The sequence below is a fragment of the Mojavia sp. genome (assembly GCF_059505145.1).
The window spans coordinates 1-100462 of sequence record NZ_JCACKA010000010.1; the positions used below are offsets into that span (position 1 = coordinate 1).

At 41.9% G+C, this 100462-nt stretch carries 83 protein-coding genes, 1 tRNA gene and 2 pseudogenes; 35 read left to right on the top strand and 51 right to left on the bottom strand.

Annotated elements, in window-relative coordinates:
* The first annotated feature begins 491 nt into the window (after nucleotides 1-491).
* Nucleotides 492-863 (top strand): hypothetical protein, encoded by a 372-nt coding sequence (locus AC5JL8_RS00365; protein ID WP_495877793.1) that lies wholly within the window; start codon nucleotides 492-494, stop codon nucleotides 861-863.
* A 168-nt stretch (nucleotides 864-1031) separates the two neighbouring features.
* Here the strand turns inward: AC5JL8_RS00365 and nblS are convergent, their stop codons facing one another.
* The 7 genes from nblS to AC5JL8_RS00400 all read right to left on the bottom strand — a co-directional run bounded on the left by nblS (nucleotide 1032) and on the right by AC5JL8_RS00400 (nucleotide 16233).
* Nucleotides 1032-2963 carry a two-component system sensor histidine kinase NblS gene (nblS, locus tag AC5JL8_RS00370; RefSeq protein WP_495877794.1) on the bottom strand — a complete coding sequence of 644 codons (1932 nt, stop codon included), beginning with the start codon at nucleotides 2961-2963 and terminating at the stop codon, nucleotides 1032-1034.
* Between the two features lie 225 nt (nucleotides 2964-3188).
* Complete coding sequence (gene purD / locus AC5JL8_RS00375; protein ID WP_495877795.1) at nucleotides 3189-4475, bottom strand: phosphoribosylamine--glycine ligase; 1287 nt, start codon at nucleotides 4473-4475, stop codon at nucleotides 3189-3191.
* Between the two features lie 848 nt (nucleotides 4476-5323).
* Nucleotides 5324-5773: an orange carotenoid protein N-terminal domain-containing protein gene (locus AC5JL8_RS00380; protein ID WP_495877796.1), complete on the bottom strand. Its 450-nt coding sequence runs from the start codon at nucleotides 5771-5773 to the stop codon at nucleotides 5324-5326.
* 499 nt (nucleotides 5774-6272) lie between these two features.
* Nucleotides 6273-6470 carry a hypothetical protein gene (locus tag AC5JL8_RS00385; RefSeq protein ID WP_495877797.1) on the bottom strand — a complete coding sequence of 66 codons (198 nt, stop codon included), beginning with the start codon at nucleotides 6468-6470 and terminating at the stop codon, nucleotides 6273-6275.
* Nucleotides 6448-11922, bottom strand: a complete 5475-nt coding sequence (locus AC5JL8_RS00390; RefSeq protein WP_495877798.1) for a trifunctional serine/threonine-protein kinase/ATP-binding protein/sensor histidine kinase — start codon at nucleotides 11920-11922, stop codon at nucleotides 6448-6450. The genes AC5JL8_RS00385 and AC5JL8_RS00390 overlap by 23 nt, the downstream gene beginning before the upstream one ends.
* Before the next feature lie 150 nt (nucleotides 11923-12072).
* A complete protein-coding gene (bchH, locus tag AC5JL8_RS00395) occupies nucleotides 12073-15882 on the bottom strand; it encodes a magnesium chelatase subunit H (protein ID WP_495877799.1) in 3810 nt (1269 codons plus the stop codon).
* Between the two features lie 216 nt (nucleotides 15883-16098).
* Entirely contained in the window at nucleotides 16099-16233 is a 135-nt protein-coding gene (locus AC5JL8_RS00400) for a hypothetical protein (RefSeq protein WP_495877800.1), read from the bottom strand.
* 550 nt (nucleotides 16234-16783) lie between these two features.
* On the opposite strand from AC5JL8_RS00400, the gene AC5JL8_RS00405 reads away from it, so the two are divergent.
* The 5 genes from AC5JL8_RS00405 to AC5JL8_RS00425 all read left to right on the top strand — a co-directional run bounded on the left by AC5JL8_RS00405 (nucleotide 16784) and on the right by AC5JL8_RS00425 (nucleotide 21575).
* Nucleotides 16784-17725, top strand: a complete 942-nt coding sequence (locus AC5JL8_RS00405; RefSeq protein ID WP_495877801.1) for an N-acetylmuramoyl-L-alanine amidase — start codon at nucleotides 16784-16786, stop codon at nucleotides 17723-17725.
* Nucleotides 17726-17951: 226 nt separating this feature from the next.
* On the top strand, nucleotides 17952-19031 hold the full coding sequence (locus AC5JL8_RS00410) for a peptidoglycan-binding domain-containing protein (protein ID WP_495877802.1): 1080 nt from the start codon (nucleotides 17952-17954) through the stop codon (nucleotides 19029-19031).
* Between the two features lie 201 nt (nucleotides 19032-19232).
* Nucleotides 19233-19889 (top strand): hypothetical protein, encoded by a 657-nt coding sequence (locus tag AC5JL8_RS00415; protein ID WP_495877803.1) that lies wholly within the window; start codon nucleotides 19233-19235, stop codon nucleotides 19887-19889.
* Between the two features lie 270 nt (nucleotides 19890-20159).
* On the top strand, nucleotides 20160-20648 hold the full coding sequence (locus AC5JL8_RS00420; RefSeq protein ID WP_495877804.1) for a hypothetical protein: 489 nt from the start codon (nucleotides 20160-20162) through the stop codon (nucleotides 20646-20648).
* Nucleotides 20649-20921: 273 nt separating this feature from the next.
* Nucleotides 20922-21575, top strand: a complete 654-nt coding sequence (locus AC5JL8_RS00425) for a hypothetical protein (protein WP_495877805.1) — start codon at nucleotides 20922-20924, stop codon at nucleotides 21573-21575.
* Here AC5JL8_RS00425 and AC5JL8_RS00430 read toward each other — a convergent pair.
* Complete coding sequence (locus tag AC5JL8_RS00430) at nucleotides 21553-22569, bottom strand: CHAD domain-containing protein (protein ID WP_495877806.1); 1017 nt, start codon at nucleotides 22567-22569, stop codon at nucleotides 21553-21555. The two genes, AC5JL8_RS00425 and AC5JL8_RS00430, sit on opposite strands and share 23 nt — an antisense overlap.
* Before the next feature lie 301 nt (nucleotides 22570-22870).
* Here AC5JL8_RS00430 and AC5JL8_RS00435 point away from each other — a divergent pair, with 301 nt between their 5' ends.
* From AC5JL8_RS00435 to AC5JL8_RS00450, 4 genes are all read left to right on the top strand, one after another.
* Nucleotides 22871-23938: a DUF3616 domain-containing protein gene (locus AC5JL8_RS00435; RefSeq protein ID WP_495877807.1), complete on the top strand. Its 1068-nt coding sequence runs from the start codon at nucleotides 22871-22873 to the stop codon at nucleotides 23936-23938.
* 93 nt (nucleotides 23939-24031) lie between these two features.
* Nucleotides 24032-24175, top strand: coding sequence for a hypothetical protein (locus tag AC5JL8_RS00440; RefSeq protein WP_495877808.1), 144 nt, complete (start codon nucleotides 24032-24034; stop codon nucleotides 24173-24175).
* 173 nt (nucleotides 24176-24348) lie between these two features.
* Nucleotides 24349-28200 carry a two-partner secretion domain-containing protein gene (locus AC5JL8_RS00445; protein ID WP_495877809.1) on the top strand — a complete coding sequence of 1284 codons (3852 nt, stop codon included), beginning with the start codon at nucleotides 24349-24351 and terminating at the stop codon, nucleotides 28198-28200.
* Nucleotides 28190-30826, top strand: coding sequence for a CHAT domain-containing protein (locus AC5JL8_RS00450; RefSeq protein WP_495877810.1), 2637 nt, complete (start codon nucleotides 28190-28192; stop codon nucleotides 30824-30826). Before AC5JL8_RS00445 ends, AC5JL8_RS00450 begins: the two co-directional genes overlap by 11 nt.
* A gap of 336 nt (nucleotides 30827-31162) precedes the next feature.
* Here AC5JL8_RS00450 and AC5JL8_RS00455 read toward each other — a convergent pair whose 3' ends face one another.
* A complete protein-coding gene (locus tag AC5JL8_RS00455) occupies nucleotides 31163-31450 on the bottom strand; it encodes a hypothetical protein (RefSeq protein ID WP_495877811.1) in 288 nt (95 codons plus the stop codon).
* Between the two features lie 30 nt (nucleotides 31451-31480).
* Here AC5JL8_RS00455 and AC5JL8_RS00460 point away from each other — a divergent pair, with 30 nt between their 5' ends.
* The 3 genes from AC5JL8_RS00460 to AC5JL8_RS00470 all read left to right on the top strand — a co-directional run bounded on the left by AC5JL8_RS00460 (nucleotide 31481) and on the right by AC5JL8_RS00470 (nucleotide 32380).
* Entirely contained in the window at nucleotides 31481-31858 is a 378-nt protein-coding gene (locus AC5JL8_RS00460; protein ID WP_495877812.1) for a GIY-YIG nuclease family protein, read from the top strand.
* A gap of 4 nt (nucleotides 31859-31862) precedes the next feature.
* The gene (locus AC5JL8_RS00465) at nucleotides 31863-32069 is read left to right on the top strand and encodes a hypothetical protein (protein WP_495877813.1); all 207 of its coding nucleotides are present in this window, start codon (nucleotides 31863-31865) and stop codon (nucleotides 32067-32069) included.
* Nucleotides 32070-32191: 122 nt separating this feature from the next.
* Complete coding sequence (locus AC5JL8_RS00470; RefSeq protein ID WP_495877814.1) at nucleotides 32192-32380, top strand: hypothetical protein; 189 nt, start codon at nucleotides 32192-32194, stop codon at nucleotides 32378-32380.
* Here AC5JL8_RS00470 and AC5JL8_RS00475 read toward each other — a convergent pair.
* Complete coding sequence (locus AC5JL8_RS00475; RefSeq protein WP_495877815.1) at nucleotides 32377-32592, bottom strand: hypothetical protein; 216 nt, start codon at nucleotides 32590-32592, stop codon at nucleotides 32377-32379. The two genes, AC5JL8_RS00470 and AC5JL8_RS00475, sit on opposite strands and share 4 nt — an antisense overlap.
* A gap of 146 nt (nucleotides 32593-32738) precedes the next feature.
* Here AC5JL8_RS00475 and AC5JL8_RS00480 point away from each other — a divergent pair, with 146 nt between their 5' ends.
* Nucleotides 32739-33251 (top strand): hypothetical protein, encoded by a 513-nt coding sequence (locus AC5JL8_RS00480; protein ID WP_495877816.1) that lies wholly within the window; start codon nucleotides 32739-32741, stop codon nucleotides 33249-33251.
* Nucleotides 33252-33303: 52 nt separating this feature from the next.
* Here the strand turns inward: AC5JL8_RS00480 and AC5JL8_RS00485 are convergent, their stop codons facing one another.
* Complete coding sequence (locus AC5JL8_RS00485; RefSeq protein WP_495877817.1) at nucleotides 33304-33459, bottom strand: hypothetical protein; 156 nt, start codon at nucleotides 33457-33459, stop codon at nucleotides 33304-33306.
* A gap of 11 nt (nucleotides 33460-33470) precedes the next feature.
* Here AC5JL8_RS00485 and AC5JL8_RS00490 point away from each other — a divergent pair, with 11 nt between their 5' ends.
* A complete protein-coding gene (locus AC5JL8_RS00490; protein ID WP_495877818.1) occupies nucleotides 33471-33959 on the top strand; it encodes a helix-turn-helix transcriptional regulator in 489 nt (162 codons plus the stop codon).
* A gap of 427 nt (nucleotides 33960-34386) precedes the next feature.
* Here AC5JL8_RS00490 and AC5JL8_RS00495 read toward each other — a convergent pair.
* Together AC5JL8_RS00495 and AC5JL8_RS00500 are read right to left on the bottom strand one after the other, a co-directional pair.
* Nucleotides 34387-34460: transfer RNA gene (locus AC5JL8_RS00495), tRNA-Val, on the bottom strand.
* Between the two features lie 127 nt (nucleotides 34461-34587).
* A complete protein-coding gene (locus AC5JL8_RS00500; protein WP_495877819.1) occupies nucleotides 34588-36081 on the bottom strand; it encodes a hypothetical protein in 1494 nt (497 codons plus the stop codon).
* A 170-nt stretch (nucleotides 36082-36251) separates the two neighbouring features.
* Between AC5JL8_RS00500 and AC5JL8_RS00505 the strand changes: the two genes are divergently transcribed.
* The gene (locus AC5JL8_RS00505) at nucleotides 36252-37040 is read left to right on the top strand and encodes an SDR family NAD(P)-dependent oxidoreductase (RefSeq protein ID WP_495877820.1); all 789 of its coding nucleotides are present in this window, start codon (nucleotides 36252-36254) and stop codon (nucleotides 37038-37040) included.
* Nucleotides 37041-37110: 70 nt separating this feature from the next.
* Here AC5JL8_RS00505 and AC5JL8_RS00510 read toward each other — a convergent pair whose 3' ends face one another.
* The 7 genes from AC5JL8_RS00510 to AC5JL8_RS00540 form a co-directional block, all read right to left on the bottom strand.
* Nucleotides 37111-37890: a photosystem II electron transport protein, Sll1252 family gene (locus tag AC5JL8_RS00510; protein ID WP_495877821.1), complete on the bottom strand. Its 780-nt coding sequence runs from the start codon at nucleotides 37888-37890 to the stop codon at nucleotides 37111-37113.
* A 308-nt stretch (nucleotides 37891-38198) separates the two neighbouring features.
* A complete protein-coding gene (locus AC5JL8_RS00515) occupies nucleotides 38199-38708 on the bottom strand; it encodes a hypothetical protein (RefSeq protein ID WP_495877822.1) in 510 nt (169 codons plus the stop codon).
* 155 nt (nucleotides 38709-38863) lie between these two features.
* Nucleotides 38864-39241 carry a hypothetical protein gene (locus AC5JL8_RS00520; protein WP_495877823.1) on the bottom strand — a complete coding sequence of 126 codons (378 nt, stop codon included), beginning with the start codon at nucleotides 39239-39241 and terminating at the stop codon, nucleotides 38864-38866.
* Nucleotides 39242-39660: 419 nt separating this feature from the next.
* Nucleotides 39661-41910: a TolC family protein gene (locus AC5JL8_RS00525; protein ID WP_495877824.1), complete on the bottom strand. Its 2250-nt coding sequence runs from the start codon at nucleotides 41908-41910 to the stop codon at nucleotides 39661-39663.
* A gap of 102 nt (nucleotides 41911-42012) precedes the next feature.
* Nucleotides 42013-43575 carry a circadian clock protein KaiC gene (kaiC, locus tag AC5JL8_RS00530; RefSeq protein WP_495877825.1) on the bottom strand — a complete coding sequence of 521 codons (1563 nt, stop codon included), beginning with the start codon at nucleotides 43573-43575 and terminating at the stop codon, nucleotides 42013-42015.
* A 92-nt stretch (nucleotides 43576-43667) separates the two neighbouring features.
* Complete coding sequence (kaiB, locus tag AC5JL8_RS00535) at nucleotides 43668-43982, bottom strand: circadian clock protein KaiB (protein ID WP_495877826.1); 315 nt, start codon at nucleotides 43980-43982, stop codon at nucleotides 43668-43670.
* Between the two features lie 113 nt (nucleotides 43983-44095).
* Nucleotides 44096-44680 carry a KaiA family protein gene (locus AC5JL8_RS00540; RefSeq protein ID WP_495877978.1) on the bottom strand — a complete coding sequence of 195 codons (585 nt, stop codon included), beginning with the start codon at nucleotides 44678-44680 and terminating at the stop codon, nucleotides 44096-44098.
* 667 nt (nucleotides 44681-45347) lie between these two features.
* On the opposite strand from AC5JL8_RS00540, the gene AC5JL8_RS00545 reads away from it, so the two are divergent.
* Nucleotides 45348-48773: an ATP-binding protein gene (locus AC5JL8_RS00545; protein WP_495877827.1), complete on the top strand. Its 3426-nt coding sequence runs from the start codon at nucleotides 45348-45350 to the stop codon at nucleotides 48771-48773.
* Nucleotides 48774-49050: 277 nt separating this feature from the next.
* Here the strand turns inward: AC5JL8_RS00545 and AC5JL8_RS00550 are convergent, their stop codons facing one another.
* Entirely contained in the window at nucleotides 49051-50916 is a 1866-nt protein-coding gene (locus AC5JL8_RS00550) for an ArnT family glycosyltransferase (RefSeq protein WP_495877828.1), read from the bottom strand.
* 170 nt (nucleotides 50917-51086) lie between these two features.
* Entirely contained in the window at nucleotides 51087-51719 is a 633-nt protein-coding gene (locus AC5JL8_RS00555) for a hypothetical protein (protein ID WP_495877829.1), read from the bottom strand.
* 609 nt (nucleotides 51720-52328) lie between these two features.
* Here AC5JL8_RS00555 and AC5JL8_RS00560 point away from each other — a divergent pair.
* The 3 genes from AC5JL8_RS00560 (at nucleotide 52329) to AC5JL8_RS00570 (ending at nucleotide 54796) form a co-directional block, all read left to right on the top strand.
* Nucleotides 52329-52661 (top strand): DUF565 domain-containing protein, encoded by a 333-nt coding sequence (locus tag AC5JL8_RS00560; RefSeq protein WP_495877830.1) that lies wholly within the window; start codon nucleotides 52329-52331, stop codon nucleotides 52659-52661.
* 21 nt (nucleotides 52662-52682) lie between these two features.
* Nucleotides 52683-53726 (top strand): glycerate kinase, encoded by a 1044-nt coding sequence (locus AC5JL8_RS00565; RefSeq protein WP_495877831.1) that lies wholly within the window; start codon nucleotides 52683-52685, stop codon nucleotides 53724-53726.
* 173 nt (nucleotides 53727-53899) lie between these two features.
* Nucleotides 53900-54796 carry a peptidoglycan-binding domain-containing protein gene (locus tag AC5JL8_RS00570; RefSeq protein WP_495877832.1) on the top strand — a complete coding sequence of 299 codons (897 nt, stop codon included), beginning with the start codon at nucleotides 53900-53902 and terminating at the stop codon, nucleotides 54794-54796.
* Nucleotides 54797-54945: 149 nt separating this feature from the next.
* Here the strand turns inward: AC5JL8_RS00570 and AC5JL8_RS00575 are convergent, their stop codons facing one another.
* On the bottom strand, nucleotides 54946-56400 hold the full coding sequence (locus tag AC5JL8_RS00575; protein ID WP_495877833.1) for a protein adenylyltransferase SelO: 1455 nt from the start codon (nucleotides 56398-56400) through the stop codon (nucleotides 54946-54948).
* A gap of 101 nt (nucleotides 56401-56501) precedes the next feature.
* Nucleotides 56502-57077 (bottom strand): ribosomal protein S5-alanine N-acetyltransferase, encoded by a 576-nt coding sequence (rimJ, locus tag AC5JL8_RS00580; RefSeq protein ID WP_495877834.1) that lies wholly within the window; start codon nucleotides 57075-57077, stop codon nucleotides 56502-56504.
* 129 nt (nucleotides 57078-57206) lie between these two features.
* Here rimJ and AC5JL8_RS00585 point away from each other — a divergent pair, with 129 nt between their 5' ends.
* Both AC5JL8_RS00585 and bioB read left to right on the top strand, forming a co-directional pair.
* Nucleotides 57207-57383, top strand: coding sequence for a hypothetical protein (locus AC5JL8_RS00585; RefSeq protein WP_495877835.1), 177 nt, complete (start codon nucleotides 57207-57209; stop codon nucleotides 57381-57383).
* Between the two features lie 244 nt (nucleotides 57384-57627).
* Nucleotides 57628-58635 (top strand): biotin synthase BioB, encoded by a 1008-nt coding sequence (gene bioB, locus AC5JL8_RS00590; protein ID WP_495877836.1) that lies wholly within the window; start codon nucleotides 57628-57630, stop codon nucleotides 58633-58635.
* A 170-nt stretch (nucleotides 58636-58805) separates the two neighbouring features.
* Here the strand turns inward: bioB and AC5JL8_RS00595 are convergent, their stop codons facing one another.
* Together AC5JL8_RS00595 and petL are read right to left on the bottom strand one after the other, a co-directional pair.
* Nucleotides 58806-59168 carry a hypothetical protein gene (locus tag AC5JL8_RS00595; protein ID WP_495877837.1) on the bottom strand — a complete coding sequence of 121 codons (363 nt, stop codon included), beginning with the start codon at nucleotides 59166-59168 and terminating at the stop codon, nucleotides 58806-58808.
* Nucleotides 59169-59355: 187 nt separating this feature from the next.
* Entirely contained in the window at nucleotides 59356-59451 is a 96-nt protein-coding gene (petL, locus tag AC5JL8_RS00600; RefSeq protein WP_495877838.1) for a cytochrome b6-f complex subunit PetL, read from the bottom strand.
* Between the two features lie 403 nt (nucleotides 59452-59854).
* Here petL and aroB point away from each other — a divergent pair, with 403 nt between their 5' ends.
* The gene (gene aroB / locus AC5JL8_RS00605; RefSeq protein WP_495877839.1) at nucleotides 59855-60946 is read left to right on the top strand and encodes a 3-dehydroquinate synthase; all 1092 of its coding nucleotides are present in this window, start codon (nucleotides 59855-59857) and stop codon (nucleotides 60944-60946) included.
* A gap of 47 nt (nucleotides 60947-60993) precedes the next feature.
* Nucleotides 60994-61569 carry a Uma2 family endonuclease gene (locus AC5JL8_RS00610; protein ID WP_495877840.1) on the top strand — a complete coding sequence of 192 codons (576 nt, stop codon included), beginning with the start codon at nucleotides 60994-60996 and terminating at the stop codon, nucleotides 61567-61569.
* A 329-nt stretch (nucleotides 61570-61898) separates the two neighbouring features.
* Here the strand turns inward: AC5JL8_RS00610 and AC5JL8_RS00615 are convergent, their stop codons facing one another.
* The 7 genes from AC5JL8_RS00615 to AC5JL8_RS00645 all read right to left on the bottom strand — a co-directional run bounded on the left by AC5JL8_RS00615 (nucleotide 61899) and on the right by AC5JL8_RS00645 (nucleotide 70093).
* Entirely contained in the window at nucleotides 61899-62504 is a 606-nt protein-coding gene (locus AC5JL8_RS00615) for an exopolysaccharide biosynthesis protein (RefSeq protein WP_495877979.1), read from the bottom strand.
* Between the two features lie 175 nt (nucleotides 62505-62679).
* A complete protein-coding gene (locus AC5JL8_RS00620; protein WP_495877841.1) occupies nucleotides 62680-63564 on the bottom strand; it encodes a lipid kinase in 885 nt (294 codons plus the stop codon).
* A 762-nt stretch (nucleotides 63565-64326) separates the two neighbouring features.
* The gene (locus tag AC5JL8_RS00625) at nucleotides 64327-65835 is read right to left on the bottom strand and encodes a UbiD family decarboxylase (protein WP_495877842.1); all 1509 of its coding nucleotides are present in this window, start codon (nucleotides 65833-65835) and stop codon (nucleotides 64327-64329) included.
* Between the two features lie 513 nt (nucleotides 65836-66348).
* Complete coding sequence (gene pstB / locus AC5JL8_RS00630) at nucleotides 66349-67143, bottom strand: phosphate ABC transporter ATP-binding protein PstB (RefSeq protein WP_495877843.1); 795 nt, start codon at nucleotides 67141-67143, stop codon at nucleotides 66349-66351.
* Nucleotides 67137-68060 (bottom strand): phosphate ABC transporter permease PstA, encoded by a 924-nt coding sequence (gene pstA / locus AC5JL8_RS00635; protein ID WP_495877844.1) that lies wholly within the window; start codon nucleotides 68058-68060, stop codon nucleotides 67137-67139. The genes pstB and pstA overlap by 7 nt, the downstream gene beginning before the upstream one ends.
* Before the next feature lies 1 nt (nucleotide 68061).
* Entirely contained in the window at nucleotides 68062-68976 is a 915-nt protein-coding gene (gene pstC, locus AC5JL8_RS00640) for a phosphate ABC transporter permease subunit PstC (protein ID WP_495877980.1), read from the bottom strand.
* 112 nt (nucleotides 68977-69088) lie between these two features.
* Nucleotides 69089-70093 (bottom strand): PstS family phosphate ABC transporter substrate-binding protein, encoded by a 1005-nt coding sequence (locus AC5JL8_RS00645; RefSeq protein ID WP_495877845.1) that lies wholly within the window; start codon nucleotides 70091-70093, stop codon nucleotides 69089-69091.
* 410 nt (nucleotides 70094-70503) lie between these two features.
* On the opposite strand from AC5JL8_RS00645, the gene AC5JL8_RS00650 reads away from it, so the two are divergent.
* A complete protein-coding gene (locus AC5JL8_RS00650; protein ID WP_495877846.1) occupies nucleotides 70504-71283 on the top strand; it encodes a phosphate ABC transporter ATP-binding protein in 780 nt (259 codons plus the stop codon).
* Between the two features lie 87 nt (nucleotides 71284-71370).
* On the opposite strand, the gene AC5JL8_RS00655 is transcribed toward AC5JL8_RS00650, so the two are convergent.
* Complete coding sequence (locus tag AC5JL8_RS00655; RefSeq protein ID WP_495877981.1) at nucleotides 71371-72735, bottom strand: (Fe-S)-binding protein; 1365 nt, start codon at nucleotides 72733-72735, stop codon at nucleotides 71371-71373.
* A 150-nt stretch (nucleotides 72736-72885) separates the two neighbouring features.
* A complete protein-coding gene (locus AC5JL8_RS00660; RefSeq protein WP_495877847.1) occupies nucleotides 72886-74172 on the bottom strand; it encodes an FAD-binding oxidoreductase in 1287 nt (428 codons plus the stop codon).
* A gap of 400 nt (nucleotides 74173-74572) precedes the next feature.
* Here AC5JL8_RS00660 and AC5JL8_RS00665 point away from each other — a divergent pair, with 400 nt between their 5' ends.
* Together AC5JL8_RS00665 and AC5JL8_RS00670 are read left to right on the top strand one after the other, a co-directional pair.
* A complete protein-coding gene (locus AC5JL8_RS00665) occupies nucleotides 74573-75163 on the top strand; it encodes a response regulator (RefSeq protein WP_495877848.1) in 591 nt (196 codons plus the stop codon).
* A 59-nt stretch (nucleotides 75164-75222) separates the two neighbouring features.
* Nucleotides 75223-75702 (top strand): sensor histidine kinase, encoded by a 480-nt coding sequence (locus AC5JL8_RS00670; RefSeq protein ID WP_495877849.1) that lies wholly within the window; start codon nucleotides 75223-75225, stop codon nucleotides 75700-75702.
* Between the two features lie 98 nt (nucleotides 75703-75800).
* On the opposite strand, the gene AC5JL8_RS00675 is transcribed toward AC5JL8_RS00670, so the two are convergent.
* The 4 genes from AC5JL8_RS00675 to AC5JL8_RS00690 all read right to left on the bottom strand — a co-directional run bounded on the left by AC5JL8_RS00675 (nucleotide 75801) and on the right by AC5JL8_RS00690 (nucleotide 78918).
* On the bottom strand, nucleotides 75801-77159 hold the full coding sequence (locus AC5JL8_RS00675; protein WP_495877850.1) for an NAD(P)/FAD-dependent oxidoreductase: 1359 nt from the start codon (nucleotides 77157-77159) through the stop codon (nucleotides 75801-75803).
* 222 nt (nucleotides 77160-77381) lie between these two features.
* The gene (locus tag AC5JL8_RS00680; RefSeq protein WP_495877851.1) at nucleotides 77382-77807 is read right to left on the bottom strand and encodes a type II toxin-antitoxin system VapC family toxin; all 426 of its coding nucleotides are present in this window, start codon (nucleotides 77805-77807) and stop codon (nucleotides 77382-77384) included.
* A gap of 16 nt (nucleotides 77808-77823) precedes the next feature.
* Nucleotides 77824-78036 (bottom strand): hypothetical protein, encoded by a 213-nt coding sequence (locus AC5JL8_RS00685; RefSeq protein WP_495877852.1) that lies wholly within the window; start codon nucleotides 78034-78036, stop codon nucleotides 77824-77826.
* A 234-nt stretch (nucleotides 78037-78270) separates the two neighbouring features.
* Complete coding sequence (locus AC5JL8_RS00690) at nucleotides 78271-78918, bottom strand: transaldolase family protein (RefSeq protein WP_495877853.1); 648 nt, start codon at nucleotides 78916-78918, stop codon at nucleotides 78271-78273.
* Between the two features lie 203 nt (nucleotides 78919-79121).
* Between AC5JL8_RS00690 and AC5JL8_RS00695 the strand changes: the two genes are divergently transcribed.
* The 4 genes from AC5JL8_RS00695 (at nucleotide 79122) to AC5JL8_RS00710 (ending at nucleotide 80225) form a co-directional block, all read left to right on the top strand.
* Nucleotides 79122-79265 carry a hypothetical protein gene (locus AC5JL8_RS00695; protein ID WP_495877854.1) on the top strand — a complete coding sequence of 48 codons (144 nt, stop codon included), beginning with the start codon at nucleotides 79122-79124 and terminating at the stop codon, nucleotides 79263-79265.
* Nucleotides 79255-79482: a hypothetical protein gene (locus tag AC5JL8_RS00700; protein ID WP_495877855.1), complete on the top strand. Its 228-nt coding sequence runs from the start codon at nucleotides 79255-79257 to the stop codon at nucleotides 79480-79482. The genes AC5JL8_RS00695 and AC5JL8_RS00700 overlap by 11 nt, the downstream gene beginning before the upstream one ends.
* 3 nt (nucleotides 79483-79485) lie before the next feature.
* Nucleotides 79486-79899, top strand: a complete 414-nt coding sequence (locus tag AC5JL8_RS00705; RefSeq protein ID WP_495877856.1) for an amidohydrolase family protein — start codon at nucleotides 79486-79488, stop codon at nucleotides 79897-79899.
* A gap of 101 nt (nucleotides 79900-80000) precedes the next feature.
* Nucleotides 80001-80225 (top strand): hypothetical protein, encoded by a 225-nt coding sequence (locus tag AC5JL8_RS00710; protein WP_495877857.1) that lies wholly within the window; start codon nucleotides 80001-80003, stop codon nucleotides 80223-80225.
* 118 nt (nucleotides 80226-80343) lie between these two features.
* Here the strand turns inward: AC5JL8_RS00710 and AC5JL8_RS00715 are convergent, their stop codons facing one another.
* The 5 genes from AC5JL8_RS00715 to acpP form a co-directional block, all read right to left on the bottom strand.
* The gene (locus AC5JL8_RS00715; RefSeq protein WP_495877858.1) at nucleotides 80344-80754 is read right to left on the bottom strand and encodes a type II toxin-antitoxin system VapC family toxin; all 411 of its coding nucleotides are present in this window, start codon (nucleotides 80752-80754) and stop codon (nucleotides 80344-80346) included.
* A 3-nt stretch (nucleotides 80755-80757) separates the two neighbouring features.
* Nucleotides 80758-81051 (bottom strand): hypothetical protein, encoded by a 294-nt coding sequence (locus AC5JL8_RS00720; protein WP_495877859.1) that lies wholly within the window; start codon nucleotides 81049-81051, stop codon nucleotides 80758-80760.
* Nucleotides 81052-81177: 126 nt separating this feature from the next.
* Nucleotides 81178-83190 carry a transketolase gene (gene tkt, locus AC5JL8_RS00725; RefSeq protein ID WP_495877860.1) on the bottom strand — a complete coding sequence of 671 codons (2013 nt, stop codon included), beginning with the start codon at nucleotides 83188-83190 and terminating at the stop codon, nucleotides 81178-81180.
* A gap of 290 nt (nucleotides 83191-83480) precedes the next feature.
* Nucleotides 83481-84728 carry a beta-ketoacyl-ACP synthase II gene (gene fabF / locus AC5JL8_RS00730; protein ID WP_495877861.1) on the bottom strand — a complete coding sequence of 416 codons (1248 nt, stop codon included), beginning with the start codon at nucleotides 84726-84728 and terminating at the stop codon, nucleotides 83481-83483.
* Nucleotides 84729-84872: 144 nt separating this feature from the next.
* Complete coding sequence (acpP, locus tag AC5JL8_RS00735) at nucleotides 84873-85124, bottom strand: acyl carrier protein (protein ID WP_495877862.1); 252 nt, start codon at nucleotides 85122-85124, stop codon at nucleotides 84873-84875.
* Between the two features lie 344 nt (nucleotides 85125-85468).
* On the opposite strand from acpP, the gene AC5JL8_RS00740 reads away from it, so the two are divergent.
* Nucleotides 85469-86374, top strand: a complete 906-nt coding sequence (locus AC5JL8_RS00740; RefSeq protein WP_495877863.1) for a CoB--CoM heterodisulfide reductase iron-sulfur subunit B family protein — start codon at nucleotides 85469-85471, stop codon at nucleotides 86372-86374.
* A 5-nt stretch (nucleotides 86375-86379) separates the two neighbouring features.
* On the opposite strand, the gene AC5JL8_RS00745 is transcribed toward AC5JL8_RS00740, so the two are convergent.
* Complete coding sequence (locus AC5JL8_RS00745) at nucleotides 86380-86550, bottom strand: hypothetical protein (protein ID WP_495877864.1); 171 nt, start codon at nucleotides 86548-86550, stop codon at nucleotides 86380-86382.
* Nucleotides 86547-87593, bottom strand: a complete 1047-nt coding sequence (gene lpxD / locus AC5JL8_RS00750) for a UDP-3-O-(3-hydroxymyristoyl)glucosamine N-acyltransferase (protein ID WP_495877865.1) — start codon at nucleotides 87591-87593, stop codon at nucleotides 86547-86549. Before lpxD ends, AC5JL8_RS00745 begins: the two co-directional genes overlap by 4 nt.
* 293 nt (nucleotides 87594-87886) lie before the next feature.
* On the opposite strand from lpxD, the gene AC5JL8_RS00755 reads away from it, so the two are divergent.
* A complete protein-coding gene (locus tag AC5JL8_RS00755) occupies nucleotides 87887-88642 on the top strand; it encodes a hypothetical protein (RefSeq protein ID WP_495877866.1) in 756 nt (251 codons plus the stop codon).
* Nucleotides 88643-89109: 467 nt separating this feature from the next.
* Here AC5JL8_RS00755 and AC5JL8_RS00760 read toward each other — a convergent pair whose 3' ends face one another.
* Both AC5JL8_RS00760 and smc read right to left on the bottom strand, forming a co-directional pair.
* Nucleotides 89110-90093: a PRC-barrel domain-containing protein gene (locus AC5JL8_RS00760; protein WP_495877867.1), complete on the bottom strand. Its 984-nt coding sequence runs from the start codon at nucleotides 90091-90093 to the stop codon at nucleotides 89110-89112.
* Nucleotides 90094-90151: 58 nt separating this feature from the next.
* Nucleotides 90152-93790: a chromosome segregation protein SMC gene (gene smc / locus AC5JL8_RS00765; RefSeq protein ID WP_495877868.1), complete on the bottom strand. Its 3639-nt coding sequence runs from the start codon at nucleotides 93788-93790 to the stop codon at nucleotides 90152-90154.
* A 495-nt stretch (nucleotides 93791-94285) separates the two neighbouring features.
* On the opposite strand from smc, the gene AC5JL8_RS00770 reads away from it, so the two are divergent.
* Nucleotides 94286-94924, top strand: coding sequence for a restriction endonuclease subunit R (locus AC5JL8_RS00770; RefSeq protein ID WP_495877869.1), 639 nt, complete (start codon nucleotides 94286-94288; stop codon nucleotides 94922-94924).
* A 10-nt stretch (nucleotides 94925-94934) separates the two neighbouring features.
* On the opposite strand, the gene AC5JL8_RS00775 is transcribed toward AC5JL8_RS00770, so the two are convergent.
* Together AC5JL8_RS00775 and AC5JL8_RS00780 are read right to left on the bottom strand one after the other, a co-directional pair.
* Nucleotides 94935-96983 carry a tetratricopeptide repeat protein gene (locus AC5JL8_RS00775; RefSeq protein ID WP_495877870.1) on the bottom strand — a complete coding sequence of 683 codons (2049 nt, stop codon included), beginning with the start codon at nucleotides 96981-96983 and terminating at the stop codon, nucleotides 94935-94937.
* A gap of 350 nt (nucleotides 96984-97333) precedes the next feature.
* On the bottom strand, nucleotides 97334-99226 hold the full coding sequence (locus AC5JL8_RS00780; protein ID WP_495877871.1) for an aspartate kinase: 1893 nt from the start codon (nucleotides 99224-99226) through the stop codon (nucleotides 97334-97336).
* A 491-nt stretch (nucleotides 99227-99717) separates the two neighbouring features.
* Here AC5JL8_RS00780 and AC5JL8_RS00785 point away from each other — a divergent pair.
* A pseudogene (locus tag AC5JL8_RS00785) lies at nucleotides 99718-100140 on the top strand (NUDIX hydrolase); the annotation flags it as partial.
* Between the two features lie 95 nt (nucleotides 100141-100235).
* Here the strand turns inward: AC5JL8_RS00785 and AC5JL8_RS00790 are convergent.
* Nucleotides 100236-100462: pseudogene (locus tag AC5JL8_RS00790) on the bottom strand (hypothetical protein); the annotation flags it as partial.

The following is a 100462-nucleotide window of genomic DNA, read 5'->3' on the forward strand; positions in this document are numbered from 1 at the left end:
CCTCAAAGACTGATTAACGAGTATCAAAGACTCGTTCATCTCCCTCAAAGCTTCATTAACGAGTATCAAAGACTCGTTCATCCACCTCAAAGACTCATTTAGGACTTACGCACTGAAGTCTCAAACCCTGATCCCCCCTAACCCCCCTTAAAAAAGGGGGAACGTCTAAAGCCACGCCACTGAGGGAGTCGCTTAACCCGCAAGGGCGCAGGGCTGCCCCTTTTTAAAGGGGTTGGGGGATCTGAGTGCGTAAGTTCTGTCATTAATCTTGCATTAGTCCCAACAACCGCCTCAGAATTCATTCAGAGGCTAATAGCTAAAGTCTTCTTTAGAAGATCGATACCATTTCACGAAAATTTTGATACAGTCATTCACTCCCTCTGCATCCCCAATGCCCCATGCCCAATCCCTAATACCCAATGCCCAATGCCCAGCCCCTTCCTCCTCAGAAATGGCTAAAATCAAAATGTTTACCTATTTACCATTAGGCTGTGGCTACTGTATCTTGTCCCCGCTGCCATCAACTAGTTGATAATAAGGCTATTACTTGTCCTTATTGCCGCACAACTCTTAAAGCTTACGGTCATCCTGGTATTCCCTTGCACCGTGCCACCGGGGATGGATATCTGTGTGATAGTTGCACTTATCATGCTGACGACACTTGCAACTTTCCCCAACGTCCTCATGCCAAAGACTGTACGCTTTATCAAAATCTGGAAGAGAGCAAATTAGAGTTGCAACAGCAGGCTTATACTAAAAGCTTTGGTGTAACTGTAAAAACCTGGATAAAGCGCAATCAAGGGTTACTTTTGTTACTGGGTTTATTATTAATCTGTTTGCTGATTGCACTGTCAACATCATAGGAGGGCATTGGGGATTGGGGATTGGGCATTGGGCATTGGGCATTGGGGATTGGGGATTGGGGATTGGGGATTGGGGATTGGGCATTGAGGGACAAGGGGAGAAATTATTACTCAGAACTCACCACTCACCACTCAGCACTCAATACTCAGCACTCTTTCAAGTGGGGTTTAAACTGCATTCGCTGCCTGAATAACTAAGGGTGCTGGTTCTTCCTCAAACACGGTTAAGTCGAACCAAAAAGTAGTGCCCACCCCAACTTCGCTCACTAAGTGGACTTTAGCGCGATGCCTTTCCATGATATTTCTCACAATTGATAGGCCTAAACCTGTGCCTTCTAGGGTGTGAACGCGATTTTCTACGCGGAAGAATCGGTCAAAAATTGCTTGTTGGTCTTCTGAGGCAATACCAATGCCAGTATCAGAAATTTCTACGCGCACCGGAGGCGACTGATAATGAGAGTTATGCTTGCGGTCGAGTTGATAGGCGCGGATTGCTACTTTACCACCAGCTTTAGTAAATTTGAGAGCATTACCAACCAAATTAGCTAATACTTGTAGCAATAAATCATAGTTACCCAATACTAGCGGTAATTGGGGGGCAACTTCTTGAATTAGTTCAATGCCTTTATCCTTGGCATTAAGTTGGTAAGTACGTAGGGTTTGCTCGATCGCTTGCGCTAAATCTAGCCCATCAAAGTTGTAGTTGCGGCCAGATTCTAGTTTGGATAAATCCAAAACATCATTAACTAAGCGTGTCAGGCGATCGGTTTCATGATTAACAGTTTGTAAAAAATCCTGGCGTTGTTCTACACTCAAGTCTTCGCCGTAATCGTGCAAAGTTTCAATAAAAGATTTGATGTTAAATAAGGGCGTTCGCAGTTCGTGAGAAACGTTGCTGATAAATTGGCTTTTGGCTTCGTTAAGTTCGACCTCGCGGGTAATATCTTGCACAGTGATGGCAATACCTTTGATGCTTTCTCGTTGTTGATTGAGAACTGTAGTTAAGAGAATGCGGATAGTGCGTTTAGTAGGTTGGTTCAAAGCAATCCGAAATTCGGCACTTTCGCATTCACCTGCGGCCATTTCGTATAAAGTACGGGTGACTTCCATTTGCACGGCTGGCGGCAAGTGATACAAAACATTGCTACCGACAACATTCTCATTTTCCCAAGCAAAAATTCGCTGTGCTGTGGGGTTGACTAAAATTACCTGCATATTGTTGTCAATCAGCACAGCACCATCGGCGATCGTCGAAACCAATGTTTCTAGTTTGGCTTTTTCTGCTGTTAGTTCCTCAATATTTTGCTCTTCATAGGTTTCCAGGCGCTCTGCCATGTCATTAAAGCTTAAAATTAACTCTCCTAGTTCGCCTCCTAGTGGCAAGTCAATTCGCTGTTTGAAATTCCCGGCAGCAATTTGTTTCACCCCCACCAGTAGTTCTTTAATCGGCTTGGTGATGGTTAAAGCGTTAATGACTCCCGCCAAAATTACCATTACCCAAATTGTGATAAAAACTGCAATGGTGACATCGCGGGTGAAATTGGTGGATATAACAGCAGTTTGGTTAGGGTTAATGCCAATTGCCAAGACACCCAAATATTTTTTATTGACGATTAGGGGCACAAACACATCTGTGACAGCTCCATCTGGAGTCATGTGTTGCCGCACCATTGGCTTGTCGCCATCACCAGGGTAATCTTCCGGCAGTTGTATCCGCCGTTCAATTGTTAGGGAGTTTTTAACCTCTGTTTCCCAGAAAGGAATTCCAAAAAAGATTTTGCCAGTTTCGTCAGCATAGAGCATATAACGCACACTAGAGGTGCTGCTGTAGAAGCGTTGGGAAAATTGGGCAACTTCAGTGAGATTGTGGTCGGCAATTAGCGGGGTAACATTGGCAGCCAACAGCAGCCCAAGGTCACGACCAAAGCGGGTGTCATTCATCCGGGCATCCTGCTGAATCGTATTCACGGCCCAGAAGGTTAAACCGCTCATCACTAAAGAAACTACCAACGTGGCAACAGCCAACAGCTTGGTCTGGAGGGTGAAATCTGACCACCAATTTGCGATCGTTTCTCGAATTGTTTTCAAAAGAGCCAGCATCTTAAATAAAAGTTGTTAGTAGTTTTATTAATAAACCCCAACAACTAAAAAATTAACAGTTAATTTGACAATCATGTTGGAGAGGGGCAGCGGGGAAGGGGACAGGGGGCAGGGGGACAAGGGGACGAGGGGACACGGGGACACGGGGACAAGGGGACAAGGAGAATAATTAATGACTGTTGCCTATTCCTTATTCCCTATTCCCTATTGCCTGTTACTCAGCACTCACGACTCAGCCCTCAGCACTCTATGACCTATATCTCTACGGTAATACATCTGCTCGAAGTGGATAGATTTGATGCCAGCGTAGGCTTGGGCGATCGCTTGCTCAAAATTTTCTCCTATTCCTGTGACATTTAACACTCGACCACCATCAGTTACTACTTTTTGCTGCTCATTTAACTTTGTGCCTGCATGAAATACAGTTACTCCCGCAGTTGTTGCTTGCTCAGTTCCGCTAATTACTTTGCCTTTCTCATATACTCCAGGATAACCCCCAGCAGCGGCGACGACGGTGGCGGCTGCTCCCTGTTTCCAAACAATCGGCGGCATTTCCCCTAAGCGTTGCTCTACACAGGCTAGGATCAACTCTTCTAGAGGTGTTTCTAATAATGGCAGAATCACCTGTGTTTCGGGATCGCCAAACCGACAGTTAAATTCCAAAACTTTAAAATTGCCGTCTGGTGTAATCATCAATCCGGCGTAAAGTACACCTCGATAATCGATGCCCTTGGATCTTAAGGTGGCGATCGCTCTTTCTAAGACTTCTTGTTGAATTCTTACCATCAACTCTGGTGTGGCAATGGGTGCTGGGGCATAAGCTCCCATCCCGCCAGTATTCTCCCCTGTATCACCTTCACCAATCCGCTTATGATCCTGAGCTGGTAGCAAAGGACGAATTGTTAAGCCATCAGTTAAGGCTAAAACCGAAACTTCTTGCCCAATCAAACATTCTTCAATCACCACAAATTCGCCAGCACTGCCAAACTGCCCTTGGAACATCACATCAATGGCACTGTGTGCCTGTTCTACTGTTTCAGCAACAGTGACACCTTTACCAGCCGCCAAGCCATCTGCTTTGACAACAATTGGTGCGCCTTGGGCTTTTACATAAGATTTGGCTGCTGCTGCTTCGGTAAAAACTGCTGACTTAGCTGTGGGAATCCCCGCTTCTTGCATCAGGGCTTTAGCCCAAGCCTTACTCGCCTCAATTTGCGCCCCAGATCGCACAGGGCCAAATACCATCAGTCCTTGTGACTGGAGATAATCTGTAATACCCTTTGCCAGGGGTACTTCTGGCCCAACTACCACCAGAGAGATGCCGTTTTCCAAGGCAAATTGGCTGATTCCTTTAAAGTCATCTACTGCTAAAGGCAAGTTTTGGCAACGTTCCATAATTGCCGTACCGCCATTTCCAGGTACGCAAATCACTTGTTCAATTTGCTTGGATTGCAGTAATTTCCACGCCAGAGCGTGTTCGCGCCCCCCATTCCCTACAACTAAAACTTTCACTATTTCCTCTTACGTTCCTTGCGAAACGAGAACGCCCTGTGGTTACTCGCGGATCAATTTTTTCACCAATTCTTGTGCTTATGCAAGTCTTTTTATTAAATATGCGATCGCTATTCCCAAGTATTCACCTACTATGCTTTAGGAATGCTTGCACAAACAAGGCACTCCTAATGAAAAAGTTTCACCGCCAAGTATGAAAATGGGCATAGGGCATGGGGCATTGAAATATCTACATTGATGGTCGAAGTTTTATTTTCAAGCTACAGAGCAGAAGGAAAGAGGATTAGCGAGTTTAGAAAATCAAGAAAAACAGAGGAAGACCCATCAAAATCTCTGCCCTAAATTTCAGCAAGAGCGTTGCTTTATCTCTGCGTGAGCCTAAACGATAAGCCTTCTTCTAAACGGCAGGGGCGGCAGATATAATCATCAACACTAACAGCGCCAAAATCAGCATGGAAATTTTGACGATAACGTAAGTACTAGGATCAGGAGCTACAATATTGGGCAACATTTTCTACCTCCACTTGTAGGAATCTGAGAAACATCTGAGGCTTTCAATAAGCGATAAAACCAGAGGTTGCTTTATTCTGCCTTTTTTTGCTTGTATATTTATTGTCTCTCAATCATAGATACATGAGGTAATAAGTAAAGTTTAAGTAATATTTTTTATCTTGCTGAAACTATCAAAGTTACCTCAGCAGCAATCACTTGCTTTTAGAATGACTCAACCTAGTTGATGTCTATTAAGTTTTCAAAAAATAAGTTTCAAAAAATTAACCATCTGTGGGTGAGCCTATAATTCACCCACGGTTATTTATCCAAAATTGATAACTTCGGTCTTCAAATTTTTACAACACTTGCTTCAAGAAATTTACTAATGCTTCAAGGTTTGGTGTGTCAAGTAAATCTAATACTTCTGCTGCTTGTTCAGAAGGTATATAGTCATCGGGCACGCCGATGATTGAAGTTCCTAAATTTTGGGCTAGCTGATACCAAAAAGCCAATTTTGAATCAGCATCCATTGCGGCATACTCTTGGGTAGAAATAGTCTTTTCACCTACTTCATCTTGACTTAGCAACTGTCGCAACGCTAATAGCTGTTCTGCTTGGGGTAATTTCTGAATTTCTCCAACCAAATTGGCATTACCTTCATTTGGGGTATCATTGAGAGTAATTGCAGGAACTTCGTCAGAAACTTCAGTATAAAGTAATGCCAACACTGTCAGGCGATCGTCTACATTTAAATTTTGGAATTTTGATACAGCTTGTTCTAAAAAATTGGTATTTGTAGTAGTCATAAAAACCCTCGATAAATTAGTTAAATTCTTGTGGTAATAGCTGTAGTTTGGTATTTGTTATGGAAAAAAGTAAATTAATCTCCAAAGTAAAAAAATTGAGTTGTTCTGCTTGTGTCTCTATTCAGGTTATATAGTTAAGTCTGAGATAGGGCACTACAAAAAGATAGAATATTTACGCAAAATCGATAGATAGAAACCAGTCAAAAGGCAGAGAAATCATCGGCACGACAAAGCATGGCAATACTTATTGCCCTATCCGCAGTCCTTAGTTCCTATTTACTAACTAAACGTGAGTTCGATGAACCTCTCCCACACCGCGCTGCCTCACCACGCGGCTGTCTCCCTGTTGTAGTAACTGGCGTGACACGGAGAAATGGAGTTTGAGAGGTTTTTTGTGTAAGTCTTATCTCGAACAAGTCTGCGTAGATTAGGATTTACGCACAAAGATTCCTTGGGAAAATTGGGTGTAAAGTTTACTAATAACGCTGCCACTCATACATTAATCGTCCATGACGATCGCGCACAAGTGCCCATTCTCCATGACGATATGGTTAACGATAGCGTCTCGTCTATAATAATGTCGTCGAGTCCGCTGGCGTTGATAATAATATTGTCGAGTCCGTTGCCGTTTTGGTATTACCTCCGGTAAAGTGCGGGGCAGAAGCCTGTTATAGCTAAAGTGGAATGTTAATCGCAAACTCTGCTCCTTCTCCCACTGTTGAACTCACATTAATAGTTCCACCGTGTTTTTCCACAACAATTTGACGAGCGATCGCTAACCCCAACCCTGTACCTTTGCCAACAGTTTTAGTAGTAAACAGATGGTCAAAAATACGTTGCTTAACTTCTTCAGTCATACCCATTCCGTTATCTTTGATACTTATTACTACTTGCTTTGTGTCCTCACTCATTGAGGTTTTGACTGTAATGCGATTGGGTCTGGCTTGAATTTCTTCTATGCTGCGTCCTATGTTTGACTCTTCCAAGGCATCAATAGCATTGGCAAGCAGGTTCATAAATACCTGATTGAGTTGCCCAGGAAAACACTGAACTTGTGGTATGTTTCCGTAGTCTTTAACTACTTCAATTGCCGAACAATTTTCATTGGCTTTGAGGCGGTGTTTGAGGATAAGGATGGTGCTGTCAATGCCATCATGGATGTTAAAGGCTACTTTATCTTCCGTATCTGCCCTAGAGAAGGTACGCAAACTGTTTGATATACTGCGAATGCGTTGCACTCCTTGTTTCATGGAAGAAAGCAATTTAGGTAAATCTGAACGTATATAATCTAGGTCGATAGTTTCGATTTCATCTTCAATTTCTGTGCCTGGGTTGGGGAATTTTTCTTGATATAAATCAACCACACCAAACACATCTTTTACATAGTTTAAAGCTGGTTCGATATTACCAGCAATAAATCCAATGGGGTTGTTAATTTCGTGTGCCACACCTGCAATTAAGTTCCCCAAGGCTGACATTTTTTCGCTTTGTACTAGTTGCAGTTGTGCTTGTTTGAGGTCTTCTAATGATTTTTCTAGTTGTTGAGTATAATTTTGTGCTTTTTGGTAGAGACGAGCATTTTCTAAAGATATTGCTGCTTGGGAAACTAACAGATTAAGTAGTTCCACCCTATCAGTTGTAAACGCTCCTACTGTTAGGTGATTTTCTAAATACAGGATGCCAATCAGTTTACCTTGGTTGAGGATGGGGCTGCACAGAATACTTTTTGGCTGTTTTTGGAGAATATAAGGGTCAGTAGCAAATTTGATATCAACGCTGGCATCAGTAATTACAGCAGGTGACAGAGTTCGCTTAACTGTATTAATTAAGGTTTGGGGAATTTCTTGGCTGGCATTTACCGGAACGGATGGAAGGATAGAAACTAGGTTGCCTGGGGGTTCAAGTTGGGTGTTCGCCCCAGGCGTGCTAAAAGCAATTGCCTCAACCACTAAACTATCATCTTTGACCAGTAAGAATACACACTTAGAAGCCCCAGCATTTTCAATCACAATTTGCAGCAAGGTAGAAAGCAACTTCTCTAGTTCAATTTCACGAGAAAGTGTCTGGGAGGCTGTGAGAATGGTGGCTAAATCCAGCACAGTTGAAATACTACTGCTGTGTGAGGTTGCGGATGTACTATTGAAGGAAAGGATCGTTTCACCGGTTTTGAATTGGGTTTGTTGCTGTTGCAGGATGGGGGCAAGCAGTCGGGGATAGCATTGTTCTAAGTCGTTTACTTTGGCTTTGGCTCCCCAACGGCTATAGGCGTAGTAGGCGTTGAGCAGATAGTCTTGAGCAATCTTTTCTTTACCCCATGCTAGGTAGAATTTGGCGGCAAGTTCGTTGGCAAGGGCTTCTTCGTTGAGGTATTCATTTTCTTGGGCAAGGGCGATCGCGCGATCGTAATGCTCGATTGCTTCTGCTTTGTTGCCCAATACCCGATGTCGTTCTGCCTCGACTAAATACCACTTATCCAGGTAATTCATTGGAGCATTGTGCGCCCAGTGGTGCAATTTCGCCTGATTCTCAGCAACACGCTGAAGTAGAGTTTCTTGCTCAACACAACTGTCACAATAGCTAGCAAGAGCAGCCAGCGAGTCATAGAAATAAAGTACAGGTTCGCCAACAGTGCCAGCGCCTGCCATGAAATATTGTTTTGTCTGGGCTGCGTTTTCCAAAGCTTGAGCAACATCTCCCAGTAAGAAGCACAGGGTAAATTTATGCAGGTAAAAGAAATACAGCCCAAATTGGTCATTAGAGCCTAACAGCCGGGACAGTAATTCCTCCTCTTGCATGGCTTCGCCTGAGAGAACACAGGGATGGGCTGTGTTGCCAACTAAATTTAATATGGTTTGCCAGTAAATGTGGCAATAGTTCAACGAAGTGATTTCCTTGAGGCTGAACAGCGCACAAGCGTAAGCCCGGACTTTTGGCTCTAAGGTGATTAGTGGTTGACTGCTCCAATAGGAATTGAGGCAAAATCCGTGAGCATTATATCCTGCAAACCCCAGGTTTCCCACTTCTAGAGCAGCATGATAGCCTTCTTTGAAAACAGACAGCGTTTCTCGAATATGGGATTTACCATGAATAATGAACAATCCGAGTGCTGAAAACGTATTCGGTTTATCGTCTCTGACGTCAAATTTTGAGACAATGTTTAGGGCTAGCTGCCCAAACTGATAAGCCCTATGGATATCTTGTAAAATCATCACCAAGACAATCCCGTAACAAGCATAGCTAAAGGCTGAAAGGGGAGTATTTCCCGACACAATTGACAATTTGACTTGTAAGCCAACAATCAACGGGAATAATGGAGAGCCTGATACAAAAGACGCTACGATGACACTGGATGAGATTTGCATAATTGCCAGTTGCTCTGCATCTGTCATCACAGGCAGGTGAATTAAATCTTCGATATTTCTAGCAGCAATTAATTGGGAAATTTCTTGAATAGTGTATTGAATATCATCTGGAGTTGGATTTTCTGGAAAGATTACGCCAAATAGTTTGAGAATGTGTCGCGCTGTTGAGATTGCCTCTGGCAAGTTGTTATGCGATACCTGCGCTTCAATTTTAGTTTTATAAACTTTGACTCGATCGAGGCGTGTTTTAGCGCAGTGAATGACAGTCTCAATCGCCTGTTCCATCTGCTCAAACTCACCGCTCAGATATGCAACTTCTGCGGCTGTCTCATGCAGTGCCAATGCCAAGTCATACTGAGTCTGCCAACAGTCTGCCTTGAGCAAGCCAATACCCACGTTGGTAAACTCAAGCGCTGCGGCGTAAGCAGTCGATGTCCTCGCTTTCCGTCCCGCGTTGAGATTGAACTCGGCTAAATCAGCTCGCTCCTGAGGTTGGGTGAGCAACTGTCTGCCTAAATTCAAATGCCCGATAATATCGAATAATTTCTCTTCCTGTTCTGTGTCAGAAGTTGCGTGCAGCAGTAGTTGTCCGATTTTGAGGTGAGTGGCTTGCTTGTGGTCATCACAAATCAGGGAATAGGCGGCTTGTTGGACGCGATCGTGCAAAAACCGATACTTAGCTCGCTGATTCTCTACCGTTGGTAGTTGAGTTTCTTGATGAGTATCTCCCTGGTAAAACTTATAAACTTCGCTTACAGGCAGAATTAATCCTTCCTGTAAGGCTCTCCACAAATCGGCGGCGGTTTCTGTTTGGGATTTCTCGCGGACAATTGCCAGCGTTGCTAAATCAAAAGAGTTGCCAATACAGGCAGCTAGCTTCAGTACTTCCTGAGTGTTTTGAGGCAGTTTTTGCAACTGCAACCCCATGAACTCCACTACATCATCAGTCAGTGCCAGTGCTTTTACCTTAGCAAGATCGCACTGCCAATGACGCACCTCAAAATCAAACGCAATCAGTCCATCTTCGTGTAGCGATTTGAGAAATTGTGTGGCAAAGAAGGGATTACCTTTCGTTTTTTGATACGCTAACTCGGTTAACGGACGCGCAAAAGAAGTCGAGCAACTGAGTGTATCCGCAACTAAGTGGTTGAGATTCGCTTGCTGTAGGGGAGCCAGGGTAATTGTATTGACGATCGCGCCTGTTTTTTCGATCTCAGCCAGCGTTAGCATCAAGGGATGTGCCGGGTTCACCTCATTGTCTCGATACGCTCCAATTACCAGTAGATGTCCTGCATCCGTCATTAGCAGTTGCAGCAACTTGAGTGATGCTGAGTCCGCCCATTGCAGATCGTCCAAAAACAGCACTAGCGGATGCTCCACTCTGGTAAACACCTGGGCAAACTTCTGGAACACCAAATTGAAGCGATTCTGAGCCGCACTACCAGAAAGTTCCGGTACAGTCGGCACATGTCCGATGATGCGCTCTAGTTCTGGAATCACCTCAATCAGAACTTGAGCGTTTTCCCCGACGGCATCGAGAATCTTCGTCCTCCACTGCTCCAGTTGAATATCACTTTCACTGAGCAGTTGTCCGATTAAATCCCGGAATGCCTGTACAAAAGCGGCTAATGGAATGTTGCGCCCAAACTGGTCATACTTGCCTTTGATAAAGTAGCCATGCTGACGCACAATCGGCTTATGTACCTCTTTGACGACAGCCGTTTTGCCAATGCCCGAAAATCCGGCAACCAGCAGCATTTCCGTCTTACCATTGCTGACGCGCTCGAATGCTTGCAGCAAGGTTTTGACTTCAGCTTCCCGTCCATAGAGCTTTTCGGGGATGAGAAAGCGATCGCAAATGTCCCGTTGTCCCAGAGCAAACGACTCAATCTGACCCGTTTCCTGCCACTGCAACAAGCAAATTTCCAAGTCATGCCTTAATCCCAATGCACTCTGATAGCGGTCTTCGGCATTCTTCGCCATCAGCTTTGCCACTATCTCTGATAGCACTTGAGGCACCGCAGGATTCACTTGATATACAGGCACTGCCTGCTTTGCTAGATGACAGTGGATGAGTTCCATCGCATCGCTGGACTGGAACGGTAACTGCCCAGTCAGCAGTTCGTAGAAGGTGACACCAAGAGAGTAGAAATCGCTGCGATAGTCGATGCCTCGATTCATCCGTCCGGTTTGTTCGGGCGACAGGTAAGCGAGCGTTCCTTCCAGCACATTCGGGTTCTGAATCGCTTGCGTCTCTTTTGGCAGCAACGACGCAATGCTAAAATCAATCAACTTCACTTGCTGGCTGGTGGGATCGATCAAAATATTGGCAGGTTTGAGATCCTTATGAATGACGCTTCCGCGATGGAGTTCGTCGAGGATTGTCGCTATTTGTATCGCGATCGCTAGAAAGTCGGTAAGTGGAATTTGAGATTTTAGAGTTTGAAGTTTAGCTTGGGATTCCCCCTCATCTGGTATATCTTCCGTGCTTTGCTGCTCCCTGGCGTAAGCAGTCAAAGAAATACCACCAAAGTCTTCCATGACTAGGGCATAGCCATTGTGGTACCTTTTCAGGCTATAGGGTCGGACAATGCCAGGGATGTCCAGGTTTTTGGCGATCGTGTACTGATTGCGGAACTGAACAATTTCACTAAAGCTAGGGTATTCGTTCTGCATGACCTTTATAACTACAGGTATTTGGTCGCTTGCACGAATGCCTTTGTATACCAAGGTTCTTGTACTTGCGTAAATTTGCTCGCTAATGATATAATCGGAAACTTTCAGCATGGCATTAACCTTCTTTAGCCTACCCATGTTTTATAACTTGCGTTCATGAGTTAGCATTCCCACGACTTGTGGTGGTTGTACCGTAGGGGTTATTAGTTTTTATTTTTCTTATTATTCATTTTCTATTTGGTTCTTCCTTCAAGTAATTGCTTATACTGTCACACCCTCTAACTCTTCATCCGTTAATTCATACAATTGGCGTAATTTATCTAACTTCTCTTGATCGGTTTGCCAGAAACCCCGCCCGTGCGCTTCCAACATTCTGCCTACAATATTGCGAAAAGCTTCTGGATTCGCCTTGCGTAATTTCTCCGCCATTTCTGTATCTAAGGCATAAGTATCTGCTGCTTGGTCGTATACCCAATCATCAGTAAAATCAGCAGTACCACCCCAACCAATTAACGCTGTCATCCGTTGGGATATTTCAAACGCACCACCAGAACCTTGATTAGCCATTGCTTGGGCCCATTTGGGATTTACCAACTTTGTGCGGTATTCCATCCGCAGTAAATCATCTAAGTTGCGGGGTGTGGTGTCTTTCGAGAAACTTTCTACAAAACTGGTTGTTACCTTTTTACCGCGTTGCTTTTCTGCGGCCTTCTTCAAACCACCAGTATTAGCGTAATATTCCTGAATATCGGTTAAACCATATTCTACCGAATCGATTTCTTGAACAATGCGATCGCTTGTTTTCAACAAAGTATTTAACACTTCTGGTCTAGCTTGGCCTTTATCTTGTCTCCCATAACTAAACACATTGCGGCTTTGCCAGGTATTACCTAACTCCTCGCCAGATTCCCAGTTACCATCAACAACTTGGTCATTCACCAAAGAACCAAAATCTCCCGCAGGATTAGAAAACAATCTCGCTGATACATTCTCCACACCTTGCGCCTTTAAAGCTAAAGCGTGTTTTCTAATAAAATTTTGGTCTTCCGGTTCCTTAGCATCAGCAGCCCGTTGAAACAAATCATCCAACAATTCGATGATATTCACAAAACTATCTCGGAAAATTCCCGATAGATTTCCTAACACATCAATTCGGGGATGTCCCAGCGAGGCCAAAGGTTTTAATTCATAACGCACAATTCTTCCTGTTCCTTCCTTCACAGGTTCAGCACCGACTAACTCCAACAAAATACCCAACGATTCACCCTTAGTTTTAATCGCATCCAATCCCCATAACATCACCGCCACAGTTTCCGGGTATTTCCCATGTTCTTGTAAATGCTGGGCAATAATTTTTTGAGCGATTTCTCGTCCTCGTTCATAAGCCGCAGGAGAAGGCATTCTGTAGGGATCTAAAGCATGAATATTCCTACCAGTAGGTAACACACCAGGCCCATCCCGTAACAAATCACCACCAGGCGCAGGCGGAATATATTCCCCATTCAAACCCCTTAATAGATTTGTTAACTCATCCGTAGATTGCATCAACAAATCTCTTATTTCTTCTCCTTCACGTCCTTCACGCCTCTGCGGTTCGTTTCCAAAATAAGCCTCCAAATACCCCGCCAACCTCTCTTCATCTGGTTCTTCCCCCAAAGTATGCAACCCAGAAGAAAACAACCGACTTTCTAAAACCTGCAAATACTCATACAACTTCACCAAATAATCATCAAAAGCATGGGCACTAAACATCCGCACATTTTCATAACTAAAAGGAATCCCCAACTTCTTAGCATCCGCCAACGGACAATCTGCATCCAAACCAGTATCTACAATCTTTTTACAAATAGCTTCCTTCAGTGCATAATTCTTTTTCGGGTCTTCCCGATACTCAGCAATTAAATCTCGCAACGCTACCAATTCCTTATACAAACCAGCACGACCATAAGGCGGTACATTATGTGAAATTAACACCCCATAACCGCGACGCTTCGCCAAAATCGACTCCGAAGGATTATTCGCCGCATATATATATAGATTAGGCAAATCTCCCAACAAAATATCCGACCAAGAATAACCCGTATTACCCAAAGGCGAACCAGGTAACCATTCCACTGTACCGTGCATTCCAAAATGAACCACAGCATCAGCTTCAAATTCATTTTGCAACCATTTATAAAAAGCAGCGTATTGAGGATGAGGAGTTAAATCTCGTTCAAACATTAACCGCATCGGGTCGCCTTGTAAACCCAAAGGTGGCTGCACACCTATCCAGACATTTCCTAACTGCACACCACCAATTTGAAATTCATCACCATAGGTTTTAATCCCAGTCCCCGTGAGAGATTTCCATTGTTTTTCAACGCGAGATGTTTGCAGATATCCCAACCATTTTTCTAAATCCCGGACATTGACAGTATTAACCGCTGATGAATCCCGATTAATGCCTTGCTTCATCTGTGTTAATCTGTGTTCATCTGTGGTTCCGATCTCCTCATCCGCCTCCTTCACCCAGCGAATCAACTCTTCCCCATCATCAGGCAAATCCCCAACGGTGTAACCTTGGTCTTTGAGTGCGTGAAGCAACTTCAAGAGACTACGCGGCACATTTAATAATGCAGCTGTACCCACAGCACCGTAACCAGGGGGGAAGCCATACATAATAATTGCTATTTTGCGTTCAGATGCAGGTTTTTGCCGCAAAGCTACCCAGCTTTTCACCCTGCCAATCAAGCGCTGCACTCGTTCGGGAACCAAATAAATATCTTCTCCCACCAAACCACCAAGGGGAACAGTATCAATTGCCCCATCCAGTTCTGGTAAAGCGTACAACACCACACTTTGCAAGCCGCCGATACCCTGGCGTGTCCAAGAGTGAATATCTTGTATTAGCAGTGGTGCAGCAACGAAGTAAGGTACATTTTTGGCAGTGAGGATGCGTTTTGCTACTTCTACCTGACGTCCTGCTTCCATTGAACCAGCAGGGCCACCCACTAAAGGAAAACCAATTGTGGAAACAACAGCATCCACCTTCACGGCTTCTTGGGAAAGTGAGGGAGTTTCGATATTACCAACTTGTCTTTGCTGAAGTTCGTAGTCGGTTGTCATCCAATCTCTGACAGCTACGTGTCCTTCCACACCGTTGATGAAAATCGGTAAAGGAATTAACCCAGCTGCTTCAAAACGGCGAATTAGTTGGGGAATATATTGTTGTTTGGTAATAACGTGTTTGCGATACAGCAGAATTCCCACAACTGGATGAGTGACTGACGCGGAGATTGAGAGACGGGGTGACGCGGAGAAATTTCCATTTACATTCCCCTTGTCCCCGTGTCCCCTTGTCCCCGTGTCCTCTTGATTCCCCTTGTCCCCGTGTCCCCTTGTCCCCGCGTCCTTCCTCTGCTGATACCATTCCAAATACTCGCGGGGTGATTCAAAAAATCCTTGATAGTCTGGATGCAATAGCCCCATGTTGGGAGTCTCAACAGGTGCGGGGATATCGCCAACTTTTAGCCCCAAATATTTTTCCGCCAGTGTCCAGAATAATGAGGCGACGTTTTCTGGCCCGCCAGCATTCCAGTAACCATAGATAATTAACCAGTTGCGTAAGTCTTGGACTTTTTGCACTGGTATATATTTCAGTAGTTTCGGCCCTACCTTTAAAAAGCTAATATAACCAGCGAGTTTGTCTTCTTCTCTTCCATTACTAAATTTATCAAGAATGAATTTAACTGGCTTTGGCATACCTTTGGGTTTATCGCCAATGGCAAAGTCACCCAGCTTCGTTAAACTCATCAATTCCAAAGCTGACTCGAACACCAGACGGATGGGAATTTGCGTCAGGCGATCGCGCAACCATAAAACTTGGTCATAATCAAATAGCAAGCTGCCAAAAAATACATCAGCGTCTTGTAGTGCTGCTTCTACTTCCTGGCGCTTGGTGGTAATATCGCGATCGCTAAACACCCGAATGTCCAACTCAGAACAGCGAGAGTTAGCCACAAAAGCTGCTTTTCTATATAAGTCAGCGTTAAACGATTCAAACCCAGCAATCAAGACGATGCGTTTCATGCCCGTAAGCTACGAAATATTTCTTTACTTCGATCTTAAACAAGCTTTCCGGCTGATTGTGGAATATCTATCTACAGTGATGATTAATTTCTTTTTGGCAAACTGCTCAAAATATTCAAAGATATCCATAACATTGACAGTGTTTCGGGGTAGTAGGGAAATCAGTGCCTCCAAACAGTCAAGCTGGGAAAATTAACTTTAATTTCATCACTGCCCTCATTCATAATCTTCTGTTGCTAAAATTTTACCCATGTCGTCTGTATTGCCAGGACTTACGTATAAAAAGGAAAAATCAAAGGTTTGGGTGGGTAGAGTATTAAGGTATACGAGTGTGTAAGTGTTCAACAGCATTACATCTCCATACCCTTACATCCTGCCTTAACGAATAATATTTTTGCGTCAGCCCTAACAGGTTTACGTGGTTGCCAAGAAATTATCACATTAAACGATGTTTTCGAGTTTAAAATCAAACTATGTGGATTTGTCACAGGTGTCTATTTTGATGAAGAGTAATCTAAAAACCGAATAATTTGTTTGATTGATAATTAATATATAGACAAATAGAAATAAATCTCTATTGTTAAGGCTCTTAATTTAAAAGATAGAAGTTAAAAAGTTTTGTTATAATTAATAGACTTTATGTTTAAGTTATTTATTTATACTTATTTTATAATTTATCTTAGAGCCAAATAGCGAGCTTTGTGTTATAAAGCTTTGCTAGTGATGGCATTTTTTCGGTTCAGAATAGAGGTAAGTAGATGTATAGCAATTTAACTAGATATAAAAGCTAATAAATTGTTAGAATAGAAACTTTATTTTTCTGTTTTTGAAATGATAAAAGTGAGCTAGAAAAACTTGCCGAAAATTTAATCTATTATGAAAATAAGCGGAGGCTAAAAAAATGAAATTTGGAATTGATATTGGGCATAATTGCCCTCCAGACACTGGAGCTAGAGGAATCAAATTCGAGGATAACTTAACTTTAGACGTAGGAAATAGAGTTATTACAAAGCTAAAAGCTTTAGGGCACGAAGTCATACCATGTAAACCAGATAGAGCTAGTAAAGTCGGCGAATCACTTGCTAAAAGATGTGATAAAGCTAATGCCAACAAAGTTGATGTATTTGTTTCTATTCATTTTAATAGCTTTAACCGACAAGCAAATGGCACAGAAGTATTTGCTGGTAGCGACACCAGCAGGAAAATTGCTAAACCTGTGTTAGATGAAATCGTTAAATTAGGATTTTTTAATCGTGGTGTTAAGAGTGGTTCCCACTTATTTGTCCTAAGAAATACAAATATGCCTGCGATTCTTGTAGAAAGTTGCTTCCTAGATTCGCAAAAAGATATGAGTCTTTATAACCCGGAAGCGATCGCCAATGCAATTGTTAAAGGCTTAACAGGTAAATTACCAACTGTTCCTGTAAACCCAGTACCAGATGAAGAGCATAATATAGATACCACTATTCTCAGGCTGCAAAAAGCCTTGAATCGGTTGAAAATAACTGATAAAAATGGTAAGCCTTTAGTAGAAGATAACCTAGCAGGCAATGCCACCACCTCTGCGGTAGCAAAGTTTCAAGAAATTGCTGGGGTTCCAGAAACTGGAACTGCTGACAAAGCTACATGGGATGCAATTAATCTCATTTTAGCCAAACGAATCATTCGACCAAATCACGCTGGTGGCCCAGTAATTCGGTACTTACAATACCGTTTAGGTGTTGAAGTCGATGGTGTCTATGGGCCACAGACAGAGTTGATAGTAAAAAACTTTCAAAAGCAAGCTGGTTTAGTTGCCGATGGAATTATTGGCCCTGCTTCCTGGCAGAAATTAATTGGTTAGTTATGGGCTATTAATAACTAGTACAGAGTCTGTTACGGTAAATTTTGTAATTGCCAATCATGCAAAAAACTAAATAAGCTTGATTGGCAATTTTATTATTTTAGTCTCATAGCGTGCTAATCACTAGACACCTTGCACAAATAGAGTAAGAAAAAAAGCAGTTTTACTGTTTGAGATTTCTCAAACTTCTGCAAGAAGTCTATGAATTTACGATTAGGAGAAAAATATGGCTTTTAATGTCAATATTCTCAAATTACCAGTAATCAAAATTGGTTCCGAGGGGCCGATTGTTCGTGCTTGGCAAAGCTTTTTGAAAGGTGTCGAATTTCCCATTGATGTTGTTGATGGGGACTTTGGTAAACAGACTGATCAAGCAACCCGCAGCTATCAACAAAGAAATGGCTTAACTGCTGATGGTATAGTTGGTAATGCGACTTATGCCAAAGCTTTGAATCAAGGTTTAATTTTTAGACTTCCTAATCTCTCTGCTAATACATTGCTAAGTTACCTTGGTTTTGGGGAAGCAGAGGTTAAGGATTTGCAAGCATCACTAAATAAAAGCGCACAACTAAGTCCTCCTTTAAAAGTAGATGGAGACTTTGGTTATACAAGTAGTAAAGGTTTAGCCGAAGCTTATAAAAAAAGGGATGTACGTCTGCGTAGCGAATTGCAAGAGGCGTTGAGTAATGCGACTAAGCAGAAACTAGGAGAAGATTTAACGTCAGCATTGGATATTCTAAATGGTTATGCAAAAATCCAGAGATTTCGCCTTAGTGGCCCCCATTGGGTTGATAGTTTTCCTACAAGTAGGTCGATTGCTGACTTAGCTTCACCATTTCGTCAATGTGTAGAATCCTTTCAAAAAGCGCTAATTGATGCCGGATGCCAAGTCATTGTGACTGCTACCCATCGTCCGAAAGAACGTGCTTATCTGATGCACTACGCCGCCAGAATTGATAGACGAGATATTGCCCCAAAATATGTACCAAGCATGGCCAGCGTTGATATTGAGTGGGAGCATTATACTAATGCTGGCTCGCTACAAGCTGCCAAAGATATGGTAGAAGCTTATGGTGTTGGCGGCAATCCTGTTTCCTTAAATTCTCGCCATATTCAAAGACTGGCGATCGATTGGAATGTTACTTGGAATGGAAATATTACTATTAAAGATGCTAATGGCAGAATGCTGACTATAGGTAACCCAGCCAATGCTGCACTCAATAGGGCTTTGTGGACAGTAGGTAGCACGTATGGAGTATATAAGTTGAGTAATGATCCTCCTCATTGGTCTGTAGATGGTTATTGAGGATTGGGTACTAGGGACTTGGTACTAGCGACTGGGGACTAGTATTTTTACTCAGCACTACCCCTCAGCACTCACTACTCACCACTCAGCACTCAGCACTCTTAACTCAGAGGGTGCATAAATAAATAGAGGTCAACCTATTGAGTAAGTGAAGGGTTAAAGCCCGATATACAAAAACACTTATTCTTTAGGAGAATGACCATGAAATTTCGTCACTTAACTAGCTCTTTGCTCGCAGCTACTGCACTTTTGACCTCAACGCTACCAGCTTTTGCAGGGCCTTTTGATATCAAGCCGACTGAAATTTTTAAACCTGGTAATGTCATCCCCGGAGCAGTTGTAGGTAATGGCACTCCTCGCACTCCTGTTCCTAGCGCACCCAGTAATTCTGTTGGTAATACCGAAATCCAGGGATTAGGCGACCATCAATCTTGGGTTGACCCAAAAACTCTAGCAAATGACCCACGTGCTTTGTGTAGTGATGTTGGCCTAGGGAGCAACACTCGCAGCAGTTCTAGCAAACTTGCCTTAGCAACTTCTACTAGCACTCGTTCTAGTTCTTCCCGCAGCCACAATGATGGCGGTGGAGGTGGTGTGAGTATCTTTGGTATTGGTGTCAGTGGTAGCGGTGCAAGCCAAGGTAGCCAAAATAATAGCGACTCCAAAGATAACCGCAATAACCGCAATGAGGAAAACAGCAGTAATTCATCCACAGTAGTTCAGGGTAAGAATTGTGATGCTTTCGTTAACTCTGCTGCTGCTAGAGATATGAATTACGAAGACAACCTCACCCGTCGCTACGAAATCAAAACTGGTCGTCGGGGGCAGCAGGTCAATCAACTGTTAGACGATAAATAGTACCAATTCAAAATTCAAAATAATTAAGAGACATTTTGAGTTTTAAATTTACAGAACTTACGCGCTCAGATCCCCCAACCCCCTTAGAAAGGGGCAGCCCTGCGCCCTTGCGGGTTAAGCGACTCCCTCAGTGGCGTGGCTTTAGACGTTCCCCCTTTTTTAAGGGGGGTTAGGGGGGATCAGGGTTTCAGACTTCAGTGCGTAAGTCCTAATTTATTTAACGCTGGGGTCAATACCCCGGCAATTGCTTGATTTATTCTCAGGAAACGTATGAAAAGCCCAGATGGAGCGAGTATTATCACCCTGAGTACAATTGTGTTGTTGTCTGTAGCATCTTTAGCAAACGCACAAAGTCCATTGCAGACAAATCCTTCGCGGACAATTCGTGGCTCTCAAATCCTTCCTTACCTTCTAGATAATCCCACTGACAACTCATTGATGAGAGTGCGTTGTATTCCCCAAGATAGACAAGAAGTAGACAGGGATCGACGTATCATCAGAGATAGTCTCTTGCGGCAAACTCCTAGCGATCGCGTAGCGCGCCCTGTTACCCAACCGCACTGCGTGCGTTTGTCTCAAAGCGGAGCTTTGGGGGAGCCTGTTCTTCCAGAACAAGCTTGGCAACAGACGGGCGATCGCAATGAAAATATCACAATTGAAATAGAAGGGAGTTGCCAGAATGTCAACATTCGTGTGCAAGACGGCTCAAAATTCTCCGATTTTCCAGCCTATAATCCCTACTTAGACCTACTTAGATAATATACATCCTGACTTTAACGATTCTTGGTTCACCCGCGAAGGTTCGGGATGGTATTAGCTGTTACATCGTTGATAACTCTTTCTCTCCCTAAAGTCTCACCACAGATGCACAAGTGTGTATCTGTGGTTTTCTTATTTTTCTACTATTTATGGGGGGCAAAAAATTTAGTGTTTTTCTGAAATCAGACTGCATAAAACAATAACCCTAAACCTATTGATTGAGTGAAGCGATAAAACTTGAAAACCCCACTCACATCAAAAGGATAAACTCTCATGAAAACGCAAATGTTGTTGAGTCTTGCTTGTTCTATATCTTTGTTGAGTTCCGTTACACTGCCAGTTATAGCTCAACCAGTTCCTACTGCAACACTTCAACCTACTGTGCAGCCTCAAGCAGTCGTTGAATCAATTACCATTCCTCAAGATACAGCAATTATCGTTTCATTTCCCGCTTCCGTTACGGTAGATGTTGGACAAAAGAAAGATTATCCCTTAACGGTTCCTTTAGCTAGTGCTATTAAAGATAGTCGAGGTAATGTTATCGCGTCGGAAAATACTCCGGTTAGCATTGTCTTAAAACCCAATGATGGGGGCGCTAAAATCGTGGCACAGTCATTGGTACTTAATGGTCGAATTGTCTCAATTCAAGCATTAAGTCAAATGATTCCTGGCACTACCATTACTCATAAACGAGCTAATGACAAAGCCATAGAAAACGGTTCTGTTTGGGGCCGAATTACTGGGAGTACCTTGGGTTTTTTGAGCCAAGGTGATCCCGATCAGTTTGACCGAGGAGCTATGCTAGGAAGCGCTATTGGGTTGATTTCTGGCTTACGTTCTGCAGAAAATACCCGTGTTGTGCAGATTCCGCAAAGCAGTGTTTATGTTTTGTCCCTTGAGGCTCCTATCCAATTGTCTGCCCGCTAGCCTCACCTTTACTATACACTTGAGATTCCGCGGGATGCAGTATTGTTAAATGAAAGCCATGCCTAGTTTCAACTTTTAAATACCGCTCCTGCAATGGTTGCCACTGCTGCCACAATTTATAACGATTTTTTGCTAACAACTTAGTTAACTCACCCAGATGAGTGTGCATATCTGACTTAAAAATATCCTCAAGCCATTCAGTTAAAACTACACTATCTTGCATTTCACCCAAAATGTCTTGGATACTTTTTACATCTGCAATATAAGCCGCGTAATTCTCACTGTATAGCTCAGAAAACAATTCCATCTGGTAGCGTACACGTTTAGCTTGTTTGCGTAAACTATGAAGAGTTTCACCTTTAGTAGTTAATTGTTGTTCTACCTTTTTTGCTTCCCAGTCTGTTTGAACCTTTAACTCCGAACCTACAATTTGGGTTCCAACTAGCCAACCCGGATGTAGCAAGAACTTACTTACTTCTGGTAACAATAAATCTGGTAGAACTTGCTGAATCGTAATTGAGGCTAATTCTTCATAGCTTGGTTCTTCTAACCACTCTTCCATTGCTTGTTTGAGGGACTTATAAGATTCATCTTTTAATGTTGTCTCCACCGTAGATAGGGCCTGTTCACGTTGTTTAGCTAAAGCATCGAAAGCGGTTTGCAAATATTTCTGTTCTTTATTAGGTAAATTTGGTTTGTAATCATTTTCTAAAGTTTCTTTAAGTACATCTAAATCTCGGAGATTACCAAGACGACGAGCAATTTTACCGATATTTTTATCACTAACTGGTTTCGGCAACTTCAGTGCTGGCTCAAACCTACTCACAGATGTACGTAGGCGACGCATCCCTACTCGCATTTGGTGTAATGCTTCTGGATCTTCATCTTTCTTGACTGGTTTTTCCCACTTCAAGGTTTTATTAAAGTGTTTTTGAATTGCCTCGTAAGCGTAATCTCCAAGAGTTTGGATGGAGGAGTTTGTCGTTAATTTCATAATTTATATCAACAATATGCTTAATCAATTTATTGCATGATAGCATTTAGTTAAATAATCGTATCTATCTATTGATTTTTTGAAATACTACTTATGGTAGTTAAATATTATTTCTAATATTATAAATTTTTATCTATAAATATGCTCAGATTCAATGGTTTTTGTGCTGCGATCGCTAATTTTAACCAACTTTTATATGCCCCAAGTGGATTATAATTAGCTAAGATAAGTTAAAAATTAAGTATTATTTAAAACGTTGAAAAATAATAAAAAATCGTAAAACACTTAGAAGTATTGTAAAATGCAAAACTCTTCTTTACTAAATCAAGTTTTTCTAATTTTTGCAGAAACCTTTCAAAAACACAGAGAAGATATTTCTGCACTGTTACTAACATCACAGAAATACTTGTGGCTCGGATCAGATGAAACCTCAACTCTTGAAAGGCTTTCGTTGGTTGAGGGTAACAAATTTGCAGAGCATCAACAATTCCGGGTGGCTGAATTCATTAGTTTACCTGCGCCAGAAAGTGAAGAAATTGATATTGAAGGGCTGGCTTATGCGGATTATTATCTATGGTTAGTTGGTTCTCATAGTTACAAGCGCAAAAAACCTAAATCTAAGCATACTGATGTAAAAAATATTCAACGACTAGCAACAATTACATCAGAAGCTAACCGTTATATCCTAGGACGGATTCCCCTTGTAGATGGTAAGTTATTCTCATCTTGTTCACATCCTCAAAATCCAGATGTACAGTTGAGTGCGGCTAAACTAGAGTTGACTGACCGTGGTAATTTACTCATGGCAGCTTTAGCAGATGATCCACATTTGGGCTGCTATATCAAAGCCGAAATTCCAGGAAAAGATAATGGCTTTGATATCGAGGGAATGGGCATTTATCAAAACCGAATTTTTCTGGGTTTGCGAGGGCCAGTATTGCGGGGTTGGGCTGTAATTGTGGAAATAGAGTTAGAAGATTCAACCCCAGGATTGATGAAACTGCAACAAATTGGCGAACAGAAGCAAGAATATAAAAAGCATTTTCTGTGGTTGAATGGACTGGGAATCAGAGACTTGCGTATAGATGGGGAAGATGTCTTACTTTTAGCCGGGCCAACAATGGATTTAGACGGGCCGGTACAAGTTTATCGCTGGAAAAATGGCGTTAGTGCGCCAGAAGACGCTCTCCATAAACCAGAGCTTGTACAAGATATTCCCTATGGAAATAGGGATGATCATGCTGAGGGAATTACATTATTTAATGATGTAACTGGTACACCTTCGTTGTTAGTAGTTTATGACTCTCCGGCAAAGAATAGGTTGGTAGATGATAGCGGAGTCATAGCAGACGTGTTCAGGTTGGAATAGTTTTTGTACAGTGACTAATTAAATGTCATAGTGACAAATTCTGTCGATTGCCATCATCTGACAAACAATTAGTCACTGTACAGCGGCAGAACAATGGAGGTATTAAAGGGCTGTGGCGTAGAAATGATCATTGTTGATGAAGCTGATCGGCTTAAGCCTGAGACTTTTGCAGAGGTGCGTGATATTTATGGCAAGTTGGGCATTGCTATCGGCACTACTTACAAGAATTTAAATTAGTACGAGATTATATATTTTATGGATTTTGATTTACTATTTGCTGGAGGATGCAAGGCACTACAAAAATTTATATTACGTGAATTAAAAACAAAAACTATTTATTTACTACTAGTGATACATTAATTTTACTCAGCATATGGAAAGCAACTAATTTGCTTGGGATGGAGGGTGCAATGTTCTATCTCAGTGCTAGAGAGCGCAGCTGGGACGAAAAATTAGGTTTAGCAATTGCAAGCTTATGTGCGATCGCATTTTCTACAAATAGTGCCAACGCACAAATTACGACCGATGGCACTCTACCTGATAATTCTCGTGTGAGAACGCAGGATAATCTCACAACTATTGAAGCAGGAACTATCCAAGGAAGCAACTTGTTTCACAGCTTTAAGGATTTTTCTGTTCCAACTGGAAGTACAGCTTACTTCAATAATGCTCCAGATATTCAAAATATTATCAGCCGCGTAACAGGCGGTTCAATTTCTAATATAGATGGTTTAATTCGTGCTAATGGTACAGCTAATTTATTTCTGTTGAATCCTAATGGCATTATTTTTGGCCCCAATGCTCAATTAAACATCGGAGGTTCTTTTTTAGCTAGTACAGCGAATAGTCTGAAGTTTGCCGATGGTACAGAGTTTAGTACGACTAACTCCTCAGCAAGACCCCTGCTGACAATCAGTGTACCAACTGGTTTACAGTTTAATGGCACTGAAGGAAATATTATTATGAGGGCTGGTAATGCTTCCTCCAATGCCTTCATTGAAAATGAGGATGCAGGTGAGCTTCCCAGTATGGCACAGGCAGTCAATAACCAGCCTTCTGGGGCAAAGCTCAGCACGATTTCTGGAACGCTTTCTCATGTTAATGATGTAGATTTATACCAAATTTATCTACCTGGTGATGGCTCATTCTCAGCAACGACAGTTGGCAGCAGTGCTGTAGATACACAGTTGTTCTTGTTCAATGCCAATGCTTTAGGCGTTGTCAGCAACGATGACAGTAATGATATATTTTCTTCTCAATTAACTAGACAATCAACTTTGCAATTACACCCTCCTTCAGCCCCATCTGGCATACATTATCTAGGCATTTCCAGCTGGAATAATAACCCATACAGTCAGTCTGGATATATTTTTGATAGCTTGTCAGGTAATGCGACTGGTGCGGGAGCGGGTTTACCAATGAGTGGGTGGGATAATTCCGGGTTTGATAATGGAGCTTATACAATCAGCCTAGTTGGGGCTGAATTCGTTACATCCGGCGGATTTAAGGTTCAGCCTGGTAAAACCTTGGCGCTAGTGGGGGGTAAAGTATTACTAGAAGGGGCAACTTTAAGAGTTCCAGGAAGTCGGATTGAGATAGGAGGACTAGCTGCACCAGGAACAGTAGGGCTTAATGTTATTCCTGGCAATTCCAATTTGATGAGCTTGTCTTTTCCAGATGGAGTAGCGCGAGCTGATGTGGCGATCGCAAGTTCTGCCACCAACGATACTCGCCTTGATGTTTCTGCTTCTAATAATGGTAGTATCACCGTTTATGGACGAAATATAGATATTTTAGGAAACTCAATACACTCCACTTTTCTTCGCGCTGGGATTGCAAAAGGTCAAGGGTTTGCTGGCAGTCAGGCAGGAGATATTACGTTCAATGGAACTGGAATGGTGACCACCTCAACATTTACCTTTATTGAAAACGATGTGTTCACTGGAGGTGTGGGTAATAGTGGCAATATTTTTATAAAAGCTAGGTCGTTTTCTTCAGGAGCTGGTACTCTGAGTAGCAGCACATGGGGAAAAGGTAATGCTGGAAGCATATTAGTGGATGCGAGTGGCGATGTTTCTCTTGGCGTACCCAACCTTGGAGGCCCAATTTTCTTCGGCAATGTTTACTATGAAGCCGTGGGTAATGGCGGAGATATCACGATTAAAGCTGGAACACTCAAATTAGATAATGCCATATTGAGTACTGGCACTCGTGGTCAAGCAAGCTTATCAGGGAATGCTGGAAGCATATTCTTAGATGTTAACGGTTCGGTTTCTCTGAGAGATAGCAGACTCTACAGCAATGTCAATCTTGGTTCCGTAGGTAATGGAGGTAACATCACAATCAAAGCCAGCTCCCTCATTCTCACCGATAGCTCAGGCTTTAAAACTGAAACAGAAGGAGTAGGAAAAGCAGGCTCAATCACAATCGCAACTCCAGGTGGAACTGTCTCTTTAGATAAGAGCGTGATTTTAAGCAGAGTCTCTTCTGAAGCCGTGGGTAATGGAGGCAACATTAATGTTGAGGCTGGCTCGGTTTTTCTCACTAGGGGTGCTGGACTATATACCAACACTTCTGGTCAGGGGAATGCAGGAAATATCGAAATTAATGCTGCTGATTCTGTCGATGTTTCAGGAGCTGGTTCTTTCTATGCTTTCTATGGAAACTTCGCTTCTACCAGTGGGTTAGTCACAAAAACTGAAAGTCAAGGCAGAGGCGGTGATATTAACGTTACCACTAATACCTTCCGTGTGGCGGACACGGCGATTTTAGATGCTCGAACTACTGCTGATGGGGCTGCTGGCAATATCATTTTAAATTCCAATACCTTTGAAGCAGCAAGTGGCGGTCAACTGCTCACTACTACCTCTGGTAGCGGTCGGGCTGGTAATATCACCCTCGGCAAACCTAACCATTTTGTTAACAGTGTCAATCTTTCTGGCGAAAATAGTGGACTGTTTGCTAATACGGAGAAGATGTCTAGCGGTGAGGGCGGTACTATTGCTCTCTATACAGGATCGCTCTCAGCTACCAATAACGCTCGACTTCAAGCTTTGACTCGTGGAAAAGGAGATGCAGGCAGTGTGAGAATTCAAGCCAGTGATGCAGTTTCTTTTGATAACGGTACTGCTCTCAGCACAGTGGAACTAGGAGCGGAGGGCAACGGAGGCGATATTAGTATTAACGCGCGATCGCTCTCCTTAATTAATGGGGGCCAACTAACTGCCCGAACTTCTGCCGATGGACGTGCAGGTAATATTAGCGTTAATGCCATAGACCGCGTTACTCTAGCAGGGGCTAATAGTGGGCTATTTGCCAACACAACCCCTGTTTCTACAGGCAATAGTGGCAGTATTTTCATTGGCTCAAGCACTGCCGTCATTCAAGATGGCGCAGGTGTCGCTGTGGATAGCCAGGGAACTGGGATTGGGGGTGATATTCAGTTCCAGTTAAGTTCTCTTACCCTTGATCGGGGGGCATTTATCTCTGCCGAAACAGCTAGCAATACAGGCGGCAATATTAAGATACAGGATCAAAACATGTTGATCCTACGCCGTAACAGTAATATTTCTACCACCGCAGGCAAGGCACAAGCTGGTGGAAATGGCGGTAATATCATTATTGATTCTCCATTCATTGTTGCTGTCCCAAGAGAAAATAGCGACATCACCGCCAATGCTTTTAGCGGCAGTGGTGGTACAGTCGCAATCAACGCAACTAACATCTTTGGTATGGTGGTGCGTAGTCGAGAAGACTTAGTGAGACTACTATCAACCAACGACCCCATCCAACTTGACACCCAAAAACTACCAACAAGTGACATCTCTGCAATTTCTCAGGCAAGTCCTACGTTAAGCGGTCAGGTAAATATAAATACACCTGATGTTGACCCCAGCCGGGGATTAGCGGAATTACCAGCAGAGGTTGTTGATGCTTCTGGATTAATTGCACAAGGCTGTGCCGCCCACAATGGAAAAATAGCTAGCCAATTTACAATCACCGGACGTGGCGGTTTACCACCTAATCCCAGCGAACTACTCAGTAGTGATGCAGTGTGGGAAGATGCTCGCCGTCCGTCTGTTATGGCTAATCGGCAGAACTTAAAGACTGCCACGCAACCATCTGAAGCATCTGCTGGCGTTGAAATTGTGCCAGCTGATAGTTGGAAGTTCAACAAAAAGGGCGAAGTCGTCCTCACTGCCCAAGCAATTACTACTCCTCAAACATTTACTTCTAATTCAACTACCTGCCGTGTTCCCTAAACTTTATTTTGGTATTAATTACTACTTGTTACGGCTGATTGTGTTACTGGCTGGTATAGTATTCAGCGGCTCTTGGCAACTCATGTTAAGAGCGCAGACAATTGATGCGGCTCAAACCCTTAAGACTCAAAATGTAAATTCTCTGCAACTATTGCAACAGGGTTGGGAACTATACCAAGCAGAAAAATTTGCTGAAGCAGTAAAGGTTCTACAACAAGCTTCTCAAGCATTACAATCCCAAGGTGACAAGCTCAACCAAGCATTGGCATTGAACTATTTATCATTAGCAGATCAACAATTGGGACAATGGCCTGAGGCAACTAAAGCGATCGCAGATAGTTTAACGTTATTACAAGCAAGTTCAAATATCAGAAATAAAGAGCACACATCAGCTTTAGCCCAAGCGTTCAACACTCAAGGTCAGTTGCAACTGGCGCTTGGGCAATCAGAAAAAGCTCTCACTAGTTGGGAACAAGCTCATAATGCCTATACCCAAATCAGCGATACTGCGGGGATTATTGGTAGCCAAATCAACCAAGCTCAGGCACTACAAGCTCTGGGGCTTTATCGGCGAACCTTAATCACACTCACCCAAGTAAATCAAAACCTGCAACAGCAGCCGGACTCTCTACTCAAAGCTACTGGATTGCTCAGTCTCGGTAATATCCTGCGATTAGTTGGAGATTTAGATCAGAACAACGCAAATCATAGTCTGGGTTCTCGGCAGATTTTAGAGCAAAGTTTGGCTGTGGCTCAACGGCTAAAATCTCCAGAACTTGTAGCGGAAATTCAATTGAGTTTAGGTAACACCGCCCGAACTCAGCAGCAAGTTGAAGCAGCTTTAGAGTTTTATCGTCAAGCTTCTACTTCCTCAGCCTCGCCAATGACGCGGCTGCAAGCGCAATTAAATCAATTGCAAGTTTTGTTAGAGCAAGAGCAATGGGTATCTGCCCAGACGTTATTACCTACTATACAATCTGAGCTTGCTACTTTAGCCCCAAGTCGTCAGGTAATCTACGCTCGGATTAAATTTGCCCAAAGTTTAATTCGTTTCAAGCAAGCTAGTAACGATCGCGTTTCTTCATCGATAGAAATAGGCAAACTCTTAGCCACTGCAATTCAACAAGCCAAAATTATCAAAGACCAACGAGCCGAAGCTTATGCTTTAGGAAATCTTGGGGGACTTTACGAACAAACCCAGCAATGGTCAACCGCTAAAGAACTGACCCAGCAAGCTTTAATTTTAGCTCAAAGTATTAATGCACCAGACATTAGCTATCGTTGGCAATGGCAGTTAGGACGGTTGCTCAAGTATCAAGGAAATAATCAAGGAGCGATCGCAGCTTATACTCAGGCAGTAACAACTCTTCAATCTCTGCGTCAGGATTTAGTTGCGATTAATCCCGAAATTCAATTTTCTTTTCGCGAGGAAGTAGAGCCAGTTTATCGGCAATTCGTAGATTTACTTTTACAATCAGAGGAAAACTCGCAACCCAGTCAAGAAAACCTCATCCAAGCTCGTAATCTGATCGAATCTCTGCAACTGGCTGAACTAGACAACTTTTTTCGGGTAGCTTGCTTAGAAGGAAAACCAATCCAAATCGATTCTGTGATCGACAAAGACGATCCGACAGCGACAGTTATTTATCCGATTATTTTGCCAGACCGATTAGAAGTCATCCTCAAGTTGCCGCAACAACCCCTACGTCATTACAAAGTTGCCATAACTCAGACTGAAGTGGAGACAACTATACAGAAACTGCAACAGAAACTCATTAGACCTTATATGTCGCGGGATGTTAAGTCTTTATCTCGACAGTTATATAGTTGGCTACTACAACCACTAGAAGCAGACTTAGCTAAAAGCAAAGTCAAAACTTTGGTGTTTGTTCTAGATGGCTCTTTGCGTAACATTCCAATGGCTGTACTCTATGACGGTCAACAATACTTAATTCAAAAGTATGCGATCGCATTAACACCAGGACTACAATTACTACCCTCAAAATCAGTGCAGCAGCTACAAATACAAGCCTTAAGCGCTGGTCTTACAGAAGCACGCCACGGCTTTTCCCCCCTCGCCAATGTAGGGTTGGAATTAAATCAAATTAAGTCTGAGGTTTCCAGTAGTAAAATACTTCTCAATCAGCAATTTACTAGCACATCTCTACAAAAAGAAATCAACTCACTTCCTTTTCCTGTAGTGCATCTTGCTACTCACGGACAGTTCAGTTCTCAAGCCGAAAAAACCTTTATTTTAGCTTGGGATAAACCAATTATTGTCAACGAATTGGATAGCTTTCTGCGAACCAGAAACACTAGCAGCCGTAATGCTATTGAATTACTGGTTTTGAGTGCCTGTCAAACAGCCGTCGGAGATAAACGCGCTGCTTTAGGACTGGCTGGAGTAGCTGTGCGGGCTGGCGCACGCAGTACACTTGCTTCTCTGTGGAACATAGATGATGAGTCCACCGCTTTACTGATGAGTCACTTCTACGAAGAGTTAGCTAAGAACAAGTTGAATAAAGCCGAAGCACTCCGTCAAGCACAACTTACTCTTTTAAACAATCCTAATTATCAAATTCCCAGGTTTTGGGCACCTTACGTCCTTGTGGGGAATTGGCAATAGCGATGAATTTTGAGGATGAGGTTTGTATTCTAACTATTGGTTGTGTTATGGAAAGTTTCATAGTTTCTCTTTTGGTGGTGTGGCAATACCGCGCTTAACTAGTAGTAAACAAAACTTATTGATTTCGGCTACTACAGTTTACAAATTATGGGAATAGAGGTAAGCGATCGCATTAAATTAAGTTCTTCTAGGTTCTGAACAGAGATTGGCTGTTTTTGGCACAGACACCACTTGTGAATCTAATTTCAAAGGTTCACCCGGAACACATAAATTAGGTATTTAAAGATAATGGGCAAGGAATTGACTCTGCGTCAGAAGGTAGAGGAACACAGCAATCTAGAAATTTAGCTCGACAATAGCGATCGCTTTTTCATTGAGAAGCTTTTGTGATTCGAGGTTATTGAGGTTTTGTAATGGACGATCGCTTTGATGTGTAGTTTTTACAAAATAGCGATCGCTCTGATGTGTAGTTTTTATAAAAGTAGCGATCGCTTTATCATTGAGTAGCTTTTGTGATTCAAGGTGATTGAGGTTTTGTAATGGACGATCGCTTTGTGTAGTTTTTGCAAGAGTGGCGATCGCTTTCTTATTGAGCGTAGGCTGTGACAAAATTTGTGGCAACATAATTTCTGTGCAATCAGCCTTCTTGTTTTCATGCCGATGAACGACTCGGAACTGCAAATCCAGGCTCGGAGAATCTTAGATGCAATCGCCTTTACTCCTTTTGAGCAATGTCTTCCCTTGAACCGTCAGTTTAGCAATATTCCTGCTCGTCCTGGCATCTATGCCATCAGACACAAAACCAATGGGTTGCTATACATCGGTAAAACCAAGAATTTGCGGAGTCGCTTCACTGGTGGACACAAAGCTTTTTTGTGGGCGTGGCTTGATAAATATAGCGATGAAGATGTTCGTATTGCAGTGCAGCCAATTTCTTATTGGGGAAACCCTGCGCTACTATTGGAGCTAGAAGCCATCATTTTAAGAGCTACTGAGCCTCCTTACAACGTCCAGATTCCAACCGAACAGTAAAATTATGCAAGCAAAACTAAAAGAGCAACTTTCCGCCTCTGATGCCGAAGTCATCTTGGAACTGCTACCTGAAAAGATTCGGGCTGCCCTAATTGCCCATGCGAATGTAATTGAGTATCCGGTTGAAGCGGTTATTGAGATGGCGATCGCTAGTTTCCTCGATACTGAGGCATTGAGTTTTGCTGATTGCAAGCCAGGGCGGGGACAATAAAGCTTACTTAGCAATATTAAGACAGAGAGCCAGTAGAAAAAAGTTTAGTATGGTTGCAACCATTACCGAAATCTAACCATGCACTCGTTCGATGTGTAGTTTTTAAGAGAATAGAGTAGAGTATGTGGGAAGACGAAGTTTTAGAAGAATTGCACCGGATTCGTGAAGAACACGCCAAATCTTTTGACTATGACTTCAAAGCAATATTTGCTGATTGGCAGAAGAGACAGGCAGCGAGTGGAAAAAAGTTGGTATCACTGCAACCTAAGCAACAGTCTAATAGTGTGACTGCTTCGCAAGCTATTTCCTAATCCATCAAATGGGTGATAAAGCGATCGCGTAGCGTGCCGGAGGCAATCGCTTTATCATTGACTAGCTTTTGTGATTCGAGGTGATAGAGGTTTTGTGCTGGGCGATCGCTTTGTACAGTTTTTATAAGGATAGTGATCGCTTTCTCATTGAGTAGCTTTTGTGATTTGTAGTGATTGAGGTTTTGTAATGGGCGATTGCTTGCTAATGGCAAGGCTTTTTTGCTTCAGGGTGATTGACAGTGAGTATGTATTGAGAATAACCAAGATTTCAGTTTTCGGTAATGACTCCTTAATGCAGATCAAAATAATCTCATTAATAACTTAGTAACAAGTTAGGTTTCACAGCCGGAGCGGAAACATGAATAAATTCCTTAAGTTGGTAACTTGTATTGGTGTTGCTACCTTTATTCCCTACCTGTTCACTGTGGCATCAGTGAAAGAGGCTCAAGCTCAAACTTTGTATGAGGATGGTTTTTATCGCAAAGATGGTAACTCTGTTGTGTTCCGGTTATTCACTCGCAATGGCGAACGCCTGAGTTGTGGTGTTGCAAGCGACCAGCATTTACAAAATTTAGGCGGCGAAGGACGGGTCAATATCCTATCAAAGGATTCAAGCGAACTCGGTTCTGGTAGACGTTGGGTAGGTACTTGTGATTTGGTCGATGGATTTTACCGAGTTAACACAAAAGGTGTTGTTTGGTGGCTATACAGTCGAGGAGAAGGCACAGACCGTCAACTGTATGCGTGTGGTATTGGCAGTGGCGCTCAACTAGCGCGTCTTGGGGGAGCTACTCAAGTCCAGAACTTGCCGAGGGGTGCTGAGGCAGGTGCTCAGAGAAGTTGGCAGGGAACTTGCCCTGATAGAATCTAACACTGCTTAATGTAAGTACAACCAATCTGAGTAATAGCTTAATAACTAAGCGTCAACTTAGCCGATCAAGTAGCGATCGCTTTCTCATTGAGAAGCTTTTGTGATTCGGGGTGATTGAAGTTTTGTAATGGGTGATCGCTTCGTGTAGTTCCAGGTTACTGTTCCAAGTGTAGTGGTTGGCTAGGTATGAATCTTGCTGCCAAGTCATCCTCAGAACTTATGGATTGCTTAACTTTATCTCAAGAAAAATTACAATGGCAAACTTGGATAGTAGAGGTTATTGGAGAATTAATTTCTTCCACCCTATCTTTTAACTCTCCACCCGCAAAAGAAGAAATTGCCAAATCTTTGAGTCTAGTCATAAATGCAGTGACTAATGGCAATATAGCTGAGTTTGCCCGTTTGATGGGAATACCGAAGAATACTTTATGGATGTGGCAGACAGGTAAAGCTTTACCAGTGCTTGATATACTTCTCAAAATTTGTTATTGCTTAGAAATATCTTTGCTAGATTTACTCAAACCAGAACAACTTGCTACTAAATCTTTTACGAAAATCTCACACAAAACTATTCGGCGATCGCCCACACTAAGAGCATCTCCAAAACTTTTCGAGGCTAATCAAGTACAAGATGCTTTGCTAGCAATCCTTGGAAGCGACAACGAGCCACCACTGACAATGAAAGAAGTAGCTACATGTCTGGGATAATATAATAGGCGGACAATTTTCAGGCACTTTCCAGATTTATGCCGTGCTATTTCTGCCAAATACCGTAGTTATGGTAAAGCATGTCACAAAGAAAAGATACAGCAGTCTTGCAGAGAAGTTAAGCAGATTGTACTTAAGTTGCATAATCAAGGAGAATACCCTTCAGAAGCTCGTGTGTCTAGAAATAATGACTCATCCTGGATATCTCCGTTACAAACAGATTCGTGCTGCTTTAAATGAAACACGACATGAAATTGGAATGTAAAGCTATTAAACTTAAAAGGGCAGAGTAAGTTGGCTTCTTTCTGTACACCTGGAAAATTGGAAGCATAACTTTGCCACATTCTATTGGAACCATAAGCTTGCCGTTGCGGCAAAGTTATGGGTAAAGTCAGAATCTGACAAACAATTAGTCACTGTACACAAATGGACGTAACTGGATTCGAACCAGTGACCTCTACGATGTCAACGTAGCGCTCTAACCAACTGAGCTATACGTCCTTAACCCACGGTTATCAAAGATAGCATATCTATTTACCAGAAGCAAGTATCTTACTGATGCAATCAGGTGTAGACGTGCAACAGATCACCGTTAGACATAGCATTTAACATTTCAGAAAAAAACTTACTATTGCAACCTTTTTTGAGCAGACACCAGCAGCGTTTGCGCTTCTGCGTAGGCAGTTGTCCCGGCTTTAATAGTCTTCAGCCGATTAATAATCCCTTGTATTTGACCTTTTAGCTGCTGAGGATCGGAGGGAGGAGAAGCTATTAAAGTTTGAATTTGCTCATTAGCTTCTTGGAAAGATGCTTGTGCTTCACTTTCGGCTTTGCGTCGAGTTTCAATAATGCCTAAGTTAGTTTGATACTCGGCTAATAACTTTTGTGCTGCTATATAACCTGGTTCTTCCACTCGAATGTTTTCGAGCTGATTGATAGACTTTTGCCATAACTTTTCAATTTGTTCCCACTTCACTACAGGGTGGGGAGGATTTTGCGATGCTTTAGCAGCTGCTATGGCAAATTGCTTTGCCGCCTCTATATATGTACCACTACGAGGATCGGCAACTGTTTTCAGTTTTACTTGGTAACCAGCTAGTAATCTTTGTGCTTCTAAATACCGAGGATTTTCTGTGGAGATTTGATTGAGGCGCTTAATTGCCTGTTCCCATAGTTCTGATGCTGCTTTGGGTTGTATTGATTGGATTTTTTCAGCTTCTAAATCAAATTCTTGAGCAGCAGCAATAATTGTCCCGATACGTGCATTATCAAAATCACGTTTGTAAGCTTTAAGTTTAGTTTGTGCAGTTTCTCCGGCAAATGTTGCTTCAGGAATTTGCTCTAATTGGTCTATAGCTGCTTGCCAAGATGCGATCGCTTGTTCTTTATCCTTAATACTGGTAGCTTGTTCATACTGCTGCCGAGCCAATTTTAGCACCTGTTCTCCTTGAACTAGTGGTGTAAAAGCATTTTTATCTTGGAAGGCGATCGCATCTATCCGCGCCACCCGGCGACGAGCCGCTTCAAACTCATCTATAGTAAACTTCCAACTGCAACCGAAAAAATTACAGTACGCCTGAGGATAGTATCCTAAAAACCAAACTGGCAGATTATCTAAATTTTTTTGTGCTTCTTTAGCTTTCTGGGAACCTTGCTCAATATCAGCTGGACTAGTAGCTTGATTAATTAACTGGTCTGCTTGCTCAAGGTTGTTAATTGCCTCACGATAGTGATAATCCATATTTATGTAGCTAGGCAACAGCAGGATTGGAGCAGTTTTAGCAATAGGCCAGCGAATCATGGGGTAAGGCAAATTTACTAGCCACAGCGCACCTGCTGAACTCCCCAAAAGTATAGTTACCCATTTGAGTTTGGTGAAAAAACCAAGCTGTTGATTAGCTTTTACAGCTTGTTTAAGTACCTTCTCACTAAATTGTGGATATACATCTACAACGCTATCGCGCAGTTCATCTAACTTGACCGGAGAGCCTTTTTCCAAGCGTAGTTTTTCTAATCGCTTAATTACTATTTCCTGCTCAATTTTACTTACCTGATCATTTCCACTACATCTTTGAACTTCAGCACGCAAAATTTGCAAAGCTCTTTTATTCAGGCGATACATAGACTAAAAATGTGATTTATAACTCTAGTATTCCCGCCCAGCACTAAATAGTTACTATATCCTTAAGTCCCACTTTTAACCACTTTGGCATATCACTCTAGATGGTTAAAAATCGCAATAACTATTGTTAATATCTATAGACTGATTTAATTTTTATCAAAATACCTAGAATGCCAACTGCTTTAATTACAGGTGCCTCTAGTGGTATTGGTAAAGCCTTTGCCCAACAACTAGCTGCACGCAATACAAATCTCGTTTTAGTTGCACGTTCACAAGAAAAACTACATCAAATAACTAAAGAGCTACAAGAAAATTACAACATTCAAATAGAAGTTATAGTTAAAGACCTTACCGAACCTCATGCTGCTCAAGCAGTGTTTGATGCTACCCAAGCGAAGGGATTAACGATTGATTTATTAATAAATAATGCTGGTTTTGGTGATTATGGCGATTTTGCTAGCTCTGATGGCGAAAAGCAAGTCAGAATAGTGCAATTAAATATTCTTGCTTTAGTAGACTTAACTCATAAATTTCTACCTTTGATGCGGCAACGTCAATCGGGAAGCATTATTAATGTATCTTCAATTACCGCATTTCAACCAATGCCGTATCTTTCTGTTTATGCTGCCAGCAAAGCTTTTATTGTTAGTTTTAGTCAGGCACTATGGGCAGAAAATCGTCCCTATGGTGTTCGTGTTCTCGTTACTTGTCCAGGGCCAATAGAAACTAACTTTTTTACCGAAGCTAACTTTCCTCCCACTTTGGCAGGAAGCACAAATCAAATGTTTACTAGTGAAGAAGTGGTAGAAGTATCACTGAAAGCTTTGGAAAATTGGCAGCCAGCTGTTGTGATTGGCGATATTAAAACTCAAATTAGAACTATATTGGCTAGAGTAGTACCACGGAAAATTCTGCTGAATATGTTAGCAAGAAGTTTTAAAGTCTCAGATAGCTCTTAAGTTTATGAGTTAAGATTTCCATGCAGTTGTGACTTTAAAACTCCCTATGCCTACCTAAATTTTCACTTGATTACATATACCTAGTTAACTGTACCCGGTAGCGGTCTTTTTTGGTAACAGCGACTTCCCCAACTTCTAACCGTCCCTTACCGCGAATGGCAATTAAGTCACCTGTTTTGACTTGAGAACTAGCTTGGGAGATTTCCTTCCAATTAACGCGGACATCGCCGGAGTCGATTAAATCAACCATTTTGCTGCGGGACATGCCAAAACCCGCAGAGGCGATCGCATCCAAGCGCAAAGAAGCTTCAACAGTAGTTAATTCTTTTTTCTTTGGTTCTCGAACTTTTAATTCGCTAAACTCTATCGGCTGGGTTTTTACAGGAACCGATCGCACCTGTTTGAGACTCATCTCTAAAAATTCTGTCAACTCCGGTGCAACAATTACCTGTGCGCCCCTCTCACCTAGTACAATAATGTCTCCGGTTTTTTCCCTGACTATTCCTGTCCCCAGCATTGCGCCTAAAAAGTCGCGGTGAGTAGCGGTATCAAACAAAAAATTACCAGCAATTTCTAATGCAGCAAGGGCAACTTGAGATTGATCTAGCGGCATTTCCGCACGGGCGATCGCCAATCTTTGGCGTTCTGCTTGCGGATATCCACCCCACGCCACCAATTGCACTTCTGTTAACCGACTGAACACCCGTTGAATTTCTGCTAATTCTGGGGGAGACAGAAAATCTGTCAACACTACTTCCCAAGTTTTGATTGCTTGTTCTGCTTGATCAATGACACGAGCTACACTATCTCGATTTTCAACACCTTTTAAAAGTTCTTCTCTTGGTAACATTTTTGAAAGTTATGAATTTTGACTTATCACCACAAAGTCAATAATCAACCACTAATGACTGATGACCCCTGTTTGATTCTAGCGTCAAAGTAATTCGTAATTGATAATACCCTGCGGGAAGCCGCACTAGCCTACGACAAGCCGCTACGCGTCTGCGTAATTCCTAGCTACGAGCAGTGTTTGCTCTAAACCTTACACTGATTGCATTGCACTAAATTTTTAATTTAGTGCTTGCTCGTATCTATTTAATTACGAATTACGAATTAGTAATTATTTGGGGGTGTTGTAATTTGTAATGAATGATTCATTCAGTACACGGTAGTCGTGTCAGCATAGCCCTGGATATTTTCTGGCTCAAACTGACGCAAAATTCGGGTTGCTTGCCGAGTCAGAGTTTCAGAACCCTCAACTACTATTAAATATTTTCCTGCATCCAAGCGATTGCGGTAGGGCAAAGCATCACCACCACCCACAACCAAACCGATTCCACCACCAACAAACACACTACCCATAGCACCACTAGCAGCGCCCAGTATACCTCCAATCACGTGATTGCCAATTTCGCCTGCCCAAGCAAAGGTATCCAAACCAGTGATGACGCTGAAGGTAAAGCCAGCAAAAAAACCAAATGGTACAAGCCAGATTGCCATGAGCCGTACTTGGTTTTTAGCTTTATCTGTAGGGTCAATCAAGCCGAACTCATCAGCGCTTTTGTAACCCCTGCCCAGAATAGTACTTTTTATGGCGTCTTTTTCTAAAGCTAAGTAAGCAGCTTCAGCTTGAATACGGTCTGGTAATACGGCAACAAGGTAATTCATTGATTTCAGAAAAGTTGTTTATGAAAAATTCTGCCTTAATTAACAGCGTATCAGTGCTGGTCAAATCAATCTTGTACCTTGCTTAAAATTATTAGTAACAAACAGAGTAATAGGATAAATCAACTTACAATATCCCTATTTCTCTAGAGCAAATATTATTTTAACAAATCTAACGGCTCACAAAAATTGTTCACGCCTTTTTTAATCACATATATTAAAACTGGTACTGCCAAAATTTTAGGAAACGTCGGCATTGTATAAAAGTACTCCATCATCTGCTGAACTGAACCATTCAGCAAGTGTTCCCGAAATTCTTGTTCGCAAATAACAGCACGCCACTTTCTAGCTAAAGCATCTAACCACTCTGAATTTGCTCTTTCTGGTTCTTGTCCTGCTCTAATTGCTAGTGTCATCGCGGCATCTTCTAAATCTCCCTCACAGTCCTCAATCAAGTCTAGTACTGCCAGTCCTCTGGGATCATCTGCTAATTGAGAGCGAAACTGTGCAATTTCTTGCGATGTAACTGTAGTCATAAATTTTTGATGAGCGGAGTGATTAAATACTCAGCTATGTTATTCCAATTTCAATTGATTATTTATCGTCTGCCTTGCCGTATTCAAAATTAAATGATTGTGTCAAGTACTGTTACACAAGTACAGCTATCTTATACAACCCTGGTAAATTAATAAAACTTTTTTCGACTTTGTACGCTAGAACTCAGTTTAATAAGTGTATATTTTTTAGTTTTAAGAACCTTTTTTTTATGAAAAAATACTGAAATAACTTGGTGCGCTACGCGATCGCCAAACAAATACTCCTATAATCTAAAATTCTACTAAAATTGTAGATGCGAAACAGATTACGTAACACAAAACTAACCAATAGTCTAAAGCCAATAGTCATTAGTTCTTTGGTTGAGTACTAATAACTACTGACTAGTGACTAAAGAATTTTAACGTAATGCTCTTGAGGTAACAGAGCGTTGTAACTGAGCCAAAGCACGATTGTAATCCAAAATAGCCCTGATGCGATTTCCTTCAGCTCTTGTCAGGTCATTTTCAGAGTTAATGACATCAGTTTGAGTACCTACACCAGCTTGGAAGCGTAAACGCGCTAAACGTAAAGCTTCTCTAGCCTGTTCTAGAGCAGTGTTAGCGGTTTGAACATTTTCCAAATTAGATTGCTGGTTAGAAAAGGCCTGTTCCACCTGAAAACGAATTTGGTTGCGCTGATCGGCAAATTGAGTTTCTGCGATCGCAATATTAGCTCTGGCCTGAGCTGCCCTTGCTCTTGCTGCTCCCCCATCAAACAAATTCAGACTCGCCCTCACTCCCAAAGAATAACCATCGCTAACGCTGACATCATCATTAAAGGTATCAGAGAAATCGTAGCTGGCAACCAAACTAACTTGTGGGCCTAGTGCTGCGAGGGCCTGCCGTCGCTGTTGCTCATTGATATTACGTTGCGCCAACTGTTGTTGCAATTCTGGACGGTTTTGAAAAGCTAGCACAATACTTTGTTCCAAGGACTGGTTCCAAAGACCGGCTAATTTTACCGGGTCTGCCGCACTAATATTTCCCGACTGTGACAAACTCAACCGAGCCGCTAAACGACGACGGGCAATTTGTTGCTGTGAAATAGCATTAGTTAAATCTTGTTGAGAATTTGCTAAATTTACCTGAGATCGCAGCACGTCAAACCGCGTACCCACACCAGCTCGCTCTAAAGCTTCTGCATCCCGCAAACTAGCCTGGGCATTTTCTACAGATGATTGTGCAATGCGTACTTGTTCATCACCTTGTTGCAGATCGTAATATTCAGTGGAGACATTCAAGCGGATTTCCTCAGACTGACGCTCCACAGCCAACTCATTAAAGCGAACTTGTTCCTCAGCCGCTCTGATGTTAGCTTGCCGCCTGCCAGAAGTGTAAATATCATAGGTGATTTGTGCTTGACCACTAAAATTCGTATTCGTAGGAGCCGACTCAATTGGTTGACGCAATGCAGGTGGTAAACCAGCTTGTTGTTGCTCTTGTACTTTTACTCTATATGTATCTGAAACACTACGTTGGCGAGTGATATCAGCATTAATACTAGCATTGGGCAATAGAGCCGCTTGCGCCTCACGAAGAGCTGCTTGACTACGCTCCAGCTCCAATACAGCCACCTGTAGCTCCCGATTATTGCGCCGTGCTAGTTCCAAAGCCTGCTCTAAAGAAATCGGCTGATTTGCTTGAAGCCTTACTTCCTCTGGTTTGGTAGGAAATTGCAGGGGATTGGGATTTGGGTTCAAGTTATCAGGAATTGGCACAGTACCCCCAGGCGTTGGACTGACTGTTGCTGGCACAGTCGGAGTTTGTCCAGAACCCGCAGGCGTTGGAAGCACTGTTCCCGGCACAGTCGGAGTTTGTCCAGAACCCGCAGGCGTTGGACTGACTGTTGCTGGCACAGTCGGAGTTTGCCCGGAACCCGCAGGTGTTGGACTCTCTGTTGTCGGTGCCGTCAGAGTACTATCTTGAGCCGTGAACTCCATAGCAGAAATTGGTTGTGGGCAACCTCTGGAGACCAGTCCCTGTGAACAATTGGGTATTTCCAACAGCTTTGCTGCTCCTACACCCGTAATTGCAGCTTGTGAAGCTGTCCGCAATTGAGTATTAGAATTTTTCTTTTGAGTTGTTGGTCGCTTTAAAGAAGACAGAAGCAACGGTTTTTTCCGGGCAGAAGAGAGTTTGGAAATAGAAGTCGGAACAACTATTTTCTCGGATTTCTGACTAGAAGTTGCTAAGGTAGTCTGTCTTTGGTTGCTTTTAGTAGAATTCCAATCTAGCGGGTGGGAAGTATGTAAAGTAGGTGCCATACTAAAAAACCTACCCTGATTTTCCCTAAGTATTGGTGCTTTTTGCCAACTTGTAATTCCTGCCCCCATCACCGAAATACTGTGATAAGTTACAGGTTTTACGTTGAGTGAAGTCCAATTAAAAGAAGGTACTTGAGCTGAAATACTACTACCTGCTTGATCAGGCAGTTGCGTATTCATGGCTTCTGCAACTAAGGTTCGACCATAATTAGAAGTCAAGACACTAGGAGAAGACGCCAGCTCTACCCCACTGACTTTCACAGTATCAGCCCAAGCGGGCTGTGTTGTTAATACCGCTGCTGTCACACCAGGCAAGAAGCTATGGAATAATTGCTGTCCTTTCACCGCATCCCCTCACACGAAATCAATCTAGCGGCAGAAAACTTTTCTTCACCACAGAATATAGCACGACACTAAATTTAGAAAAGAATATAGTACGCTACAAATTTAGGAATCGGAACTCTGTTTATCTTCAAAACGTCTGACGATGCGAGAAAGTTCCGCCTTTTCATCGATACTAACGCGGGTAGGAGCACCACTAACAATCCGTTCGTAATTACGGAAAGAATCTTTAATGTCAGGCCCGTCTGCGGTAATATTGTACTCGCGGATACCCTTATCATGCCAAGATCCCCGCATTTTGAATACATTTATTGCCCGTGACATTTCTCCACGAATTTCTACATACTGCAACATCAAAATTGTGTCAGTAATCGTGGAAATATGGGAGTCAGTAATCGAATGTGACCCCATGAATTGATCAGTTGTATTAGTAAAAAATCCAGTAATTTCTTCTTGTTTAGCGTAACCTGTCACACCAATTACAAATTGTCGAAATGCATTATTGCTCACTCCTCTAGCTAGGGCTGAAAGGGAGTCGATTGCAATCCTCGCTGGTTTAAAGACAGCAATTTCTGACTTAATAATTTGCAAATGGTCTTCCAAACCTGTTGATTCGGGGTATGTACAAATGATTTTGAGTAACCCTTGCCGTTCTAATTCCTCAAAATCAATTCCCCAAGAAGAAGCATTCCGAGATAGTTGGGCACGTGATTCTTCATAAGCAAATAATATTGCCTGTTCGCCATTTAAACAGCCATCTTGGATAAACTTGCTGACCAACAAAGTTTTACCAGTACCTGTGGCTCCTGTTGCCAAAATGATCGAATCTTTAAAGAAACCACCACCACACATTTCATCCAGGGTTTTAACCCCAGAAGACACCCGTACATTAGAAGACCTTTGAGTCAAGCGCATCGCTCCCAGTGGGAAGATATTGACTCCTGCGTTAGTAATTGTAAAAGGATACTCGCCTTTCATATGAGTTGTACCGCGCAATTTGAGAATTTCAGCGGTGCGACGGCGACGTTCTCCTTCTAAAACGTTACGAACAATTACTACATTATCGGAAACAAATTCTTCGACCCCAAAAGAGGCAACAGGCCCATATTCTTCACTACGTTCGGTAGTAATTACAGTGGTGACATTCAGCTGTTTAAGACGTGCTACTAGGCGAAAAATCTCCCGCCGCACTACTCCCATAGCTTCATACTGCTGAAAGACCGCTGTTATAGAATCGATAGAAACTCGTTTTGCCTTGTATTTGCGAATAGCATATTGCAAGCGCTCAATAAGGGCTGAAAGGTCAAAGTTTCCGACAATATCTTGCCCTTCTGGATCGGGTGAAGCATCCAGAATAAACAATTTACCTTCGTTGATTAGGCGTTGTAAATTCCAGCCAAAAATATAGGCATTTTTAATAATGTCGCTAGGTGATTCTTCAAAGGTAACGAATACTCCTGCCTCATCAAAATAGGTAATACCGTTATAAAGAAACTGTAGAGATAATAAAGTTTTGCCTGTGCCAGAAGTACCGCTAAATAAGGTAGTTCTTCCAACTGGTAAACCACCATGAGTAATATCGTCAAAGCCCTCAATCATTGTGCGGATTTTTTCTACACCCCCAATTAACGGTGTGTTGCTTTGCTCTGGTTGCTCTTTTTGAATCATTTCTTGCTAAAAAAGGGAGATTAAAGCCAGTTTTTGTGTTTATAATGTTTTAATCTTCGGAGTTCGCCATCAAGTTTTTGCGCTTAAATATTTTACTCTTCCCAGTCTTCTTCACTTAGTTCTTCATAAAGTAAATCCAATCCTATCAACACTCTTTCTCTATCTGAAAGATCGCCAATAATTTTGCGAACTGGAGGAGGCAAAATTTTAGATAATGTTGGCGTGGCTAATATTTTATCTTCTTCTGCTAGTTGTGGGCTTTTCAGAACATCGATCACTTTCAAAGCATAAACACCTTGAAACTCTTGGTCTAAAATGTTTTTTAGTATTTTTAATGCCCGTACAGAGTTTGGTGTGTTCCCTGCTACATAAAGCTTGAGAACATAGGTTTTTCTTGCTTTATTCATAAAGGTACAGGCTAGACTCGCTAGACTTGAGGATAGAAATATATGATGTGTTTGTGCATTCGTAGGAAGTGATAGCGGCTGCTATTGCCGGGTTTAACTTCAAGTTATGTAATTTATTTATATATTGAACATCTATATATTTCACACAGGTGAGCCAAAATATCTATTAATGTCAGGCGGTAATCTAGTAATGCTTCGTCGCTCCTTCCTTCTAATCTTAGTTGTTTGGAAAATTCTTCAATTAACTCCATGTGAATTTCAATGATTTGCGGCACAGGAATATTAGCACAAAATACCACATTTATAAATTTATCAATTTTTTCTTTTAATGTTGTTTCTCTGGTAAAGTAGTTTATAAGTATATCTCGGTAATCAGATTTAATTTCTTGCAACAAAGCCTCTCGGTCGGCTCGATCCATCTGCTGGAAAAAAACCTCGTGTTTTTGCTTGTAAGATGCAAATACATAGCAATATTCTTTATTTAAAATTTCATTAAGTTTTGATGGCAACCGCCTCATTAAATAATTAATCATGGCAACAGTAGTTGCTGTAACAGATACAAGCAACAATTGGGTAGGAACAGTAGTGCGAATAAAGTTCCCTATCCACCTAGACAATTTTTGTGTGTTGTCTAGTTCATCTGGATTATATAAAGATTTTTTTACATCTGGTTGGAAAATTAATATTGGTAATAACATTTGTTGTTTATACATCTCCTTGATCGCCGTGACCAAGTTTGGTGAGCTGATTTAGTGCATAAAACACGTCTAAGCTCAGATTGGGTGTGCAGTAAATTTATGAGTCCGCCCTTAGAGGATAGTTTATGTCAGCAGATAGTACCGCAAACTTAAAAAATCGATGCAGCTAGTCAGTTGTAAGACTTAGTGATTTTTGATGAGGCGTTTGTTGTGGATTGTAATGTAACTAAGTTATTGAATTACATATGTATATCTATCTAAATATAGATTTTTTTATTTCACTCCTTGATAAGATACTTAAACGAACTTAAAGGATTGTCGCATTCTAAATCATTATAATTCCTCAAGGTTCTAAAGCGAATCTTTGGAGCCATAATTGTTTTAGCTATTGCGATCAAGGAGGAGTTTGAGAACCAGTTAGGATACTGATAAGGATAGTAGCCCGAAGCTCAATGCAGTCAAGGGAAACATTACTATCCAGAACAATATTGGACGCAACTAGGTATCCCTGAAAATAAAGCCCATTGTTCCAATGGCATGGAAATTGTAACGATAATTTTTTATATGAGTCTTCTTAAAGGAGATTGCTTCAGGCATAAGTACCATCTACCCAAGTGGGGGTGGAAAGACCAGAGGCTTCCAAAGGAAGAATGACCCCCGAAGCTTTATGTCAATGCTACAATACCCGCTTTATGATTTTTTAACAAATGTACCCGTCTGCGTAGAAACAAGTACTCTGGCAATGGTGCTAGAGATTTTTGAAAAAGAGCAGTGCGATCGCGTGGTAGTGGTGAATCAGCAGCAACACCCCACAGGGTTGCTGCACTCTGCCCGGTTAATACAAAAATTATTGGCAGCAGTTGGTGGCGCTCATCTGAATTTGCAGCAGCCAGTGTCAATTTTCGGTACAGTGCTGATAGAACCAATACAAACCATACCAGCTGCTGAATGTGTAGAGCAATTTGGCTTGTTTTTGCGCTACCAACAAACCCAAATAAACAATAACAATTTAGATTGGGCACTCATTGACCCAAATGGCAAATTTTTAGGTCTCCTAGACAACCTACGAATATTAAGATTAATAACTCAAGAGAGAGTTGCTATTGATGCAATCTCTGAGGTTACTCCTCAAGACTATGCAGCAAACCAAGACATAGATGATGCAGAGGCGACAACTTACTCACCAGCACAAACATTAAATCATCGGCAGGCATCAGGCTATAAGCCACTTGTACAGCTGTTGGAACGACTGCCTTGGCCTTTAATGTTGCAAACTGGTACTGGTGAGGTAGTAGCGCAAAACCCAGCTTGGTGGCAACAATTGGGAGCACTCAAAGATCCAGAAGGTGTTAGGCAACAAGTAGAGACAATACTTGCCCCCAACCGAGTCAAACAGCCAGAATATGCATCGCCAAAAGCCCGCAAGATTCATTTGCACAGCAGGGAAAATGGACATGGTGGTGATGACCAAGCCACAACGAGCAAACTGCATCATGGAGAAAATAGCTTATCGACAAGGAGTGAAGCGATACAGCAAAATGGCGCTCGTATGCAAACAACTACCCCACCTATAAATAATGTGCATGAACAGCAACATACTACGGTTGGTGCATCTAGTCAGTGCTATTGGGATAACCAGGTAGGTACTTGCATCTGCATCGTCGAAGTGCAAAATGGTCAAGAGCGAATCTGGCAGTTTGCTAAAATTCCATTAGATAGCCCTGAGTTGAGAGTCCAAGGTTTAGAAGTAGAGATGACCTTGACAACAGAGGGACTCAATCGTGGTAATAACTCAGGAATAGGTAACGATTTGTGGCTAGTCTTAGCTACTGATGTGACCGAACAGCAACAGCTTTGTAAAGAATTGGCAGCCAAAAATGCCGATCTCATTCAACTAAATCGATTAAAAGATGAGTTTTTAGCGTGTATTAGCCATGAACTGAAGACACCCCTGACTGCGGTTTTAGGGTTATCACGATTGCTCGTTGATCGCCAGTTGGGAGAATTAAACGAGCGTCAAGCCCGCTATGCAGGGTTAATTCATCAAAGCGGACGCCACTTGATGAGTGTGGTCAATGATATTTTGGATTTGACTCGCATGGAGACGGGTCAAATGGATTTAACAGTGGCCCCAGTAAATATTTCCGCAGTTTGCGAACGTGCTTTATCAGAAGCAAAAACTATCCACACTCAAACCAGCAAAGCCAAAGTTACTGACCAATCTCAAGCCGCACGTTCACTTGAGCCTCAATTTAGTATCGTCATTGAACCAGGCTTAGACCAAATAGTGGCAGATGAATTGCGCCTGCGGCAAATGCTAGTACACCTGCTTTCCAATGCCTTTAAGTTTACTGAAGTATCTGGAGAAATTGGATTGCGCGTGAATCATTGGGAAGGGTGGATTGCTTTTACAGTTTGGGATACGGGTATTGGCATTCCTGAACATCAGCAACACTTAATCTTTCAAAAATTTCAGCAACTAGAAAATCCTTTGACTCGGCAGTTTGAAGGTACTGGTCTGGGACTGGTGTTAACAAGGGCCTTGGCAAGACTCCACGGTGGTGATGTCAGCTTCTTGTCTAGAGAAGGAAAAGGTAGCCAATTTACACTGCTGCTACCGCCCAGCCCGCCAAAAACAGGCTTTACTGAGCAAGAAGAGGATAATACAGAAGATGGTTTAACAAGCAATACCGGCTCACGGGAACTGACCGCATCAGCATGTCAACGAATCAACACATCTACACAACATCAACCGACATCTTCGCAGCGCTTGGTGTTGGTAGTCGAAGCAGTAGCCCGATATATTGAAGATTTGACCGAGCAACTCAAAGGTTTAGGTTATAGAGTAGTGATTGCTCGCTCAGGAACAGAGGCAGTAGAAAAAGCTCGTCGCTTGCAACCAAAAGCTGTGTTCTTAAATCCTTTGCTACCGCTGTTGTCAGGTTGGGATGTGCTGACTTTACTCAAGTCAGATACTGCAACTCGCCACATTCCGCTGATAGTGACAGCGACAGGGGCCGAAAAGGAGCAAGCATTTGCTAACAGAGCTGATGGTTTCTTGAGCTTGCCAGTACAATATCAAGCTTTAGCACCGCTGTTAGAAAGTTTATGCACTACGCCAACAGTTCAGCAATCAGGGTTAGATAGTAATGACATCTTCGCTACTAAAACTCCATTGCGAATTCTGAGATTGGTTAATCTTAATTTAGAATCAGTTAATCCTCATCCTTCGTTGCGAGAACACCGAGTTATCGAAGTAGATAACCTAGATCAGGCGGAACTTTTAGCTCGCGTTTGGCAGTTTGATGTAGTGCTGTTGGATGTAGAAAGCCCAGCAGCACAAGCTTATCTACAACAACTCAGCCAACACCCCCGGTTGGCGGCGCTACCACTGGTGACTTGTGATGTGGTAACTACCTTGGCAGCTTCTCAGATACCTGGGCTGTCTGTGTTTCCTTGCCTAACACCATTGGGTAAAGACAATAGCAGTGGTATCAGTAAAACAGATGCTTTATTGTCAGTGCTGCAAATTGCTTCTGGTATATCTTGTCCACCCAGTATTTTAGTAGTGGATATAACAATGCTCCGCGATTTGCCACAGGTAAAACGCAGGCAGGTGAAGGGTTATAGGTCAGAAAAAAATTCCTTACTTAGTAATGAAACTGCTGAACGGGGTTCGGAGTGGTTCCAAGCTTTAATTCAGTACCTGCAAACAGCTGGCTTGAAAGCAGCTATGGGTGGCTGTTGGGCAGAAGTAGTGCAACAAATTCGCCACCAAAGCGTTGACTTACTGTTGATTTATTTAGGAGAATCCTCGATTCCTAAAGAAGTGCTTAAAGCGCTAAAAGTTTTAGGAGATTTGCCTTTAAACTTGCCGCCAATTTTAGTACTTGACCAGCGCTTAAATTCTACTCAGGCGGCTGTTCCGTGTGAAATCCCCCAGCAGGAAATTGGGAAACAGAAAAAGAATCGATCGCAAACAATAGAAACTGTCATAAGTGCGATCGCAGCCCAAGTTTTACCTCGCTCGATCTCAATGGAAGACTTATTAAACGAGATTAACCAAGCTTTATCTGTCAAGTATCAACAATAAAAATCTGGCGTTGCTGATTGATGGGATGAATTTTGTTTAGCGCAAAGACGCAAAGGCGCAAAGAATCAATCTTTGCCTTTGGGCCAAAAATCTCAATTCATCCCGCATTTATGCAACGCCAAAAATCTTAATGGGTATGGAAAATGGGAATAGTGCAAAATGCCCAATACCATTTACCAACACATTAAGCTGATCGTCATTCAAACTGCATCCTTGCGTCTTAATGACGCTGCGGATTATCCAACTTAAAAGCACATGAGCTTATCAACCTCAGGCTTTAATCAACTTGATACGATATATCTGTTTCATCTTTAATTTTTTTCACAGGAACTCGAATCAAATCGTAAGCGCCCTTGGTAGCTAAATGCTTATAAGTATCTGGCTGCAAGCCCATTTCTAAAAACTTGTCCTGTTCAGCCAGAAATAGCAGTGAGGGTGACTTTGCTTGCGTAGTAGACTGATTTTTAATATAATCTTTCGCTTCTTGTGGAGAATTTAAGTAATTCACGCGGCTATGGCTATAAAATACCACACTGGGTTTTTTAAAGCCAACCATGACAAATTCTTCATTTGATTTTTGTACTTGCGTGGCGATCGCCGATAATTCACGTAATGGTAGCTGACGCTGTTGATCCATCAAAAACATAGCTGGCATCAAAACTACAGTTAAAAATGCTACAAAACCCAGCAAATTTACGCTCATAATATAGCGCCAACGGTGACTGAGCAGTAATACGGCAATTATGATCGCACAAATCAGCCAAATAATACCTCCCAAGACTGGTAAACCAGACTCTTGCAGCTGGAGGTACAAGCTAGGTGCGGCTGGATCTCTGCCTACTAACTGGGATATATGAAACAATCCTGCTGCTACCGCTGATAAAAATACGACATTTACCCAGCCACTCCAAAAATGAAATTTCCTTTGGGGTTGTGTGTTTTGATCGGGTATGAGATCGCTCCATAACAGTGCTACAAGGATTGCTGCTGCTGGCATTAACGGCAATACATAGCTAGGAAGTTTGGTGACGGCGATCGTGAAAAAGCCAAAAACACCAAGAAACCAGACGCAAACAAATAAACCCAATTGCTGAGAACGTTCTTGAGAAAGCCAGTGCGATCGCTGCCAAAACTTCAATCTGGCTATTGCAGCTGGTAAGTATACTGAGTAAGGTGCAAAGCCTATTAATACTACCAAAAAGTAAAAATACCAAGGCGCTGAGTGCCCATTAACTACTTCCGTAAAGCGTTCTATGTTGTGGTAGCCAAAGAAAGCATTAATATAATTCCAACCATTGCGCCAAATTACTAGGGCATACCAGGGTACTGATAAAACTAAAATAATTAGCATACCCTTCAAGGGATGCATTTCTCGCCATACTTCCCGCAGCTTTCCCAGGTACAACACAAACGCAGCGATAATTAGCCCTGGTAACACAATTCCTACTGGCCCTTTTGTTAAAATTGCCCCAGCAATCAATATATAACAAGCCAAATACCACTTGTTAGGAAAAGGTGATTGGTGATTAGGGATTGGTGATTGGGAAGATTCTCGCCCAGTCCCTTCCTTACCTGCGTACCCTCGGAAAAAGCAGAGCAAAGCTGATCCTATACACCCAGTCAGCAGCATATCAGAAACACCAATTCGCCCCCAGGCAATCATTTCTGGGCTGAGTGCCATGACAGCTGCTGCCATAGCAGCTGTTAAGTAACGACGAGTAGGACGCGAAACTTGTTCTAATTCGTCTTGTCGTGCCAGAGACCAGTGTACAGTGTAAAAAGCTAAACTCACCAAACCCATTGCCGCGATCGCCGATGGCAGACGCACTGCCCACTCATTCACTCCAAAAATTGTATAGGCGATCGCCTGACACCAGTAAATGAGCGCAGGTTTATCAAAGCGAGTCTCTCCATTAAAAAAAGGAGTAATCCAATCTCCTGTAACGTACATTTGGCGAGAAGCTTCGGCAAACAGTGGTTCTGTTTCATCAATCAAGCCAATGCTGCCCAAGTTCCACCCATAAGCTATCCAACCAATCACAATCAACCACAGAATCGATACAGTCACAGCAAGGGCTGGACGTTGTAGTATATTTTTAAACCACTGGTTAACAGTGTGGGGAACGCTCAATTTCATCTTCATTAATTATTCAGCCAACAGTCACTCAACAACAGAAGCCAGCGCAATTGGGAGTTAGCCCAACCCAGGCTTCTAGTATTCAAGCGTCACTAGTCAATAAGTCGTTTGTAGTTGATGTTTTGTTCTTTGTCATTCTCCGCTTTTTAATGGTTATTGACTATAAGGCTTTAAGACTATTGTTGAAGTACTAGTTGCCATTCTCGGCTTTTAGCATTCCAGCTAGGTTTAGATGTTTCCCCAACAACATATGGGCCCCAGTAGCGGCGGGAACCATCTTGTGCAAAGGCTACTAAAATATCTCCCTTCTCTAGCTTTAAATTGCCATTAGGTAAGGATAGGAGGAGTCCCTGTTCACTTCCTTCTTGAGGAGCAAAATCCCAATGTGCTGGGATATCATGGTGAGTTTGAACAGAGTCAGAGCCTTTTAACTTCGACTGTCGCGCTAGTAAGGCTAGTCGCACAGGCTGATTTGTTTGATTGCTCATCCGTAAAGTTCCTTGCCCCTTAGTAATTTTAGTCGAGTTTTGACTAGATGCTGTCAGGGAAGTAGCTTTGCTGCTGCTGCGTTCTACTTGATTACCGGGGGTGGTTGTCGAACTAGAGATATTAGCAGAGACAGCTGTTTCTTGAAAAACAGATGAAGACGGACTCTTCTGCAACTGAGGAGTTTCAGGAGATTCGGAAGAAGATGTTTCTGGATTTGTGGTTTCAAAAGAAACACTCATTCCAAAGCACCCAGCCAGTAACCCTAACAGTCCCAAGGAACAAGTTAGAATCACAGCGTTACGATACACTGAAGTTTTCATATTGATAGTTATTAGAAATAAGTATTTGTCTAGGCTTGACCAAATAGTAGCCTATTATTCATAAGTGGCAATCAAACTGCCTATTACAGGCGCTCCTGAAATTAAGCTATCAAATGTATCATAGATAGCATTTCAGAAAAATATACTAGCAAAAATAATCACCATCATTCTCAACCTAAATATGAGTTAAAAAGCTTATTTATCAAGGAAAAACTTAAATTTTGATAGTATTTAAGACAACAATTATGATACGTAGGTAGTAAACTTATTCGTATAAGTACAAGCACGAATGTGATGTTATAAGTACCATGAGCAACAAAAGAGCAGGTTACAAACACTCAGATTTATCGGTAAAACATACTTTATTTTCTTCCTACTTCACCCTTCATCTTTTAAGATAACTCCTTTGTGTTGAGGGTTAATACTCAAACAAGAGTAGTTTTTTGAATACCTGTGCTTTTCTGTAGAAAAATTTGTATAAAATTTCTTTCACCACTGAAACTCTATAAGACAGCTACAATACCCTTAAAACAAGCTTAAGCTAAAACCGATATCCTCAAAAAGAGGAATATTTGTTGATTTCTTGATTTTTATTTAGAAATCCGATTCATGCAAAATACTCGTTTGAATAATTTGTTTGATGCCATTGCTAGACAATTAAATCAATGGTTTTTTAACCCTTGGCGGCGGTTGTCGCTACTCATAATTAGCTTTTTGTTCGGATTTTTTCTAGGATCGGCAATTTCCACTAGTGCTGGACAAAGGGCTGAATTGGACATTTATGTGGCAGCGCTTTTAGTATTCTTAACCGAAATTAGTAGCAGAATATTCTATGCTCGTCCTTTTTTGGCTAGGCGAGCGCTATGGGTGGAATCACTAAACTTCCTCAAGGTTGGTTTCATCTACAGCTTGTTTCTGGAAGCGTTTAAGTTAGGTTCATGACTTCAGAGGGATGCGGATACGATGAATTCATGGCTGAGTAAAATTTTGACAACAGGCGTGGTAGACGAAGCTTGGCAACAAAAAGCACAAGCAGCAGCCTTAGCAGATACTTTCAGGTCACAAGCTTTTGGAATCACACCGGAAAATGTCGCTGAAGTCATACAAGCGCGATCGCATTTATTAACATCTGTTCTCCCAACCTTTAGCCAATTCTGCCAAACTACTCTTTTAGTACAACCCCAGGCAATGTTACAGGTGTTGTGGGATGTGTGGCTACCTTTGGCAATGAAACTCGCATCACGCCGCCAACAGTTGGGTAGTCCTTTGATTCAGGGAATTTTAGGCGGACAAGGAACGGGTAAAACCACAATGTGCCAAGTTCTCACCTTGATTCTCCAAGAGTTGGGATACCGCACCCTGAATTTATCTTTAGATGACTTATATAAAACTTATAGCGATCGCCTAGCTTTAATTCAACAAGATCCCCGCTTAATTTGGCGCGGGCCGCCGGGAACCCACGATATCGATTTAGCCTTAAATGTACTCGACCAAATTCGCCATTCGCAAAATCCAGTAACTGTTCCCCGCTTTGATAAATCTGCTTACAAAGGTGCAGGCGATCGCACTACCCCCGAAATCGTCACAGGTGTGGATATTGTACTATTTGAAGGTTGGTTTGTGGGTGTGCGACCAATTAAGCCAGAGGCATTTGATAGCGCACCACCGCCAATCCTCACAGATGAGGATCGGCAATTTGCCCGTGATATGAATGAACAATTAAGAAATTATTTACCACTGTGGGAGCGATTAGATAGTTTAATCGTACTGTATCCAATTGATTATCGCTGTTCCCTAGCATGGCGCAAACAGGCAGAACGGCAGATGATTGCTGCTGGTAAGCCAGGAATGAACGATACACGAATCGAGGAATTTGTCAATTATTTTTGGCGATCGCTGCACCCAGAATTATTCATCAAGCCCTTGGTCAAATCTGCGAAAGTTGATTTAGTTGTCGAAATTAATCCTGATCATACTTTAGGTGCAGTCTATAGTAACTCCAAGTGATATCGAGTAGCTTTTTAGCAGTATGACTTGAGCATTAGTGAAAAACCAAAAAAATTTTTGCTTGCTTCCCGAAATTTACAGAAGTGGATGTGGAGCTAAATTATGAAGCCACACACGAAGGTAATTACCCTTCTATTTAAGACATAACCACTTCTGAAATTATACTTTTAGATATGCAACTTACTGATACTTTGTCTGCGGAAAAAACAATTTCTTTCGAGAATGTAGCACAAGATGCTGAACTAGCGAAACACATCCAAATTAACTTAATTCGTCTACGATTGCTTGACCCACCTGCTGACGGTAAATTTGGTCAATTTTCAATTAAAGCACTGACAGATTTTCAATCTCTGTTGAAAATATCAGAAGCGGGACTAGGGCTACAAACAGCAAAAGCATTGATTGAATGTAAAGAAGCTATTCCTTTAAAATTAGGGAATGACTTTGCCAGCCGCATCGTCAAGTATATGCAAAATAAAAAGTATTATATTGCTGTAGGCAAGCAACAATATAATATTGTTTATGTCGAAGGTGTAAATGCCAACGGTACACTCAACAATGATAAATTCAATCAATGGAATGACCGACGTATTGTCATTGAGATAGCTTCCGGAACTCCACAAATTGTAGGAAACTGGGTAGCGACTACTGAACCTGGCGATTACTATACCAAAAACCCTCCCAATCCTAAAGGTGTTGCACGCATTGCGTTTGGACAATACAACGCTTGGCGAGTTGGCTATCATTATGGCACTACAGGAGCAGAGACACACGAAGCTCTAGAGCAATGTGGGACAATTAAAGTACACCGCGATCGCAACAAAGATGGACTTCGTAGTGGCGACCCCATAGATGTCGGTTCTCATTTCTTTATCAATCAACATTGGGGATATGACAAAAGTTTAGTTAGTACAGCTAGTGCTGGTTGCTTAGTAGGTCAATCTCGTGAAGAACACAAAGACTTTATGCAGTTAATTAAGCAAGACCGTCGCTATCGATTAGATAATAAATATGTCTTTTGGACAACTATAATTCCTGGTGATGATTTAGCTAAAAATTTTCCAGCCTAGTGGTCTATTGCGTTAATTACGATCGGTTCGTAATGAGCGATTTATTAGGATTTAACGGGCATGGGGCATGGGAAAGAATGCCAATACCTCATGCCACATGCGCCGACTTTCTGTAAAAGATTGGGAACACTCAAAGACTGAACCCTTGATTAACTTCTAGACTGAATTTGCTTAATTAATTCATAAAATGGTTGCCAATTATCTTCTTGTGTAATAGGTTCCCAAACCGATTCAATTACGGGTCTTAACAAAGCCGTTTTTGGATTGTAATGTGCCAGAGTTTTGGCAATTATATCGATTTCATTGAGAGCAAAATTATTCAAAATCTTATGGTATAAAATACACCAATTATCAAAAATTGCTGACGCTGCCGAAGCTGGCGTAATATCTGAATTATTTAACACAAAATCTGGGTCATCTCGCCATTGCAAAGAAAAAGTGCGAGCTATCTCATAAAAAAACTGGTGATAACCAACTTGGCTAACTTGCAAAAATTCAATCGTTAGTTTAAAAAGTTCATCAACTTCTGGAGCAATCAAATTCTCAAAACCCAACTTTCTCAACATTAAAGAGCGATATTTAGTATAATAATATTCATCAAAATGGGCTAATCCAGCTTCTAAATCATCTTGAGCAATTACCGCCTTTAATGGTTCTTGAAGCATTTCTAAATTTAACTTACAAATAATTGGTTGATTGCTGTAACAATAGCGCCTATAATAATCAAAATATGCAGCAGTAAAGTATGGGTCGTATGTAGGAATAAAGGCATAAGGGCCATAGTCAAAGCTCTCGCCTGTGATTGACATATTGTCAGTATTCAGAACTGCATGGCAAAAACCAGCAGCCATCCACTGCGCTACAAGTTCTGCCACTCTTTTAACTAATTCTGCATAAAATAGAGCATATTTATCTTTTTCTGCGATTAAATGCCGATAATATTGCTCAATTACATGGTCTAATAGCTTTTTGATTAAATCTGGACGCTGAATATAATGTAATCTTTCAAAATTACCAAATCGAATATGGGAACTGCTCATCCTCACCATCACAGATGAGCGAGTAGGTGAAGGTTCATCACCTCGCCATAAGGATAAACCTGTTTCAATCATGCTAAAACAACGAGAAGTACGTACACCCAAGTAGTGCAACGCTTCTGCTGCTAAAACTTCTCGAACTCCACCTTTAAGTGTGAGCATACCATCACCACCACGGGAGTAGGGTGTCCTACCAGAACCTTTTGTGCCGAGGTCGTATAATTCGCCATCAGTACCGCGCACTTGCCCGTAGAGAAAACCTCTACCATCACCTAAACCAGAGTTATATTCACCAAATTGATAGCCGTGATAACGCAGTGCTAGCAATGGTTTGCGTTCTTGAAACTTACCAAAGGCTGTAATGAAATCTTCGTCTGTGACTGCTTGGGGATCTAGCCCCAAACGTGGTAGAAGTTCGTCGTTGCGCCAACGCAAAAGATGTTGAGGAAATTCCGCTGCTACAACTTCGTCGTAATATTCATTACCTAGAGATTCCAAGGCTGGTTCGTAGTTGAGGTTAAGAAAAGGATTGCTAGAATTTGTGTTTGGAGTTTCAGCCAGAGTCATTATGATTACAGTTTAATTAATTCTTCTCTTAATACTACCTCTGGCACTAGCATTAGCGTAGGCGCTTCGTCAGCAGAGGAAAAATTATCGAAAATAACTATTTAAAAGTTGGGTGGTTGCCAGTTAGGATTTGTCAGGCTTGTAAGAATATGATCTTGCCACTGCCCATTAATCAACAAATAGTCCCTAGCATATCCTTCAACAACAAAACCTAACCTTTTAAGTACATTACCACTACGTTGATTATGTGGCATATAATTTGCCATGATGCGGTGCATATTTAACTCTTGAAAGGTATACTGAGTAGCAGCTTTTAGCGCTTCTGTCATATAGCCTTTACCTTGTTCAGCTTCCGCAAGGCTGTATCCCACAAAGCAAAAATGGGCAGCCCCTCGGACAAAATTACTAAAATTAATAGTTCCAATAATTTCAGTTAGTGATTTTTTGGGATAAATAAATAATTTTAATGAATGATCGTTAAGAAATTCAAGTAAATTATTTTCAATTTGAAAATACCAGTACTTTTTTGTAAAAAAACCCTCAGCCCAATCAGGATAGTATGGAGTAAGATAAGTTTTGTTTTGGTTGAAGTATTTGAGAATTTGAGGTATATCCTCTTGGATGCCGATTCTTAATAACAGGCGATCGCTATTGATTAATGGCAGTTCTGATTTCATAAATTAGAAACTTAAGTGATACCTTTTTAAAATATTTTTTGAATATAGTAACTTCTCTTAAACAAGCTGCATTTAATTTTATAATTTGCTGACTCAGTGTATTCCTTGATGGAAAAATTAGCAAATATAATGTCACCCAGGTTACAGAAATTTAATGAGCATTGCCTACAATCCATAAATTTAGCAGCACCAGCACGGCTGGATTATTCTCTTGCAATTATAAAAATCCGCTTGATGAAAGAAAATAGTGAATCTGCCAGAAAACCAGGCGTAAGTGCATTCTACGAAGTCTTAGTAGCACCTTAACTTTTAAAGACTGCGCCTAGTTTCTAATTGAGATAATGAGTATTTTTACTATTAATCTGCTACATAACCAAAATCTTGATAAGCTGATTTCTAATATCTAAAGCACAAGGATGAAAAGGCGATCGCTAATAAAGCACAGTACGCGGCATAACCTCAATTAGATCGCTTTACCTAAATGCTGTATCTTAAGATATTCAACGACAAGACAGCTATTGATAAATCCAATCTATAAGAAGGATAAGTGATGTCGGCAATACGCTACGATTGGCAAAAAGCAGAAATCCAGGCGATATATAATACGCCTTTGCTAGAGCTTATTTATCAAGCTGCTAGCGTGCATCGCCAATATCATGACCCAACAAAAATCCAAGTCTGCAAGCTAATCTCGATTAAAACAGGAGGTTGTCCAGAAGATTGTAATTACTGTGCCCAATCTTCCCGCTACAAAACAGAGGTAAAAGCACAAGCACTTTTAGAAAAAGACACGGTAGTTAGCATTGCCCAAAAAGCTAAACAGACAGGTGTTAGTCGGGTTTGTATGGGTGCTGCTTGGCGCGAAGTGCGCGATAATTCCCAATTTGAGACTGTGCTAGAAATGGTTCAAGAAGTCACCGCAATGGGTTTAGAAGTATGCTGTACCTTGGGGATGCTGAGTGCAGATCAGGCAAAGCGATTGGAAGAAGCAGGACTTTATGCCTACAACCATAACTTGGACACATCGCGGGAGCATTACAGCACAATCATCACTACCAGGACTTACGACGATCGCCTGAACACAATTGAGAATGTCCGTCAGACAAATGTTACAGTATGTTCCGGCGGTATTCTTGGTTTGGGGGAAAGTGCCGACGATCGCATATCTATGTTACATACGCTAGCAAACCTCAGCCCCCATCCAGAATCTGTACCAATTAATATTCTCTCGCAAGTACCAGGCACACCCTTGGAAAATCAACCTGATGTCCCGATTTGGGATGTGGTACGGATGATTGCCACAGCGCGGATTGTTATGCCAAGTTCTGATGTACGTCTCAGTGCTGGGAGAGCCAGACTTTCTCAAGTTGAGCAAGCCTTCTGCTTTATGGCAGGAGCCAATTCTATATTTTCCAGCGACGATAACAAAATGTTAACAGTAACGACTCCCTGTCCTGATTACGATACTGACCGGGAAATGCTGAATTTGCTGGGTTTAGAAATGCGTCCTCCCGCCCAAAGACCTGAAAAGGTGGCAACTCCAGCCGTTGTGGGATGAATATCTTTGTTTAGGTGCATATCTAAACAAAAAATTGGGCGTGATAGCCTTCTTTGATCCCCCAACTCTAACAATAAACCCACAATTCTGAGCGGTAGCTAACTTGTACCGCTCAGAAGCATGATAGCTGGGATAGTTAATCTTACTCTCGCGGTTGGGTTGATCAGAGTTTACTTACGTTGGTTGGTTTGATCGCGCATCATCTGATGCATATTGTTCATCTGATGCGTATTGTTCATCATCATATTTTTGCAACAGCTACATCCCATTTGTTGTGGCTGTTGTGGCATCTGAGAATTCGGTGCTGTCGTTTGACTAATTTGCTTCTGAGTTTGATTGACCTCGGAAGCAGGCTTATTACTGTTATTATTCGTTACAGTTCGGCTCAGGGTTTCTGCCAAACTAGGACTAGCTGCCAATGTTAGTAAGGCAAAACCAGCCAAAGCTCCAGTCAATACTGTCTGTGTACCTATATTCATAGCTTTTTTTAGTAATGTTGCTGCCAATTGGTGAGTTCTTGAGAAACTAGCCATATCCTAAACTCTCCAGTCGGGTAGAGAGTCAAGCAACTCATCAAAGAATTTTGCAGTTTTTTTTAAAATGAAACGGCCCTGCCTAAAACAGATGGCTTTAGCTTTATATAAATAAAATAAAAGATGCTTTTACGGGATGGGCATGATGCCCGTCCCATAATAGCTTTAGGTTTAACTCATCTCTAAATTAAATAATCTTGGCAGCACGCAGACCAAACAGCAGGCCCGCAGCAATGCCAACGAACAAAGCCAAGAAACCGATATAAGCTACTACTGCAAACATTTACCTTTCTCCATATACTTCAATAAATCTATTGAATCATTAGTCAGTGGTTATTGGGCATTGGGGAGGCAGTGCGTTGGTGAGGCAGTTCCTCCTGGGGGAAACCCCCAGGAGGAACTGCCGAAAGGGTTCCCCGGCTTGTAGACGCAAAGCGGCTTCCCGCAGGGTAGCAACTGCCGTCATTGGGCATGGGGCATGGGGCATTGGGTGAAGAGGACAAGGAGCATGGGGGATGGGGAGACAAGGAGCAAGAGTTATTTATAGTTCTTTCCCCTTGTCCCCTTGTCCCCTTGTCTCCCGTGCTTTTTCCCCTATTCCCCAGTCCCCAGTCCCCAGCCCCTAATCCCTAATTCCTCAGATTGCGGTAAAATACAGCCCACGGGCGCTTCTTTGGGGCTAGGCAATGACTTCAGTTATTAACGTGAATTTACCAGAGCAGTCTTATGAGATTGCGATCGCACCTTCGAGTTTAGACCAACTCGGTCAACACATGACCAGTCTCAAGCTAGGCAACAAGGTACTGCTAGTTTCTAATCCCACTATTTTTAAGCATTATGGAGAAAGAGCAGTTGCATCCTTGAAAGCAGAAGGATTTGAGGTTGCTAGTTGTACCTTACCACCAGGTGAACGCTACAAAAACCTAAATTCGATTCAAAAACTCTACGATGCTGCTTTAGAAAAACGTCTAGAACGCTCCTCTACTATCGTGGCTTTAGGAGGAGGTGTGATTGGGGATATGGCTGGATTTGCAGCCGCAACTTGGCTGCGGGGTATTAATGTAGTGCAAGTTCCTACTACACTGCTAGCAATGGTAGATTCGGCAATTGGCGGCAAAACTGGTGTGAACCATCCCCAAGGCAAAAACTTGATTGGGGCATTCCATCAACCACGTTTAGTGTTAATTGACCCAGATGTGTTGAAAACCTTACCCATGCGCGAGTTCCGGGCAGGAATGGCAGAGGTGATCAAGTACGGTGTGATTTGGGATGCCGAGTTATTTGCTCAAATGGAAGCGAGTAAAAACTTGAATCAACTCCGCTACATCAAGCCTGAACTTATAGAAAGTATATTAACTCGCTCTTGTCAAGCTAAAGCCGATGTTGTCAGTAAAGATGAGAAAGAAGCCGGACTACGGGCAATTCTCAACTATGGTCACACTATCGGTCATGCAGTCGAAAGCTTGACTGGTTATCGTTTAGTAAATCATGGTGAAGCTGTTGGCATTGGTATGGTAGCAGCAGGGGAGATTGCTGTGGAACTAGGAATGTGGCAAAAGCAAGATGCAGAACGCCAAAATGCCTTAATTCAAAAAGCGGGTTTACCGACTCAGTTACCATCTGGGGTAGATATTGAAGCAATTGTTGAAGCGCTGCAACTAGATAAGAAAGTCAAAGCGGGTAAAGTGCGGTTTGTTTTGCCAACGCAAATTGGTGTGGTGACAGTTACCGACGAAGTGCCATCAGATACTATCCGGCAAGTGTTGCAGAAAATGTAATTTATAACCGAATTACAATTGAAACTAGCCGCCAGATGGTTTGCGCCATGATACTCCAAACGAATAATCAATTGACTTTACAAGAGTTCTTGAATCTTCCGCTAGGCGAGGGAGATATCACCTACGAACTCGTTGATGGTCATGCAATTCCTAAGATGTCACCAAAGTTTTTTCATGCCAAGCTGACTCATGCCTTTCTCAATCAGATTGAACCATGGTCTGAGGGGCGGGGGGTAGTCTGCCCAGAATGGGCTGTCGTGTTAATTCAGAGAGGCCGAGATTGGGTACCGACACCAGATTTGTTGTACATTGCTTATGAACGTTTACCTGCTAACTGGAACGAAGACGAAGCTTGTCCTGTTCCTCCAGATTTGGTAATCGAGATTATTTCGCCAGGGCAAACCTTTGGGCAAATGGCAGCTAAAGCCAAAGACTATTTAGACGCTAAGGTGCTGCGAGTGTGGGTGGTAGACAGTAAAGCTAGAAGCATTACTGTTTTTTACCCAGATGCAGCACCACAGACTTATATGAGAGATGAAGTCCTTACAGATTCTCTGTTTGAGGGGTTGGAATTTACTGTTGAACAGGTATTTCAAAAGGCAAAAATTCCATTAAATTCCTAAATCACACACTGGTTATCTTTTTAAATCTAGGCAAGAAAGAATTGCCTATATCTGAAAAATTAACTTTTTGTACTGCTTGGATGATAGTCTTTGTGCGATCTGCTGAAAGCAGCAGCGCTTCGCGATCGCTCTCACTCATGCCCTTAATTATCTAATTAATATTCTTAACCTTAGTCAGTTCGCAGCATTAAGTATCTATTGTTAACGATAGAAAAAGTTCTCTAACAAGTTTGATTCTTCCAGATAGAGGCATAATCATAACGAATATAGAGACAGTAGATGCACCTTAATTTTAAATACAGCCCTCAGACCCAAGCTGGGGGCTTTTTTTATTTAAATATAGATGGCAGCAAACTCGGTGCTGACCATAGTGCATAACCAATAAATCCAAATAGCAAAGTAATTAATATAGTAACGATGTAACTGATGCACATCAATAAACCATCAGATTCTACGGTGGCGACTGCTAATAATAAAATACCTATGGTAGGTATGGGATTGGTAAAGGGAATTGGTGAAATTAATAACACTGTTAACCAAGAGATACAAAATCCATTTAATCGCCAAGCCCAAGAACTATTTGCTATTTTCCCCAACCTGGGACGAGCAATTTTCTCTAACACCTTGGTGACGCGTCGCAGATTGTGCAACAGTATATGGGCAAAGCGGCGAGGAAATTTGTAGTTAGCAATTTTTTTGGGTAGCCAAGGCGATCGCCTCCCCAAACCCATCTGCATCGACAACAGCAAGCAAGCAACACCAAATGGTCCAGCCAATCCAGGTGGCATAGGAAACAAAAATGGTAAAACTAATAATGCAATTACTAAGCTAAAGCCTCGTTCTGAAGTTTCTGCTAAAACGTCTCCTAGAGTCAGTGGCTGTTCGGCTAAATGTTGTAACAGTGACTTAATTTCTTGCGAAAATCTTAAATGCATTTGGCTTGAGTCTATGCGATCGTCCACAATACCCAGCTTTATTTAAGTAAATATAATTATAGATGTATACAATTACTCCGAAATTTATTCCGGAATCATTTAAATATTATTTCAGTACATATACAGCTTAACTTATACTCAAAAAACCAAATGTTGCAAATTTAACTCTAAAAATTTAAAACTTTGTTGCTGGCGGTACAAAAACAGCTATAGCTTTAGGAATCACCCGGAAATGGGCAGGGGTATAGGTGGTAATTTCCCCATCAGTATTGATAGGACGTGGTTTTCGAGTATACACTTTCATTTCCTGACCTTGAAGCGCACGTACTTCTCGCCATTTTATGTGTTGCCCTTGCCGCATTGCCGGAAGCAACGGTATAATTTGCCACCAATATTTAATCTCTAAACTGTATAGATCAAGCCTTTGATCATCTATTGTGGCATCATGAACCACTGCCATGCCACCACCATAATAGCGACCATTGCCTACAGCAATCTGTACTGTTCGCACACGAATCGATTCTCCATTGACGTGAATTTCTGCGCTGAATGGTCGAGTTTCCCACAATACTTGCAATGCAGTGGCAAAGTAAGCAAATATTCCCCAGCGGCGCTTAACTTCTTTAGTAAGTCGCTGGGTAATTTTCACGCTTAGTCCTAAACTAGCAACGTTGAAAAAGTGTTTGCCGTTCACCCATCCTAAATCGATGCGCCGCTGGTGTCCGTTAGCAATAATTTTGCAAGCTTCGGCTAGGGAAGTAGGAATTCCTAAAGTCCTCGCCAAATCGTTAGCAGTTCCCAACGGTAATATTCCCAAAGGCAACTGGGTATCAACTATAGCATCTACTACTGCATTGAGAGTACCATCACCACCGCCAACAATCACTAAGTCCACTTGATATTGGTAGCGCGCGATAATCTCAAAAAGGCGTTTAGGGTTTTCTGTAGATTCCTCAATCAAAACAAACCCTAGTTCCTCTAGACAATCGATTGCTTCCTGAAGACGCTGTTGTCCTTGACGAGCATGATGATTTACTAACAGCAGTGCGCGGGGACTCATAGGAAGTACCTTTTGTAATTTAGATCTCAAATTAACAACGTCTAGACACCCTGCTAGTAGTTGATTCTCCAATTGTGCCAGGGCTGTTATGAAATTTATTAACAATTCAGTTTTTAACCGCTTGTTATTTCATTACCAACGTTATGTTTTTGAGTTGGGTTTATCTGATTTAGCTTTGTCAGCTATTTGGGTGCTAGTACCCAGCAAATAATCCAACTACTTAAAGAGTAACTGGGATTCAGATATTCGTGTTTCTAAAGCAGGTATTTATTTCAATATTATAAAGCTAGCAAAAAATTATATTTTAATTTTCATGAGTATATATAGATAGAATCAGCATAAACGCTACTCATAATTACAATTATTTAAGTTATTTTGGGGCAACCATCATATATGTCAAGGTAGCTTGTGGCAGAATTAAAATTGTCCCCTAATTAAAGCTTTATTTATAGCAACTTTCTCTATAATATATTTCCAAAGTTAATCAATTAATCTATAGGATTACTAATTGATTTTTGAACAATACGTAGGGTGGGCATTGCCCACCCTACAAATACTATAATATATTTCCAAAGTTAATTAATTAATCTAAATTATCTATGAGTTAAATAGATTAAAGACTATACAAATAATTATCTATAGTATTCATAAATCTCATTCGTGATAGCTTCAAAGTTAAATTCATACAGTCATAAAAAATATATTCGCAAAATCAGGAGGTTCTGCAACTAGCTTTGGTATTACTAGTTGCCACCTCGCTCTTTACCTCACATCGTATCCAAACAAATTCGGGTCAACTTCGCCTAATTGCAAATTTGCCAAACCATATTCTGCCCATCGTCTATCAACCATCGCTGCCACATCTGGATCTGACTCCAATGGCGCACCCCATTCATGATCGATTTCTGGCGGAATTTTGGTGGTAGCATCAATTCCCATACGTCCGCCTAAACCAATTTTCTCGCTGGCAAAATCCAAAGTATCAAAGGGTGTATTTGGCAAAATAAACACATCTCGTGAAGGGTCAACTTTAGAACTAATAGCCCACACTACTTGACGCGGATCGCGAATATTAATGTCTTTATCTACGACAATGACAAACTTGGTATAAGTAAATTGTGGTAAAGCACTCCAAAACGCTAAAGCAGCTCGTCGTGCTTGTCCTGGGTATGCTTTATCAATGGAAATAATTGCCGCTTTGTAACTCAAAGCTTCCATTGGTAAGAAGAAATCGACAATTTCTGATACTTGTTGCCGCAGAATTGGGGTATAGATCCGATTTAGGGCGATCGCCATCATCGCTTCTTCTTTGGGTGGACGACCGCTAAATGTTGTTAAGTAAATCGGATCTTTGCGGTGTGTCATACATTGAAAACGAATCAATGGCGAATCTTCCACACCACCGTAATAACCCATGTGGTCGCCAAAAGGGCCATCTGGCAATACTTCCCCTGGTGTAATTGTTCCTTCTAAAACAAATTCTGAATCGGCAGGAACTTCCAAATCTACAGTTTTACATTTTGCTAACTGCACACCCGAACCACCGTAAAGTCCAGCAAATAGCCATTCTGATAAATCTACAGGTATGGGTGTGGCAGCTGCCATAATAATTAACGGGTCTACACCGAGTGCGATCGCTACTTCTAATTTCTGACCACGTTCTGCTGCTTTGCGTAAATGTCTCGCCCCACCCCGCACCGATAACCAATGTACTGTCATCGTATTTTTAGATTGCAGTTGCAAGCGATACACACCTACATTTGGCGTACCAGTTTCACAATCTTTGGTAATTACTAGCCCCAGCGTGATAATTTTGCCTGCATCACCTACATAAGGACGTATCAAGGGCAGCTTGTTTAAATCTAACTCTTCCCCTTGAATCACCACTTGCTGACAAGCGGGGAAAAAGTCCCGTCCTGGTTTAGCTTTCAGGACATCGAACAGTACTTTCCCAAAATCTATTGCCTGGGAAATCTTCTTAGGCGGTTTTGGTTGTTGCAGCATACTCAGCTTTTTTCCCAAAGTTTCCAATTCCTCTGGATGCTGCATATTCATTGCCCAGCATATCCTTTCCACAGTGCCCATCAAATTCACTGCCACTGGGAAGGATGCACCTTTGACGTTTTCAAACAGCAACCCTGGGCCGCCTTGTTGCAGCATCCGGTTAGAAATCTCAGCAATCTCTAACTCTGGGTCAACTAAAGCTGAAATTCGCTGTAATTGTCCCTTTTCTTCTAAAATTTTGATGAAACCCCGTAAATCTCTTGCCATTGTTCTGATAAAACTGAATAATTAAGAAGTGTGAAGCGCTATTTTATATTATTAGCGATTATTTACCTCTTCTTCCCAATCACAAGCGTTACGTTTGAAGATGTATCGTTAACGCCCACATCAATAAAAGCTGCTCCCACGTTAGGACATTTATTTAACTACAACTTAATCTAGTGCTTGACTTTCCTTAACGACTTACGAGCAGCTGTTTGGATATCCTAAAAAAGGATAAAGCATTATTTATTACAAATAAGCGCTAACCTGATCAAACATGGCCAGAATGTATGACGTTTTCCTGGCAGGTGGCTCATCATGCGGCCCCTGCTGGGTTTATCTTTTTTTAGCTAGACCCCCACGGGCGATTGCGCCGCAGTGCCCTAAAGGGCGATCGCAACCACAGCATTCAGCAATTCTAAATAAGACACCCAGTGTGTGCAAGCACTCTAGCTACCAACCAACGAATTGCTCAAAATCTATTTTCTCCCATCCCCAGTCCCCAGTCCCCAATGCCTTCTACCCAAAACGCCCACTCACATAGTCTGCGGTTTTTTTATTTGAGGGATAATTAAAAATTGCTTCTGTCTTGTCAAACTCCACCAACTCACCCAAATACATAAACGCCGTATAGTCAGAAACACGCGCAGCCTGCTGCATACTGTGAGTTACAATCAAAATCGTCACAGTTTCTTTGAGCTGAGCAATTAACTCTTCAATACTGGCGGTGGCGATCGGATCTAAGGCAGATGTTGGCTCATCAAAGAGAACAATTTCAGGGTCGGTCGCTAAAGCACGGGCGATACAGAGTCGTTGCTGTTGACCACCAGAAAGGTTAAAGGCTAAATCACGTAAACGATCCTTAACTTCATCCCATAAAGCTGCATTACGCAAAGCTTTTTCCACTTTCTCATCAATAACTCCACGTTTCGATTCACCTCGCACCCTCAGTCCATAAGCCACATTCTCATAAATTGATTTTGGAAAAGGATTAGGTCTTTGAAACACCATGCTGATCCGCATCCGGACTTCAATTGGATCAACTTTATTGCTCAACAGATTAATTCCATCTGGATCTAAGGTGATTTCGCCTCGATAACGATTTCCGGGATAGAGGTCGTGCATCCGATTGAAACAACGCAACAAAGTAGTTTTGCCACATCCAGAAGGCCCAATCAGTGCTGTTACTTGCTTGTCACCTATCGACATATTAATGTCCTTCAGGGCGTGGACTTTGCCACCGTAGTAAAAATTAAGGTAATTAACTGCTGCTTTGATAGGTCTTTCTAAAATTAAAGATTTTGTTTCTACCATTTGATTTTTTTACGTAAGCGATAGCGGAGATAAATGGCGACAGCGTTCATAGCCAAAGTCATGGCAATTAGTACGATACCTGCTGCTGCTGCGTTCACCTGAAATTCTTCTTGGGGGCGAGAAACCCAATCGAACATTTGAATCGGTAAAACGGTGAATGGAGCTAACAACCAGGCAAAGGAGATAAAGGGAAACTGATCTTTGATAGGAGCATCTGGTAAGAAGGCAATAAATGTTAGTGCGCCTATGGTGATTAGAGGTGCAGTTTCACCAATGGCTCGTGCTAAGGAAACAATAATCCCAGTCAGGATGCTGCTAGTTGAATAAGGCAGAACGTGATCCCATATCATTTGCCATTTAGAAGCTCCTGTGGCGTAAGCAGCCTCACGGATACTATTAGGAATGGCACGGAGCGCTTCACGAGTAGTAACAATCACAACTGGCAACGCTAATAGCCCCAAGGTTAATCCAGCCGTAGCTACACTTTGACCAAGGTTTAAACCATAGACAAACAAACCTAAAGCCAAAAGTCCGTAAATGATTGAGGGAACACCAGCCAAGTTGGTGACGTTAATCTCGATTAAATCAGCAATCCAGTTTTTTTGAGCATACTCTTCTAAGTAAATACCTGAGGCTATGCCAATGGGAATTGCCGCTGATGCTGTTACTAGCATTACTAGTAAAGTTCCCACCCAAGCTGAAAGGATACCTGCATCTTCTGGTTTACGGCTGGGGAAGGAAGTCAAAAATTGCCAAGAAAGACGCGGCGCACCATCACTTATCAAGTCAAATATCAATGCCAGTAGAGTGACAATCCCAATCAGCATCGACAATAGGCCAATGATGCCAAAAATATATTCAGACCGTTTGTTACGCGTAATAATCTTACGGATTTGCGGAATATGTTGAGTTGTCATCTCAATAAATTTCTCGATAGCGCTTGGTGAGGAAATAACCGATGATGTTAAATACCAAAGTCATCAGTACGAGAGTGAGTCCAACAGCAAAAATAGTTTCATATTCCAGGCTGCCATGAGGTAGATCGCCAAGACTTACTGCGACGATATATGCAGTCATTGTTGCTGCTGGTTCCATTGGATTCAAGGTAAGATTAGGTTGCCCGCCCGCAGCGATCGCTACTATCATAGTTTCACCAACTGCACGCGAAATCCCCAAAATATAAGCTGCTGATATGCCAGAAATCGATGCGGGCAATACAACCCGCAAAGCAGTTTGCAAGCGGGTAGCACCAGTTGCATAAGAACCCTCACGCAGATTTGCAGGTACTGCACGCATGGCATCTTCACTTAGGGAACTGACATAGGGAATAATCATGATGCCGATGACTAACCCGGCGCTCAACATATTAAAACCGGGTAAATCTGGCAGTAACACCTGCAACAAAGGCGTAACAAACAATAATGCAAAATAACCGTAAACTACTGTTGGAATGCCTGCTAATAATTCTAAAGCTGGCTTAACTATCTCTCGCACTATCGGTGGTGCAAATTCACTGAGATAAATAGCAATAATTGTTCCTAATGGCACTGCTATTAATAAGGCAACCACTGTAGTAACTAAAGTCCCTGATACCAAAGGCCAAATTCCATAGTGTTTGTCGTCAAACAATGGTGTCCATTGGGTATCTGTGAGGAATTCCCATAAAGATACTTTTTGGAAAAATAAGATTGATTCATAAACTAAAATAGTGACAATCGCTAAAGTAGTCGCTACAGAAGAAAGTGCTGCCAGAAACAAGACAAACTCAATTGCCCGTTCCCGTAAATTACGTACTAGCTTGGGAGAAAGTCGAGTTTGTTTTGCACTAATCATGCTGCGAATCGGACGCTTGTTGGATGAGTAGGGTTTATAAGATAAAGAGAGGTTTTGCACCTCTCTTTAGTAAATTGTGAATTTTGAGCTAATTCAAAACTCAAGGTTCGGTTTATTCTTTAGCTTCACGGCTGATTAATTCTTCAATCTTCAATCCGACTGCTTCTTGACCACCAAATACGCTGCCGTACCGCTTCTTATTGAAGTGGTTCTGAGCAGTGGTATAAGCTGACCCTGGCAGAGCCACATACTTTACTTCTTTAGCTAAGTTAGCTCCATTTCGTAAGTAAAATTGGACAAACTGTTTTACTTCTGGTTTATCAATAGCTTTAGAACTGACATAGATAAACAGAGGCCGGGACAGAGGATTATAAGTGCCATTTTTGACTGTAGCTTCGGAGGGCAATACACCGTTAATTGCCACAGCCTTGAGTTTTTTGCTATTTTCCGCGTAATAAGCATAACCAAAGTAGCCAAGAGCATTCTTATCACGAGAAACACCTTGTACAAGAACGTTGTCGTCTTCGCTAGCGGTAAAATCACCTCGGCTAGACTTCGCTTTGCCAACAACAGCTTCAGTAAAGTAATCAAAGGTTCCAGAATTAGTACCAGGGCCAAACAGCTTCAGGGGTGCATTGGGGAATCCTTGACGTACTTGACTCCAGTTATTAATTTTGCCCTGCGCCCCTGGCTCCCAAATTTTCTTCAGTTCAGCTACTGTCAAATTCTTCGCCCAATTGTTTTGCGGGTTAACTACAACTGTTAAAGCATCATAAGCTACTGGCAACTCTACATAACGAACGCTATTAGCTTTGCAATCACTGATTTCTTTTTGTAGGATGGGACGGGACGCATTAGAAATATCTGTCTCACCACGACAAAACTTTTTGAAGCCGCCGCCAGTACCGGAAACCCCAACAGTAACTCTAACTCTACCCCCTTGAGCCTTTTGGAATTCTTCTGCTGCTGCTTCAGTAACTGGAAAGACAGTACTAGAACCATCAATTTTAATTGTGCTGACACTTTGGGACTGAACCGCGGATATTGATATCCCAAGGGTTGCAGCAACCAATGACATTACACCTAATACTGTCAAGCTGTTAAGCTTAAAATTCATTTTGTTCACCAGGATACTCCTCATTTGTTGGACGTGCAATTTTTTGCGCCCAATCGCTCCTAAGGCACAATAGTCTTCTTCGGTTAAAACTTAGTGAACATATTAGTTAAGTGTTCACTGCAACAAATTTGACTTATTCAGGTAATATAAAAGTTAACTCGTAGTTATTTGGAGATTAATTTTCAAGAATAAATAATCATGATAAACCTTTGGTAAGAAAATTGATTCTTTACATAAACATAGATGTAATGAATGAAGGAAAAGATATCATTAGCAATTCAAGAATCTCCTACTATGTAAACAACCTCACTTATGCTTTAAATTTCCAAAGTAACTTGATAACAGCATCATATTTTTGTCTATTCCTAGTAATTTATTAAGTTAAATTTTATATCACACGCTTTACAAGCATGAGTAAATCAATTCCAGCTATTAAAGTTAAGAATCTCAATGTTTATCACGATACTCAAAAAATACTTGAAGGCGTTTCAATAGATATTTATCAGAACAAAGTCACTGCAATTATTGGCCCTAGTGGTTGTGGCAAGTCTACTTTTATGAAATCCCTCAATCGCATGAGTGAATTAGAAGCACAAGTGCGAGTTGAAGGAAGAGTAGAATTTTTTGGTCAAAATATTTATGAGCGCCGTGTTAATTTAAATCGGGTGCGCCGCCAAATTAGTATGGTACTCCCAAAACCAAATCTTTTCCCCATGAGCGTTTATGACAATATTGCCTATGGGGTAAAACTAGTAGGATGGCGTCCAAAAGCAGAACTAGATGGAATTGTAGAATCTGCCATCAAAACTGCCAACCTCTGGGATGAAGTAAAGAATAAGCTGCATAAATCTGCTTTAGAACTCTCTGGCGGTCAACAACAGCGACTCTGCATTGCCCGTGCTATAGCGGTCAAGCCAAGAGTGATTTTAATGGATGAGCCTTGCTTTGGTCTTGATGCGATCGCTAGTATGAAAATTGAAGATTTGATTCAGAGTTTGCGTTATGACTTAACAATTGTAATTGTTAGCCATAATATGCAGCAGGTTGCTCGCGTATCTGATTTTACAGCTTTCTTCCACAGCAACGAAAATCGAATTGGTCACATGGTTGAATTTGGTTCCACAAATAAAATCTTTACTAGTGCCGTTGATTCTCGTACCCGCGACTATGTTCTAGCACGTCTCGGTTGAATATTTACTGTTGTAATTCTTAATACAGCTTAATTTCTGAATTATGAATTACAACAGGCTTGATACCTGGCGAAGTGGTAGGCGATTTTAATCACCCCATGCTTTCAACTTCACACCCCGAATTGAATAATCTAACAACTCCATCGGGTGGATTACAGAAATTTTCTTACCTTGCAATTTTAAATGCTTAGTAATCTGCAATGTACAACCGGGATTAGCAGAAGCAATTAAATCAGCGCCAGTATTCAGCAAATTCTGCACCTTTTGCTGACCCAATTCTTCAGCAACTTCCGGTTGTAGCATATTATAAACCCCGGCACTACCACAACATAAAGCTGCATCTATTGGTTCTCTTAACTTCACTCCTGGAATTTGCCGCAGCAACTGACGCGGTTGCACACTAATTTTCTGTCCATGTAATAAATGGCAAGCATCTTGATAAACCAAATTCAAGGGTTGATCAGTTAATGGTGACAGTTTTGCTGTTAACCCAACAGTTGCCAAAAACTCTTGAGCATCTTTAACCTTAGCTGCAAATTCTTTTGCCTTTTCTCGATATTCGAGGTCATCTTCTAAAATATGACCGTATTCTTTCAAAGTATGGCCACAACCAGCAGCATTAATAATTACAAAATCTACATTAGTATTTGCAAAACTATCAATCATCTGCCTTGCTAAAGCCTGAGCCTGTGCTGTCTGTCCTTGGTGTTCGGGAAGCGCCGCACAACAACCTTGAGATTTTGGAATCACAACCTCACAACCATTTGCCGTTAACACCCGCACTGTAGCCTCATTGACTGGTGAGAAAAACAGCCGTTGCACACACCCTAAAATCACCCCAACTCTGTAGCGCTTCTCGCTTTGCGCTGGAATGATATCTGGCAAATTGCTTCCAAAGGATTTCAGCGTAACTTTGGGCAGAATTGATTCCATTGCTGCCAAGCGTGGAGATACATAATTAAGTAACTTCGTGGCGCGAAATAATTTAGAAAAACCCAACTTTTGATAAACCAACAATGGTACTAGTAAAACGCGTAAAAGGTTGGGATAGGGAAATAGAGAAAATATCAGTTGACGAATCAATTTATCTGGTAAACTGCGGGTGTAATTCCGTTCAACTTGGTGACGAGTTGCAGAAATTAACTTGTCATACTGCACACCAGAAGGACAAGTTGTCACACAAGCAAGACATCCCAAACAAGAATCAAAATGTTCTACTGTAGCATTATTAAGTGCAATCTCACCTTCATTAATTGCATCCATTAAATAGATGCGTCCTCTCGGAGAATCCATCTCTTTGCCCAGCACTCGATAACTGGGACAAGTCGAAAGACAAAATCCACAATGCACACAACTATCAATTAACTTTGGTTCCGGCGGATGGCTGCCATCAAATCCATGTAAATTCTTCAAACTAGCCGTATTATTAACAGAATTTTCTGAAGCTTGCATAATTTCCTCTTTTCCCCTCTGAGTCCTCTCGAAGTTTGCAAGGGCGCAGGGAACCCCTTCGGGTTCGCCAGTCACCTGCGGAGGGAATCCCTCCCGCAGTGCTGGGCTCACCACACCACAACTTCTCTGTATATCTCTGTGGTTCGTTTCTTAAATCCCACCTACAAACCGACCAGGACTTAAAATATTTTTGTCATCAAATTGTGCTTTAATACCACGCATCAACTGCAAAGCATTACCTGTATATCCCCAAACATCAATCTTTTGTTTCACTGTCACTGGTGCTGCCAAAATAGAGAGAAAACCACTATAGCGTTGACAGATATCACGTAATTTTAAAACCTGATTTTGACTATCAAACTGTAAAACTCCCAAACCACTACTAATATGAATTAAACCTATTTCCACTTGAGATAAAATCTCCACAGCCGCAGCAGGTAATACTCCTATTTTGCAGCTAATTACAGACTTTGTGTGAGAAGATTGCATTTGCTCTGGCAATCTCTGCCATAGATTAGCCTCATTTGCTGCTGAATAAATTGCCCCATCTAAGCCCAATTTATGTCCAACTTCCAGAAGCCGATTGGACTGTTCATCAACACTCTCGCTAATACTTTGGAAGCGAGCAATTAATCCTAAGCCTTTGCCCAAGCCTAAGCTAGATACTAGTTTAGTTGATAATAAATCGGCTTGGGTTGGTGTTAAAGCAGAACCTCTAAGAGTACCAGCCGCTTGGGATATAGCTTCTGCGGTTCCAGTTAATACCACAGTTCCTGATGTCTCTTGTTGGGGATAAACCCGAAAAGTTACTTGAGTGATAATACCTAATGTGCCATAAGATCCAGTAAACAATTTCATTAAATCGTATCCGGCAACATTTTTGACTACTCGTCCTCCAGCTTTGGCAATTTGTCCATCGGCACGCACAAAGGTAATACCCAGCAGTTGGTCACGCACGCTGCCAAAACGTTGCCGTAAGGAACCTGTATCACCTGTAGCGACAATGCCGCCAATGGTGGCTAATTCTGGTGCAGTCGGGTCTAAGGCGAGAAACTGGCGAGACTTTGCCAACATAGTTTGAAGATGAGAGAACTTCATTCCCGCTTCTACTGTGACAGTCAAATCGCCGACTGCATGTTCAATGAGGCGATTGATGCGTTCTGTACTGACTACTACATCAATGTTTTGAGCTAAACCACCCCAGCTGAGTTTACTACTACTACCGCAGGGTAGGACGCGCCAATTTTGACGGTGTGCTTCTGCAATGACAGCCGCTAGTTGTTCCTGGGTGTGAGGATAGACAATACAACTCGGATGGGTTCCAGAAGCCATTGCCTGTGTGAGTAGTTCTTTTTGAGTGGGTTCAATATTTTCCCAAAGATTGACACTATTTTCTTCGTCAATGATAGATGCAAGACAAGAAGCGATCGCTTTCATCAGTTTATTTTTTACGCCCTACATCTAATTTACTGGCTAACCTCACCAAAAAAGTTTTGATTCATAAGTCCTGAGTAATTTCTTGTAACTCAAGGCTATTGCAAAATTTCCCATACACAGGAATACTGCCAAACGCCTCCAAAATCTCTTCTCTCATCCCTGCGTATGATTATTCTAAATCATTAAGTTTTAAACTTAACTTAAAAACATACAAACCTATTTAAGTATTACTACTGAAGTAATAATAATAATTATGACTTAATTTAACTACAGTAATTGCTATATTCCAACTTATATCTGCCGAATTTGGCAATTATAGGCGTTATAAACCATAAATTCAATCATTATTATTTTCAACAGTAACTTATCAAATTTCAACTTGCATCATCAATGTAGCCTAATGAAAGAAAAAATTTTGGTTGTTGAAAACGAGATAATTATTGCATCTGATATTAAAAAATGTCTAGAAAATGCTGGATATACTGTACCAGCAATTGCTAGTTATGGAGAAAAAGCGATTGAACAAGCAGCAAAATTTCGTCCAGATTTAGTTTTGATGGATGTGATGCTGAGAGGCGATATGAACGGTATAGAAGCGGCTGCGGTAATACGCGATCGCTTTAATATACCAGTCGTTTATCTGACCGCTTATTCAGACCAAAATAACTTGCAGAAAGCTAAAACTACGCAGCCATTCGGATATTTACTTAAACCCTTTGAAGAAACACAATTAATTACTACTATTGAAATTGCTTTGAATAAGCATCAAACAGAAATTGTGATGCGTGAAGCCTTAGAAAAAGAAAAAGAGGATATAAAAATTAAGAACCAATTTGTTTCTATGGTTAGTCACGAGTTTCGGAATCCTTTGAGTAATATTTTTGCTTATACTGAATTACTAGCAAATCATAGCTATAAATTAAATGAAGATAAAAAAACGAATATATTCATAATATTCAGAAATCTGTTAAGCATCTCGATCATTTATTGAGCGATGTTTTGTTGATAAGCAAAGCAGAAGTAGGTAAATCAGAGCGTACTCTAGCACCAATGGATTTAGAAAAATTTTGCCAAGATTTAGTGTTAGACGTTCAACTTGCTGCAAGCGAAAATCATAATAGTATATTCACAATTCAAGGAAACCGTATAATTGCAGGTAGAATGGCCATGCAAAATCCGCAGATGGTCAGCTTAGATGAAAAAATGCTGCGCCATATTCTCACCAATTTGCTGTTCAATGCTGTTAAATATTCCCCCACAGGTGGCATAATACGGTTTGAACTTTTTTATGTCCAAGGAGAAGTTGTTTTCCGGATTCAAGATGAGGGTATTGGAATTCCAGAAGCTGATCAAGAAAACTTGTTCAATTCTTTTCAAAGAGGCAGTAATGTAGGCAAGATACCAGGAAGTGGTTTAGGGCTGGCAATTGTAAAACATTATGTAGATTTACACGGCGGAGAAATTTCTTTTGTTAGTAAATTGCGAGTAGGCACAACATTTATTGTCAGCTTGCCAATTGAAATTAATTAGTTAATTAATAGCTGTGGCTGATTAGTTATTTATTGATGATTATTTATTAAATCAGTGAACAGGCTGATAACTGTTCACTGTTCACTATTAACTGATTACTAAACGTTAATTGGTTGTCTCCTTTCTTCTGGAGAGTAATAGCTTTTACTATTATCTCCTATTGGCACAGGCGATTCTTGACCTGTAATCAATCTGGCTCCACGATTGCGGGTGATAGAGTTCCATGCCCACTGAATCATTACTACTAATTTGTTATCAAACTCAATTAAAAAGTAGATGTGAATCACAAGCCAAAAAAGCCATGCAAAGAAACCCTTCAGCTTGATAAAACCTAAATCTACAACGGCAGAATTTTGCCCAATCATCGCTAAACTACCATGGTCAGTGTAATTAAATGGTGGCAAAACATTATCTTTAAGCCGTTGTTGAATTAATGCCGCAACATATTCTCCTTCTTGCTTGGCTACTGGAGCTACACCAGGTAGAGGTTTTCCATTTTGATGAGAAAAGTTTGCTAAATCGCCAATTACAAAAATATTAGAGTATCCCTTAACGCTTAAGTCTGCTTCAACAACAACTCTTCCTGCACGATCAAGTTCAGCACCTGTGCGTTCTGCTAAGACTTTTCCCATCGGTGAAGCTTTTACACCCGCAGCCCATAATATTGTTTTTGAGGCAATTTCTCGTATATCATCGCCTTGTCTGATGGTAACGATGTCATTTTCAATATTGGTTACTAGTGTTTTTGTTTGAACAATTACACCCAATCCCTTGAGAGATTTTTCTGCTTCTTGCGATAATTCAGGTGCAAATGGTGGCAGGATGCGATCCATACCTTCTAATAGTAAAATTCTGGCTTCAGATGTATCAATGTTGCGGAAATCTTCTTTTAGGGTTTGGTATGCTAGCTCTGCGATCGCACCTGCTAATTCTACGCCTGTAGGGCCACCACCAACAATTATAAAAGTTAACCAAGCACGGCGTTTGGCTGGATCGGTTTCTTTTTCTGCTGCTTCAAATGCTGTAAAAATCCGGCGACGCATTTCTATAGCATCTTCCACGGTTTTTAATCCTGGTGCAAATTCTTCCCAGTCATCTTTACCAAAATAAGAATGTTTCGCGCCTGTAGCAAGAATTAACGTATCGTAAGGTATCGCTTCGTCGCCTACTAAAACTTTTTGCGCTTGTGGATCAATATCATCTACTGCTCCCAGCAGCACTTTTGTATTTTTGCTCTTGCTAAGTACCGATCGCAGAGGTGAGGAAATATCGGCTGGTGATAAAGTACCTGTGGCGACTTGGTACAGCAGTGGTTGAAATAAATGAAAGTTGCGTTTATCTATAAGTGTAACGTTGACCGGAGCCTTGGCAAGTGTTTTTGCCGCATATAGCCCTCCAAAGCCTCCACCAACTATAACAACCTGATGTAATGGCTGTTTGTCAAGTGAATCAACCATAATAAATATTTCCTTGCGTTACTTAATGTAATTATTCTTAACAAATTTGTATCAAAATTGTCATATTTATTTCTGTTTATCTTGGACAAATAACAAAATCTTTAAAGTGAGCAAAATTACAATGGATTGGGCATTGGGGATTGGGCATTGGGGATTGGGCATTGGGGGAGCAGAGAAGAAAACTATACCCAGCACTCAAGGCTCAGCACTCAGCCCTTATAACTAAATCAACTCTTCTCGCAGTAATGCTCGAAATCCTGCTTGCTGAAAATGCTCGTTGGCAGTCAGAGATTCAGTAATTCCACTATACTCCATTACAATAAAAGATACACAATCACTAAACCCCCACTCTTTTTCAGATCTTTCGCAATATAGCTGGAAAGCTCTGTCATAGAGTTCTTGAGATAACGGTACAATTTCTACCTTAGAGTCTGCTGCTAGAGCATTTAATAATATGACTGCACCATGACGTAACGGTTGTTTAGATAAAACATTGCCAATTTCTAGCATCACTGCTTGTGTTGTCACCAAGCGTGTACCTGCCGTTTCTAAAAGTTCAGCTAGATGAACAGCTCGTTGATGCAAGGCATCTTGTGGTGCAGACAAGGCGATCGCAAAGGATGTATCAAGAAAGACTTCAGACCTCATGCTGAGTTTTTATACCTTACAAATATTTATATTTATCGATGTTGGCAGCCCAATTAGGCGGCCCCGATAGTTTGAGCGATCGCGCAGACATTATAAATGATACACTTTCTTGTTTATCAGGCGGTAAAATTTCAATAGTTAGCCGCACACGAGTATTGGCTGGTAGTGCCATTGCTTCGGTAGGATAAAATACTTTACCATCAAATACAGCTGTGATTTTTTCTGCCATTTTTTTCTCGAAAAGCGCTCTAATTCTATCCTAATCTTGTTATGGTGGCGCTTGCTACAGCGTCAATTTTGATACTAATATAAGATTTAGTTTTATAAGACAGCATAGAGCGATTGCTGAATTTACATCCTTAATGCTGTGGCAAAAAAACACCCGCTACCAGAAGACATTGGCAACAGGGTGGAATTAAATACGATTCAAACAAAAACAACACACCCTTTGAGCATACAGCCATCAAGCGATTGGCTGTAAAATGCCACATCCATTTTTGGCAAATTCATCAATCGTTTGCAGGGAGAGTTCATGAGTGGTCATAGCTTGCAACATACCCAAAGGTAAGGTGAGATGATGGGCACCAGCTTGTAAGGATGCCACTGCTTCTTCGGGAGATTTGATGCTAGCCGCCATGATTTCTGTATTGCTGCCTGTGACCATACTAGCGATTTGCCGCACCAAACCCACTCCATCACCTAAAAGTCTAGTAGCTCGATTAACATAGGCGATCGCATATTTTGCATCCGCTTCTTTTGCTACAGCTGCTTGGGATGCACTATATATTCCCGTTACCGCACAGGGAATTTCTCCTGCCAATTCAGCAACTACCTGAAAGCCAACTAACGATGCTGGAATCTTCAATATAGTTGGGTGTCCAATCAGTTGAAAAGCTGCGCGCCCTTCCGCCAGCATTCCATCAAAGTCAGACGACATCAGCTGATAAAACAAGGGGCCTGTAGTCAACTCTGCCAGTTTTTTAAGTGTTGTCTCTACTGGTAAATCACTTTTAGCCAAAAGCGTTGGGTTGGTTGTGATGCCTTTTACCCAGCCTAATTTTCTAGCAGCTTGAGCTTCTGCGATAATTGCCGAGTCGAGATAAATGCTCACCTGTCTCTCCTCAGAAAGGTAGTGTCGCTGTCATCATACATCAGTAAGCTATCAGTTAACAGTTGTCAGCTTTTATTGTCCTTTATCTGTTCGCACCTCAAAATAGGTGGTAGGTTTCAGGTGGTATAGCTCATCCCCAGCCTTTACCTAGTAACTGCTAACTGAGCACTTTTCACTGATTTAACCACAGGATGGTCTGAGCGATGGCTGAACATCATACATTTAAGAAAATCAGAAAATCCCTTGAGGAAACTGGTGTTAAATTTGTCCGCATTCTCTGGTGCGATAACGCCAACATAATTCGCGGGAAAGCTGTTCATATAGAAATCTGGAGTTGTGGGTTTTAAGAGCATTGTTTGTTACCGTACTGGTTTGGATGTTCAACCTGTGGCGTTTGAAGTTGCAGCATCTCATTTTTACAAACTAAAACAACAGTTTAATAATCAACTACTGCGTCTAGTTGACAAACCCCTAATTGATTTTTTACTGCAACAGGCTTTATTAATTGCGGCTAAATATAAATTACCACTGCAATTACATACTGGGTTTGGCGATCCTGATTGAGATTTGCGATTAGCCAATGCTCTTCATTTGCGATCGCTTTTAGAGTTACCCCAATACCAAAATGCACCTCTGGTATTGTTACATGCTGCTTATCCGTTTATGCGGGAAGCTGGATATTTAGCTTCTGTCTATCCCCAAGTTTATTTAGATTTCGGTTTGGCAATCCCATCTTTAAGCGTATCTGGGATGCGGGAGGCAATACGGCAATTGTTGGAATTGGCTCCTACCAGCAAACTGATGTATTCCTCTGATGCTCACTCAATTCCAGAATTATATTACTTAGGCGCAAAATGGGGACGCCGACTATTAGGAGAAGTGCTAGAAGAAGCGATTCAAGATACAGATATTACTGCGAGTGAAGCCGAGGCGATCGCTACTGCAATTTTACGCGAAAATGCTTTGGCACTATATCAGTGAGTTAGTTTTAGAGGTGGTAGGACATTTCAATTTAAGTTGCGATCGCTCTTATTTATACGTGAGACAGTTTCTGAAAAATCAAAACAAGAAAATAACACATTATGGAGGCATACTTCACCCATTCGCATCTTAAGTTTTCACATGGCAATGCTTCTTGTGTTAAGTTGCTTTGCAAAACTGACTACAAGCCTACAGAGGCAGAGGCTTTATTACAAGTGGAATTGGAAGAAAAAATTATTAGTCAAACACTATTTGAGCTAATTGAGTTAACAGATAGATATGCAAACTCTCATTTTTCATTATCAATCAATACAATTGTAAAATAAAAAGATTTTGTAATATATTTACTAGAAAATGTGAATTTATCTACTAATGGTTAATTAACTAACTTCCCATTATTGTTGAATTTATAAGAGTTCTTACTTTTACTTCACTACCCTAAACTCAAGATTCTGTTATTACCCAATTTTCTAAAGTAAGCCCCTGTACTCTCAACAAATCAGAATCATTAGAAACCAGAATTAAGCCGCGTGTAATTGCTGTAGCTGCAATCAATATATCTTGTTCTTGTATCTTCAAACCCCTGCGTTGTAAATCTATATGAATTTGGCAGGCTTGTTCAATAATATTGATATCATCTAGGAACAAAATTGCATAGTCCCTGCAAAACTGATTAAAATCTGCTAACTGTCTAGTAGCATTTACAGCTAAAAGCCCTCGCTTCACTTCATAGTAAGTAATGCAGCTGATAAATATTTCTTCTCCGCGAAGGTTTACTTGGCGTAATTTATTATTAACAATTGTATTTTTCTTTAAAATATAAGAAACAATATTTGAATCTAAGAGATAAGTCACTCTCTATTTTCCTTCCACCGCTGCATCATAAATTGCTATTTGCTCAGGTGTTAAATCATTTAGAGTACCTGAAACTGCCTCTAAGGTCAACATTTTTTTAATTCTGCGTGTTAGTTCATGGTCTGTAATAGCTCTCATTTCTTCAGGAGAAAATTGCCCAAATAGTTCTACCAACATTTCTATCATTTCTTTTTGGTTTAATTTGACCTGATAAAAACTATTACCTTTAATCAATTTTTCTACTATTGTCGATATCCGGTTAAGTAGTTCTTGATGATAATTAGCAACTTCAGGCATAATTCCCCCTCATTGATCAAGCATTTACATAAATTATAAACAATTTTCTTCTGCCTCCCTCTGCGTAAAAAAAAGGCGGGCAATATGCCCACCCCATAAGAGAATTTAGAGATTATGCTGTTGTTATTAACCCAATAATGCTTTCGCTTTCGCTAACACATTCTCAACACTAAAGCCAAACTTCTCTAAACAAACACCGCCAGGGGCTGAAGCACCAAAGCGATCAATACTCACGCAATCGCCTTCAGTACCTACATACTTGTGCCAGCCAAAACTACTGCCAGCTTCTACAGACAAGCGCTTGGTAACGGCTTTAGGCAGAACAGACTCTTTATAAGCTGCATCCTGTGCTTCAAACAGATCCCATGAGGGTAGTGATACAACACGGACTTTTTTGCCTTCGGCTGTGAGTTTCTCGGCTGCGGTGACACAGAGGCTCAATTCGGAACCAGTACCAATCAAAATTAGTTCCGGCGTACCGTCGCTATCTACCACCGTGTATCCACCCTTGGTTACGCCTTCAATCGATGTACCTGCCAAGTTGGGGACATTTTGACGGGTGAACGCCAATAAAGTGGGAGCGTTTTGCTTTGCTCTTTCAATTGCCACTTTGTAAGCGCCAGAAGATTCGTTTCCGTCTGCGGGGCGAATCACTGTTAGTTTAGGAATAGCTCGTAGGGAAGCTAGAGTTTCAATGGGTTGGTGGGTTGGGCCATCTTCACCTTGTCCAATCGAGTCGTGGGTCATCACCCAAATCACGCCAGCTTGGGACAGGGCAGATAAACGAATGGCAGCACGCATGTAATCTGTGAAGATCAGGAAGGTTGCGCCGTAGGGAATCAATCCCGAACCATGCAGCGCCATGCCGTTGCAGATTGCGCCCATACCGTGTTCCCGCACGCCAAAGTGGATGTTGGGGTTTTGGTATTGTCCTTTTTGAAAGTCACCCTTGCCCTTGAGTTCGGTCAGGTTGGAGTGAGTTAAGTCAGCCGAACCACCAATCAGCTCAGGTAAAACTGCTGCTAGTTTGTTGAGGCAGGTTTCTGAGTGCTTGCGGGTGGGTAGTGCTTTGTCTTCGGCGGTGTAGGTGGGTAGTACCTTATCCCAACCATCGGGCAGTTTGCCGCTGAGGTAACGTTCAAATTCAGCTGCTTCTTGAGGATATTTGGCTTTGTAATCAGCATAAGCCTTGTTCCAGTCCCCTTCGTAGCCTGCACCGCGCTCAACTGCTTTACGTGTATGGTTGAGGACATCTTGTGGAATTACAAAAGGCTCGTGTTCCCAACCCAAATTTTGACGAGTTAATGCGACTTCATCTGTACCCAAAGCAGCACCGTGAACACCAGCTGTGTTTGCCTTGTTGGGCGAACCATAACCAATAGTGGTGGTTACCTTAATGAAGGAAGGCTTATCTGTGACAGCTTTGGCGGCTTCAATTGCTTTAGCAATAGCTTCCAAATCGGTATTACCATCTTTGACATGCTGGACATGCCAACCGTATGCTTCAAACCGTTTAGAAACATCTTCTGTGAATGCTACATCTGTAGAACCATCGATAGAAATATGGTTGTCGTCGTACAGAGCGATGAGTTTACCTAATCCCAGGTGTCCAGCATAAGAACAAGCTTCACCAGAAACACCTTCCATGTTACAACCATCACCTACAATTACGTAAGTATAATGGTCGACTATTTTGGCATCGGGTTTGTTGAACTTTGCGGCTAAATGTGCTTCAGCTATTGCCAAACCGACTCCATTGGCAATACCTTGTCCCAAGGGCCCGGTAGTAACTTCTACACCAGCGGTCATGAAGTTTTCTGGGTGTCCAGGGGTTTTGGATTCCCACTGACGGAATTGCTTGATGTCCTCAATAGTCACGCTGTCGTAACCAGCCAAGTAGAGCAGGGCATACTGCAACATTGAGCCGTGCCCGGCAGATAGGACAAAGCGATCGCGGTTGAACCACTTAGGATTTTTGGGGTTATACCGCATAAAGCGATCCCAAAGTACAAAAGCCATTGGAGCAGCGCCCATCGGCAGCCCTGGGTGTCCCGATTTTGCCTTTTCTACGGCGTCAATAGCCAAGAAGCGAATCGAGTTAATACAAAGTTCTTCGAGGGATTGGGTTGCAACAGCCATAATAAGATTGTTTTTAACGACGGGTTAGCACTCTTGGAGCTTCACTTACCGGGGAGGCAAAAAGGGGCGTGGATTTTCCTCTTATTGCCGTGTTGTTTTAACATTCCCCCACAGTATCCTCATCATCCCATTCCCGATTGTTGATGGACAAGCGGGTTTTCCTGAGTTTGCAGTGATAAATCCAGCTAATAATGTGGTCGTTTTGAACCCTTGGTTTAGCTGGAAATGATATATATGATACTTTTCCACCTAACTTGAGGAGATTTGACCAACTGACGAACTGGGGATTTTTAGGCGTATTTTTTAAAGGCTAGCGTGACATTGTGACCGCCAAACCCAAAAGAATTGGATAGTGCTACTTGGATTTTTTGAGCGCGGCTACTGTGAGGAATATAGTCCAGGTCACAATCTGGATCGGGATTTTCCAGATTAATTGTTGGTGGAACTTGATCGTTGGCAACTGCCAATACTGTTGCCACTGCTTCAATACCTCCAGAGCCGCCCAAAAGATGACCTGTCATCGATTTGGTAGAACTAATTGTTACCTTATAAGCGTGGTCACCCAAGGCTTTTTTCATCGCTGCTGTTTCAGTGGAATCATTAGCTGGGGTGCTAGTGCCGTGAGCATTGATGTAGTTCACCATCTCTGGAGTTAGTCCTCCATCCTTCAGCGCTAGTTCTATGGCTCTGGCTGCTCCTAACCCACCAGGGACTGGAGAGGTCATATGATAAGCATCACAAGTCATCCCATAACCGACTATTTCCGCATAAATGCGAGCGCCTCGGCTCTTGGCGTGTTCGAGTTCTTCGAGCAGCAAAATTCCCGCACCTTCACCCATGACAAATCCATCACGATCGCGGTCAAACGGACGGCAGGCATTAGCCGGGTCATTGCTCGTTGAAAGCGCCCGTGCTGCGGCAAAACCAGCTACACCCAAAGGTGTAATTGCCGCTTCACAACCTCCGCAAATTATTGCTTTGGCATACCCCCATTGAATCTGGCGAAAAGCATCTCCTATGGCATTTGAACCAGCGGCACAAGCTGTCACAGAACAAGAATTGGGGCCTTTAGCGCCAGTGTGGATAGCTGTTAAGCCAGCTGCCATATTCGCGATCATCATCGGGATCATGAACGGACTACAGCGATCGGGGCCACGGTTCAGGTAAACTGTTTGCTGGTCTTCTAAAACCTTCAGTCCACCAATGCCAGAACCAATAATGACGCCCACCTGTTCTGCATTCAGTTCATTAATCTCTAAACGCGCGTCAGATACAGCTTGTTTTGCAGCCGAAACCCCAAATTGGGAAAATCGATCCATGCGCTTGGCTTCTTTACGATCCAAGTAATCATGCGGATCGAAGTTTTTTACTTCACCAGCAATGCGGCAATCATGGCGAGATGCATCAAAAGAGGTGATGTAGTCAATGCCATTACGACCACTCAACAATCCTTCCCAATACTCAGCTGGTGTATTGCCAATAGGTGTAATCGCGCCAACACCAGTTACCACAACGCGTTTACGTTTATAATCTGTCATGACTCAGTTAAAGGTGGCGAGAAAGCAGCAAAAAGGGAGTACTAGAGATTAGGGACTGGGTACTAGGTACTGGGTACTGGGAATGAGATATGGCATAAATTTTTCCTGATCCCCAATTTTCAATCCCTGATCCCCAATCGCTTTTTAGGCAGATGCAGCAACTTTGCTGTTGATATAATCCACTGCCTCTTGAACCGATAAAATCTTTTCAGCGGCTTCATCGGGAATTTCAATATCAAATTCTTCTTCAAAAGCCATTACTAGTTCCACAATATCTAAGGAATCAGCCCCTAAATCGTCAATAAACGTAGATTGCGGTCTGATAGTCTCAGCCTCTACACCGAGTTGATCGGTGACAACTTTCTTTACTCTTTCAAAAATGTCCGCTTGGCTCATAGATAAATGTCCTTAACCAGTTGCTATGATCTGCTCTTTATGGGCAACATTGTTTTGAGCATATACATCTTATCGGAAAGCGCGATCGCCCGTACACTGCCAAAGGGTTTTCCTATAGAAAAACCCTCCTGCTTTTTTTGGAACACAGCCACTACTCAAAGAGTAATTGGGCAACAGAACCCGCAAAGCGATCGCATACACTGTATATATACTTCTGTTTTGCAATTCTTACTGATTTTTTTTACAATGTCCAAATAAGGATTTAAAGTCTGGTAAGCGATAATGGCAATGAGTGATAAAACAGTTATCGTTAAAAGGCTACAGGCTTAACCTAATATAATTTTATGCTATCTCAAACGTTAAAATACGCTTACTTTCCTGGTTGTGTTGCTCAGGGAGCGTGTCGGGAGCTTCACCTATCAACTCAAGCCCTTGCCCAAGCATTAGGTATTCAACTAGTTGAACTGAAAAAAGCTGCCTGCTGCGGTTCAGGTACGTTTAAAGAAGATTCTCAACTGTTAGAAGATACAGTTAATGCTCGCAATATTGCCTTAGCAGAAGAGTTAAATTTACCTTTACTTACCCATTGCAGCACTTGTCAAGGTGTTATTGGTCATGTCGATGAACGCCTAAAAGAATGTCAGGCAACCAAGCCAGCATACATTGAGCAAGTCAATAGTTTGCTTTCCAAAGAAGGCTGTTTACCTTATCGCGGTAGTACCGAAGTTAAGCATCTTCTTTATGCTTTAGTGACTGATTACGGTTTAGAAGAAATCAGCAAACGTGTTACTCGAAAGTTGAGTAAACTCAAATGCGCGGCTTTTTATGGTTGCTATCTCCTCCGCGCCCAAAAGTCCATGCCCTATGACGACCCCTTCCGACCGGAAGCGATGGAAAATATGTTTCGTGCAGTGGGTGCGGAACCAATTTATTACCGAGGTCGTACTCAATGTTGCGGTTGGCCTTTATCCAGCTACGCGACTACCCAATCTTTCAAGATGGCGGGGACACATATTCAAGATGCTTTGGAAGCTGGTGCTGATTGTATGGTGACTCCTTGCCCGCTGTGTCACCTCAATTTAGATTCTCGTCAGCCAGAGGTGGAAAAAGTTATTGGGCAGAAGCTAGGTTTGCCAGTATTACATTTATCCCAGTTAATTGCTTTAGCACTAGGGGTAAGTCCGAAAGAATTGGGTTTAGAACGCCACATCGTTTCCACAAAGCCAGTGTTAGAAAAGTTAGGTTTTTAAAACGATTAGGGGTTGGGGAGCTGTTGAGTGTGGAGTGCTGAGGAGCCAGTGCGTTGCGGGGGTTTCCCCCGTTGTAGCAACTGGCGTTGCTGAGTGCTGAGTGCTGAGTTAAGAATAAGAATTCCTCTCCTTGTTCCCCAATCCCCAATCCCCAATCCCCAATCCCCAATCTTCACTTTTGCCCTAGTTGACGTTGTAATTGTTTCAGTGATTTATACATTTCTGGTAACCGACTATAAACAGCAGCTACCTTGACATATATTTTGTGAGGAATCGCTGGGCTTCCAGAGACAATCTCTCCTGGCATAACGTCATTATGAATTCCGCTTTGAGCGGTTGTAATCGCACCATCACCAATTTTCACTTGATTGGCAATTCCTGATTGTCCAGCTAAGATAACGCGATTTCCAATTTGCACGCCTCCCGCCATACCGGACTGACCGGCTAATGCACAACCAGCACCAATTTTGCAACCATGACCAATTTGCACCAAGTTGTCAATTTTGGTATCGCAGCCTATACGTGTTTCTCCTACCGCTGGACGGTCAATGGCAGTATTACAGCCAACTTCTACCCTATCTTCTAAGACAGTGTAGCCCGATTGTTCCATTTTGACCCAACCAGTGCGGGTAGGAACAAAGCCAAAGCCTTCTGCACCGATAACAGCACCGCTATGAATTACGCAATCTGCACCAATGCGGGTGCGTTCGTGGATAGTACAATTAGCGTGTAAGGTGGTGCGATCGCCTATTTGGGCATCTGGATAAATTACCACATTAGGATGAATGATTGCATTATTGCCAATTTTCACTGCTTGCTGAATCACCACATGAGGGCCAATATAAACATCGCTACCAATTTCTGCGCTGGGGTGAATCACAGCAGTTGGATGAATTTCTGCGTTAGGACGATACGGTTGGTAGAAAATTGCGATCGCTTTAGCAAACAATAATCGCGGTTCTGGCGTGGCTAACCATACAATACCGCGTTCTTGTGCTTGTATCTGTAATGTTTTGTCATTAGGCAAAATTAAAGCACTAGCATTTGTTTTGTCCAGTGCTGAAGCAAATTTAGGCCCTTCTATATAACTGAGAGTGCTGATGGTAGCTTCATCAATGGCTGCTACTCCAGTAATATCTGGATCATGATTTTGGTTAGCATTAAGGCTGTGGTCGGTGATGGTATCACCCAATTGACCTACGATTTCACTGAATTTCATTGTTATAAGTTCACAAGTCATCTACAAAGGCAAGATAATTGTCGCTCTTTGTTAGGACTATGTTCAGAACTTATGCAAATATCACAAGCTTAAGTTAGTAAGCCAAGACTTACACACGGTGAAAACACTGGTTTTACTTAATTAACATTGTATCTTTTCTTTAATGTGTCCGCTTGCTTTTTAACCGAAAAAGCATACACTGTCAAGAAAATTTAAAAATATTGTTTGTGTAAATACTGTTTAAACTTTGTGCTAAGGTATTGTTTTACACATTTTTTAATCGGTTGCTTAAAATGATTTATCGCCACAAATTGCCAAAATATCTGACGCTTTTATCTTTATCAGCAGTATTAGGAGCTAATTTAGCCATCACAGGAATAACTCCTCAAATTTTTGCTCAAACTAGTACACAGTCATCTGTTGGTAAAGGAGTGACATTTACTTGCAATGATACTGAGGCGACCATCAAAGCTAAAAATGGGCCAAAAGTGACTATTGGATCGACCACAATCTACATTGGTTATCAGCAAGTATCATCTATTAACAAAGACCCCCGCCTCGTCCGTTTCGATAATGGTGTCAAGAGATGGTGTCGCAGCGACTACGAAACAACGGGTGACGACGGTACAGGCTATGGATTGCTTTGGGATGGAGGAAGTGTTTTATATAGCGTTTTCTCCTCTACCGGTAGCCAGACTGGTAATGATTTTCGGCGCTTTGCCAGTGGTCGTTGGCTATCCAGTTATGGTAGCGGCGGCGGCCCTAAAGTAGCAGTTCTAGCACGGATTAATCCAAGTAATGGTGACGTTTACTATGCCACATTTCTCAGTTCTAAGAAGGCGACTGATGGCAAAACTAACTCTTTAGCCGTCACTCAATTATCATGGAATGGCACAAATCTAACTGTGCAGGCAGATTCCTGGTGGACTCCGCGTCGCGCTAATACGACTCCTATGACTTGCTCTGGTTCATCACCTTATAAATACACGGCTGTATTTACTGGCGACTTAACAAAGGTAAATTCGGCTTCAGCAATTACTTGTAGTTAATGGGGACTGGGGACTGGGGATTGGGGACAAGGGGACAAGGTGAGACAGCGCTCTTGGTAGGGTTTCCAACACCAGTCGCTCATGGGGGAGACCCCCAAGACCGCGCTGGCTCCTCCGCAGGCGACTGCGTTTCGCGCAGCGTCTCCAAAGGAGATACCCGAAGGGGGACAAGGGGCTGGGCAATTTCCTTTAGGACTTACGCACTGTACAAATTGGCCATAGTATAGATTACGGTTTTTGGTCGTTTCAGGCGCTTCGCATAACCCCGATTTATTCCCATATTTGCGATCGCTGAGTGCTAAACACGGCTGAAATACCCAAATTGCGTGTAGTACTCATGTACGATGCGTAAGTCCTATCTTTAATCCCCAATGCCCAATGCCCAATTCATCCCACTGTTCTGTAACACCAAAAAATAACCCCCTGCTCGCTGTTGTGCGGGTAGGGGGTTGGGGGTGAGGATAAGCTTAATATCCGCCTTCTTCCTCGTATTCTGGCTGCTTTTCTTTAACTTTCTTGGGGATATTCACTGGCTTTGGTGCATCCTCCCAAGCATCGCCTTCTACGTCGTCATAATTATCATAGTCATCGACGTATTGCTTTTTGTAAGGTTGGGCTTCATATATGGGCGTCTTTTGATAACTGTCTTTATCAGTTGCTTCGCTCCAGTTATCTTCTTCGTCTTCTTCGTATTGAATAGATTCGTATTGTCGCGCTTGCATCACCTGACGCTGTGGTCTTTCTTGTTCCACATAGTCTTCATCCCATTCTTCCCGTGCTACGGGTTCGGGGGTACGAACTTTCGGTTTGGGTGGTTGTAATGGTACACCACTAGGCAGTTGATTAGCAGGTGCAACTGTGCGAGGCGCACTGTAACCGTATTCTTCTTCTGCATCCCGTTCCCAAGGTGCTTTACCAATACCCAGACGCTCAAGCACACCAACTGTTAACTGGTTGACGCGCTCTTCGGCTCCTTCAAATACAATCAATCTACTGGGGCCTGTGCTGACAATTTCATCTACTGAGAACTCGTAAGTACTGAGCATTTGGTCGGGAATTTGGGGCAATCCTAGAGAAGCAATAACTATGGAGTGAAGCTTACCGCTTTCTCCATTGAATTTGAAGCCTCGCACTCTGCCTAATACTTCACCGGTTTCTGTAATTACTTCCCAGTTAATCAGGTTGCTAAGAGTTTCAACTTCAATATCTTCAATTACATCTTCATTATCAACCAGGACGACATCGCCAATTTGATTGATACTGCTAAGGAACATATTGCGCGGCACACCCGATATAGAGATCAGGCTGTCTCTCAAGCCAAGAGCCACAACCTCTCTTTGGTCAATATCAACCCAGACCTGATTTACGATGCCTAGCCGCTTGCCGTTGTCGCGGGTAATCACCTGGGTATTTAATATGTCGGAACGCCTAATTATCTGTTCAGAGGTCATTCTATACCGAGTCCTGATCTCGAATCCGGTTAATCTATACACTATTATTAACAAAAACTCAAGCAGATGTATGGTCGGATGATAACTTAATGCCCAAAACTTGAGTGTAAGCTCCCCGTGCTTGAGTAACGCCTATTGTGCGTTCGGCTGATTCTATCATCGGGCGACGCAAACTCACAACTATAAATTGCGCTTGTTGCGCCTGTTGTTTAATCATTCTAGCTAATCGTTCTACGTTTGCCCCATCCAAAAACATATCTACTTCGTCAAAGGCGTAAAATGGCGATGGGCGATAGCGTTGTAGGGAAAAGATGAAGCTTAATGCTGTCAGAGATTTTTCACCACCAGACATGGAAGCTAATCGCTGGACTGGTTTACCTTTGGGGTGTGCGACTAAATTTAGTCCACTGCCAAACGGATCTTCGGGATCATCGAGTTGTAGATAGCCGTCACCGTCAGAAAGGGTGGCAAAAATTGATTGAAAGTTTTCGTTAACTGCATCGAAAGCTTCTTTGAAGGCGCGTTGTCGCAATGTAGTAAAGTTTTCAATCCGCAAAAGTAATTCTGTGCGCTCCGCTTCTAGGGTTTGTAGCTTTTGCGTAAGTTCTTGCAGACGGTTTTGTGTACGTTCATATTCTTCTAGGGCCAGCATATTTACTGGTTCCATTGCTTGCAAGCGTTTAGCTAGCGATCGCAATTCTTTTTGTAGTTCTTCTAAATCTACTTGATCTGGCACTTCTGGCAAAGGACTCGGCAATTCGGCTGCTAAAGTTTGCAGTTGTGCTTGTACATTTACTAGTTCTTCTCGCCGCGTATGTTGGGTTTCTTGGAGTTTTTGCAGTTCCCATTCAATTTGTTGCTGGCGTAAAAGATGCGATCGCAATTCTTGTTCGGTGCGATCGCGTTTTTGTTTTTCTTCTCCCAAATTCTGTTCCATCTGTTTCAAAGCCGCACGAGTTTCAGCAATCGCATTGCTAAGTGCTGAGTGCTGAGTGCTGAGTGCAGACAGTTGATTTTGCTGTGTCTCTTGCTGATGGTGAATTTGGGTAATTCGTTGTTCGCCTTCTTGAATTTTTTCGTACAGCCGTTGTTGCTGATTCTCAAGGTTTTTTAATCTTTGCTCTGCATCTCGTAAGGCTGACTCGCGCTGTTGTAATTGTTGCTCCTGATTTTTAATAGTTGCTTGGATTTGTTGCCATTCACTAGGCGTCTGCGAAGCTTCTAACTCCGCTAACACTTGTCGCAATTGTTGCAATTGCGCTTCTTGTCCTGGTAATTCCCGATCCAAAATCTCCAAGCGAGATTGAGCAGTAGCTAATTTTTCACTATTTTGAGCTAATTGCGATCGCGTTGTTTCTAACTGCGCTGTCAAGGTTTTAATTTCTTTGTGCAATTGCTCTAATTGCAACTGCTGTTCCCGCCGTGCTTGACGAGTTTCTGTTACTTCTTGGGCTAATCGTTTTGTTTTGGCTGATAAAGTATTTATTGCCTCACTACAACGCTCTAAAACGCGCTCAATTTCCACCAAGCGATTTCTGAAAGCGGCTACTTCTTCTGATTCTGCTGCTTCCACCGAGCCAAAGCGCAATGCTGAACGCTGGTTATTGCTACCACCAGTCATCGCACCGCTAGTTTCTAGCAATTCCCCGTCTAAGGTGACGATTCGATATAAACCTAAGTTTTTTCGTGCTTGTTCTAAGGTAGAAAATACTACGGTGTTGCCAAAAACGTAGCCGAATACATCTTTATAACGGCGATCGCACTCAATTAAATTAACAGCATAGTTAACAAAACCACTGGCTAAACGTAGTGTGGCATCTTGAGTAAATCTAGGAGCGTTAATTTTATTTAAAGGTAGAAAAGTTGCTCTGCCAGCACGTTTTTGTTTAAGCAATTCAATTCCAGTTGCGGCTACGCCGTCATCTTCTACCACTATATGACCCAAACGTCCGCCAGCAGCAATTTCTAAAGCTAGTTGATAGCGAGGTTCTACTCTGCCTAACTGCACAACTAAGCCACAAAGTCCAGGCATTCCCGATTGCAAGATAACTTTACTCGCTTGAGTGCCTTGTACTTCTTGCTGTGCTTGTGCTTGCGCCTCTAGTTTATCTAATTGCCGTTGCTTATCTCTTTGCTCTTGCAAAAGGCGCTTTTGGGTATCTTGTTGGATTTGCAGTTCTTGTTCTGTGGCTGCGAGATTTTGCGCTACATTTTGGATGGGTTCGCTAGAAGCGCTAAATTCTGCTTCAATGCGACTACATTCAGTTTGTTTCTCTGCTAATTGGGGTTCTAAAGTGGCAATTAGCTGAGTTTGCTCTTGAATTTGCTGCTGGAGTTGGTTATTGCGCTCTCTTAGTTGTGCTTGCTCGGTGCGCTGCGGTTCAAGAGTTTGCAGTATAGTTTCAATTTGACGGTTTAATGCTGTTTGTTGCTGCACCCAAGCTTCCGAAGCCGAAGCAATGGCTGTGGCTGCTGCGCGGGAATCGTCTAAAGCTTGTTGCGTCTCATCCCTTTGCTGTTGACAATAAATAATCGATTGCTTTTCAACAAGCTGTGTTTGAGCAATTTGTTCTAGAGATTGCTGATGTTGTTGAATTTCTTGTTGAGTTTGTGTTTGGCGCTTGGCAGATTCCTGTATTGCGGCTTCTAATTCGGTTTTTTGACGCTGGAGTTGTTTGTGTTCTGCTTCTTGGGTAGCGAGGGTAGATTGTACCGCTAACAGTTCATCTTCTCCCAAAGCTTTGACATGAGCATTGAGTTTATCTAGTTCAACAGTTTTTTGCTCAATCTCGGTGTTAAGAGTTGTTAGTTGAGTAGAAAGTTCGCCAAAATTGCGATCGCCTGTTTGAATTTGGTTAACTAATTTTTCTTGCTGTGTTTGTAGAGAACGCCACGATAAGACGGCTTCCCACGATTGTTTAGCAAGAAATTCTGTGCGGAGTTTTTGGTATTTCTCGGCTTTGGCACGGTCTTGGGAGAGGCGATCGCGCTGTATAGTTAATTCTGTTTCGATAATCCGACAGCTATCTTCTTTCTCCTTTACCTCATCCAAAGTTTCCTTAGCTTGGTTAATTTTGCGATCGAATGCTGCTACCCCTGCCAATTCATCAATGATTTCCCGCCGTTCTCTGGCATTCATCGAAATAATACTGGTGACGTCCCCTTGCAGTACAACGTTATAGCCTTCAGGATATATCCGCAGTGTCTCTAATTCTTCATGCAGTTCTGTGAGGGTGCAGGCTGTACCATTGATATAGTAATTCGATGTGTAAGTTCCTTGGTGGGTGACTCGCAGCTTTCTAGTGACACTCCATTCATGAGGAACCGCTGAGTTTTGAGTTCTGAGTTCTGAGTGAGAATTTTGTTCTACCTCTATTTCTTCGGTACTTTCTTTGCTTTGTGCTTTTGTATCGTGGTGTGACACAGCATCGGTAATATCAAACGTTACCGTGACGCTAGCTTCGACAGTGGCACGACTTTTAGCAGTTTGGGTATTGTTTACCAAATCCGGTAGGCGATCGGCCCGCATTCCCTTAGAACTAGCCAGTCCCAGGCAAAACAGTAGCGCATCAAGAATATTCGATTTTCCGGAACCATTTGGCCCAGATATGACAGTAAACCCTCCCAGTAGAGGAACTTGGGTAGTACCGCCGAAGGATTTGAAATTGGTAAGTTCCACCCGCTTTACATGAACCATAGGCGCTGGGTAGCTGGGCTAATGAAGTAAAAGTGTATCAATTAATTAAAAATTCGCAACAGGTTAGGATGAATAATTTTGAAAATTAGCGAACCGCAGAGGCACAGTGAAAGCAAAGGCGGCAAGGAGGGTTCTGCAAGGCTATTCAAGTGAATCAAACGCACTGTTTAAGTACAGAAAACAATTTTAACGATTCTACGAAAAATAACAGTATTTTTCAAAAAATTATAATTTTTTAATTTTATTAGTAATAAATTTTTAACTTTTATATGCTATGTGTAAGTAATTTATACGTGTGCATATAAAAATTACTCAATTGAATATTAATATAAAAAAGTCAGAAACGCTTTTAGTTTATTGAATTCTTTAGCCTTTTTTACTATTTAATATAAATTCTTATAGTTCTCAATTGAGTAAGGTACGGGAAACATATAAATTGTACCTCAGTACACTATGCGAAGCTATATATTTAGCTAAATACGGACGAATAAACCCATGACTATTACTCTAGACACAAGAAACCTCAGACTAAGAGATGTTCAAGACCTTTTGCATTTTGAAGAACAGTTGAATGACTCAATTACATCATTACTATCGCTAGAAACTCTTACAGAATTTGAACAGCAAGAATTACATATAATCCGTAATATATTCCGTGATTACTACTCAGAAGGGAAAATTTCGGAAGGACAGATAAAATTTCTTTTCCTTGCACCGTTAATGAAATTAGCTGGATTTTATCAGCCCAGTATTAAGATTACTTTAGAAGAAAATATTGCTGATATTTACGTTGAAGATGAAGATACGAACATCAAAGGACGGATGGATATTTTAGCTGTTAAAAAGTCTCAAGAAAGAACAGTAACTACGCCTTTTTGGATACTAGTAATTGAATCCAAAAATAGCAGCCTTAATGCCTTAGAAGGTTTGCCACAACTACTCACTTATGCCTACACAAGTCTAGAAAATCAAACATCAGTTTGGGGATTGACTACTAATGGCATGGATTATCAGTTTGTCTATATGCAACAAGGAAATCCCCCGATTTATCAATTATTTCCCAAACTCGATCTAACTCGCTCCGACTCTTCTGTTGAGTTGCTGCAAGTTTTCAAATCAATATGTAAGCTATAATTCGATAATTTTATCGTTTCTCAGAGGTAGGGTTAGAAGTTTTAGCTTTGGCTGGCTGATTTTGTAACAGATTAATTTCCTTTTGGGTATCTTGATAACTAGTTTTCTGTCCTTTTTGTTTAAACAGTTTTGCTGCTTGCTGAAAATCTGCGATCGCTCCCTTTTTATCACCTTGCCTAGCCTTAATTAAACCTCGATTGTAGTAGGCTAAAGCATAGTTAGAATTAACTGCGATCGCTTGAGAGTAATCCTCAATCGCTGCTTTTTTATTTCCCCGTTCGAGATGAGCATTACCCCGGTTATTATAAGCTGCTGCATCTCTAGGATCTAGCTTAATCGCTTCCGTGTAATCTCCTATTGCACCTTGGTAATTACCAACAGAAAAGCGGTGCATACCTCTGTGGATGTAACCTGTGGAATATTTAGGATTAAGCTCTAAAACTTTGTTGTAATCTTCGGTAGCCTCTAAGTTTTTGCCCATTTCACTATAAGCATCTCCCCGATTTAGATAGGCTTCTATATATTTGGGATTGAGTTCAATGGCGCTATTATAATCCTTAATTGCAGCGTCCTTGTGGTTATTCCCAAATTGAGTTAATCCTCTTTGATAATATGCTGTAGCATTATTAGGATTAATCTCCATTACTGTTTCAAAATCTTGGATTGCTGCTTGCTTCAGTCTCAGGCGACGACGGAGAATCCCTCGTTGTAAGTAAGCTTCAGTATACCCAGATTTGAGGCCGATCGCTTTATTAAAATCTGTTATTGCTCCTTTATAATCCTTCAGCCTAACACGGGCTAAACCTCGTCCATAGTAACTATAAGGATTGTGTGCTTTAAGTTTAATTGCTTGACTGTAGTTGGCGATCGCTTCTTTAGGTTTGCCTAATTCATACAAAGTAAAGCCTCGGTCATAATAAGCATTAGCATCTTGAGGATTAAGCTGAATTGCTTTGCTAGAGTCTGCTTGAGCTTGCTTGTATTCTCCTAATCGATAAAAAGCATCACCTCGACGATTATAAGCCAAAGCATCTTTTGGATTAAGTTCAATAACCTGAGTAAAAGTTTTTACCGCCTCTTTGTAGTTTCCTCGTTCATATGTTTTAACTCCCTCCTCGAATAATTCTTTGGTATTAACTACTTTTTTTGGCGTTAATAACATCCATGCTGTGGCACTAATAGCAATACAACCAACTATGCCTGCCAGAATTAGCCAGGGTTTTTTAGACCGCTGATTTTGCTGATCAGACTCATGATTGTTTAACTTTTTCAGTGCTTTTAAAACTTCAGTCGCTGATTGGTAGCGTTTACGGTAATCAAATCGCACCATTTTATCCAGGATATTTGCTAGTTGTTTGTTAAGTTGTGGAATTCTATGACGCCAGACGATTTCACCTGTTAGTAAATTTTTATTACTTGGTAATATAGATATTTCGTCTGCGGTTAAACCAATAAGTGCCGCGATCGCAACTATACCTAAAGCATATATATCACTATTATATTGAGAGTTACCATGTAATTGTTCTATAGGTATATATTCGAGATTTCCAACGATAGTTGTAACAATTTCTTTAACAGAACCAAAGTCAATCAAAACTAACTTATTATCTGATTCCCGGCGAATAATATTAGTCGGTTTAATGTCTTGATGGATCACCCCATAGCTATGTACAAATGCTAAGATTTCTAACACCTCTGATAATAAACTGATGACTTGGTTTTCCTTCAGGGGTGTTCCCCGTAAAATTTCATCAGTTAAAGAATTACCAACAATGAATTCTTGGACTAGGTAAAATTCGTCATTTTCTTCAAAATGAGCAACTAACTTCTGAATTTGGTCGTGTTCCTGACCGAGTTTTTTTAAGGTATCTGTCTCATCTGCAAACAAGCCTCGCAGAATTTTTAAAGCTTGGGGATTTTGATCGGCAGGATGCAGCTGCTTCAAGACAAATTGGTTGCCGGGAAGATTACTATCTTCAACCAGGTAGGCTTGTGCCACTTCCCCCGCACTTAGGACTGTCAAGATTTGGTAACGTGCATCCAGAAGGTGACTATGCATGAAAATAAATATAGTTTTATACGGAATTAGTTGATTGCAGCCTGCGTATTATTACGGAGTAAAATTATTTTAATAGATAAAAACTTGAAAAAGCTTAGGTTCCTGTTCTCATACCACTTCACTTTAATAAAGATACAAATATGTCGGTAGGGAACAATGCTGTACGCTTAGGAAAAATCTATATGTATCAGAGTTTTTATGAATTGGTATCAGAAATACCTACTTTCCTCATTAAAAAAAGTAGGGGCGCAAAGCTTTGCGTCCCTACAAGGAAAATTTAATTTTTTCTCATCTTTCTCTGTGCCAGACTCCTGTAATCGTCTGTTGCTGTTAAAAACACAACAGCTTCTCTATGCTGGGACTACAAATTTCTCACTACCAGCAAGCCCAAAGGCAGCATGAATAACTTGTAAAGCCTGAGTACCTTGTTCTTGTGCTACAACACAGCTAATTTTAATTTCTGAGGTAGCAATCATTTGAATATTGATTTGATTGTGGGCTAGTGCCTCAAACATTTTAGCGGCAATACCTGGTTGCCCGACCATACCTGCACCGACAATACTCACCTTGGCGATCGCACTGTCTAGAACAATTTCACCCCATCCTAATTCTGTGGCTGCTTGGGCAAGCAATTTCTGAGTTTTTTCCCCATCCATCCGGGCGACGGTAAAGGCAATATCTCGTCTGGGAATTCCATCAACTATGCGACAGCGTTGAGATTGAATAATCATGTCAACGCTGATGTTGTGCTGCGCCAATAGTCCAAACAGCTTCGCCGCCATTCCAGGGCGATCGGGGACTTGGCGAATTGCAAGACGCGCTTGATTCATGTCTAAGGCAACGCCACGGACGGGGGGAGGGGAGTGGGGAGTGCTGAGGAGCCAGTGCGTTGCGGGGGTTTCCCCCGTTGTAGCAACTGGCGTTGCTGAGTGCTGAGTGCTGAGGATAGGAGTTGAAACAGACCCCGTGTCTTCTTTTCCTGCTTCAATCTCAAAAGTATTGCGGAGTGCAGCGACGGCGCGATCGCATTCTGTGGCAGAAACTACGCAGCTTACTTTTACTTCACTGGTAGAAATCATCTGGATGTTAACGCCAGCTTCGGCTAAGGTGGCGAACATCTGGGCTGCAACGCCGGGACGCCCAATCATACCTGCTCCAGAAATGCTGACTTTGGCGATGTTTTGCTCTATCATCACCTCGGCTTCTTCTGTTTTTGGGTTGGATTGGTTTCTCAATGCTGGGGCGATCGCTGCTGCTACTGCTTCTGCTCGCTTTAATATGGGTGTGGTGACAGTAAAGGCGATGTCATTTGTATTACCTTCGTGAATCGACTGGATAATCAAATCTATATCAACTTTTTGCCGGGCAATTTCGCCAAATAACCGCGCTGCTACCCCTGGTTTATCTGGTACGCGCAACAAAGCTACCCTTGCTTGGTCTGTGTCAAACTCTACATCATCTACGGCACGGGCAATTTCTAAATTCACTAGCGATCGCCCTTGGGGTTTGGGTGTTGTCACCCAAGTACCAGGGTCATCAGTCCAACTAGACCTAACTACAAGAGGCACTCCATAATTGCGAGCAATTTCCACAGCCCGCGGATGTAGTACCTTTGCGCCCAAGCTTGCCAGTTCCAACATTTCATCACTGGTGATTTCAGTCATCAGTTGAGCTTCTGGAACTATGCGCGGATCTGTAGTTAAAATCCCTGGCACATCTGTATAAATTTCACAGAAATTCGCTTGTAATGCAGCTGCTAAAGCCACTGCTGAGGTATCTGAACCACCACGTCCCAAAGTCGTAATTTCTAATTCTTCTATGCTGGTTATGCCCTGAAATCCTGCTACTACAACTACTTTACCTTGATTGAGATGCCGCTTCATACGTTGAGTTTCAATATGCAGAATCCGAGCGCGAGTGTGTTCAGCCTCGGTAACAATTCCCACTTGAGCGCCCGTCATCGAAATTGCTGGCTGTCCAATTTCCTGCAACGCCATACTCAGTAAAGCAATAGTTACTTGCTCACCAGTAGAAAGCAGCATATCCATTTCCCGGCGGCTAGGATTTGTCGAGATTGCATTGGCTAGTTTGACAAGTCCATCGGTGGTCTTACCCATAGCAGAAACCACCACAACAAGGGAGTTCCCAGCTTTAACCGTCTGATAAACACGCTGTGCAACGGCTTGAATACGTTCAACTGAACCGACAGAGGTTCCACCGAATTTCTGAACTATGAGCGCCATAATTTTTATTCAATCAATTTGCCTGCTTTCATTTAAAGCCTCCGCCGGTTCGGGAAGCTTTGAAGGCATTGCTAGTTATTTAGTTTACAAAAAATTGCGCTCAGTCTGAAAGCTTTTGCCATTTATGTTATAGATTAACGATATTTTGATTCAAATTAGTTTACATTAAACAGCGTTGTTATCCATCGCTAGTGAGATGAATAACAACGCTGTTTAAAAAGATTATTTAACGAATCCAAGCTACCAACCAACTGGAAAAATGTAGTTTAAATCAGCCTGAAGAGCTGCATGGCACTAAATTTAATGACATCTCGTCTCCACCACCTGATACCGTTTCACTTTAAGTTTGATACAAATAGGCTGCATGGGGGCAGGGAGCAGGGAGAAAGAATGAAAAACCAATGATTTGTATCAGCATTTTTGTGAAATGGTATGAGGAGAAGCCGTCAGCAAAAAGCACGGGCTGAATGACACCATAGGATTTAAGTCACATGAGTCAAAAAGTCAGCAAAATATCTCAGCAATCCGGGGTAATTCCTTATCGAGTTAAAAATGGAAAAATCGAAGTTTTGCTGATCACAACTCGCGATCGCCAAGACTGGGTAATTCCTAAAGGTGATATTCCTAACGGAATGAGTCCACCGGAGTCAGCAGCAAAAGAAGCATGGGAGGAAGCTGGGATAATTGGGCAGGTAAATACTCATGAACTTGGCAGCTATAAATATCGCAAACGAGGCAAGATTTATCGTGTCAAGATGTATTCCTTGCCAGTTGAGACGCTAAGTGAAGATTATCCAGAAGCCGGTTACCGAAAACGCCAATGGCTAGATATTACCAAAGCCATCAGGCGGGTTAAAAGAGCTTCTCTCAAACGAATTCTGAAACGATTTCTCCTAACTAAGTCACTTTTTTGTGTATCTCGTCTCTACTCGGCCATTCTTCATCCTGCATTCGCTCAGTTTGGAACCAAATTTTCTTGGGGGATTAAGTGTCCTCACTCGTCCCATATTTAGGGCAGGGGAGCAGGGAGCAGGAGAGAAGTGCTTGGCGTTTCCCCAAGTGGAGCAACTTCGGAGGGCATGGGGAGGGAAAGTCGTGTTGAGTCCAGAAATTTGGATAATTTATTTTTTGGAGTTCCCTTATAACAGTATGGTTTGAGTTCAAAACAGGAATCGCCGAGTTTGAAACAGGAATCGTCGAGTTCAAAACTCGAATCGTCGAGCTTGAAACAGGAAT

Excerpts from the sequence above, each read along its gene's own strand:
- AC5JL8_RS00555 (WP_495877829.1), bottom strand. The coding sequence starts at position 51,719 with ATGAAAACTTCAGTGTATCGTAACGCTGTGATTCTAACTTGTTCCTTG.
- AC5JL8_RS00420 (WP_495877804.1), top strand. The coding sequence starts at position 20,160 with ATGAAAAGCCCAGATGGAGCGAGTATTATCACCCTGAGTACAATTGTG.
- AC5JL8_RS00575 (WP_495877833.1), bottom strand. The coding sequence starts at position 56,400 with ATGACTCTGGCTGAAACTCCAAACACAAATTCTAGCAATCCTTTTCTT.
- petL (WP_495877838.1), bottom strand. The coding sequence starts at position 59,451 with ATGTTTGCAGTAGTAGCTTATATCGGTTTCTTGGCTTTGTTCGTTGGC.
- AC5JL8_RS00485 (WP_495877817.1), bottom strand. The coding sequence starts at position 33,459 with ATGACTTGGCAGCAAGATTCATACCTAGCCAACCACTACACTTGGAAC.
- AC5JL8_RS00620 (WP_495877841.1), bottom strand. The coding sequence starts at position 63,564 with ATGAGTCCCCGCGCACTGCTGTTAGTAAATCATCATGCTCGTCAAGGA.
- AC5JL8_RS00510 (WP_495877821.1), bottom strand. The coding sequence starts at position 37,890 with ATGTTACCAAGAGAAGAACTTTTAAAAGGTGTTGAAAATCGAGATAGT.
- AC5JL8_RS00505 (WP_495877820.1), top strand. The coding sequence starts at position 36,252 with ATGCCAACTGCTTTAATTACAGGTGCCTCTAGTGGTATTGGTAAAGCC.
- AC5JL8_RS00720 (WP_495877859.1), bottom strand. The coding sequence starts at position 81,051 with ATGCCTGAAGTTGCTAATTATCATCAAGAACTACTTAACCGGATATCG.
- AC5JL8_RS00675 (WP_495877850.1), bottom strand. The coding sequence starts at position 77,159 with ATGGTTGATTCACTTGACAAACAGCCATTACATCAGGTTGTTATAGTT.
- AC5JL8_RS00650 (WP_495877846.1), top strand. The coding sequence starts at position 70,504 with ATGAGTAAATCAATTCCAGCTATTAAAGTTAAGAATCTCAATGTTTAT.
- fabF (WP_495877861.1), bottom strand. The coding sequence starts at position 84,728 with ATGACAGATTATAAACGTAAACGCGTTGTGGTAACTGGTGTTGGCGCG.
- pstB (WP_495877843.1), bottom strand. The coding sequence starts at position 67,143 with ATGGTAGAAACAAAATCTTTAATTTTAGAAAGACCTATCAAAGCAGCA.
- AC5JL8_RS00435 (WP_495877807.1), top strand. The coding sequence starts at position 22,871 with ATGCAAAACTCTTCTTTACTAAATCAAGTTTTTCTAATTTTTGCAGAA.
- AC5JL8_RS00425 (WP_495877805.1), top strand. The coding sequence starts at position 20,922 with ATGAAAACGCAAATGTTGTTGAGTCTTGCTTGTTCTATATCTTTGTTG.
- AC5JL8_RS00685 (WP_495877852.1), bottom strand. The coding sequence starts at position 78,036 with ATGGCAGAAAAAATCACAGCTGTATTTGATGGTAAAGTATTTTATCCT.
- AC5JL8_RS00780 (WP_495877871.1), bottom strand. The coding sequence starts at position 99,226 with ATGGCGCTCATAGTTCAGAAATTCGGTGGAACCTCTGTCGGTTCAGTT.
- AC5JL8_RS00770 (WP_495877869.1), top strand. The coding sequence starts at position 94,286 with ATGACTATTACTCTAGACACAAGAAACCTCAGACTAAGAGATGTTCAA.
- AC5JL8_RS00410 (WP_495877802.1), top strand. The coding sequence starts at position 17,952 with ATGGCTTTTAATGTCAATATTCTCAAATTACCAGTAATCAAAATTGGT.
- smc (WP_495877868.1), bottom strand. The coding sequence starts at position 93,790 with ATGGTTCATGTAAAGCGGGTGGAACTTACCAATTTCAAATCCTTCGGC.
- AC5JL8_RS00545 (WP_495877827.1), top strand. The coding sequence starts at position 45,348 with ATGTCAATGCTACAATACCCGCTTTATGATTTTTTAACAAATGTACCC.
- AC5JL8_RS00585 (WP_495877835.1), top strand. The coding sequence starts at position 57,207 with ATGTCACCCAGGTTACAGAAATTTAATGAGCATTGCCTACAATCCATA.
- AC5JL8_RS00710 (WP_495877857.1), top strand. The coding sequence starts at position 80,001 with ATGGAGGCATACTTCACCCATTCGCATCTTAAGTTTTCACATGGCAAT.
- AC5JL8_RS00740 (WP_495877863.1), top strand. The coding sequence starts at position 85,469 with ATGCTATCTCAAACGTTAAAATACGCTTACTTTCCTGGTTGTGTTGCT.
- kaiC (WP_495877825.1), bottom strand. The coding sequence starts at position 43,575 with ATGATTCAAAAAGAGCAACCAGAGCAAAGCAACACACCGTTAATTGGG.
- AC5JL8_RS00445 (WP_495877809.1), top strand. The coding sequence starts at position 24,349 with ATGTTCTATCTCAGTGCTAGAGAGCGCAGCTGGGACGAAAAATTAGGT.
- AC5JL8_RS00500 (WP_495877819.1), bottom strand. The coding sequence starts at position 36,081 with ATGTATCGCCTGAATAAAAGAGCTTTGCAAATTTTGCGTGCTGAAGTT.
- AC5JL8_RS00615 (WP_495877979.1), bottom strand. The coding sequence starts at position 62,504 with ATGCATTTAAGATTTTCGCAAGAAATTAAGTCACTGTTACAACATTTA.
- AC5JL8_RS00670 (WP_495877849.1), top strand. The coding sequence starts at position 75,223 with ATGGATTTAGAAAAATTTTGCCAAGATTTAGTGTTAGACGTTCAACTT.
- AC5JL8_RS00695 (WP_495877854.1), top strand. The coding sequence starts at position 79,122 with ATGGCTGAACATCATACATTTAAGAAAATCAGAAAATCCCTTGAGGAA.
- AC5JL8_RS00550 (WP_495877828.1), bottom strand. The coding sequence starts at position 50,916 with ATGAAGATGAAATTGAGCGTTCCCCACACTGTTAACCAGTGGTTTAAA.
- AC5JL8_RS00440 (WP_495877808.1), top strand. The coding sequence starts at position 24,032 with ATGGAGGTATTAAAGGGCTGTGGCGTAGAAATGATCATTGTTGATGAA.
- AC5JL8_RS00755 (WP_495877866.1), top strand. The coding sequence starts at position 87,887 with ATGATTTATCGCCACAAATTGCCAAAATATCTGACGCTTTTATCTTTA.
- kaiB (WP_495877826.1), bottom strand. The coding sequence starts at position 43,982 with ATGAATAAAGCAAGAAAAACCTATGTTCTCAAGCTTTATGTAGCAGGG.
- pstC (WP_495877980.1), bottom strand. The coding sequence starts at position 68,976 with ATGATTAGTGCAAAACAAACTCGACTTTCTCCCAAGCTAGTACGTAAT.
- AC5JL8_RS00570 (WP_495877832.1), top strand. The coding sequence starts at position 53,900 with ATGCAACTTACTGATACTTTGTCTGCGGAAAAAACAATTTCTTTCGAG.
- AC5JL8_RS00490 (WP_495877818.1), top strand. The coding sequence starts at position 33,471 with ATGGATTGCTTAACTTTATCTCAAGAAAAATTACAATGGCAAACTTGG.
- nblS (WP_495877794.1), bottom strand. The coding sequence starts at position 2,963 with ATGCTGGCTCTTTTGAAAACAATTCGAGAAACGATCGCAAATTGGTGG.
- AC5JL8_RS00610 (WP_495877840.1), top strand. The coding sequence starts at position 60,994 with ATGATACTCCAAACGAATAATCAATTGACTTTACAAGAGTTCTTGAAT.
- AC5JL8_RS00565 (WP_495877831.1), top strand. The coding sequence starts at position 52,683 with ATGAATTCATGGCTGAGTAAAATTTTGACAACAGGCGTGGTAGACGAA.
- AC5JL8_RS00595 (WP_495877837.1), bottom strand. The coding sequence starts at position 59,168 with ATGGCTAGTTTCTCAAGAACTCACCAATTGGCAGCAACATTACTAAAA.
- lpxD (WP_495877865.1), bottom strand. The coding sequence starts at position 87,593 with ATGAAATTCAGTGAAATCGTAGGTCAATTGGGTGATACCATCACCGAC.
- bchH (WP_495877799.1), bottom strand. The coding sequence starts at position 15,882 with ATGAAACGCATCGTCTTGATTGCTGGGTTTGAATCGTTTAACGCTGAC.
- AC5JL8_RS00515 (WP_495877822.1), bottom strand. The coding sequence starts at position 38,708 with ATGAATTACCTTGTTGCCGTATTACCAGACCGTATTCAAGCTGAAGCT.
- AC5JL8_RS00430 (WP_495877806.1), bottom strand. The coding sequence starts at position 22,569 with ATGAAATTAACGACAAACTCCTCCATCCAAACTCTTGGAGATTACGCT.
- AC5JL8_RS00405 (WP_495877801.1), top strand. The coding sequence starts at position 16,784 with ATGAAATTTGGAATTGATATTGGGCATAATTGCCCTCCAGACACTGGA.
- AC5JL8_RS00460 (WP_495877812.1), top strand. The coding sequence starts at position 31,481 with ATGCCGATGAACGACTCGGAACTGCAAATCCAGGCTCGGAGAATCTTA.
- AC5JL8_RS00655 (WP_495877981.1), bottom strand. The coding sequence starts at position 72,735 with ATGCAAGCTTCAGAAAATTCTGTTAATAATACGGCTAGTTTGAAGAAT.
- AC5JL8_RS00760 (WP_495877867.1), bottom strand. The coding sequence starts at position 90,093 with ATGACCTCTGAACAGATAATTAGGCGTTCCGACATATTAAATACCCAG.
- AC5JL8_RS00470 (WP_495877814.1), top strand. The coding sequence starts at position 32,192 with ATGTGGGAAGACGAAGTTTTAGAAGAATTGCACCGGATTCGTGAAGAA.
- AC5JL8_RS00520 (WP_495877823.1), bottom strand. The coding sequence starts at position 39,241 with ATGACTACAGTTACATCGCAAGAAATTGCACAGTTTCGCTCTCAATTA.
- AC5JL8_RS00540 (WP_495877978.1), bottom strand. The coding sequence starts at position 44,680 with ATGTTATTACCAATATTAATTTTCCAACCAGATGTAAAAAAATCTTTA.
- AC5JL8_RS00415 (WP_495877803.1), top strand. The coding sequence starts at position 19,233 with ATGAAATTTCGTCACTTAACTAGCTCTTTGCTCGCAGCTACTGCACTT.
- aroB (WP_495877839.1), top strand. The coding sequence starts at position 59,855 with ATGACTTCAGTTATTAACGTGAATTTACCAGAGCAGTCTTATGAGATT.
- AC5JL8_RS00400 (WP_495877800.1), bottom strand. The coding sequence starts at position 16,233 with ATGCTGTTGAACACTTACACACTCGTATACCTTAATACTCTACCCACC.
- pstA (WP_495877844.1), bottom strand. The coding sequence starts at position 68,060 with ATGACAACTCAACATATTCCGCAAATCCGTAAGATTATTACGCGTAAC.
- AC5JL8_RS00660 (WP_495877847.1), bottom strand. The coding sequence starts at position 74,172 with ATGAAAGCGATCGCTTCTTGTCTTGCATCTATCATTGACGAAGAAAAT.
- AC5JL8_RS00665 (WP_495877848.1), top strand. The coding sequence starts at position 74,573 with ATGAAAGAAAAAATTTTGGTTGTTGAAAACGAGATAATTATTGCATCT.
- acpP (WP_495877862.1), bottom strand. The coding sequence starts at position 85,124 with ATGAGCCAAGCGGACATTTTTGAAAGAGTAAAGAAAGTTGTCACCGAT.
- AC5JL8_RS00380 (WP_495877796.1), bottom strand. The coding sequence starts at position 5,773 with ATGACTACTACAAATACCAATTTTTTAGAACAAGCTGTATCAAAATTC.
- AC5JL8_RS00455 (WP_495877811.1), bottom strand. The coding sequence starts at position 31,450 with ATGTTGCCACAAATTTTGTCACAGCCTACGCTCAATAAGAAAGCGATC.
- AC5JL8_RS00390 (WP_495877798.1), bottom strand. The coding sequence starts at position 11,922 with ATGCTGAAAGTTTCCGATTATATCATTAGCGAGCAAATTTACGCAAGT.
- AC5JL8_RS00645 (WP_495877845.1), bottom strand. The coding sequence starts at position 70,093 with ATGAATTTTAAGCTTAACAGCTTGACAGTATTAGGTGTAATGTCATTG.
- rimJ (WP_495877834.1), bottom strand. The coding sequence starts at position 57,077 with ATGAAATCAGAACTGCCATTAATCAATAGCGATCGCCTGTTATTAAGA.
- AC5JL8_RS00480 (WP_495877816.1), top strand. The coding sequence starts at position 32,739 with ATGAATAAATTCCTTAAGTTGGTAACTTGTATTGGTGTTGCTACCTTT.
- AC5JL8_RS00625 (WP_495877842.1), bottom strand. The coding sequence starts at position 65,835 with ATGGCAAGAGATTTACGGGGTTTCATCAAAATTTTAGAAGAAAAGGGA.
- AC5JL8_RS00775 (WP_495877870.1), bottom strand. The coding sequence starts at position 96,983 with ATGCATAGTCACCTTCTGGATGCACGTTACCAAATCTTGACAGTCCTA.
- AC5JL8_RS00465 (WP_495877813.1), top strand. The coding sequence starts at position 31,863 with ATGCAAGCAAAACTAAAAGAGCAACTTTCCGCCTCTGATGCCGAAGTC.
- tkt (WP_495877860.1), bottom strand. The coding sequence starts at position 83,190 with ATGGCTGTTGCAACCCAATCCCTCGAAGAACTTTGTATTAACTCGATT.
- AC5JL8_RS00560 (WP_495877830.1), top strand. The coding sequence starts at position 52,329 with ATGCAAAATACTCGTTTGAATAATTTGTTTGATGCCATTGCTAGACAA.
- AC5JL8_RS00680 (WP_495877851.1), bottom strand. The coding sequence starts at position 77,807 with ATGAGGTCTGAAGTCTTTCTTGATACATCCTTTGCGATCGCCTTGTCT.
- bioB (WP_495877836.1), top strand. The coding sequence starts at position 57,628 with ATGTCGGCAATACGCTACGATTGGCAAAAAGCAGAAATCCAGGCGATA.